Here is a 110,982-nt window from a genome sequence, read left to right as displayed (position 1 = left end):
GGCCGCGATGCCCGGGCCCGTGTCTTTCACCGAATATTCACCACGCCCGTCGGGCAGCACCCGCCAGCTGACGGCCACCTCGCCACCGCCCGGCGTGTAGCGGATGGCGTTGCTCAGCAGGTTCGACATTGCACTCTGCAGTTCGGTCGGCGCGCCCGACACCTCGGACTCCGCGTCGATGGTGAACGAAAGGCGGTGGCCCAGCGGCGCCAATCGGCCCGACAGACCCCGGCCCTCATCCTCGCAATGCGCGAGCAAAGCCCGGATGCGAATCCACTGGTTGCCCGAGGGCGCCGCGCTCCCCTCCAGCCGCGACAGCGTCAGCAGGTCATTCACCAGCGTTTCCATCCGGTGCGACTGCTGCCCCATCAGCGACAGGTAACGCGTGCGCTCGTCCGCATCGAGCGGCAGGTTCTGCAGCGTTTCGACGAAGCCGGCCAGCACGGTAAGCGGCGTGCGGATCTCGTGAGACACGTTCGCCACGAAATCGCGGCGCATGGCTTCGGCCTGCTCCAGGGCGGTGATGTCGCGCGTCAGCAGCATGCGGCGGTTGCCTGCATAGGGGTGAACCTGCACCGACAGCCGCACGAGGTGGCTGCGCTGGTGCGCATGGCCCGGGCCGAAGGCGTCGATGATGACGTCTCGGCTGTAGTTCCAGGAGGCCAGATAGGCCACGAAGGCCGGGTCGCGCACGAGGTTGGCCAGGTGCTGCGCCAGGTCCCGCTCGGCGTCGATGCCGAACTGGCTGGCAGCCGTCTGGTTGCACCATTCGATGCGGCCCTGCTCGTCGAGCAGCACCACGCCATTCGGAGATGCCTGGATCGCCGCCAGGAACTCCTGCAGCCGGTCTTCGGCCTGCCGGGCCTGCTGCTCGCGGTCGCGCAGCAGCTTGCGAATACGCTCAGCCAACTCGCCCCACACACCAGGTCCGCGCGCGGGCAAGCCCATTGCATCGTTGCGCAGTACCTGCAGCAGCCGCTCGGCACGCCAGGCATCGAGCCCCAGCCACAGCACCGCGCCCAGCCAGGCACCCAGCCAGCCGAATTTCCAGCCGAAAGCAGCAACAGCGCCCCCACCAATTGCAAGGGACGCTATTAAAAATGTAGCAATGCGAAAAGGCATGGCGGGCGATTATCCGCGCCCGCAGCCAAGGGAAGCCACGGCGCTCAAACCGTGACTTGGGCTGTCAGGCGATAGCCCGCTCCGCGCACGGTTTCCACCATGGGCGCAGCCGCGCCCAGCGACTCCCGCAGGCGCTTGACGTGCACGTCGACCGTACGTTCCTCGATGTAGACGTGATCGCCCCACACCTTGTCGAGCAGTTGCGCCCGGCTGTGCACGCGCTCGGCGTGCTGCATCAGGTAGGCAAGCAGCTTGAATTCGGTCGGGCCGACCTTCAGGGCGCCGCCCTGCCAGGTCACGCGGTGGGTGGAGGTATCGAGCGCCAGTTCGCCGATCTCGACGCGCTCCGTCACCACTTCCGGCGCACGGCGGCGCAGCACCGCACGGATGCGGGCCAGCATTTCCTGGGTCGAGAAAGGCTTGGTGATGTAGTCGTCGGCACCGGCATCGAGGCCGGCAACCTTGTCGGGTTCGTCGCCGCGCGCGGTCAGCATCAGGATCGGGATGGCCTTGGTGCGTGGGTCCTTGCGCCACTGGCGCGCAAGCTGCAGGCCGCTCTGGCCGGGCAGCATCCAGTCGAGCAGGATCAAATCCGGCAGGAAGGCGTCAATCTCGCGCTGGGCCGCGGCACCGTCTTCCGACCAGATCGGCTCGAAGCCGTTGTGGCGCAGGTTGACGGCGATCAGCTCGGCGATCGAGGACTCGTCTTCGACGATCAGGACTCGGGGTTTCTTCATTGCTTTCTTGGGAGTCTTGCCGCGGTTGTTACTGCAGCGCGGACTCTATTTCTTGCATCGAAGTGTGCCGCACATCGGCACCCTTGACGATGTAGATGATGAATTCGGCGATGTTCTTGGCATGGTCGCCGATACGCTCGATGGCCTTGGCCAGGAACAGCAGGTCGAGGCTGGCGGAAATCGTGCGCGGGTCTTCCATCATGTAGGTGACTAGCTTGCGCACGAAACCGTCGAACTCGCGATCGATCAGGTCGTCGTCCTTCAGGATCGACAGTGCCGCGGCGGTGTCGAGGCGGGCGAAGGCGTCGAGCGCGGTGCGCAGCAGGCCTGAAGCCAGGTCGGCCGCGATGCGCAGTTCGGTCGTGGGCAACTGGCGGGCCGCGCCGCTCTCGATGATCGACTTGACCATGCGCGCGATCTTGTTGGCCTCGTCGCCCACGCGTTCGAGGTTGGCGGTGGTCTTGCTGATGGCGATCAGCAGGCGCAGGTCTCGGGCCGTGGGCTGGCGGCGCGCGATGATCGACGACAGTTCGCGGTCGATGTCGATTTCCATCGCGTTGACGCGATGCTCCGTCTCCATCACGCGGTCGGCGGCTTCGGAGTCGAACTGCAGCAGCGCGTACACGGCCTGGTGGATCTGCAACTCGACCATGCCGCCGAGCTCCATCACGCGCGACGAGACGCCGTTGAGTTCGCTGTCGAACTGGCTGGAAAGGTGTTTCTCGGTCATGTTGTCTCCTTTGACTTCAACCGAAGCGGCCGGTGATGTAGTCCTCGGTCTCCTTGCGCTGCGGCTTGAAGAACATCTGTTCGGTGGCGCCGAACTCGATCAGGTCGCCGAGGTACATGTAGGCGGTGTAGTCGCTGCAGCGGGCGGCCTGCTGCATGTTATGCGTCACGATGACCACCGTGTATTCGTTTTTCAGTTCCGCGATCAGCTCCTCGATCTTCGCGGTGGAGATCGGGTCGAGCGCCGAGCATGGCTCGTCTAGCAGCAGCACTTCGGGCTTGATGGCAATGCCGCGTGCAATGCACAGGCGCTGCTGCTGGCCGCCGGAGAGGCCCGAGCCGCTTTGCTGCAGCTTGTCGCGCACTTCGGTCCACAGGGCGGCCTTTTTCAGGGCCCACTCGACGCGGTCGTCCATTTCGCTGGCCGAGAGGTTCTCGAACAGCTTCACGCCGAAGGCGATGTTGTCGTAGATCGACATCGGGAACGGCGTGGGCTTCTGGAACACCATGCCGACCTTGGCGCGGATCAGAGCCACGTCCTGCTTGGACGTGAGCAGGTTCTCGCCGTCGAGGGCAATGGTGCCCTCGGCGCGCTGTTCGGGATAGAGCTCGAACATGCGGTTGAAGGTGCGCAGCAAGGTCGACTTGCCGCAGCCCGACGGACCGATGAAGGCCGTGACCTTATTTTCGGGGATCTCGAGGTTGATGCCCTTGAGCGCGTGGAACTTGCCGTAGTAGAAGTTCAGGTCCTTGACCGAAATCTTCGAGCGCGACGGTTGTGCGACGGTATTTGGCATGTTGGCGTCTTCTTGATTTAGTGTTTGTTGCGCGTCAGGACCCGCGCCAGGATATTGAGGGCGAGCACGGCGACGGTGATCAGGAACACGCCGGCCCAGGCCAGCTGTTGCCAGTTCTCGTACGGGCTCATTGCGAACTTGAAGATCGTGACCGGCAGGCTGGCCATCGGCTGGCTCACGTCGGCGGTCCAGAACTGGTTGTTCAACGCGGTGAAGAGCAGCGGCGCGGTTTCGCCGGCGATGCGCGCCACCGCCAGCAGCACACCGGTGACCACACCGGCGCGGGCGGCACGCAGCGTGATGCTGAGAATGACCTTCCACTTGGGCGTGCCGAGAGCGTAGGCCGCCTCGCGCAGGCCCGGTGGCACCAGCTGCAGCATGTTCTCGGTGGTACGGATCACGACCGGAATAACGATCAGCGCCAGAGCAAGGGCACCGGCCAGACCCGAGAAGGTCTTGAAGTAGGCCACCACCACGGCATAGACGAACAGGCCGATTACGATCGACGGCGCCGACAGCAGGATGTCGTTGACGAAGCGCGTTACCGAGGCCAGCCAGCCCTTGGGGTTGTACTCGGCCAGGTAGATGCCGGCCATGATGCCGATGGGCGTGCCCACGAAGGTGGCAAGCATCACCATCACGAAAGAACCGAAGATCGCATTCGCGATACCGCCCGCTTCGTTCGGCGGCGGGGTCATTTCGGTGAAGGTGGCAATGGCCAGGCCGCCGACGCCCTGGCGCAGCGTTTCCCAGAGGATCCAGACCAGCCAGAACACGCCGAAAGCCATTGCGGCAAGCGACAGCGTCAGCGCGATCTTGTTGACGCGGTTGCGCGAGGCGAACTTGGCCTGGCGCGTTTCGGCGAGCGCCTTGGCGCTCAGGAGGTTTTGCGCGGTGCTCACGACTTGGTTCCTTCGCTCTTCTTCATCTTGGCAAGCAGCATCTTCGACAGCGACAGCACGACGAAGGTAATGAAGAACAGCACGAGGCCGAGGTACATCAGCGCGGCCTGGTGCAGGCCCGCGCCGGCTTCGGCGAATTCGTTGGCGAGTGCCGAGGTGATGCTGTTGGCCGCCTCGAACACGGAAAGCGAGTTGAGCTGGTTCATGTTGCCGATCACGAACGTGACCGCCATCGTTTCACCCAGCGCCCGGCCTAGGCCGAGCATGATGCCGCCGATCACGCCGGCCTTGGTGTACGGCAGCACGACCTTGGAAACGACTTCCCAGGTGGTGGAACCCAGGCCATAGGCCGATTCCTTGAGCAGCGGCGGCGTCACTTCGAACACGTCGCGCATCACCGAAGCGATGAACGGGATGATCATGATCGCGAGGATGATGCCGGCCGACAGAATACCGATGCCCACGGGCGGGCCGGACACCAGGGCGCCGAGGTACGGCACGCCGGACAGCAGCTTCTGCAGCGGCTGCTGCACCCAGGTCGACAGGATCGGGCCGAACACCAGCAGGCCCCACATGCCGTAGACGATGGAAGGCACCGCCGCCAGCAGTTCGATGGCCGTACCCAACGGGCGCTTGAGCCAGTTGGGCGAAAGTTCAGTAAGGAAGAGTGCGATGCCGAAGCTCACCGGCACGGCGATCACCAGCGCGATGATCGAGGTGGCCAGCGTGCCGTAGATCATGACCAGGCCGCCGTACTCGTCCTTCACCGGGTCCCACACGCTGCTAGTGAGGAAGCCGAGGCCGTACTTGGAAATGGCGGGCCATGCGCCGACGATCAGCGACAACAGGATGCCGATGAGCATCGCAAGCGTCAGCAGCGCGGCGCCCTTGGCAGCCCAGCCGAACAAACGATCGGCCATCGGGCCGGAGCGCGGAGCCTTGACAGGGGGCGGAGGGGCGGTAACGCGGCCGCGCTCGGCCGCGAGGTCGAGTGAGGCGCCTGCGGCGGGAAAGGTGGATGACACGGGTCGCTCCGGCAAAGACGAAAGCGGCGCGTCCTCGAGCGAAGAATTGCTCATGGGCGCGCCGTTCTGGACTGATGGGTTGTTTTACTTGTAAGCGACGGCCTTGCCCGACGCATCCTTCACATCACCCCATGCCTTGGCGATGGATGCCTTCACGGCGTCAGGCATCGGCACGTAGTCGAGGTCGTCGGCCGTCTTGTCGCCGCTCTTGTAGGCCCAGTCGAAGAACTTCAGCACGGTGGTCGCGTTGGCGGGCTTGTCCTGCACCTTGTGCATCAGGATGAAAGTTGCGCCGGTGATCGGCCATGCGCCCTTGTCGGCCTGGTTGGTCAGCACCTGGTAGAAGGTCTTGTTCCAGTCGGCGCCGGCGGCGGCGGCCTTGAAGGCGGTGTCGTCAGGCGACACGAAGGTGCCGGCGGCGTTTTGCATTTGTGCGTACGTCATCTTGTTCTGCTTGACGTAGGCGTATTCGACGTAGCCGATCGAATTGGGCAGGCGGTTCACGAAAGCGGCGACGCCTTCGTTACCCTTGCCGCCCGCGCCGGTGGGCCAGTTCACGGCCGTGCCTTCGCCGACCTTGGTCTTCCACTCGGCGTTGACCTTGCTCAGGTAGTTGGTGAACAGGAAGCTGGTGCCCGAACCGTCGGCGCGGCGAACCGGAGCGATGGCGGCGTCAGGTAGAGCCAGCGAACCGTTCAGGGCCTTGATGGCGGGGTCGTTCCACTTGGTGATCTTGCCGAGGTAGATGTCGCCCAGGACCTGGCCGTTGAGCTTCAGTTCACCGGGCTTGATGCCCTGGATGTTGACCACGGGGATCACGCCGCCGATGACGGTGGGGAACTGCATCAGGCCCTTGGCTTGCAGTTCGTCGTCCTTCAGGGGAGCATCCGAAGCGCCGAAATCGACGGTCTTGGCTTCGATTTGCTTGATGCCGGCGCCCGAACCGACCGACTGGTAGTTGATCTTGACGCCGGTGGCCTTGTTGAAATCGGAAGCCCACTTGGCGTACAGCGGTGCCGGGAAGCTGGCGCCAGCGCCGGTAACGTCTTGTGCGAATGCGGGAATGGTGAACATCGCGGCCAGGAGGCCGGCGGTTGCAAATTTGAACGTCGTTTTCATGAAGCTTCCTTTAGAAGTAAGAAGTAGTCCCTTTCGGGCTTGGGACGGACTCTAAAAAGCTTCTGTGACATCAATATGACACCCCTCTGTCGAGGGAAAATGACGGCAATCCTGCAGTGACTTGTGTGACGCTGTCACATAACCGTCATGCACTGCGCCTAGCCTCCAACCCCTGCCGTGATGAGACTTGAGGGCGGCGCGTTCTGTCACGGCGCTACGATCCAGAGAACCGCCCTCTTCACTACAAAATGCAAAACGGCACCCGCCTCGCAGCGGTCGATCTGGGTTCGAACAGCTTCAGGCTGGAAATCGGACAGGTCGACCATGGTCAGATTCATCGCACCGAATATCTCAAGGAGACGGTGCGCCAGGGCAACGGCCTCGACAGCGCGCGCAACCTCACCACCGAGGCCATGCAGCGCGGCTGGGACGCGCTCGCCCGCTTCGGCGAGCGCCTGGCGGGCTTCAAGCGCTCACAGGTCCGGGCCGTCGCCACCCAGACATTGCGCGAGGCACGCAACCGCGAAGAGTTCTTGCTGCGCGCGCGCACCATTCTGGGTTTCGGGATCGACGTGATCCCGGGACGCGAAGAAGCCCGCCTGATCTATCAGGGAGTGGCGCACATGTTGCCGCACACCGATGCGTCAGACAGCGAACGCCGCCTGGTCGTCGACATCGGCGGGCGCTCCACCGAAATGATCATCGGCCACGCGCTGGAGGCCGACCGCATGGAGTCGTATCGCGTCGGCAGCGTGGCCTGGTCGATGAAGCATTTCGGCGAAGGCCTGTTCACCCCCACCGCCTTCCGCGCGGCCGAGGTGGCCGCCAAGGCCGTGCTGGACGACGCGCTCGCCACTTACACCCGCGACCAATGGGACGTGGCCTACGGCGCCTCCGGCACCATTGGCGCGGTCGGTGACGTACTGGCTGCGGCCGGAGGCGAGCCCGGTCTCGTCACGCGCGAAGGCCTCGACTGGCTGCTCGACCGCCTGCTCAAGGCCGGCAGCGCCGACAAGCTACGCATGGACGGCATGCGCGAAGACCGCAAGGCCGTCATCGGCGGTGGTGTCAGCGTGCTGCGTGCTGTGTTCGAACTTCTCGACATCCAGGAAATGAAGGTTGCACAGGGCGCACTGCGCCACGGCGTGCTGTACGAATTGCTGGAACGCGACGAAAGCGTAGCCGACATGCGTACCGCCACGGTCGCACGGCTGGCCAACCGCTTCACCGTCGATGCCGCACAGGCCAAGCGCGTGGGCGACACGGCAGCCAGCTTGTTCCTGCAACTCGCCCCGGCGGCCCGCGGAGGAAACAACTCGAACCGTGCCGGCCGTGCGTTGCGCAAGTTGGGCTGGGCGGCGCAATTGCACGAGATCGGCACACAGATCTCGCACAGCGACTACCACAAGCACGGCGCCTACATCCTCGACAACGCCGACGCTCCCGGCTTTGCAGTGAACGAAATGCACGCGCTCGGCCAGCTGGTGCTGGGTCAACGCGGCAAACTGCGCAAGCTAGAGGCGGCACTGGACGACGAGACCTTCGTGATGCAGCTGCTGTCGCTGCGGCTCGCAATCATCTTGTGCCATGCGCGGCGCGATCCCGATCCCCAGGCACTGCACCTGGCGGCGCTGGGCGCCCGGGCCTTCACGATCGCCTGCGCGCCAGACTGGGCCGAGGCCTATCCGCAATCGGCCCACCTGTTGCGGGAAGAAGTGCTGGCCTGGCAGAAGACCAGCAGTTGGCGCGTCGAACTCAGCGGCTGCTGAGCCGCGCCAACTCCACGCTCAGAGCAATTCCGGCGACTGCACCGTCACCACGACGGTCTGTACGTCGCCGTCGCGCTCACGCGTGCGGATCCACCAGAGCGCGCCCTTGCGCACAGGGCAGCTGTCCTGCTTGAGGCCCAGCAGCAGCGAAATCGCCTGCCCTACCGACGGCTGGTGGCCGATCATCAGCACCACCGACTTGCCGTTGGGCCAGCCGGCCGCGCCGAGCAACGCCTCGGCCGTTGTGTCGGGTGCCAGCTCGGAGCGAAGCTTGTATTTGCGGCCCAGCGCAAGAGCGGTCTGCTCGCAGCGCCGCGCGGGGCTGCAGATGATGCGCGTGCCGTCCGGCAACTGACGGTCGAGCCAGGTCGCCATGCGCTTGGCCTGCTTCTCGCCGCGCGCTGTGAGGGAGCGCTGCATGTCGTCGCAACCCTCGGTCCAGTCCTCGGCTTCGGCGTGGCGCCAGAAGATCAAGTCCATGGTCATCGTCTTTCGGTCTTCAGTTGCCGGATGCATCCCGGATGTGTCCTCGGGATGCATAGCGATTCATCAGCGCTGCCTGCGCGCCGTGCGCCTCGATCACGCGGGAAGCACCCGCCTCGCCCGAATGCGTGTCGTGGTCGACGCGGGTGTAGATGCCATCGCCGCCCAGATCCCAGGCGTCGCGTCCATCGTGCAGATAAGCCACCAGGCATTCGTCGATCAGGCGCTGGCGCAGGCCCGGGTCGGTCACGGGCCAGGCGAGCTCGATGCGCCGCATCATGTTGCGGTTCATCCAGTCGGCGCTCGACAGGTAGAGAGATTCGTCTTCGCCGTTGCGGAAGTAGAAGACCCGCGAATGTTCGAGGAAGCGCCCGATCACCGAGCGCACGCGAATGTTGTCGGTCAACCCCGGCACCTGCGCCGGCAGCGTGCAGGCACCGCGCACGATCAGGTCGATCTTCACGCCCTTCTGTCCTGCGCGAACCAGCGCGGCGATGATTTCCTCGTCGGTCAGCGCATTCATCTTGGCGACGATGCGTGTCGGCTGTCCGGCTAAGGCGGCCACGCCCAGCGCGTCGATCTGGGTGACAAGGTTCTTGTGCAGGTCGAACGGCGCCAGCCACATGCGGTTGAGCTTGGGCAGCCGGCTCTGGCTCGCCAGGTGGACGAACACGGTCTCCATGTCGGCCGTCAGCAGCGGGTCGGCCGTGAGATGGCTGATGTCGGTGTAGAGCTTGGCGGTGCGCGGGTTGTAGTTGCCGGTGGAAAGATGGCCATAGCGGCGCATCTGCTTTCCCTCGCGGCGAGTCACCAGCAGCATCTTGGCGTGGGTCTTCAGGCCGACCACGCCATACACCACCTGCGCGCCGATCGACTCGAGCATTTCAGCCCAGTTGATGTTGGCTTCTTCGTCGAAGCGCGCCTTCAGTTCCACCACCACCGTGACTTCCTTGCCACGGCGCACCGCTTCGCGCAAAAGATCCATCAGCACCGAATCGGCACCGGTGCGGTAGATGGTCTGCTTGATCGCCAGCACCTGGGGATCGAGCACCGCCTCGCGCAGGAACGCGAGCACGCCATCAAAGCTCTCGAAGGGCTGATGGATCAACACATCACTGCGCTGCAGCCGATCGAAGAACGACTGCGACGGCGACAGCGTGACCGGGTACGACGCCGGATACGGCGGAAAGCGCAGCTTGGGCTCGTCGAGCAGGTCCGCCAGCTGCGTGAACCGGGCCAGGTTCACCGGCCCGTGCACCCGGTACAGCGCCTGCGGCGGCAGGTTGAACTGCGCAAGCAGGAAGCTCGCAAGCGACTCGGCGCAGCTCGCCGACACCTCGAGCCGCACGGCCTGACCGTAGTGCCGATGCTGCAAGCCCTGGCGCAAGGCGGTGCGCAGGTTCTTGACGTCTTCCTCGTCCACCGCGAGGTCGGAATGCCGCGTGACGCGGAATTGCGAGAAGTCGCCCACCTCGCGGCCCGGAAACATGCTCGACAGGTGCGCCCGCACCACGCTCGACAGCGCCACGAACAGCGTCTTGCCATCCGACACCTTGGCAGGCATCTTGATCAGGCGCGGCAACACACGCGGCACCTTCACGATCTGGATCGGGTTCTCGCGCCCGAAGGCGTCTTTGCCCCCCAGCCTCACGATGAAGTTGAGCGACTTGTTCGCCACCTGCGGGAACGGATGGGCCGGGTCCAGCCCGACGGGAATCAGCAGCGGACGCACTTCGCGCTCGAAATACTCGCTGACCCACTTGCGTTGCGCCGGATTGCGTTCGCCGTGCGAAATGATGTGGATGCCGTGCGTGGCAAAAGTCGGCATCAGCTCGTCGTTGTACAGCGCGTACTGGCGCGCCACGAGCGTGTGAGCCGCCTCTGCCAGCCGCTCGAACGATTCGACGGTGTAAGTGCCCTTGTGGTCGCCGGCGCTGCCCGCGATCAGGTGTGGCGCGGCACGGACTTCGAAGAATTCGTCGAGATTCGACGAAACGATACAAAGGTAGCGCAGCCGTTCGATGAGTGGCACTTCAGTCCGATGGGCCCAGTCGAGCACGCGCTCGTTGAATGACAGGATGCTGTGATCGCGGTCCAGCAGCGTGAACGTGGGCGCAGCGACGTCGAGTGACGGATCTGCGGGGTCGGATTGCATAGGCACTGATTCTGGAGCAAGCGGCACAGGAGAACGTGTAGGCGGAAATATGACAGTGTCATCCGCGCTTGTGTCAGTTGCGTGACATTCTCGTGACGCCTCCGTGCCGGCTGCTGTGGAGTCCGCAGTCCCATCGGAAGAAGCGAGCGGCCCCGGTTCGGGCCGGGTAGCCGCCGGCTTCATGCGCCCAGGAAGTGCTTGCGGTAACGCGCAGGCAGATCGTCGATGCGCATCAGCATCGGCAGGTCGGCGGCATTGAAGTCCGGGTCCCAGGCCGGAGCGCCGAGCACCTTGGCACCCAGGCGCAGGTAACCCTTGATGAGCGCCGGCGGCTCCACGTCGAGCGTGCTGTCCAGCCGCTCGACCGGCAGCGGAAGGCGCGGCTGCACCTGATATTGGATCGGCGCCATGTGGCTGGCCGACACCTGGCGCCAGATGCTGGCGGCGGCGTCGCCGTTGGTCACGCCGTTGTGCGACATGGGAATGCTCGCGCAGCCGATCATGGTGTCGAGCTTGTTGCGGTGCATAAAGCCGGCCAAGGCACCCCATAGCGCGAGGATCACACCGCCCTGGCGGTGCTCGGGGTGCACGCAGCTGCGGCCCAGCTCGACCATGCGCTCGCGCAGGTCGCGCAGGCGGGTGAGGTCGAATTCAGTATCGCTGTAGGTGCTGCCGACGCGGCGGGCCTGAGCTGGCGTCAGCACGCGATAGGTGCCGATGACTTGCTGCGTCAGTTCGTCGCGGACCAGCAGGTGTTCGCAGAAATCATCGAACAGGTCGATGTCGTGGCCGGCCAGCGGCGACGACACGCGGGCGCCCATCTCGCCGACGAACACGTCGTAACGCAGGCGTTGCGCGGCGCGCACATCATCAAGGTGGCGGGCCCAGCCCACAGTGATGCCTTGGCGGGTTTCTGTGGCTGGAGGAAGAATGACGGCAGGCGCCTGGGGCACCGAGGTGCGGACAGTGGCGGTGGTCGAACCACCGACAGCGGGAGCGGGCCACAAGGCCGCGCGCAGCCCGATCTGCGAAAGCGGAAACGTCGGGTTGGGCAGTTCTTTCATGGGGAACCCTTTCTGCCGAGGGAGTCTCCGCACCTGCCATGAAGCCGGCATGTCAGGAACATTTCAGACACATGACGGCAGTGCAGCCCCTCCAGCGCACTTCGTCGTCTAATGCGGTGGACTCGCGAAAAGGAGCGTTCACGCATGGCCACCGACGTACGCGGCACCGACAACGGCCGCCTCCAGCAGACCTTTCCCGTGCTCAGTGACACCGAGATTGCGCGTATTGCGCGTTTCGGCACCGTGCAACAGTTCGCGCGCGGTGCGCGGCTCTTCACCGCCGGCGAAACCGGCCCCGGCATGTTCGTGCTGCTCAAGGGCGTCGTGGCGGTCACGCAACGCGATGGGCTCGGCCACGTCGTGCCCATCGTGCGGCAGGGACCGGGAGAGTTCCTGGCCGAGGTCGGCCAACTGAGCGGCCGCCCTGCCCTGGTCGACGGACATGCCGATGAAGATGTCGAAGTGCTGCTCGTGCCGCCAGCGCAACTGCGCGCGCTGCTGGTCGCCGAAGCCGACCTTGGCGAGCGCATTACGCGCGCGCTCATCCTGCGACGCGTGGCGCTGATCGAATCCGGCGCGAGCGGACCAGTGCTGATCGGCCCGCCGCAGTCGCCCGACATGGCGCGGCTGGAGAATTTTCTTCGGCGCAATGGCTACCCCTATCACCTGGTCGACGCTGACGAAGACCCCGACGCCGCCGCGCTCATCGCGCAGTACGGCGCTGGCAAGCTGCTGGCGGTGTGTCCAGACGGCTCCGTGCTGGTGAACCCCACCGACGACGCGCTGGCGCGGTGCCTGGGCATGGTCGACACCGCCGAGCGCGACGAGTTGTACGACGTGGCCGTGGTCGGCGCCGGACCGGCCGGCCTGGCTACCGCCGTGTATGCGGCCTCCGAAGGCCTGCGCGTGATCGTGCTCGATTGCCGCGCTTTCGGCGGCCAGGCCGGCGCCAGCGCACGCATCGAGAACTATCTGGGCTTTCCGACCGGCATCTCGGGCCAGGCACTCGCAGGCCGTGCCTTCGTGCAGGCACAGAAGTTCGGCGTCGAGATGCTGATCCCCGCCAAGGTGACATCGCTGGACTGCTCGCGCGACAACCCGCAAGAAAGCCTGCGCGTTTCGCTGGCCGACGGCCGCACCATCAACGCGCGCACCGTGGTGATTGCCAGCGGCGCGCGCTACCGGCGACCCGCCGTGCCGCGCTTGGCCGAATTCGAGGGTCGCGGCATCTGGTACTGGGCTTCGGCCATCGAAGCGAAGATTTGCGCGCAACAGGAAGTGGCGCTGGTCGGCGGCGGCAACTCCGCCGGACAGGCCGCGGTGTTCCTGTCACGCCATGCGGCCAAGGTGAACGTGCTGGTGCGCGGGCCTTCGCTCGCGGCCAGCATGTCGCGCTACCTCATCGACCGCATCGAAGCCACGCCCAACATCTCGCTGCAACCGCACACAGAACTGGTCCGCCTGCACGGCGGATCGGACGAAGGCCTCACGGGTGCGACGTGGCGCTGCCACACATCGGGCGACGAGCACGACTGCCCTGCCCGCAACATCTTCCTCTTCGTGGGCGCGGAGCCCGAGACGTCGTGGCTCGAAGGCTGCGGCGTGTCGGTCGACAAGCACGGCTTCGTGCTGACCGGCGCGGCGGCGAGCAGCGGCTTCCCGGCTCGGCCGGCGACCGCGCTCGAGTCCAGCGTGCCTGGCGTGTTCGCCGTGGGCGATGTTCGATCGGGCTCCGTCAAGCGCGTCGGCGGCGCCATCGGCGAAGGCGCCGCTGCGGTGGCGCTCATTCATCAACACCTGTCGCAGGCCACCACTGCAGCCTGATAGACACCGAGCTACAAAGGAGCTGTTTCGTGCCCATCAAACCCTGTGACCACGTGCCTGCCGACATCGCGCAGCCGCACACTCTGCGCGGCTGTGAAGACTGCTTGAAGACGGGCGACACCTGGGTCCACTTACGCCTGTGCGTGCACTGCGGCCACGTGGGTTGCTGCGACTCCTCGAAGAACCGGCATGCGACGAAGCATTCGCATGCGGAGCAACATCCGGTGATCCAGTCGATCGAGCCTGGGGAAGACTGGATGTGGTGCAACGTGCATGAGAGGCAGGTTGGCTGACGTGGTCATGCTCCTGCTGGCCTCGGGGTAACTGCCCAGCGCCAGGCGCTTTTCCTGGCCTTCGAAGCGGTACTTCCAGAACCAGCGTCGAGAGGCGCTGGCCTTGATCTGCGAGTAGAGTCCTCTGGAGAATGCGCTTCTACAGAGGGAAGATGAGTGATTGTGGTGCCTTGAGGGGCTTCGTGAATCACTGAAATGGCCCCGGAGGGGATTGAAGGGCGAGCTGCAGGGTGCACCAGCCCTTGATTCCTCCGATTGGAGTGCCAAACGTTCCCCCGTCTGTTCCCCCGCGCAAAAGGTACTAAGCCGCCACGACTGCCGTCGCAGGCCCCGCATCGAACAGTTCGACTGGCGCCACCTTCAACATCGTCTGGGCCTCCTCGACCGTGCAGGTCAGCCAGCGGTCGAAGTCATGCACCTCGAGCGCGATCACCGAGCGCTTGTCCTGCTGATCGGGTGACATCGCTCGCAGGCGCTCGTCACGCCAGAGATCGTGCGCCAAGACGGGCCGCTTTACGCGGCCCGTGCCCATCAGAAGTTCTTCAACGTATCCAACTGCTCCTGCGTCAGGCCGCGCTGGTAGGCGAACTGGGTCCGGAAGTTATTGGCGATGTCTGCGACTGCGGCGTCCACGGCCGTGGCCTTGGCGGTGATGTCGGTGGCAGCGACTCCGGTAGCTATGCCCGTCAGCACGATGAAGTTGATCAGCGTGACGGTTCCGCCTGCCGGCACCGAGATGTTGAAGGTAAAGCTCACATCGTCCGAGCCATCGGATACGTCCAGCGCCGACGTCGACTGGTAGGTCGTGCTGTCCACCGCGCCGAAAACGAAACCGATGTCACGGTCTGACCTGTAACCGCTATCCCAAGTCGTGAGCCCCTTCAGGGGCGCGCCCGGCGTGGGATAGATGAAGCCTCCACCGTCCGAGCCCAGGTTGCTGAAATAGGTCACCTTGGCCACGATGGGTGACGCGGTCGCGTTGTGGAACACGTCGGTGAATCGACCCCATAGCTGGTTGGGCTGGGCGAAGAAGCTGCGCTGCACCTCAAGGCCGCTCACCGTACGAACGCCCGAGCGCAAGTTCTGCGACACCGGGTCATCGCTCACGCGCCAACCCGTGCCCTGCGCCTCAAAGTCGCCGTTAACGACGAATTCGGTGTTGGCCGAATCCTTGACAGACACGTTGTCGATGGTGGAGCCGCGGTTGCCAACCCGCTGCTCGAACGACAGCACCACGGTCTGCCCGCCGAACTGCGTGAGCGAGGCTGAACCCCATGTTCCAGTGGCCCCGCTCCCGTCTCTCCTGTAGAGCGTAGTCAGCAGCGCGCCCGCGGTATCGCGCACCACCACCTGACCGAACTGTGTGGGATCGGAAAAACTATTGCTACTTGAAGAGCCTTCGTTGCCGGTCCAGGACAACGAAATTCCGCCGGCCGCAGAGCCAAGGTTCAAGGTTTGCTGCAAGCGCACGTCGACGCCCGGATGCAGGTAGGCGTAGCCCCCAGTGGCGTTACTCGCGAAATTCGGATCCGAGCTGAAGGAGACCGACAGTACGCCATCCGCAGCTTTAAAAGCTGGGCTCAGTGCCGTGAGCTCGCCGAAGACTTGGTCACTAGCAAAGGACTCGCTCACCCCGCCCACGTCGACCGACAACAGCAGCCCACCATCGAACTGGTCGTAGCCACCGTCGTTAAGCGAGAAGTCTGAACTCAAATCCCAGAAATTGGCCTGCCCCGGCGCTACGGGACTACCGGTGAGCGCTGCAAGGGTCTGCTGGAACTTCGTAATCGCAGGTAGCGTCACGGGCGTCCCCAGTTCAGGGCCACTCGGGGGCGGCGGTGCGACAGGCGGCGGAGCCGCCGGTGGTGGTGGCGGCGGCGTGGCCGGGGCAGGCGGCGCAGCGGCAATAGGTGGAAAGGCAAATCCGCCACTTCCGCCACCGCCACCGCCACCGCCGCATCCGGCCAGCACGGCCGCACCCATCATCGTCAGAGAAAATTTTCTACGGTCCAAAACTGTTGCTCCAAGGTCAAAAACGATCGTTCGCGCATGAATTGCTACAAATAAATGTCAGATGTAACAAAAGCACACAAGGGGAGCGATTGAATCCGAGTGGGGGCGGTTGCGACATCCCCTGAATTGGGTAAAGCACACCGTTTCGACCAAAACCGCGCGCCTGTCTAAGGCGTCATGCCAAGAACGAAGCGGGGCGTTCGGCCGGGAAGGCAGCGCCTCAGGTCAACCGGACCGGGCGGGCCATTTGGCATGCTGCCCTGTTTGGCGGCCGAATACAGGGAGTTGGAGCAACGATTGAAGACGAGCTCATCGCAATGGCTCGTCAGACGGGTGAGCTCGGCCCTGACGAGCCGATGCGCCCCACCTTACGCGACTTCGCTGACCACGTCGCCGGCCGCTGCGCGCGCATCGGCGATCTGTACCTAGACTGGGTGTTGAGTTCCATGGAATCCTGACCCGCGATTTCCATCGAATATTGACCCACCCTCTTTGCGAGCCAGCCGGCTCACGGTGTGGATAAGTTCTTGGCTTTCTCCTTTTTAGGTTGGACTGCTTGAACGGGTTGAGCCGAGCTGTGCTTGAAGCGGAAGCTGTCGTTTCCGGTCTCCAGAATATGGCAGTGATGCGTGAGCCGGTCCAGCAACGCCGTCGTCATCTTCGCGTCGCCGAAGACGCTGGCCCACTCGCTGAAGCTCAAGTTGGTTGTGATCACCACGCTCGTGCGTTCGTAGAGTTTGGACAGCAGATGGAACAACAGCGCGCCACCTGATGCGCTGAACGGCAGGTAGCCCAGTTCATCGAGCACCACCATGTCCGCGTACATCAGTCGGTGCGCGATGTGGCCGGGATTGCCACTGGCCTTCTCTTGCTCGAGTGCGTTGACCAGTTCTACCGTCGAGAAGAAGCGCACCCGGCGGTGTTGGTGCTCGATGGCCTGCACGCCCAGCGCCGTGGCGATGTGGGTCTTGCCGGTGCCCGGACCGCCCACGAGCACCACGTTCTGCGCATCGTCCATGAACTCGCATCGGTGTAGCTGACGCACCAGCGCCTCGTTGACCTCGCTGTTGGCGAAGTCGAAGCCAGCGAGATCGCGATAGGCTGGGAAGCGAGCGAGCTTCAACTGGTAGGCCACCGAGCGTACCTCCCGCTCGGCTGTCTCTGCCTTTAGCAACTGCGAGAGCATCGGTTGGGCCGCCTCGAAGGCCGGCGATCCCTGCTCGGCCAGCTCCGCGACGGCCTGGGCCATGCCGTGCATCTTGAGTTCGCGCAGCATGATCACGATGGCGCCGCTGGCAGGGTCATGTCGCATGGCGCACCTCCTGGCTACTCGACTTGGAGTTCAGCGGCCCGCGCAGGCCGCCAGCAGCGCTGGCACGCCCCCGGAGCGTGTCGTAGCGCAGCACATCGGCCTTCGGCTCGTTCATCAGGCGCAGTGCCTGCGGTGCCGTGACAGGCGCCGGCGCAATGGGCTTGGCATCGAGCAGTCGGTGCAGCACATTCAGCACATGAGTCTTGCTGGCCACGCCGGCTTCCAGCGCCAGTTCGACCGCGGTCAGCACTGCCTGCTCGTCGTGGTGCAGCACCAGCGCCAGGATCTCCACCATCTCGCGGTCTCCGCCTGGCTGCTTCAGCAGCGCGGCCTGCAGCCGCCGGAAGCCCTGCGGCAGCTCGCTGAAGGGCGCTCCGTTCCTGAGCGCTCCTGGCTTGCGTTGCAGCACTGCCAGGTAGTGCCTCCAGTCGTAGACGGTCTGACCTGCGGTGTCGTGGCGACGGTCAATGATGCGCGTGTGCTCGCACACGATCTGGCCCTCGGCCGCCACGACGAGGCGTTCGGCGTACACGCGCAGGCTCACTGGCCGGTTCGCGTAGGAGGCCGGAACGCTGTAACGGTTGCGCTCGAAGTGCACCAGGCAGGTGGGCGAGACGCGCTTGGTGTGTTCCACGAAACCATCGAAGGGTCTGGGGATCTGCAACAGTAGTGGCCGTTCCTGCGCCCAGACATCGGCTACGGTCCCTGGCAGCTTGCCGTGGACGATCTCGCCCCACAGCGCCTTGCAGCGGTCCTCCAGCCAGTCGTTGAGCAGCGCCAGCGTGGCGAACGCCGGCACAGGTTGCCACAACCGGTGGCGCGCATCACGCACGTTCTTCTCGACCTGGCCCTTCTCCCAGCCCGAGGCCGGGTTGCAGAACTCGGCCTCGAACAGGTAGTGACTGACCATGGCGCTGAAGCGCGCGTTGATGTCGCGCTCCTTGCCGCGGCGTACCTTGTCCACGGCGGTCTTCATGTTGTCGTAGATGCCGCGCCGAGGCACGCCCCCGAGTACCTCGAAGGCCCGGTTGTGCGCATCGAACAGCATCTCGTGGGTCTGCAACAGGTAGGCGCGCACGATGAACGCACGGCTGTGGCTGAGCTTGAAGTGCGCCACCTGCAGCTTGGTGCGTTCACCAGCGATGACGGCCCAGTCCTCGCTCCAGTCGAACTGGAATGCCTCGCCGGGACCGAAGGCCAGAGGCACGAAGGTGCCGCGCCCGGTCGTCTGCTGGACCTCGTGGAGATGCGCATGCCACGCTCGTGCAAAGGCCGCCACGCGGTTGTAGGAGCCCTGGTAGCCCAGCGCCACCAGATCGGCGTGCATCTGCTTGAGCGTGCGCCGCTGCTTGCGTGACTTAGACGCCTCGCTCTTGAGCCAGCCGCCGAGCTTCTCGGCGAACGCGTCGAGCTTGCTCGGGCTGATGCGCTTCGCGTAGCTGGGCGCCGCCTCGCCCTCGCGAAGGTACTTGCGGATGGTGTTGCGAGACAAGCCCGTGCGCCGGGCTATCTCTCGGATGGACAGTTGCTCTCGCAGTGCCCAACGCCTGATGACACTCAGTGTCGCCACGTCAATCACTCCTGTGCTCCTGCTGCTAAAAGCAGCAGGTTAGGGTTATCACGTGGGTCAGATTTAGATGGAAATCACCGGGCCAAGTGGGTCACTTCTGGATGGAAATCAACACCCAGGCGTCGCGGTGCTAGACCGCAACGTTCTATTGGCCCTGCTAACCGCCGCCGTTTACCTCATCGTGAGAGGCCTAGACAATGTGCATCAGGGCTGGAAGGCCGAGAGACCTGACCCTGTAGTGAACATGATTGCGAAACGCCTTAAAAAATCTCGCCTCGCACCTTCCGAACAGCAAGCACCCTAGCTACGACGAATCTGTCGAAGCGGGACTAGACGCCCAGGCGCCACCTATCTGGTCGCGGGGAAGAGTACTTGGATTTCCACACGAGCCCCCAGTGACAAAGAGACCCCGAAGGGCCCACTCCGCTTGTAAGGTCGTCTATTAGCCCGTGCGTCCTTTTTTCTGCGCTCGTTCGAGACGTTCAGCACGCTCGCGCTGCTCGGCACGCTCACGCCTCTCCTGGACGATTCGATCATTCTTGATCTTCTCGCCCTGCGCCTTCGCCATCGACTCGCGTGCGGCACGCTCCGATGCTTCACGCGGAGTTTCAGCCACAGCTGACACGCTCAATACAGCGAGCGCCAGGGCAACAACATTTCGAAGAACATATTGCATTGCTCATTCCTCTTCGCGGACTGTCCGCTTGATTACGCTATCAAGCATGCAAGCCTCTGGGAATCGCTAATTTTCGGTATTGCACAACGTGCGATGCGGGCGTACGGATGCCTGAGCAAGGCGAACCAATGATTCAATAGAGGCGGTGGGAACGACCAGCTAAAGCCGCGGCAGCGCGGTTGGCCAGTCGCCGGCGGCGATGATGACAGCACGGGTCTGCGCGGCGTAGCATGCCTCCAGTTCCCGGCGCTCCTCCCGCGTGAGCGTTCCCGTGCTGCCGATCAGGTGGTGGCAGCCGGCGCTATCCCCATGCGGGCCGCAACCCGGCCAGCCGCGGCGGGAATCGGTCTTTATGCCCATGCCCTTCCCTTCGTCCGAGTGGCAGAACTGGGTGTAGCCCTCAATGCCGCAGTGCGCGCACGGCAGCTGGCGCACCAAGCGCTTGTAGCCCTCGTGCTCGATGACGCCCTCCTTCGGTTGCGCGAACACCGGTTCGTTGGCCGGCGTGGCGTAGCGCACCGTGCGCTCGAGCGGCTTGGCCACCGGTTTCACACGTGCCGGGGCGGTGCCGGGCTCGGGCTGGGCGCGGCGCGGCCATGCGGAGCGCTTCATGGGCGTGCGCTTCACCTCTTCTCAAACTCCAGCCGCCAGCAATCCACCGCCCAGTAGCTGCGCTCGTCGCCCAGGTGCGGCCACAGCACGCGGCGCGCGCGGCTCCCACATGAAGGCGTCGACGCGGCGGTGAACCTCTGTGAAGTCGACCTCTTCCAGCGTCACCCAGTCCATCGACTGCGGCACGGCCACGAGCTGCCCGTCGGTGCCGGGGATGTAGTGGCAGTAGCCCGCGCCCACCAGCAGCCACATGCGCAGGTCATCCTCGGTGTCGAAGGTCTCCTGGCGCGCGTGCAGCTCGCGCAGCTTCGCGAAGAACAGGCGGTGGTGCTTCGGGCTGCGCGGCAGCCGGTAGTCGAATTGCAGCGTAGCGCCGATGGGCAGCGCCTCGATGGCGCGCTTGAACTTCGAGAACTGGCGTTGGCCACGGTCGCCCATGCCGACGAGCTTGCCGTCCTCGGCTCGGTAGAGAACGACGCTGCTCATGGCGTTGGCACCACGTGGATCTCGCATGCCCAATCGGCGCCGGCCCGCTGGCCGTACTCCCATTGGATCGTGCCGCCATCGGCATCGTCGCGGCCCAGCCACGCCGCAACCTGGTCGCGCACTGCCTTCATGCTGCCCCGCAGGTTGTCGCCGTCCAGCTGGATCCACCGGGTTGCCGACGGCACGGACACGCGCACCAGCAGCACGCGCACCGCGCCGGCGGGCGGCTTCTTGCCGTTGAGGTGCCATTGCACCGCACCGCGCTCGGACTGCACGCGGCGGTGCCGGGCCATGTAGTGCTCGCGATCGTTCAGCCCGCGGCCGAGCTGGAGCGGGACGGTGAGGTGGAGGGTCATAGGCTGTCGTGGAAGTACTTGCGTTTGGCAAGGCCTCGGCGCCCCTTCTGGAGCGCGGGCACCTTGCATTCGGGTTCGATGAACGGCGGCGGGTGCTTGATGCCGCGCGCTGCCAGGTGGGCATCCAGTCGCTGCAGCACGTCGCCATGCCAGTCGGGGCAGCTCTTTGCCAACTCGCCCGCGGCCCAACGGGCATAGCCAACGCTGGTGGCCGCGATCCGCACGTAGTGCTGGAACATCACCGGCTATCAGCAGGCCAACAAGCAGTTGGCTGAGCTGTTGCGCCAAGGCTTCTATCGGGCACGCCGCTCTCCAGTGGACGGCTACGTGATCCTCGAACGCACCCACTACGACGCGATTTGCTCCGGCGGCGGCAAGGCGGCCAACGACCCGACGGTCCGGCAGCCGAAGGTGCGCACGCGATGAGCCGAGACCTTCCGCCGCGGGTGTACCTCAAGGATGGCTCCTACTGGCATGTCGCCGCCATTGGCAAGACCCGCAAATGGACGAAGTTGTGTCGCGAGCGCGAAGGCCTTCCCGCGATGTATCTTGCGCTTGGCAAGCTGACGGCCGACAAGGGCTTAGACGACATGGTGCCGAAGCTGGTCGCCGACTGGAAGGAAGAGGTCGGCAAGGATCGTGAGAAGCGCACGCGCGACGACGACGCATTCCGCCTGCGCGAGATTTCCGATGCCTTCGCCGAATTCCGAGCCGCGCAGGTTAAGACGCCTGACGTAATGGAGTTCCTCAAGCGCTTCAAGGCGACGCCGCGCACGTACAACGCCTATCGGTCGATGCTCAGGGAGTTGATGCGCTTCGCCGAAGAAAAGGGCTTCCGCCCCGAGGGCTCGAATCCCACCGGGGCGGTGAAGCAGATGAGCATCGCCGCGCGAAACCGCTACATCACCGACAGCGAACTTCGCCGAATAAAGGTGGCTGCGCTGAAGGGGAAGGACGGGCTGGAAACCCGCTCCGGCCCGATGATCTGCGCCTTGATCGACCTGGCGTACCTGACAGGCCAGCGCGTCGGCGACCTGCTGGCGCTGGAATGGTCAGCCATCGGAAGAGACGGCATCACGTTCAAGCCCGCCAAGGTGGCCAAGACGACCAAGGCTGCAATCCTGATCGAATGGACACCGCGGTTGCGGGAAGTCATCGAGCGCGTGAAGAAGATCAAGCGCACGAACATCCGCTTCGTCATCGCCAACCAGGAGGGGCGCCCCTACAAGTACCACGGCGTGCGCATAGCGTGGGATCGGGCGCTGGAACGCGCGGGCATCGAAGATGCGCATTTCCATGACCTTCGCGCCAAGGCGCTGACGGACAAGGACCGAGCGCAAGGCATGGGCGCCGCGCGCACCATGGGAGGGCATTCGACGGAGCATCAGACCGCCGACTACGTGCGCCACAAGACGGCGAAAAAGACCTCGGCGACTCGCTGAAAAGCGGTTTTCGGCCTGCCTTGGTTAGAGAAAACTGCTGTGGTTAGAGACTGAAATGGCCTGCCCGGAGGGGATCGAACCCCCGACAACCTGCTTAGAAGGCAGGTGCTCTATCCAACTGAGCTACGGGCAGATGCGAGCCGGAGAGAACCCTGGAGAATCAACGACTTAGACGTCTTTGTTTCCGGGCCGGCAGCGGCGGAGATTCTACCCAGTTCCGTACTTCGCCCCGCGTGACAACAACGCCACCGATTCGGCGCTCTTCATGAGCCGAAACGAAAAATGCACACAGCCCGTGAAGACTGTGTGCATTTCGATTTTTTGGTCGGGGCGAAAGGATTCGAACCTTCGACCCTCTGGTCCCAAACCAGATGCGCTACCAGGCTGCGCTACACCCCGACAAGCCTTCTATTCTAGCCCGGATATTGGCCCATTCCTGAAGTTTCTCAGCGTTTCTCGTACTGGGTCTTGCCGAAAAGGATCTCGCGCTCCTTGTCGCCGGTGATCGGCTGGCGCAGATCGGCCAGCACTTTCACGCCGCGTTGCACCGCGGGACGCGCCGCGATGCCGTCGAACCAGGCCTTCAGGTGCGGGAAGTCGGTAAGCGTGATGCCCTGGTTTTCCCAGCTGCGCAGCCACGGAAAGATTGCGATGTCGGCAATCGAATAGCTCTTGCCGGCAATGAACTTGTTCTTCGACAACTGCTTGTCGATCACGCCGTAGATGCGCTTGGCTTCATTCGTGTAGCGGTCGATCGCATAGGCGATCTTCTCGGGCGCGTACATGCGGAAGTGGTGAGCCTGGCCGAGCATGGGGCCGACGCCACCCATCTGGAACATGAGCCACTGCAGCACGTCATAGCGCTCCCGATCGCTTGCCGGCAACAGCTTGCCGGTCTTGCCCGCCAGGTAGACCAGGATGGCGCCCGACTCGAAAAGCGAGATCGGCTTGCCATCCGGACCGTCTGGGTCGGTGATGGCGGGGATCTTGTTGTTGGGGCTGATCTGCAGGAAGTCGGGCGCGAACTGGTCGCCCTTGCCGATGTTCACGGGGTGCGCGTGGTACGGCAGGCCGCATTCCTGGAGCATGATGTGAATCTTGTGGCCGTTCGGCGTGGGCCAGGAATAGACCTCGATGGGCTGTGCAGACATATGTCTCGGGCTCCGGTGGATGTGATGCGAGCCGGCAGCATATACGCGGGCATCCGACCGCGTGCGTGGCCGGGAATTAGCACCTGCCGCGGCACGGCGCGCAGTTTCGGATGGCTCTTTGCACCTTGCCGTGCGAGAGACAGCGGGCCGGTTTTCCTGTTCAATCGCAAGAATCCTAACCATCCATCGCGGCGGCGGTGCCTACTTTCATGCCAGGTCTGACTGCAATCGATCTCAAGCTGCAAGCATTGCGTCGAGACCGCTATACGAGAAGCGACCTGGACGACTATCTGTTCGACGCGCTGCCCACGCTTGCGGAATGGCAGCACGCCACGGCGGCAAAGACAGGTTCACGAGGCAAGACATCCAATCCGGAAATTCTGCAGATCGATGCGGAGCTTCTGAATTACCGAAACATCGCAAGAGGAAGCCGCGCCACGGCCATCCGGAAGATCGGTGAAATCATTGCGCGATGGCGACTGAGGCGCGGACAGAATGCCCAGAACAGCCTGCGCCTTGGTGCAATGGATGCGATGGAAGAGATCGTCACCATCCTCTGCGACACCGTGGTCTATGACCGCGCAAAGTGGCTGCTTCTTCAGGACTACACATCGGCCTACCCCGACAGGATTCCGGGTGGTTTCTCGGAAAACGGAAAGACGGTTCAAAGACTTCGCAAATCCTTGATCGAGGAGTTTTCGAACATGGGGAGCGCGGCGCGCGTGAATGACTCCATGAACGAGGCCGACAAAAGGATCGTGCAGGCCTACGGCCTGAAGCCAGGCGCGGACTTCCATGGGGGCGCCGCGTGCTTCAGTGCGGCGACATGGGCCGCGCAGCACATCGCCGGCGAAATCACCAGCTACTGCAACAAGCGCACAACGTACAAGATTTCCGAGCCACAGGTCGAACGAAACAGCAACGACACCCACCGGTATGTCATCGACAAGAATGGCGTCATCATCGATCCGACCTGGCGGCAATTCTTTCGTGGCTCACAGCTTGGCGGTACACCAGCGATCTTTGCAGGCAAGCTGAACGATCTGGTCGAGATCGCGTTGGACGCCAAGCTGGACACCGGCAAGCTTGCCGCCATCTACAGTGGAAAGAGTGCGAGCAAGCAAGCTGAAGACTCATCGAAAGAGTCTTGATTCCGCCCCAACATCCGGCAATGGCCGTCAGCGCCCGTCGTAAATCAACCGCCAGACATTGCACCCGCCAGCACAGGGAGACTCACCGTACGCCTGCGCCGCAACCACTTGCGGCGCCAGTGGAGAAAGATCCGAAGTGCCATCGTTCGGCGACGGCGTGCCCCCGATCACAAGGGCTGTCACGCCGGCTGCAACCACTTTTGTAACCATCAACATGTTTGTCTCCAGCAATTGGTCACAAATCCAAGATAGGCCTGCCGAAGACAAAAATCGCCGGGGTTTACCCTCAATCTGTTGCCGTCGCGCCCGGCTTGGAAGGCAGGTCGCCTTCCCGCAGTTTTCGGCCGACCCACATCATTCCCGTTTCGTAGTTCGCGGCACCGACCTGGATGCCGCCCACGGTGCGAAGCGCACCGGTTCCGTCATCGGTGGCAGGGCCCTCGCCTGTGTATTCGCCGGGAACCAGCAGGCGGCCTTCTTTCAGGAAATCGGCAATGCGCAGTTCGCGCATTGCGCGGCCCCAGTGCCACTGTTTCTTGATGTCGTAGGTGCCCGCCTTCTTCGGGGGCTTGGATTTCTTCATGTGCCTCGGTCGCTCGCAAAACAAACAGGCGCCAGCATAGCCTGCGCTTGTTCGCTCATCAGAGCCGGCCGTTGGCACCCCGCTCTTGCGCAACCAGAAGCTCTTCCCCCTCCTCACGGGGCCCGACGTTCAAATCTTCCGACATCCCCTTAAGCACCACATACCCAGCCTGCAGGGCCTCGAGGTATGTTGAAAAGCCTGTAGCGGCTTCCATCAGCGGCTCGAATTCCATCGAGTTGTCGAAGGACTCCAGGAGCACCCAGAAATAGTCCCCTGCGTCGTGTTGGTCGACAGTCAGGGCGATAGAGATAAGTTGGCCAGCCATTCACTCATGGTGACAACTCCCGGTGACAGTTCCGCTTACGCGTGAAGTAAGCGGCGTGACTCTCTAGCCGACTGCCTCGAGAAAAGCGAAGTCCATGGTCCTCGCGTGATAGTGCAGTCCGCCGTCCTGCACGGGGTGCTCGGCAAGACGAACTTGCACGAGTGGTCGCAAGACGTCACCGGCCACAACCACGGCTTCGGGCCTTCGCGCAGTCCGTTCGACAGCACCCGCATCACCGGCGGGCCGCTGCGGCTGGGCGCGATGCAGCTCATGGGTGTGCGCCTGGGCGTGCCCGAAGCCTATTTCTGGGAAGAATTCGACCCGCCCGTGGCCGAGTTGGCCCGCGACGGCCTGCCCGCCGGGCTGGAACTCACCGGGCCCGAAGGCGCCGATTCGATGCTGATGGCGCTCGCACTGGGCGTCGAATCCGCCCTGCCGCGCGCGCCGGTTCCCGCCGCGTTGCAAGGGCTGGCCGGCGGCTGAAACCCGCATCGCCAAAACACTACATCCCTTCACGCATCAGGCCTTCACGCCTTGCCACGCAATCGGCGATGCTAGAGGCATGCCCATCGCGAATTCATCGAATTCCCTGCCACACCGTCGCCGCGGATGGCGTACCGCCGCGCTGATCTACTCGGTCGCGGGCGCCGTCTGCATCCTCGGCTGCGCGCTGGTGCCAGAGAGCGACGTGGGCATGCTCGTGGCCATCGCGGGCGGGCTGCCCTGGTCGCTGAGCCTGCTGACGCTGGGGCTTTCTCCCGGCGTGGCGAACACGGCGCTGCTGATGCTCACGGCCAGCTGGGCGGTCAATGCCGCGCTGCTGTGGTGGATGGCGCTGCGGCGGCCGGGCCGGCACTCGCCGTCGCACCTGGCCTGACGCGGCATCCGACAAGCAGGCGGGCCGGACGGCCAATCATTGATTGCGCCGGCGCATCACAGCTATATCGGTCGCCCTCTTCTCGCGCGGCTCCTGCACGCGCAAGCTCCCTGGTGACTAATTCATCACAAGGAGCTTTCGATGTTCGCGATGCAGTACTCGCACAGACTTCCCGCCGACTACGACATGCAGGTCATCCGCCAGCGCGCGACCCGGCGTGGCCCGATTTGGGACGACACCGAGGGGCTGGTCTTCAAGGCCTTCGTCGCGCAGGAGCGTGGGCAGCACGGCGCCGCGGGCCATCTGTATGCGTCGGTCTACCTGTGGCTCGACACCCAGGCACCCGCGCGCTTTCTCATGGGGGAGCGCTTCCAGAGCGTGATCGACTCGTTCGGGCGGCCGAGCGTGGAAACATGGCTGCCGCTCGACGCGCGTGCCGGTGCGGGCAGCGCACGAAAGGCTTTGTCGCTGTACCGTGAAGAACAGGCAATCAACGCGGCAGCAGATCGCGCTGCGCTGCATGCGACGGAGGCCGAAGCCAACCGCCAACTCGCCGTGCAGGCGGACACGGTCGCGGTGTGGTCCGTGCTCGACCTCGCAGCTTGGCGCCTGGTGCGCTTCACGCTGTCGGCGCGCCCCGTCGAGGCGGTCGATGGCGCCACAGCCTACGAGGTGCTGTACCTCGCCAGGCCGGGCCTCGGGCAACTGGCATGACACGGGTCCGCCGCATCGAAATGTGCCTTGCGCATCTGGCGAGCGTTGGCGCAGTGGCGGCGCTGCTCTGCGGTCTGGCACTGTTGCTGGCTGAATTGGCCCGGCGCCTCATCGCCGCGTAGCGGTATGCGCGGCGGCTACGCGGCGGTCGAACGGATCGCCGCCGCCAGGCTTTGCAGTGTGCTGCGCGCCTGCGCGTCAGATACACCGGTGTGCAGCACCACTTCGCGCGACGGCAACGGCGGCAAGCCCAGCAGCGGTCCCACGTCGACCGTGCCGAGCGGCGCCACGCGGCGGCCGAGCGCAGCCACCGCGAGTCCCGCCGACACCGCCGCACCGATCGTCAATACGCCGCCGCCCACGAACACTTCCGTCCAGGGCACGCCGCCCTCGGCCAGCGTCGCGATGGCCATGCTGCGCACACTGCACGGCTCGGCCTGCGTGGCCAGCCGCAGCGGCTCGCCGCAGCGGTGCACGAAGTCGGGCGCGGCCATCCAGCCGAACTGCTCTTCGAGCAACACCTCGCCATCGAGCCGGCGACTGTCGTGCCGAAGGATGACGACCGCATCGATCTCGCCGCGGTCGAAGGCGTCGAGCAGGTCGCGCGAGGTGGAGACGCGGATTTCCATCACCACGCGCGGCTCCGCGTCCTTCATGCGCCGCAGCAGCAAGGGCAGCTCAGCGCCCACGATGTGATGGCTGATGCCGACCACCAGCCGGCGCGCCTGCGTGCCGAAGGAATCGAGCGCGCCGTCGTGCGCGGCCAGCAGGTGCCGCGCGGACGGCAAGAAGGCGAGGCCCTCGGCGGACAGCCGCACCTGGCGCGGCGTGCGCTCGAGCAGGCGGCGGCCCAATGCATCCTCGAGCCGCTTCACTTTGAGGCTCACGGCCGACTGCGAACTGTCCATGGCCTCGGCCGCCCGCGTGAAGCTCTTGAGGTCGGCCACGCGGATGAAGGCTTGCACAGCCTCGATGTCGAGTGTCTTCATTTCGGTGCGATCATTTCACAACGCACTTTTTCGCGCTCCGCCGCTTCAACACCTCCTGCAAAGGCTCCCCCACGATGTTCCTGGACACACAACCCAACGCCCCGCTGATCGGCGCGCCCAATGGCCGCCAACAGCTCGACACGCCCGCACTGCTGATCGACCTGCCCACCATGACGCGCAACATCGAGCGCATGGCCGCCTTTGCCAAGTCGCGCGGCATCGGGCTGCGCCCGCACGTGAAGACGCACAAGTCGGTAGAGATCGCAAGGCGCCAGGTGGCGGCCGGCGCCATCGGCGTGAGCTGCGTCACCATGGGCGAGGCGGAGGTGATGGTGGAAGGCGGCATTCCGGGCGTGCTGATCACCTCGCCTGCCGTCACGCCGAGCAAGATCGCGCGCCTCATGAAGCTCGCGCAGCGCGCCCGCCCAGGCGACGTGATGGTGGTGGTCGACAACCCCCGCAACCTGGCCGACCTGGCGCAGGCCGCCGGTGCGCTCGCGCATCCGCTCGACGTACTGGTGGACTACGGCGCGGGCTACAACCGCACCGGCGCCGCCACGCAGGCGCAGGTGCTCGAACTCGCCGCGCTGGTGGCCGCCGAGCCGCGACTGCGGCTGCGCGGGCTGCAGTCATACGCGGGCAACCTGCAGCACATTGTCGAGCGCGACAAGCGCAGCGCGGCTGCGGCCGGCCTGCGCGAGACCGTGGCAGGCATCGTCGCGGCCGCCGACCGCCAGGGCCTGCGCTTCGAGATCGTGACGGGCGCTGGCACTGGCACGCACGACCTCGACTCGCAGGAAAACGCCTTCACCGAGCTCCAGGCCGGCTCCTATGTCTTCATGGACGCGGAGTACACGACCGTGCTGGCCTCCGGCGGCCAGCCCTCGCCCTTCGAGGTGTCGCTGTTCGTGCAGACGGCCGTGGTCAGCACCAACGCGGCGGACTGGGTCACGGTCGATGGCGGCACCAAGTGTTTTTCCACCGACAGCGGCATGCCGCTTGTGGCGCGCGGCGTCGATCCCGCGGCAAGCCGCTACGCCTTCTTCGGCGACGAGCACGGCAAGCTGCTGCTGCCCGCCGATGCTCGGCCCGCACTCGGCGCGCGCGTCGAGTTCATCACGCCGCACTGCGACCCGACCGTCAACCTGCACGACGCGTACCACGTGGTCGATGGCGACAAGCTGGTCGCGATCTGGCCGGTGGATGCGCGCGGCAAACGATAAGCGGCATAAGAAAACTCGAAAAGCGCATTTCACAAGCGCGGCGCGAGGGCGGACAGTCGGGGCCACATGGAATCCCTCATCGACGCAGCGACGTCCTCCGCCACGCACGGCGGCGGCGGTGCGCAAGCCCCCTCTTCCCGGCAGCTCTTCGCCCGCTTCCGCCCCATCTTCCAGCGCATCGCCGAACACGCCGCGCAACGCGAGAACGAACGCGAACTCGCCTACGAGCCGGTGGCATGGCTCAATGCCGAGCGCTTCGGCGCATTGCGCGTGCCGCTGGCGCATGGCGGCATCGGCGCGTCGGTCGCGCAGCTCTACGACCTGCTGATCGAACTCGGCGAAGCCGACTCCAACCTGCCGCAGATATTGCGCGCGCACTTCGGCTTCATCGAACGGCTGCTCGCGGAAATCGATCCCGCGCTGCACGGGCCGTGGATGCGCCTGGCGGCCGAGGGCGTGATCTTCGGCAACGCCACCACCGAGCTGGGCGACGGCTCGCTCACCACCATGCAGACCACGCTGAAGCCCGACGGCGACGCGTGGCTGCTCGACGGCGACAAGTACTACAGCACTGGCACGCTGTACGCGGACTGGATCTCGGTCTCCGCGCAACGGCTGAACGCCGACGGCAGCAGCGAGCGCGTGATTGCGCTGGTGCCCGCGGAGGCCGAAGGCGTGGAGCGCATCGATGACTGGCGCGGCTTCGGCCAGCGCCTGAGTGCATCGGGCACCACGCGCTTTCGCAACGTGCGGGTGAAGCCTGGCAACGTACTGCTGTACGTGCGCGACCAGCCCACGCCGCTCACCGCGCATTTCCAGCTGATTCACCTGGCCACGCTGGCCGGCATCGCACGGGCCATCGTGCGCGACGCGGTCGCCTTCGTGCAGCCGCGCAAGCGCGTCTACAGCCACGGCAGCGGCAACACGCCGCGCGAAGACCCGCTGGTGCAGCAGGTGATCGGGCAACTGGCGAGCACGGCTTTCATCGCGGCATCCACGGTGCAGGCGGTGGCTCGCGGCCTCGATGAAGTCGACCGCTTCCGCCAGCGCAATGAGGCAGCGCCCGAAAGCCTGTTGTTCGAAGTGGAGCTGAACACCGCCAAGGCCCAGGCCGGCATCGTCGACCTGGTGCTGCAGGCCGGCACGCGGCTGTTCGACATCGGTGGCGCCTCGGCGCTGCAGGAAGACCGGCGGCTCGACCGGCACTGGCGCAATGCGCGCACGCTGGCGTCGCACAACCCGACCATCTACAAGGGCCGCGTGGTGGGCGACCACCTGCTCAACGGCGCGAGGCCGACCTTCTATTGGGCAGTGGGCGCCATCGCGTCCTGAAGCGCCCGATTAGCGCCGAGCTCAGACGCGCGGCAGCGCCGCCAGAAAGGTAGACACCACGATCGCGGCTGCGCGATCGAGCTGGAGGATGCCCTCCACGTCGAAGGCGTGCGGCGCTGTGCGTCCACTCGAACCGAGTGGCTTGCGGATCTCTACAAGAACTTCGGCCGCGAGTTCGCGGTCGCTGCGCGGGCTGCCGTCGGGGTGCATCACCCATTCGTCGACTTGATCGAATGGAATGCTGCGGAAGACCCCGACGATGGGGACGTACTTGTAGCGATCCTCGCCCACCAGGATGGGCACGCTGAGATTGCAGAAAAACGTGGTCGTCGACATGCAGGATCGCCGTCGCTAGGCAAAACGTTCAATTGTTAATGAGTGTGGCTTCAGGAGCCATCCTCCTCTAGGGCAAACACGGGGGAAGACGTGACCTTCTGCACATAAATTGTGTCCAAATTCATTCATTTTCCCCTTAAAACAACTACTTTATTCTTACACAAACCAGCTTGAGTTGCACTTCCCTGGTGCCGGGGAGCTTTGAGCACTGATTTGGCGAGCGCAAAAGCTGTTTACGAAAGGCAACGCGAGCGGGCCCGGAGTTACCGGCCGCTCGCGCAGTCCTGACTGTATGGCTGAATGAAAGCTGCGCCCCGGCCCTGCAGGCCGGCCGCCTCAGGCGGGCGTGTCGAAGCGCGGTGCGCGCCGTTCGATGTTGGCCTTCACGGCCTCGATCTGGTTCGGGCTGCCGATCAGCGCCTGCTGCTCGACAGACTCGGCCATCAGCAGGTCGGCGGCGCTCTGGTGTGCCGATGCATTGAGCAGCCGCTTGCCGGCGCGAATGGCGTCCGGGCTCTTGCCTGCAATCTCGTGCGCCATTTGCAAGGCTTCGGCCAGCGGGTCGGCCGAGAGCCGGGTCGCGAAGCCGATCTGAAGCGCTTCCTCGCCCGAGAAGATGCGGCCGGTGAATGTCAGTTCGCGCACCACGTCGGCACGCGCCAGTTCGCGCATCAGCACCATGCCGGCCATGTCGGGCACCAGGCCCCACTTGATTTCCATCACCGAGAGCTTCGTGTCGGGCGCGACGATGCGGATGTCCGCGCCCAGCGCCACCTGCAGTCCGCCGCCGAAGGCCACGCCATGCACGGCCGCGATGACCGGCACTGGCACTTCCCGCCACACCATCGCGACCTGCTGCGCCGCATTCGAGATGCCGTGAGTGCGCGCCAGCAGGTCTGTGCCAGCGGCACCCTGGCCCAGCACGCCTGCCGCGCCTTGCTGCATGCGTTCGAACGACGCCATGTCGAGCCCCGCGCAGAAAGCCTTGCCGCTCCCGGAAATGACCACTGCCCGCACCGCCTTGTCGCCGCGCAGCGCTTCGCCGGCGGCGATCAGCGCGTCGAACATCGCGGGGTCGAGCGCGTTCATCTTGTCGGCGCGCGAGAGCTGCAGTTCCACCACGCCGTCGGCGTGGCGGGTCCATTCGATGCGGTCGGTCATTCGATGTCTCCTGGGCGGTCCGGGCGCGAGTATCGCCCGGCACGGCGCTCGGCGATGATGGCGGCTGTCACCTACACAACAGCTCTCGCCATGTCCCTGGACCGCCGCCGCTTTCTTCTTCAATCGGGCTCCGCCGCCGCCGTCGTGGCGCTTTTCGGCCAGGGCTGCGCGGCGCCAGCCGCCGGGAAAGCCGATGCCGGAGTGCTGGGCTTCACGGGCGTACCCGCCTCGCTGCGCGACGGCGTGGTCATACCGCCCGAATACGAATGGCAGTTGCTCTACCCATGGGGCACGCCCACCGGTGTCGCGGGCCGCATGCCGGCGTTCGCTCCCGACGCCTCCAACAGCGCCGACGACCAGGCCGCGCAGGCCGGCATGCATCACGACGGCATGCACTTCTTCGCCCTCGACGCCAGCGGCGACCGCGGCCTGCTCGTGATGAACCATGAGTACACCGACGAGCAACTGCTGCACGCCGACGGCGCCAGGCAATGGACGGCGGAGAAGGTGCGCAAGTCGCTCCATGCGATGGGCGTGTCGGTCATCGAGATCCGCCGCACGCCCGAAGGCTGGCGCCAGGCGTTGCCTTCGCCGTACGCCCGGCGCGTGCACGGCAATACTCCGATGCGCCTCGCCGGCCCGGCCGCCGGCACGCCGCTGATGCGCACCGCCGCCAACCCGGCCGGCGACGCGGTGTTCGGCACCTTCGCCAATTGCGCGATGGGCGTCACGCCCTGGGGTACCTACCTGACCTGCGAGGAAAACTTCCACGGCTATTTCGGCGGGCCGAAGGAAGCCGCCGCGCGCATGACGGCCGCGCAGCGGCGCTACGGCACGGTGCCCGGCTCGCAGTGGGTCGAGTACTGGCGCTTCGACGAGCGCTTCGACCTGAGCCGGCATCCGAACGAGCCGCACCGCTTCGGCTGGGTGGTCGAGATCGATCCCTTCGACCCCACCGCCACGCCCATCAAGCGAACGGCGCTGGGCCGCAAGCGCCAGGAAAGCGCGACCTGCACCGTCGCGAAGGACGGCCGCCTCGTGGTCTACATGGGTGACGACTCCCGCTTCGAATACATCTACAAGTTCGTCAGCCGCGACAAGGTGCGCCCCGGCACCGATGCCGCCGCGCGGGCCGCCAACCGCCACCTGCTCGACGACGGCACGCTCCACGTGGCGCGCTACGACGCCGGCGGGCGCGGCCAGTGGCTGGAACTCACGCACGGCCGCGGCGGCCTCGACGCGGCCGGCGGCTTTGCCGACCAGGCCGAAGTGCTGATTCACGCGCGGCTGGCCGGCGACGTGGTCGGCGGCACAAAAATGGACCGGCCCGAATGGATCGCGGTGCATCCGCAGTCCGGCGAGGTCTATGTCACCCTCACCAACAACAGCCAGCGCGGCGACGCCGGCAAGCCCGGCACCGACGCCGCCAACCCGCGCGCCAACAACCTTTTCGGCGGCATCCTGCGGTGGCGCGAGGACGGCGGCGACGCCGCCAGCACCGGCTTCGCCTGGAACCACTTCGCACTCGCGGGTGATCCTTCTCAGCCGGGCAGTGGCGCACGCTATCCGGCAGCCGGGGCCGACATGTTCGGCGCGCCCGACGGCCTGCACTTCGACCAGGGCGGACTGCTGTGGATCCAGACCGACATGAGCGGCCAGGTGATCGGCAAGCCGCCCTATGCCTCGCTCGGCAACAACCAGATGCTGTGCGCCGACCCGGCCTCGGGCCGCATCAAGCGCTTCCTGACCGGGCCGAACGGCTGCGAGATCACCGGCTGCGTGGTGACGCCCGACCGGCGCACGCTGTTCGTCAACATCCAGCACCCGGGCGAGGCGCGCGACGACGGCGACAGCAAACACAACAGCGCATGGCCCGATGGCACAGTGCCGGGCAGCGCGCGGCCGCGCTCGGCAACGCTGGCGATCCGGCGGCGGGACGGCGGCATCGTCGGCACCTGAGACAGTATTCGAGAGAAGAAAGGAAAGCCCCATGAGCATCCGCATCGTCCGCCTGGGCACCCCGCGCGCAGATGGTGAAGGCCTGCGCGTCGGCACCGTGCGCCGCCCGCCGCGCGGCGTTCCGAAGGCCGAGTTCGCCTCGCAGAACTGGTACGACGTGTGGTACCCCAACCTCGCGCCGTCCGTCGAAACAATGAAGCAGGCGCAGGAAGCGCAGACGCCCGCGCAGTGGAATGCCTTCGTGCGCAAGTTCAAGGCGGAGATGGCCGAGTCCGACGCGAGCCGCAGCCTCGACCTGCTGGCCGCGCTCTCGCACAACACGGCCCTGTCGGTCGGCTGCTATTGCGAGGACGAGGCGCACTGCCACCGCTCCGTGCTGCGCAGCCTGCTGGCCGAGCGCGGCGCGGACATCGCGGACTGAAGAACGCCGTCGTCAGACCTGCGGCGCGCCGAGGAACACCGGCAGGCTTTCAGCACGCGCGGCGTAGGCAGACAGCACGGGAAAGCCATCGGCCGCAATGACGTCGGCCAGCATCAGCTGCGTGAAGGACCACGCCACGGCCGTCGAGACACCGGCCTGCGTCATCGTCTTCTCGTCTGCTGGCGGCAGTGACGCAGCCACCTCGCCCTCGAGCGCCGAATACGCCGCCACGAGCTGGCCGCGCACCCTGTCCACCCAGGGCTGGTGCAGCTTTTCGGCCGGCCGCAGGTTGTGCTCGTAGACGATCTGCACGGTCTTCTCGCAGGCCGCGAGCGCGAGCCCGGTGATGCGCAGGGCGCGCGCCCGTTCGGCAATGGCGGTGGGCATCAGGCTGCGGCCGCCAAGCGCCTCGGCGTAGTCGATGATGAGCGTCGAATCCATCAGCACCGTGCCGTCGTCGCAAACCAGCGTGGGTGCCTTCACCACCGGGTTGATCGCGCGAAACTGCTCGAAGGTGCTGAACACCGAGACTGGCCGGTGCTCGAAAGGCACGCCGAGCAGCCGCAGCGAGATGGCGGCGCGCCGCACGTAGGGTGAGTCGAGCATGCCGACGAGTTGCATGGGTTCTCCTGGAAAAGATGGCCACTACGTTACCCGCGAGGCGCCTCGCGGCGAAGTGCGATCCATCGAAAATCGCGGCCTCGGACCGATCGATCATCGGCGGCGCAACCTCCCCGACACGCACATGAACATCGACAAGAAAGACCGGCTGATCCTCGAAGCGCTGCAGGCCGATGCACGGCAGAGCCTGGCCGCCCTTGGCAAGCGCATCGGCCTGTCACAGCCGGCCATGAGCGAGCGGGTGCGCAAGCTCGAAGAGGCCGGCGTGATCGAAGGCTACGGCGCGCGCGTCAACCTGCGCGCGCTGGGCGTGGGCCTGCAGGCCATCATCCGCATCGAGACCACGCATGCGGGTATCGCCAGCTACCTGAAGCTGTTCGAGGCCATGCCGGAGGTACTGAGCGCCGACCGGGTGACCGGCGCAGACTGCTTCATCGTGCGCTGCGCGATCGCCGAGCCGGCGGACCTGGAGCGCGTGGTCGACGCGCTGGCGATCGATGGCGCGGTGACCACGTCGCTGGTGCTGTCGAGCCCGGTCAACAAGCACGTCACCGTGCATGCGGCCCGGCCGCCGAAGAAGTAGCCGGTCAGCGCTGCGCCTTGTCTTTCTGGTTCTGCGCCTCGATGCGTTCGCGCGCGGCCTGCCAGTCGGCGTCGCTCCACTGGCGCAGCTCGTAAAAATTGCCGCCGGTGGCCAGCGCATTGCCGCCGTCCATCATGATGCTCTGGCCTGTGAGCCAGTCGCACTGGCCGGGCGCCATCAGGAAAGAAGCCAGGTTCTGCAGCTCGCTCATGCGGCCGGTGCGCGCCATCGGGTTGGTCTGCCTGCTGCGCGCGCCGGGCTCTTCGCCGGGGTTCAGGCGCTTGCTCATGCCTTCAGTGGGAATCTCACCGGGGCCGACCGCATTCAGGCGGATGCCGTGCCGCGCCCACTCCACCGCGAGCGACTTGGTCATCACCTCGATGCCGGCCTTGCTCATGGCCGAGGGCACGACATAGGGGCTGCCGTTGTCGACCCAGGTGACGATGATGCTCATCACGCTGCGGAAGGCATCGCCCTGCTTCCACTCGCCCGACTTGGCCTGCGCCACCCAGCGCTTGCCCACGGCCTGCGTCACGTAGAAGCTGCCGTGGAACACGATGTTGGCGATGGCGTCGAAGGCGCGCGGCGAGAGGTTCTCGGTCGGCGAGACGAAGTTGCCCGCCGCGTTGTTGACCAGCCCGGTGAGGCCGCCGCTCTGGAACAGGCTCTCGACCATCTCGTCGACCTGCTGCGCGATGCGGATGTCGACGCCGAAGGTGTCGATGCGCCGGCCCGGGAACTGCTGGCGCCATTCGGCGGCCGTTTCCTCGCAGACCGACTGACGGCGCCCGCAGATGGCGACGTCCGCACCCAGGCTCAGGAAGCGCTCGGCCATCGCGCGGCCCAGGCCGGTGCCACCGCCGGTCACGAGAATGCGCTGGCCGCTCATCAGGGAAGCTTCAAACATGGTTCGTCTCCTGTCGTTTGCATGTGGTCGAGGCAGCGGCAAGGGAGGTGGCTGCCACCGGCACATGCTACGCGCGGGCCTGCACCCCGGCTTGCGGGAAGTGGCTCCTTGGAACCCCGCGCCACGGGGTGAGAATGTCCGAAACGAGTTTCCTGGAGACAACAGCCGATGCCCGATTCCACAAGCCCTGCCCTCGACCACGCCGCACCTCTGGAGGGCGTGCGCGTCCTGAGCCTCGCGCTGAACCTGCCCGGCCCGGCCGCGCTGCTGCGTTGCCGCGGCATGGGTGCCGCCTGCCTCAAGCTGGAGCCGCCCGGCGGCGATCCGATGGCGCTTTACAACCGGCCGGCCTATGCGGCGCTGCACGAGGGCATCGAGATCCGCGCCGTCGATCTGAAAAGCGAAGCCGGGCAGCAGCAGCTGCATGCCGAACTCGCGGCGACCGACGTGCTGCTGACTTCGTTCCGCCCCTCCGCCCTGGCCAAGCTCAGGCTCGACTGGCCGGCGCTGCATGCGCGCTACCCCAGGCTGTCGCAGGTGGCCATCGTCGGCGCGCCGGGCGAACGCGCCGAGGAGCCGGGCCACGACTTGACCTACCTCGCGGAAAGCGGGCTCGTGACCGGCACCGAGCTGCCGCCCACGCTCTACGCCGACATGGGCGGCGCCCTGCTCGCGAGCGAGGCGGTGCTCAAGGCCATGCTGCTGCGGTCGCGCAAGGCCGACGGCGTGTACCTCGAAGTCGCATTGAACGCATCTGCCGACTGGCTCGCCCTGCCCCGCACCTGGGGCCTGACGCAGCCTTCGGGTGCGGTCGGCGGCGCGCATGCGGGCTACCGGGTCTACCCGTGCGCCGACGGCCGCGTGGCGGTGGCAGCGCTGGAGCCGCATTTCGCGGCCCGGCTCTGCGAGGCCGCGGAGATTGCCTCGCGCGACATGATGGCGCCGGCCACGCACGAGGCACTGGCCAACTGGCTGGCGACGCGCACCCGCGAGGAACTCGAAGCCATGGGCCGCGAGCGCGACGTGCCGCTGTTCACGCTGGCCGGCTGATCGAGCTGCTTCAGCGCGTCGCCACGCCGTCGCGCTGCCGGTCCTCGCGTTTGAGCGCGAGATAGGTATCCAGGTCGACCTCGTGCAACTGGCGCGGGTACTGCTCGGCAGCCGCGAACCAGCGGCGCTGGCGGCGGTCGGCCTGATCGGAACCGGGTGCCGCGAGGTAGGCGTCCAGCGTCAGGAAGTAGCGCATCGCATTGCGCTCCACCAGCCCACGCAGCCCGCGGATGTAGTCGGGCTGGCCGTCCGGCGTCTTGCCGACCACCGTGAAACCGACCTTGTCGCTGCCGAAAGTCGCAAGAAAGGCCGTGGTGCCGAGCCGGACCATCGCGTTGTGGTCATAGCTGTAGCTGAAATGCAGGAAGCTCTTGTGCTCATCCAGCGCCAGGGCCTCGAGCTTGACGAGATAGTTGCTCGTGCCCAGCGGCCCGCTCTCGGCCGACAGTTCGACCGACAGATGCTCGGGCGTGGCACCCACGACGCGGTAGACGAACGGCAGCTCGAAGGCCTGGTCGATGGGCTTGTCGTAGCGCCGCACCACGTAGAGCGTGAGCATGTCGCGCCCTTGCGGCCCGCTGGCCACGGTGCAGCGCCGGTTGTTGATGTGCAGGGTCAGCACATCGCACCAATGGGCCGATCCCTTGAGCGTGCTGCTGATCTCCGGCAGCGGATGCTCGACCACGGCATAGACGTCGCCTTGCAGGCCGTCGGCAGTCTCCACGGAGTCGATCTGCACAGGCCGCCCGAAGCTGTTGTGGTCGAGCTTGTCGCTCAGGCGCTGGTGGGTGGCGCGCAGCGTCTGGGCGGCTGGCGATTCGGGCGGGGCGGCAAGCCCCGCCGTCGAAGCTGCAATCAGAAGTGCGCCCGTCAAGGAGCGCAGCCATGGAACCGGCAGGTGGGGCGAACTGCTCATGGGGCCACACCATACAACGGAAGGTCTCGGCGTGCCTTCAATCGGTCTGTGCGGATCTGCTGCGCCGCACCAGCAGCAACATCGCGCCCGCGAGCAGCACCGCGCCGGCCCACTGGCGCGGCGACATGGGCTGGGCGAGCAACGCGGCAGCCAGCAAGGCTGCCACCAACGGCTCGATCAGCGTGCCGATCACCGCCGAGGTCGGCGACAGGCGCCGCGCGCCCCAGGCAAAGGCAAGGTACGCCACCGAGGTCGTCACCACGCCGGTATAGCCCACCGCGAGCCATTGCGCGCCGCCTTCGGGCCAGGTGATGCCGCCGGGCCATGCGACGGCCAGCATGCACACGGCCGCGACCGTCATGCCCCAGGCAGATGCCGTGGCGGCTGGCACCCTCGCCGGCATGCGCGCATTGCCCAGCACCACCATCGCGTAGCAGAAGGCCGAAGCCACAGACCAGGCCACGCCGGCCGCATGCCCAGGCGCAAGAGGCCCCCATCCGGCCGCCGGCATCACCAGCAGCAGCACCCCTGCAAGCGCCAGCAGGACGCCCGCCAGCAGGCGCGCGCCGAGGCGCTCGTAGCCGCGCACCACCGACACCAGCGCGACGATCACCGGGGCACAGCAGATCGAGATCACCGTCGGCAGCGCGGCACCAAGATAAGAGATACCCACGAACCAGCAGCTCACGTTGAGCGCCATCGCGGCGCCGGTTGCCAGCACCTGGAAGCGCTCCCGCCCCGCCAGGTCAGCCCATTGCCCGCCCGGCCCTGCGGCGGCTCGCCAGTGCAGCCACCACAGCAGCGGCAGGCCCAGCGCGAAGCGCGCGAGCGACAGGCTCTGCGGCGCAATGCCGCCCTCGATCAGGAATTGCGCCACCAGCGCACCTCCGCCCCACAGCGCGCCAGCCAGCAACACGCCGCCCCAAGCCAGGGCGGCAGACATTCTTGCGTTCATTGTTGAAAGTTCTCCATGACGCCCGCCAAAGCCGATCGGCTGCGATCGGAAGGCGGACATGACCATACAAGCCGCGTCCGGCCTCAAGGCGGACGGCGGCGACCACTTGCGGGCCTGAACGCGGCGCAGAAGGCGCGCGCGTCAGCTGCGGATCGATGGAGGGGGAGAACGGTAGAAGGCCATGTCGCGCATCTTAGAGCGCACGAAAAGGTTCGAGGCCTTCTGGCAGGCGGGTTCAAGGGACAAATGTCGGATGTGCAGGAACTCGTCGAGTTGAAAGACTACAGATACCGATTTCAAAAAATATTGTCGAACACGGGGACGGCGTCAGCAGCCCGGATCCTGCGTTGGAGGACGACTTAGTGCAGGAAATTTTCGTAGCCGCTTGGCAGGCCGAGCTGGCAAATTACCCTCTGCTGATTCTTCAGGCAGCGGCTCTTCTCGGAATACTGAGTGTCACTCTTCTACTCTCGAGAACGCCTACCGACAGAGTTGAATCGAGAACGCTTCTATACGGCTCGGTTTTCGGCATCACCAGTTTCGCCTTGATTGCCCTGGCCTCTCAGTTCTTCAACCTGCCTTCAAAGCCCTATCTCTCGTCCGACCTGCTATTTCTCGGAGGCCTGCTGGGAGGATGGAAAGGAGGCGCGATAACACTGGCTTCGACTATTTCAGCGCGCTTGATATTTGGTGGTTTCAATCAGGTAGAAGCTTTCCTGCTGGACATGTCGATAACCGCGGCGGGCGGCATCGTTGCGCATTCGGTCTACAGAAAAAAACCGATCAAGCAATTTGGATGGAGAGAGGTATTGAAAATATGGAGTGCTCGCATGGCGTGCTCCATATTTTCAAGCTCTGCCATATTTGCACTGAAGCTGGTTCCCCCACGGGTAAGCGCACATGTCACAGCCTTGCAGGTATTTGGATTCAGCACTTCTCTTTTGATCTTAGTTTGCGTTGTAGCCTTGCTGCGAGCCGACGCGCAGATCAGAGATTCCTATCTTCAGCGAATGCAGATGTACCGCACAGATCTTCTCAGCGGACTGCCCAACAGAAGAGCCTTGAGCGAATACCTTGAAGCAATCCTCAAGAGAGACCGTTCGCAGCACGTACTTCTCACATTCGAGATTGGAAATCTCAAAGAAATGGTCCGCATTCTTGGCCACGATTGGACGGATAAATTCTGGAGCCATCTGGCTCGCCAGTTGATGGAGCAGGAAAGCCTCAAGCTGACTTCGAACGAGAAGTCGAAATGTTTTCAGTTATCTGATTTGGCGCTTGCCTTTGTTGTAAAAGAAACTTCTGTCAGCCAAATAGAAAATTGCCAGCTCGTGCCTCGGCTGTATGCCGACATCATGGAACACCTGCAAGTTGCCGGGGGGCATTACTCCAATGTGCAGCTGCGTTGTGGCGTGACCAACGTCCGGACGGCAGATGATGCAAATGCCTCATCCGTTCTGAGAAACATCAGCTTGGCGCTCCAGAGCAGCAATCAGCAGATCAGGTACTTTCACGACTCTTTTTCTGCTCAGGCCGACAAAGATGCAAAGGTTCACGAACTGATCATTGGCTGGATTCGCAATGTCAACCCGCCAATGAACTACCAGCCCAAGTTCAACCTGGAGACCCGAGCGATCTGTGGTGCCGAGGCACTTCTGAGAGCGCACTCCTCGGAAGGCCTGCCTCTGTCACCTCTTTACGTCCTCGATGTTGCGACCCGCTACCAGCTCCTGCTGAAATTGGAGTGGTGCACCGTCGAAATGGTGATTCGTGAAATCGCGCACTGCATGACCAAGGGGTTTCATACACCGTTGTCCGTGAACATATCCGCTGCATCGATAACGGTCCCGGACTTTGGCGACCGCATTCTGGATCGGTTAAATCGCTACCGTGTGCCCTTCGAAATGCTATCGATAGAAATTACCGAATCCGGACACGTGCCAGACATCAATACCGTAAAAGAAAACATCCACAAATTGAACTCGGCGGGCGTCGGATTGTCTTTGGATGACTTTGGCGCGGGATACTCCACGCTTACTACCTTGGCAAAAATCCCGTTCAATGAGGTCAAAATAGACTATGCAATGGTCTCGATGATCGAGCAACCGCGCATGAACAAGGCAATAGGCCTGGCCTTGGAGAGTGCGACGAGGTATGGCGCAACACTTGTTGCTGAGGGAGTCGAGACCGAGACCCAGTTGGACATACTTGTCAAAATGGGCATCAAATTCGGCCAGGGTTATCTTTTTTCCAAGGCCGTGCCTATAAACGACCTGATTGAGCTATCAAGACAGGAAAAAATGTGCAATAGCATGTGCCAGTAGGCTTGCCATTGTGCGGAACATGAAAAACAAAGTCACGCGCGTGAATGAATTCAGGGCGCTGATCAAGCTGCTGTCGCTTGGAATGCAGGTAGGCGGCATTTTCCTCGTGGCAATTACGTGGTTTCTCGCCGAGGATTCCTACAAATATGACAACCGGCAGATCATTTTTCTTGCAGCCCTCACCATCGTTTCGATTTTCGCAAGTTGGAAAATAGCTTTCTTTTCCCTGTTTTCCATCATCACTGTCTGGCTGATATGCATCGAACTTTCGCTGCTGGCCGAACCCAGCATCAATAGAAACTACTGGATGGCGGTGCTGAGCATTGGAATATCCCTTGCGGTAGCCCCCGTTTTTTCGCGAACCAGCGAATACATCATCGTGTCCGCTGGCATCTGGCTCATCTTCGGCGGGGGGTCGCTGATAGACACGCCGTTTGGCGGAGACACGAATTGGGCATGGCTGTCGGTGTCAACGGTGATCCTTGTCGGCATCTTCTTGAATGCACTCTTCGCTCGAATACACCGCCAGAGCATTCTGCTTCGCGACAAACTCGTGGATCTGGCCTTCACCGATGCACTGACCGGAATCGACAATCGCAGAAAATTCCTGAGCGATGTCGATGAAATCCAGGGGTCGCGCGATATGAGTTCTGCTTGCCTCCTCATGCTCGACATCGACAACTTCAAGCGCATCAATGACGATTTCGGCCATCCGCTGGGAGACGAAGTCCTTCAACAGGTAGCTCAAACCATCCGCCGAACTGTCGCGGATGAGCCGTGCGGGCGACTGGGGGGCGAAGAGTTCGGAATCTTCCTCACTCAAGGCGGAGAAGAGCGGGCGGCCAAGGTGGCGGATCAGATCCTGGCTCAGATACGAAAGCTGAACGTGATCGACCGAAAAATCACGGCCAGCGTCGGCATTTCAAAAATGAACGAAGAACAATCGTTTTTCGAATTGATGAAAGATGCCGACGAAGCGCTATACCTCGCCAAGAGTCGCGGCAAAGACTGCTTCGCAGTCTTTTGATGCGATGCAGCGCGCTCGACCTGGGGCTTGCGCGCCTCAGCGCGGCTTGCGAATGTTGCCGCGCACCGGACCGGCCGATGGCTTGCGCGAGGCCGAACCCGAGCCGTTGTCGCGCGGCGGCAGGCCGGTGTGCTGCGTGAGGATGCGGCCCTTCGAGGGCTTCACCGGTGCCAGCTTGACCGGAGCGGCCTTGGCAGCTGCCGGCGCAGCGGTCGAATTCTTGCGCCGCGCGCTCGTGTAGCCGCCGTCGGTCAGCGGTTGCCACGTCGGGATGAGGTGGTGCTTGCCGTTGCCGATCAGGTCGGCACGGCCCATGCTCTTGAGCGCCTCGCGCAGCAGCGGCCAGTTGTTGGCGTCGTGGTAGCGCAGGAAGGCCTTGTGCAGGCGGCGGCGCTTGTCGCCACGCACGATGTCCACCGTCTCGCTCTCGCGCGTGATCTTGCGCAGCGGGTTCTTGTTGGTGTGGTACATCGTCGTCGCGGTGGCCATGGGCGACGGGTAGAAGGTCTGCACCTGGTCGGCGCGGAAGCCGTTCTTCTTGAGCCAGATCGCGAGGTTCATCATGTCCTCGTCGCTGGTGCCCGGATGCGCGGCAATGAAGTACGGAATGAGGTACTGCTTCTTGCCCGCCTCGGCCGAGTACTTCTCGAACATCTGCTTGAACTTGTCGTAGCTGCCGATGCCGGGCTTCATCATCTTGGTGAGCGGGCCCTGCTCGGTGTGCTCGGGCGCGATCTTCAGGTAGCCGCCGACGTGGTGCTGCACCAGCTCCTTCACGTACTCGGGCGACTGCACGGCCAGGTCATAGCGCAGGCCGGAGCCGATGAGAATCTTCTTGATGCCCTTCAACGCACGCGCCCGGCGGTAGATCTTGATCAGCGGGTCGTGGTTGGTGTTGAGGTTCGGGCAGATGCCCGGGTACACGCAGCTGGGCTTGCGGCAGGCCGACTCGATCTCCGGCGACTTGCAGCCGATGCGGTACATGTTGGCCGTGGGGCCGCCGAGGTCGGAGATGGTGCCGGTGAAGCCCTTGACCGAATCGCGGATGGCCTCGACCTCCTTGATGATCGAGTCTTCCGAGCGGCTCTGGATGATGCGGCCCTCGTGCTCGGTGATCGAGCAGAAGGTGCAGCCGCCGAAGCAACCGCGCATGATGTTCACGCTGAAGCGGATCATTTCCCACGCGGGGATCTTGGTGGCGCCGTCGTGGCTGCCGTTCTCGTCGGCGTAGCGCGGGTGCGGGCTGCGGGCGTACGGCAGGTCGAACACGTAGTCCATCTCGGCCGTGGTGAGCGGAATGGGCGGCGGGTTGATCCACACGTCGCGCGCCGTGGCGCCCTCGCCGTGGGCCTGCACCAGCGCACGGGCGTTGCCGGGATTGGTCTCCAGGTGCAGCACGCGGTTGGCGTGCGCGTAGAGCACCGGGTCGCCGCGCACCTGCTCGTAGGCCGGCAGGCGGATGACGGAGCGGTCGCGCGGCGGCACGCTGATCTTGCCGCGCGGCTGCAGCGCCGGGTTCGGCACGAAGTTCAGCGGCTTGATGGCGGGGTTGACCACCGAGGCGCCAGCCGGGCCGGCCGCTTCCGCCGCCTTGGCGACGGCCTGCGCCTCGTCTTCCTTGGCGCAGGTGGCACCGTTGGCCTTGGCCTGGTCGGACACCATCAGGTACGGATTGACGTGCGCCTCGACGCGGCCGGGCTCGTCGACGCTGGTGGAGTTGATCTCGAACCAGCCTTCGGGGGTTTCGCGCCGCACGAAGGCGGTGCCGCGCACGTCGGTGATCTGCTGCACCGGCTCCTTGGCGGCCAGGCGGTGAGCGATTTCGACGATGGCGCGCTCGGCGTTGCCGTACAGCAGCAGGTCGCACTTGGCGTCGACCACGATCGAGCGGCGTACCTTGTCGGACCAGTAGTCGTAGTGGGCGATACGGCGCAGGCTGCCTTCGATGCCGCCGAGGATGATCGGCACGTCGTTCCAGGCTTCCTTGCAGCGCTGCGAATACACGATGGCCGCGCGGTCGGGGCGAGAGCCGCCGACGTCGCCGGGGGTGTAGGCGTCGTCGCTGCGGATCTTCCGGTCGGCCGTGTAGCGGTTGATCATCGAATCCATGTTGCCGGCGGTCACGCCGAAGAACAGGTTCGGCTTGCCCAGCACCTTGAAGGGTTCGGCGCTCTGCCAGTCTGGCTGCGCGATGATGCCCACGCGGAAACCCTGCGCCTCGAGCATGCGGCCGATCACCGACATGCCGAAGCTGGGATGGTCGACGTAGGCGTCGCCCGTGACCACGATGATGTCGCAGCTGTCCCAGCCGAGCGCTTCCATTTCCTTGCGCGAGGTCGGCAGGAACTTGGCCGTGCCGAAACGGGCCGCCCAGTACTTGCGGTAGCTGGTCAGCGGCTTGGCGGCGCGCGCGAAAAAGGAGACGTCGACGGGGGCGTTCATCTGTGGGGGCAGTCGGCGCGTGGGGGCGCCGTTGTGGGCAACCCTCGATTTTAGGGTTTTCCATCACCCCTGTCGCGGCAAACATCCTGTGACCGCGCCGTCGGCAGGACTTCAATTGGTTGCCAAAGTCAATCAATTTAATGACAATGGCAAACATGTCCACGACTTCACCTACCGTCGATGCCGCCGCCGTCAAGGCGATCCGGCAGTTCAACCGCTTCTATACGCGCCGCATCGGTGCACTCGATCCGTACCTCGGCAGTCCCATGTCGCTGACCGACGTGCGCGTGCTGTACGAGCTGGCCCACCGCGAAACGGCGGTCGCGAGCGAGATCGGGCGCGACCTCGGGCTCGATGCGGGCTACATGAGCCGCATCCTGCGCCGCTTCGAGACCGAAGGCTGGCTCACCCGGGAGCCCCACCCGCGCGATGCGCGCCAGAGCGTGCTGCACCTGACCGAAGCCGGCCACGCTGCATTTGCGCCGTTGCAACAAAAGTCGCGCGAGGAAGCCGCCGCGCTGCTCGAATCGCTCGCGCCGCCGCAGCGCCAGCAGCTGGTGCAGGCCATGGGCACGATGCAGTCCCTGCTCGACCCGGATGCCGCGCCGCCCAAGCCCCAGGCCGCCATCCTGCGCGACCCGGCGCCCGGCGACATCGGCTGGGTGGTGCAGCAGCACGGCGAAATCTATGCGCGGGAATACGGCTGGAACAGCAAGTTCGAGGCGCTGGTGGCCGGCATTGCGAGCGAGTTTTTGCTGAAGTTCCAACCCGAATGGGAGCGCTGCTGGATCGCCGAGCTCAACGGCGAGCGCGTGGGCGCGATCTTCGTGGTGCGCAAGTCGGCCACGGTGGCGCAGTTGCGCATGCTGATCCTGACGCCCGGTGCGCGCGGACTCGGGCTGGGCGGCAAGCTGGTCGACGAGTGCATCGCCTTCGCGCGGCTCAAGGGCTACAAGAAGATGGTGTTGTGGACCAACAGCTGCCTGGCGGCTGCGCGCGGCATCTATGCCAAGCGCGGGTTCCAGCTCACGCAGTCGGAGCCGCACGAGGGCTACGGCTCGCCGCAGGTAGGCGAGACCTGGGAGCTGAAGCTGTAGTTGGTTGTCTTTGCTCCTTCCCCCGCTGGGGGAAGGCTGGGATGGGGGCAAGCGGCATTGACGCCGGCACGGTGTTTATCGACCGCTGCCTGCCCCCACCCCAACCCTCCCCCAGCGGGGGAGGGAGAAACTCACTGCATGAACCAGCCGTGGCTCACGACGAGAGACTGCCCTGTCAGCGCATTCGTCGGGAACCCCGCGAACAGCAGCGCCACGCGCGCCACGTCTTCAGTGGTCGTGAATTCGCCGTCGACCGTTTCCTTGAGCATCACGTTCTTGATGACCTCTTCTTCGCTGATGCCCAGCGTCTTGGCCTGCTCGGGAATCTGCTTCTCGACCAGCGGCGTGCGCACGAAGCCCGGGCAGATCACATTGGCGCGCACGCCATGCTTGGCGCCTTCCTTGGCAACCGTCTTCGCCAAGCCGATGAGGCCATGCTTGGCGGTGACATAGGGCGCCTTCAGCAGCGAAGCTTCCTTCGAGTGCACCGAGCCCATGTAGATCACGCTGCCGCCACGGCCTTGCGCGTACATGTGCTTCAGGCAGGCCTTGGTGGTGAGGAATGCGCCGTCCAGGTGGATGGCCAGCATCTTCTTCCAGTCGGCAAAGTTGAACTCTTCCACCGGATGCACGATCTGGATGCCGGCATTGCTGATGAGGATGTCGATGCCGCCGAAGGCCTTCGCGCCCTCTTCCACCGACGCGTTCACCTGGTCTTCGTTGGTCACGTCGACCGCCACGCCGATGGCCTGCGCGCCGGAGGCTGTGAGTTCGGCCGCGGTGGCGTCGGCAGCTTCCTTGTTGAGGTCGGCAATGATGATCTTCGCGCCTTCCTGAGCGAACAGAATGGCGATTTCCTTGCCGATGCCGCTGGCCGAGCCGGTGATGTAGGCGACCTTGTCCTTGAGTTGCATGGTGAGCGTTCCTTGAGAGCGTTGGGTTGAAAAATGGCTGCGGAAATCAGGCGAGGTAATCGTGCTCGACCGTGCCCAGCGCGAGCGTCATGTCGGCGATGTAGTGCACGGCGGATTCGACCTTCAACACCGGCAGGTCAGCCACCGGCGCCAGCGCATGCGGGTGCAGTTCGAGCGAGGCCGGGCCGCCCCAGGCACCGTGCAGCGTCACGTCGACCATGTGATAGCGCACCAGCTCGCAGATGCGCGCCGTGCCGTCGACATGCGGAATGATCTTGAGCAGGAAGTTGGGCTGCGCGATACCCGCGAGTATGGGTTCGGGCTCGAGCGCGCGGTGCTTGAATCCCATGGTGGCCTTGGCCACGCGCACCTTGCCGTAGTCGAGCGTGCCGACGACCACGTCGGTTTCGTAGTCCAGCACCGGCGACGCGAGCTTCTTGGGAAAGCCCCAGAGTTCGCGGCCACCGGCAATGGGCGGATGGTCGTTGAGGTACATGGCATGCACGTACGCGCCCTTCTCCACGCCCTTGGCGGTGCGCAGTTGCACCGGAATGACCTGGCCCGATTCGGTGTAGTCGCCGAAGCCGGTGGAGTCGGGCATGCGGATGAACTCGTACTTGACCAGCGGCTCGACCACTTCGAGCGGCTCCGGCACCACGGCGCGCAAGGCGTCCATGTCGGTGCGGTAGGTGACGATGAGAAATTCACGCCGCACGAAGCGATAGGGTCCGGGCGGAAAGGCGGGGCTTGTCAGCGGCATCGCGAATGCCGTTCGTCGCACGTCTTCAATGTTCACGAACATTTCCTCCTGTTGAAGTGACGGGCCCAGTCTGGCGCTGGTTTCTTAGTCGAGGCTGAACTCTCCGGATACGCGGTTCAGCGTGCGAGACCAGGCCGCTTCACGCGCCCCGAGCCGTGCTCGCCGAGGTCGAAAGTGGTCACGCCGTTGACGGTGGCGTCGGCGCGCAGCAGTTCGGGGTGAGCGAGCGTGCTGCGCATGTCGCGCACGCCCGACTCCCAGTGCTCTTCGACGGCGGCGCGCGAGAACTCGTAGTCCTTCGATTCGAGCTCGTAGGGCTTGTCGCGGTAGATGAGATGAAAGATGTCGATCGGCTCGTGCGTCAGCTGCGACTGCACCGCCAGCACGCTCGGGTCGTTGCGCAGGTTGGCGGGCAGCTTGGTGATGAGGTCGGCAATGGCCTGCTGCAGGTTCATGTTGGCCGCCAGCGCGTCGGTGTTCATGCGGGTGCGGCTCGAGTAGGTGATGTCCTTCTGGCGCTCCAGCACACCGGCCATGGTGCGAGGCATTTCACCGCGCGCGTTGAACAGGTCGACCTGCAGCACCACCAGCGGCTCGGTGCGCGGATGCAGGTCGAGCACGTACTGCAGCGGCGTGTTCGACACGATGCCGCCGTCCCAGTAGTCCTCGCCGTCGATGCTCACCGGCGCGAAGCCGGGCGGCAGCGCGCCGCTGGCCATGATGTGCTCCGGCCCGATGAGCTGCCGCGTGTTGTCGAAGTACACCGAGTTCCCCGTGCGCACGTTGACAGCACCCACGCTGAAGCGCGCCTCGCAGGCATTGATGCGGTCGAAGTCGACGAGGCGCTCCAGCGTGGACTTGAGTGGCGAGGTGTCGTAGTAGCTCAGCAGCGGCGCCGCCCCGCCCATCAGCAAGGCGGGCGAATAGCGCGGTTCGAAGAAGCCCGGAATGCCCACCAATGAAGCCATGGTGGCGCTGTACTGGTTCTGAGCGGCCCGGTCGCCCAGCCAGGAAGGCAGGCGCTGCGAAGGTCCGGAAGACACAAGGTGCCAGAACTCGCGCAGCCTGTCGACACGCTTTTCCGGGGCGTTGCCCGCGATCAGCGCCGCGTTGATCGCGCCGATGGAAACGCCGGCGATCCAATGCGGCTCGAGTTCGGTCTCGCTGAGCGCGGCGAACACGCCGGCCTGGTAGGCGCCGAGCGCGCCCCCACCCTGCAGCACCAGCGCCTTGCGGGCGGTGCGCATGTCTTCGCGGCGCGAAGCAAAGGGGTTGAGGGGCTTGGAGGAGGCGGCACGGGATTTTTTCTTCGGTGGTGTCGTCGTCATGCGTTCATTTGACCCCAGCTCCGCGACACCAACCTGACCAGGGGTCTTGCCCCTGGCGAAATCACATCTTCGGCAGCATCTGCCCGCGAATCTCGCCGCCGGGGTTGGCCGCGGTGTGCACGTTGGCGTACCACTTGCCAGCGCTCAGGTCGGCGGCCTGGGCGGGCGTGAGCGTGGCCTGGCCCTCGATCGGGCTCGCCGGGTTGGCAAAGGGAAGCACCACGCCGGCATTGGCACCCGCGGCGGCGGGGCCGTGGAAGTGCGCCATGGTGGCGGGGCCGCTCAGGCCGGTGTAGGTGATCTTGTACTTGAGAACATTGGTGTCGCGGTCGAGCCAGGCCTCGGCCATGCCGCTGCCGCGCGTCATGTTGGGCGGGACTTCGCTGGCCGCGTTCATCGCGCCGCTGAAGCTCGCGACGTTCGACTTCGACATCATTCCGCAGCCGACCAGCGCGGCACTGGCCACGCCGGTAATGAGGGCTGCGCGCAAAAGGGTGCCATATTTGGTCATGAGCTTTATCTCCTGGGTTGTATAAGCGAACACAGCATAGGCAGCACAGCGGGACTTGTCTTGTCGGCCATCGCCCCGACTTCCCCCGGCTCCAGACGCCCGGAAAGCGGCCTGAAACGGCCTGAAAGACAATCCGGCGATGAGTTCTCCCACCCTCACCCCGCTCCCCACGGCCCGCGAAGTGGCCGACTTCTGGCGCGACGCCGGCCCTGAACGCTGGTTTGCCAAGAACGACGAATTCGACGCCGCCTTCATTGCCCGCTTTGCTGACGCCCATCAGGCCGCGGCCCGAGGCGAGCTCGATCATTGGGCGCAGGACGCCCAAGGCGCGCTGGCCCTGCTGGTGCTGCTCGACCAGTTCCCTCGCAACGCCTGGCGCAACAACCCGCACATGCTCGCCACCGACGGCAGGGCCCTGGCAGTGGCCAAGAAGGCGGTGGCCGCTGGGCTCGACCAGCAGGTTGCCGCCGAACTGCGACCTTTCTTCTACCTGCCGTTCATGCACTCCGAGGTACTGGCCGAGCAGCAGCGCTCGGTCGAACTCAATGCCGCGCTGGACGCCAATACGCAGCGCTTTGCCGTGCTGCACCGCGACATCGTCGCGCGCTTCGGCCGCTTTCCGCACCGCAACAGGATGCTGGGGCGCGAGTCGACCGCGCAGGAGCAGGAGTTCCTGGACAAGGGCGGCTTCGCGGGCTGACCCGCTCAGTTGTCGTTCTGCGCCAGCGGCACGTCGCGGGTCGGCGAGGGATTGAGCTCCGTCGCGCCCTTCTTGTCCTTCATCGATCCGTAGGTGCGCGCATAGACCCAGGTGAACTCCGCGCCCAGCAGGAAGATCTGCGCCGAGTAATACACCCACACCAGCACAACCACCAGCGAGCCTGCCGCGCCATAGCCCGAGGCCACGCTGCTCTTGCCGATGTACAGCCCGATCAGGTGCTTGCCCACGGTGAACAGCAGCGCGGTGACCGCCGCGCCCACCCACACGTCGCGCCACTGCACCTTGGCGCGCGGCATGATCTTGTAGATCATCGCGAAGATCACCGTCACCATCCCGAAGCTGAAGACGAAGTTCACCACCTGCGCGGTGGTCTCCCAGGCGCCGAACATCGGCGACCACCACTTGCCCAGCGCCGCGAGCGCCGCGCTGGCCACCAGCGACACCATCAGCAAGAAGCCGATGCCCATGATCATGCTGAACGAGAGCAGCCGCACGCGCAGCATGTTGAACAGGCCCTTGTTCTTGATGCGGGCCGGAGCGCGCCAGATGCGGTCGAGCGCGTCCTGCAGCTCGCCGAAGACAGTGGTCGCGCCGACCACCAGCAGCCCGATGCCGATGACCGTGGCCACGACGCCCTCTGTGGGCTTGTTGACCGCCTTCAGCATGCCCTGCACCGCCGCCGCGCCCTGCTCGCCCATCAGCCCCGAGAGCTGCGCGAAGATCTCGCCGCGCGCGGCCTCCTGGCCGAAGACCAGCCCGGCCACGGCAATCACGATCAGCAGCAGAGGCGCGATCGAGAACACGGTGTAGTAGGCCAGCGCTGCCCCCATGCTCGGCGCGTAGTCGTTCGACCAGGAGTTGAAGGCCTTCTTGCAGAGGTCGAAGAGTGCGCGTAGTTGCATGAGCATGGCGGTAGTTTCCCTGTGGAGGCGCCCGGGATCTTGTCAGCACGATGCCCGGCGCGTTGAAAGCCTGCCTACGATAATCGCTCCACATGCACCCGTCTCCTACCGCCCAGCCGCAGTCGCCGCGCGACTTGTTCTTTTCGTTCACCTGGCTGGCGCTGCAAGGCTTCGGCGGCGTGCTGGCCATCGTGCAGCGAGAGATGGTCGAGAAAAAGAAATGGCTCACGCCGGAGCAGTTCCTCGAAGACTGGGCCGTGGCGCAGGTGATGCCCGGCCCCAACGTGATCAACCTCGCCCTGATGATCGGCGACCGCTACTTCGGACTGCGCGGCGCCCTGGCGGCGGTGGCGGGCATGCTGGCCATTCCGCTCTTCGTCATCCTCGCGCTGGCCGTGCTCTACGCGCACTACGCCGGCAATCCGCAGGTGGCGGCCGCGCTGCGCGGCATGGGCGCGGTGTCGGGCGGGCTGATCGCGGCCACCGGCATCAAGCTGGTGCCGCAGCTGCGCAAGCACCCGCTGGGCTTTGCCACCTGCCTGGGCTTCATGGCGCTGGTGTTCTGCGCCATTGCGCTGTTCAAGATCCCGCTCGGCTGGGTGCTGCTGGTGCTCGGCGGCGTGGCCTGCGTTTGGACCTGGAAGAAGATCCCGGCATGACCATCGCGATGCACTGGCATGACTGGCTCGCCCTCTTCGGGCAGTACATGCTGCTTTCGCTGCTGTCGATCAGCGGCGCCATCACCACCGTGCCCGACATGCACCGCTACCTGGTGGCACAGCACGGCTGGCTCACCGACGCGCAATTCAGCTCCTCCGTGGCCATCGCGCAGGCCGCGCCCGGGCCCAACGTGCTGTTCGTGGCGCTGATGGGCTGGAACGTCGGGCTCAACGCGGGCGGCGGCATCGGCGCCGGGCCGGGGGCGTGGCTGCTGGGCTTCTTCGGGCTGCTCGTCACCATGGTCGGCATCATGCTGCCGAGCACCACCCTCACCTACGTCGCCACTCGCTGGGGCCACCGCAACCGCACCCGCCGCGAAGTGCGCGCCTTCAAGCAGGGCATGGCACCCGTGGTGGTGGGTCTGCTGATCGCCACCGGCTGGGTGCTGGCGGCAGGAAACCATGCCGGCAATGCGCCTGCCTGGCACCTGTGGCTGCTGACCGGCGCGGCTGCGCTTATCGTCTGGCGCACGCGCATCCACCTGCTCTGGCTGCTCGGCGCCGGTGCGGTGCTGGGCGCCATCGGTTTTGTCTGACCATTTTTTCTCAACGCTTCTTCGGGAACACAAACTCATGTCGCAACTTCGCCCGCTCGGCCGCTCCGGCCTCCTGGTTTCGCCGCTCGCCTTCGGTGGCAATGTGTTCGGCTGGACCGTCGACGAGGCTGCCTCGTTCAAGCTGCTCGACGCCTGGCTCGACGCCGGCTTCAACTTCGTCGACACCGCCGACGTGTACTCGGCCTGGGTGCCGGGCCACACGGGCGGCGAATCCGAGACCATCATCGGCAAGTGGCTCAAGCAAAGCGGCAAGCGCAACCGCGTGGTGCTGGCCACCAAGGTCGGCAAGCCGATGGGCGAAGGCAAGGTGGGCCTGTCGCCCAAGTACATCCGCGAGGCGGTCGAGGCTTCGCTCAGGCGCCTGCAGACGGACCACATCGACCTCTACCAGTCGCACGACGACGATGCCAACACGCCGCTCGAAGACTCGCTGCGCGCCTTCGACCAGCTGATCCAGGAAGGCAAGGTGCGCGCGATCGGCGCGTCGAACTACACCGCGCCCCGCCTGGCCGAGGCGCTGGACGTGTCCGAGAAGCTCGGCATCGCCCGCTACGAGAGCCTGCAGCCGCTCTACAACCTCTATGACCGCGCGGTGTTCGAAGACGCGCTGGAGCCGCTGTGCCTGAAGCGCGAGGTGGGCGTGATCAACTTCTACGCGCTGGCCGCCGGCTTCCTCACGGGCAAGTACCGCACCGAGGCCGATGCAAGCAAGAGCGCCCGCGGCGCCAACACCACCAAGAAGTACCTCAACGAACGCGGCCTGCGCATCCTCGACGCGCTCGACAAGGTGGCCCAGCAGTACAACGCCAAGCCAGGCCAGGTGGCCATCGCCTGGCAGATCGCGCGCCCCGGCGTGACGGCGCCGATCGCCAGCGCGACGTCGATCGCGCAGCTCGAGGAACTGGTGGTCGCGACGCAGCTGAAGCTGGACGCGGGCACCATCGAGATGCTCGACCGCGCCAGCGCCGAGACCGCCGCGGCCTGAGGAGGCAATGGCGATGAGCCTGTTCGACTCGATCTCCGCGCCAACGCTCGAGCACTTCGCCGACCTGCGCGTCGAGGTGGGCACGCCGCAGGTGCTGGGCGGCACCCCGCGCGGGATGCGCCGCGTGGTGCCCATCACGGGTGGCGAAGCCACCGGGCACGGCTGGCGGGCGCGCGTTCTGCCGGGCGGCTGCGACTTTCAGTTGATCGTGAGCGAGACGCTCTCCGAGCTCGATGCGCGCTACGCCCTGGAGACCGACGCCGGCGACCTGATCTACGTGCAGAACCAGGCCGTGCGCTCGGCCACGCCCGAGGTCATGGCCCGGCTGCTGCGCGGCGACCCCGTCGACCCGTCGCAGGTGTACTTCCGCTGCAACCCGCGCTTCGAAACCACTTCGCCGTCGCTGAAGTGGATCAGCGAGCGCATGTTCACCGGCGCCGGCATGCGCAAGCCGTCCGAGGTGGTGATGCGCTTCTACACGCTGGCGTAGAGAGCGCTCAGCCGTCGACCGGGTTCAGCGGCGTCGCCAGGATCCGCTGGTAGAAGGCCACGTCGAGCCAGCGGCCGAACTTGAAGCCGGCCTGGCGCACGGTGCCCGAATGCTCGAAGCCCAGCCGCTCGTGCAGCGCGATGCTGCCGGCATTGGCGGCATCGATGGCGCCGACCATCACGTGAACGTCGCGCGCAATGGCTTCGGCAATGATCGCCTCCATCAGCGTGCGGCCCAGGCCAGCGCCGCGGTGGGCGCTGTCGACGTACACCGAATGCTCGACCGTGTACTTGTAGGCGGGGAAGGCACGGAACGCGCCATAGCTTGCGAAGCCCAGCAGCTTGCCGCCGTCGTCCACCGCACCGATCACCGGGAAGCCGTTCGCGCGCTTGGTGGCGAACCAGGCAACCATGTTCTCCGGCGTGCGCGGCTTGTAGTCGTACAGCGCGGTCGAGGTGACGATGGCTTCGTTGAGGATGGCAAGAATCGCCGCTGCGTGCGCTTCTTCGGTACAGGGGATGAGCCGCATGATGTTCCTTGAATCGTCCAATATAAGAGAATAATAATCTCATATGGGAAACACTTCATCCACCTCCGGCGCTTCTTCTCCAGAAGGCGCCGCCGATAGCATCGACACCCTCATCGCCTCGCGGCTGCTGGCGCTGCGGCAGGCGCGGGCACTCAGCCTTGCCGAACTGGCCGAGCAGTCGGGTGTCAGCAAGGCGATGATCTCGAAGGTGGAGCGCGCGCAGAGCAGCCCTACGGCAGTGTTGCTGGGCAAGCTGGCTGCGGGGCTGGGCGTGCCGCTGGCGCAGCTGCTGACCGAAGACAAAGACAGCCCCCAACGCCTGCGCACGCGGGCCGAGCAGCACGTCTGGCGAGATCCCGAAGCAGGCTACATCCGGCGCCAGGTGGCCGAAAGGCAGGCAGGCAGCGGCGTCGAACTGGTCGAGGTCGAGCTGCCGCGTTCGGCGCAGGTCAGCTATCCGCGGTGGAGCGGCAAGCCGTACCGGCAGTGCCTGTGGATGCTCGAAGGCGCGCTTCGCGTGGACTACGGCGACGAACGCTTCGAGCTTGCGCCGGGCGACTGTCTCGACTTCGGTGTGGACCGGCCGCTGGTGTTCAAGGCGCTGGGGCGAAGCGCCTGCCGCTACCTGCTGGTGGCGAGCCCGTCCTAGCCGCCCGGTAGGCTCGCTCCCACACGGACAAGCGGCGCGAGCCGCCCCGGGACCACGCCTGCGCCGGGATACTGCAACGCATCTCAGCTTCCGGAGGAACGACGATGTCCTTTGCGCTCTACATGATCGGGTTTCTGATCTTCCTTGGCGGCCTTGTCTGGGGTGCCACGGTGGTGGGCGTGCCCACGCTCTACATCGGCATCGGTGCGACGATCCTGCTCGGGATCGGCATCTTCAGCGCGGTCGGCCGCACGCGCGGCAAAGACCCGTCCTGAGTTCACACAGGCTTCACGCCGCGCGCACAAGGGCTGGCTAACTTCGCATGCGCACCGCAGACCGCGGTGCGCATCGAACACTGCCAGCCCATGTCATCTTCTTCCTCGAGTTTCTTCGCCCCCCTCGATTCGTCCTTGATCACACCGCCGCATGCGGTGGCGGTCCCATCGGCCGTCAGCGGCGCGGCAGGCATCAAGGTCGATCTCCTCGTGGTGGGTGCGAGCTTTGCCGGACTGGCCTGCGCCCGTGCCGCGGCCCTCGCAGGACTCAGCGTGATGGTGCTCGAGAAGAAAGCCAGCGCCGGCAGCAAACTCCACACCACCGGCATCATCGTCAAGGACGCGGTCGACAGCGTGCCATGGCTGGCCGAGGTGCCGCCCGCGCTGGTGCGCCGCATCGAGGGTGTTCGGCTCTATGCGCCCAACATGCGGCATGTCGACCTGCACGCGCCGGGCTACTGGTTCTGGGCCACCGACGCACCCGCGCTGCTCGACTGGATGGTGGACTCGGCGCGGGCCTGCGGTGTCGACGTGCGGCTGGGCACGCTGTTCGAGCAGGCGCTTTGGATCAACGGGCGCTGGGAGGTGCCGGTCACGCACGGCCCCTGCATCACGGCCACGTACCTCGTGGGCGCGGACGGTCCGCATTCGCGCGTGGCCAAGGCACTGGGCCTGTCGCGCAATACGCGCTTCCTGTACGGCGTGGAGCATGAATACCAGGGTGCGCGCATGGCGCCCGACCTGCTGCACTGCTTCATCGACCGCAAGCTGGCGCCTGGCTACATCGGCTGGGCGCTCGACGGTGTCGGCGTGAGCCAGATAGGGCTGGCGCGCCGCGTGGTGCCCGGCGGCGCACAGGCTCTGCGGCTCGATCCGCTGCTGGACAAGATCGCCTCGGTCGTGTCGCCGGGCGATTCGCCGCCCGTCGCAGTGCGCGCCGGCATGATTCCATGCGGCGGCGTGCTGCCGAGGGTTGCGCGGGAACGGGCGCTGCTGGTGGGCGACGCGGCGGGCATGGTGTCGCCGGTGACCGCGGGCGGCATCCACACCGCGCTGCAGCACGGCGAGCGCGCGGGCGAGGCGGTGGCGCGATTCGTGCGAAAAGAGGCGGGCGATCCGGCCAACTGGTTCGTGCGCAGCTACCCGAACTTCCTGCTCAAGCGCACGCTGCGCTGGGCCTTCGACAATTTCCAGAGCGACTGGATGTTCAACCACCTGCTGGGCACGCCGCAGATGCGGCGCGTGGCGGAACTCATCTACTTCCACCGCAAGGGTGGGCCGCCGCCCCAGGCTTAGGAAACGGCGCTCAGGCGCCGCGCTGCCGCATAGCCTCGTAGAGACAGACGCCGCTGGCCACCGAGACGTTCAGGCTCTCGATCGCGCCCGCCATCGGAATGCTCACGAGCTCGTCGCAGGTCTTGCGCGTGAGCTGGCGCATGCCCTCGCCCTCCGCGCCCAGCACCAGCGCCAGCGGGCGCTTGAAGTCGCTCTGGTAGATCGTGCCCGGCGCATCGTCGCTGGTGCCCACGCACCAGATGCTGCGCTCCTTGAGTTCGTTCAGCGTGCGTGCAAGGTTCGTCACCATGAAGTACGGCACCGTTTCCGCGGCGCCGCTCGCCACCTTGGCGACTGTGGCGTTGATGCCGGCCGCATGGTCCTTGGGCGCGATGACCGCATGCGCACCGGCGCCGTCGGCCACACGCAGGCAGGCGCCGAGGTTGTGCGGATCGGTCACGCCGTCGAGCACCAGCAACAGCGGTACGGTGCCGGCCTCCTCGAGGCCTTCGAGCAGTTCGTCGAGCGAATGGACCTGGGCCACAGGTTCGACCCGCGCCACCACGCCCTGGTGACCGTGGCTGCCGCTGAGCTTGGACAACCGCAGGCCGTCGGCCTCGACCAGCCGGACACCGGCTTCTTGCGCACGCGCAATGAACTGTTTCATGCGCGCATCGCGCCGGCTGGCGTCGAACATCACTTCGAGCACCGATTTAGGCGCGGTCTTGATGCGCACGCCCACGGCATGGAAGCCGAAGATCACTTTAGGGGAAGACATCCCGTGATTATCCCTACCCCCAGGCTTGCCCACTTCGTGTGGCCTCCTCCCCCCTGGAAGGGGGCAACACCGGCGGCCCGGCAAAGCCGGTTCCGCGGTGTTCCACGAAGGTGCCTCGCGCCGTCAGGCGAGGGGTAAACCGCTGGTTGCGCGGGTGCGCTCGTCGTGCAGTTGCTGCACCGCCAGTGCGTTCGGATGCACCTTCTCGCTGTTGCCCACGGCCTCCAGGAACTGGCAGGCGGCATGGCCTTCGGCGGCTTTTTCGTAGCGGGCGATCCAGGCGTCGCGCACGGGCAGCTTGTCGGGCGCCACCGGCCAAACGCCGGGCCGGGGCCGCATCGGGTCGCCGATGCCGATGCGCCAGGGCTTGGCGCTCAGGCGGGCGCGAAAGCAGTTCTGGTTGCGGCACATGCGCGCGTAGACCTTGTCGACGCCCAGCAGCTGGAAGCAATCGGCCACCGCGTTGTCGGAGGGCTTGAAGACATCGTGCATGGCGAGAACGCGAAAGCCGGCCGGCGTGCGATAGATGCGCAAGTGCCAGTCGGGGTGCTGGTGCATGAAGCGCCCGATGCGCTCGGCCGCCTGCTTCTCGGGCGAAGGGTTGCCGCTGGGCTCGCCGCGCTTCTTGCGCTGGCCGATGACCCAGGCCACGGCAAACACCACGATGCCCGCGATCAGCCCGCCGAGCCAGGTCTTGGCGGCCCAGCCGCCGATTACCCCCGCAATCAGCGCCGGCACCAGCGCGAAGCCGAACACGCTGCCACGCAGCGGCTCCTCGAAATCGATGTCGACGAACAGCACGTCGGGGGTGTTGAGGCAGCGCGCGCCGTAGCCATTGCGCGTGACCACGGTGTCGCCCTGCCGCTCGACGATTTCCTCGCGGATCGGCACGCCGTCGGCACCGTTGTAGGCGCGCTTGAGTTCGCGGCGATCGAGCTTCTCGCCGGCCGCGATGCGGTCGAAGGCCTCGCGGGCACGCTGGTCGGCATGCGCCTGTGCTGCCACCGGGCTGTCGTCGGACCAGCCGTGCCGGCGAACAGTGATTTGCTTGCCGGCCACGCGCTCCTGGACGCGGCCTTCGGCCCAGAACTGGGGAACGATCATCGGGTTAAAGCTCTTTTCCGAATAGCAGCCAGACCATCAGCATGGCCAGCACGATGACGGTAACCGGCAGCCAGTTGTAGCTGCCGGTCGGCACGCGGCCCGGCTCGTCGACCACGGGGCGGCGAGGTATTTCCGACGGCAGGTGGCCGAATGCGCCAACCGGCGGGTTTTCGTGGTTCTCGACCAGCCGCTTCGCGGCCGCGAGGCTCAGGCCGGTGGCTTCGCGCGTGAGCCGCACGGCCTCGACCTTGTTGCCTTGCGCCAGCGCGGTCAGCGCTGTGGACGGCATCGATGCGAAGCCGCGATCCTGTGCGGCAACGTCAGGCGAACGGCGGTCGGGATCCCCCATCCAGGCGGCATAGCGCTCGACTGCATCCTTGGCCGACCGGAGATCCATGCCGGTGCTGTCACGCACGATCTTGATGGCTTCGATCAGCCTGCCACGCCGCAGCGCCGCAATGGCGTCCGGTGGTAGGTCGTCCATGGGGGATCTTGCTCCTGGTTATATCTGCTATCTATATTTGCTATCCGTTTGATAGCTTACCGCGCTTGTCAGCCGGGCGCTACGGCAGCTTTTTCATTACCTGCGACTCGCCCGGCCTCGATCGTGATGCGGCGTTCGCACCGATCGGCGATGCCGCGGTCGTGCGTGACGAGCACGAGCGTGGTGCCCAGTTCGCGGTTGAGGTCGAACATCAGCTTCATGACCTGCTCGCCGGTAGCGAAGTCCAGGCTGCCGGTGGGCTCGTCGGCCAGCAGCAGCGAAGGCTGCACGACGAAGGCCCGCGCCAGCGCCACGCGCTGCTGCTCGCCACCCGAGAGCACCTTCGGGTAATGCCCCAGCCGCTGGCCCAGCCCGACGCGGCCCAGCATTTCGGTGGCGGCCTTGCGGGCGTCCTTGCGGTTGGCCAGCTCCAGCGGAAGCATGACGTTCTCGAGCGCGCTGAGGTTGCCCAGCAACTGGAAGCTCTGGAACACGAAGCCCACGCGTTGCGCGCGCACGGCGGCGCGCTCGTCCTCGTCGATGGCGAACAGGTCGTCGCCCGCGAGCTTGACGGTGCCGCGCGTGGGCGTGTCCAGCCCCGCGATGATCGACAGCAAGGTGCTCTTGCCCGAACCCGAGGCGCCGACGATGGCCGCGGTTTCCCGCGCGCCGAGGGTGAAATGGATGTCCTGCAGAATGTCCAGCGTGCCGGCCGAGTCGGTCACGGACTTGAAGACATGCTCGACGGCGACAATGGCATCAGACGGGGGTTGGGACATGGAAAGGCTTTGGTTTTGAATCGACGTGACTTTATCTTGACCACCGCCGCGCTCGGCAGCGCGGGGACATGGACGACTGCAGCGCATGCCCAGGCTTCAGCCTCCGCGGCTGGCAAGCCGGTGATCCTGGTGCTGGGCGATTCGCTGAGTGCAGAGTACGGGCTCAAGCGCGGTGAAGGCTGGGTACCCTTGCTGGAGAAAAGGCTTGCGCAGCAGAAGATCGCGGCCACCGTTGTCAACGCCAGCATCAGCGGCGACACCAGTTCCGGCGGCCGCGCCCGCTTTCCGTCGCTGCTCACGCAGCACAAGCCCAGCCTCGTGGTGCTGGAACTCGGCGCCAACGATGCCCTGCGCGGCCTGCCGCTGGCCGACACCGAAAGCAACCTGCTGCAGATCACCAAGGCCGCACAGGCTGCCGGCGCCAAGGTGCTGATCGTCGGCATCCAGGTGCCGCCCAACTACGGCGGCGACTACACGCGGCGCTTCGAGGCAGTGTTCTCGAAGGTGGCCGGCGCCACCCGGTCGGCACTCGTGCCCTTCCTGCTCAAGGGCGTGGCGGACGCGCCGGACGCGCTCTCGCTGTTCCAGGCCGACCGCATCCATCCGACGGCGGCGGCGCAGCCGCAGTTGCTCGACAACGTCTGGCCCGAACTGCGCAAGCTGCTGCCCAAATGAAAAAACCGCCACGGGCGCAAGCCTGTGGCGGTTTTCATGGAGGAACGCCAGAAACGGATCAACCGTTCTTGGTGGGCAACTCGGGCACCGTGGGGGGATCGCGTTCAAGCGAAGCCACGTCGGTCTCCGGGTCTCCAGGAGCCAGTCCGTCGCTGCTCGGGCTGAGTTTGCGATTCGCCTTTTCCCGGAGCTTTTCTTCCTTCTTCTTCTTCTTGGCCAGCTCTTTCTGGCGCTTCTCGTAGCCGTAATTTGGTGTTGCCACTGCTTCTCCTTGGGCGAGGCAGTCAGGGTGACTGCGCGTGGCCTACTGTAAGCGATAACGGTGCAGTCTCAAGAGCTCCCCACGGCGGCCCTCAAGGCGGTCGATTCGCTTTCTTACATCCGTGCCAGCGCCTGTTGCAGATCGGCCCGCAGATCGTCCACGTCTTCCAGGCCGATCGAAAAGCGAACGAGCGTGCCCTTGTGGGGCCAGCGCGCCACGCTGGCGTCGCGCATCAGGCCGATGTCGTAGGGCACCACCAGGCTGATCGGCCCGCCCCACGAATAGCCGAGCCGGAACAGCTTCAGGCTGTCGCAGAAGCGGTCGACCTGCTCGGTGCGGAAGCGCTCGTCGAACACCACGGAGAACAGGCCTGCCGCCAGGCCGGTTTCGCCGCACAGGGCACGCCAGTGAACATGGCCCGGCGAATCCTCGAGCGCCGGGTGCAGCACCTGCGCGATTTCTTCGCAGCCATTGAGCCATCCCGCCAGCTCGCGCGCCGCGCGGTCGTGCGCCGCATAGCGCAACCCGATGCTGGGCAGCGAGCGCAGCAGCGTCTCGACGTCGCCCACGCCGATGCCGAAGCCCATGCGCATGTGGGTGAGCTTGAGGGCGCGGTGCAGGCGCTCGTCGCGCGTGACCACGCTGCCCATCAGCACGTCGCCGCCGCCGCTCGGGTACTTGGTGAGCGCATGCACGGAGATGTCTACGCCCTGCCCCGTGCCGTTGAAATCGAAGGGCGCGAAGGCCAGGCCGGCGCCCCAGGTGTTGTCTAGCGCCGTCATCACGCCGCGCGCGCGGCAGACCTCCACCAGCGCGGGCAGATCGGGGAATTCCATCGTCACCGAACCGGCCGCCTCGACCCACACCAGCCGCGTGCGGGACGACAGCTTGGCCTCGAGGTCGGACGGGTCCATCGCGTCGTACAGGCGGTGAGTGATGCCGAAGTTGGCGAGCTCGCCAGTGGCCAGCGCCTTGTTGGGGCCGTAGGCGTTGTCGGGGATCAGCACTTCATCGCCGGTCTTCAGGAAGGCGAACGCGACCAGCGAGATCGCGGCCAGGCCGCTGGGCACCAGCAGGCACTCGGTACCTCCTTCGAGCGTGGCCAGGCGCTCCTCGAGGGTGAAGGTGGTGGGCGTGCCGTGCAGGCCGTAGGTATAGCCGGCCTTGGTCTTCCAGTCGCGCGCGCGCATCGCCGCCACGTCGGCGAAAAACACCGTCGAGGCCTTGAACACGCCGGGCTGCGGCGCGGCGAAGGTGTCGGGTGGTGTGTAAGGGTGGTGGATCAGGGTCGTGGAAAGCTTGCTCATGGGTGAATCCTAGCGCGGCGGTCGCGCGCCCTGCTCGCGCCTGGGCCCGATTGCGCTGCGAAGTGGCTCGACGGACACTCTCCGCACATGCAACTGACCCGCCTTCCCGCACCTCAGCTGCGGCCCTTCGTGCGGCTGCTGTGGGCCTCCACGCCCGACGGGGCGCCGCGAGAACGGCCGGGAGCGCGCGAACATGTGCTGCCTACGGGCGGCATGCACCTGGTGTTCCGGCTCTCCGGACCGCCGCTGCGGCTGTTCCGGGACGGCGCGGATGCACAGGGCTACACCGTGGGCCATGCGATGGTGGGCGGCACACGCTCGGCCTTCTTCGTGCGCGACGTTTCGCTGCAGACGCGCTCGGTCGGCATCATGCTGCGGCCGGGCGCGGCGAAGGCGCTGCTCGGCGCCCCGGAAGACGCACTGGCCGGCCGCCACACACCGCTGGAGGCACTCTGGGGCACGGCGGCTGCTTTCGCACTGGAGCAGCTTCATGCCGCCGAGTCGCCTGCGCGGCAACTGGAAATCGTCGATGCGTTGCTGAGCGCGCGGCTCGCCGCTTCCACAGCGCATCGCCTGCATCCTGCAGTGGCGCAGGCGCTGGCCAGCATGGCCGGCTGGAACGCCCACGACGAAGGTACGCAAGCCGGTGCGATCCACCAGTTGGTAGCGCAAAGCGGCTACAGCCACCGGCGTTTCATTGTGCTTTTTCGCGGCATGACCGGCCTGGCACCCAAGCAGTACGCACGCATGCTTCGCTTCGACAACGTCCTCGGGCGATTCGCGACCGAACCCGAGCAGCCCTGGGCTGATCTGGCGCTGGATGCCGGCTACAGCGACCAGGCGCATTTCAACCGCGACTTCCTCGCGATCGCCGGCATGTCGCCGCAAGCCTACCGGCGCGCGGCACCGAAGTCGTCGCGCCACGTGCCGGTCTGAGCGGCTGCCAGCAGGTCAAATTTCTTCAAGACGTGAAATGGGTCGGAAAGCAGAATCGCGCTCATCCAACACCTGACGGACGAACACCATGGCCATACACGAACTCTTCCCCTACATCTGCGTGAACGACGCGGCTGCCGCCATCGACTTCTATTGCAAGGTCTTCGAGGTGAAGGAGATCTTCCGGCTGACCGAGCCCAGCGGGCGCATCGGCCATGCCGAGCTGGACTTCCAAAACGGCGCGATCCTGATGCTCTCGGACGAGTTCGCCGAGTTCAACATCCACAGCGCGAAGACACTGGGCGGCACCGCGGTCACGCTGCACCTGCATGTGGACGATGCCGACACGGTCGTGGCGCGCGCGGTCGCGGCTGGCGCCACGCTGGACATGGCGCCGCAGGATCAGTTTTATGGGGAGCGTTCCGGCGTCTTTCGCGACCCCTTCGGCCATCGCTGGAACGTGGGGCACAGCATCGAGAAGCTGACGCCGGAAGAAATGCAGCGGCGCTACACCGCGATGCTGCTCAACCCCGCCGGTTGAACCGGCGGGACTGGGTCATCAGACCGACCACTTCTCGATGAGCTTCTCGGCGCCCATGGAGTCGTAGCCTTCGAAGGGCTGATGAATCCAAGGGTTGGTAGCCAGGAATTCCACCTGGTAGTCGGGCGTGAAGGTCGACAGCGCCTTGGTCCAGATCACGGCGCTGCGCAATTCGGTGATGGGCGGGTAGTTGTTGCGCAGCATGTCCATCACGGCGTGCAGCGTGTGGCCCGAGTCGGCCAGGTCGTCCACCAGCAGCACCTTGCCGGCGATTTCGCCCTTGGGGGTGGTGATGAAGCGGGCGATGTCCAGGTGGCCCTGCACCGTGCCGGCATCGGCGCGGTACGAGCTGGTCGACATGATCGCCAGCGGCTTGTCGAAGATGCGCGAGAGCACGTCGCCGGGGCGCATGCCGCCGCGTGCCAGGCAGAGGATGGTGTCGAACTGCCAGCCCGACTGATGCACCTTGATCGCGAGCTTCTCGATCAGGTTGTGGTACTCGTCGTAGCTGACGTAGAGATGCTTGCCGTCTTCGGTCAACATGGTTCTTCTTTTCCTCTGTTTTCAGTCGGCCAGGTAGGGGTGGCGCATCATGATCGTGTGGTCGCGATCGGGACTGGTCGACACCATGTGGATCGGCACGCCGGTGACCTGCTCGATGCGCTGCAGGTACAGCCGCGCATTGATCGGCAGCTTGTCGTACTGCGTGACGCCCACGGTGCTTTCGCTCCAGCCTTCGAGGGTCTCGTAGATCGGCGTGCAGCGCTCGATCTCGTCGGCGCCCATCGGCAGGATGTCGGTGATCTCGCCGTCGAGCTCGTAGCCGGTGCACAGTTCGAGCTTCTCGAGGCCGTCCAGCACGTCGAGCTTGGTGATGCACAGGCCCGATAGGCCGTTGACCTGCGCCGAACGCTTGAGCAGTGCGGCGTCGAACCAGCCGCAACGGCGGCTGCGGCCTGTGGTCACGCCCTTTTCAGCGCCCACGGTGCTCATGTGGTAGCCAGGGGTGCCGGGCGTGGCCCAGTCGAGCTCGGTGGGGAACGGACCGCCGCCAACGCGTGTGCAGTAGGCCTTGGTGATGCCCAGGATGTAGTGCAGCATGCCCGGGCCCACGCCCGAACCGGCGGCGGCGTTGCCGGCCACGCAGTTGCTCGAGGTGACGTACGGGTAGGTGCCGTGGTCCACGTCGAGCAGCGTGCCCTGCGCGCCTTCGAACAGCAGGTTGGCGCCGTTCCTGTGCGCATCGTTCAGCTCGCGCGAGACGTCGGCCATCATGGGCTTGAGCAGCTCGGCGTGCTTCATCGCTTCGTTGAAGACTTCGTCGAAGTCGATGGCCGGTGCGCTCAGCACCTGAGTCAGCACGTGGTTGTGCAGGTCGAGCAGCACGCGCAGCTTGGCCGCGAAACGCTCTGGGTGCTTCAGGTCCTGCACGCGAAGCGCGCGGCGGGCGATCTTGTCTTCATAGGCCGGGCCGATGCCGCGGCCGGTGGTGCCGATCTTCTCGATGCCGCCCTTTTCGCGGTAGGCCTCGCGCGCGATGTCCAGCGCGGCATGGAACGGCAGGATCAGCGGGCAGGCCTCGCTGATGCGCAGGCGCGAACGCACTTCGACGCCGGCCTTCTCCAGCCCTTCAATTTCCTCGAACAGCTTGGCAGCCGACAGCACCACGCCGTTGCCGATGTAGCACTTGACGCCGGGCCGCATGATGCCGCTCGGGATCAGGTGCAACGCGGTTTTCACACCGTTGATGACCAGCGTGTGGCCCGCGTTGTGGCCGCCCTGGAAGCGGACCACGCCCTGGGCGCTTTCGGTCAGCCAGTCGACCAGCTTGCCTTTGCCCTCGTCGCCCCATTGGGTGCCGACGACGACCACGTTTCTTCCGGTGGTTACGCTCATGCTCGTTCCATTACTTCAAAAATTCAGATCGTTCGGACACTCCACTGGCCTGCTTGCTCGACGAGCTCGCGGTCGCAGTGGAATTCATCGATTTCGCTGCCATGGCCCGGCAGCACGCAGACTACCGTTTCACCGGACTTGCGCAATTGGGCAATTGCCTGACCCAGGCCGGCCGCATCGCTCCAGGGCGCGCGGATGGCGGCGCGCAGCGGACGGGCCGGCAGCACGCCGACCAGTTCGCGCACGTCGAGGCTGAAGCCGACGGCCGGACGGTTGCGGCCGAACACGGCCCCCACTTCGTCGTAGCGGCCGCCGCGCACCAGCGAATCGGCCGCACCGGGCACGTAGATGCCGAAGCGCATGCCGCTGTAGTACGCATAGCCGCGCAGGTCGGCCAGGTCGAAACTGATCTGGCGGCCGGCAACGCCGTCCAGGCCGGCAGCGAGCTGCTTGAGGTCGGCAAGCGCCGCGCCCACGGCGGGCGTGTGCTTGAGGGCCTTCGCGGCCTCGTCGAGCACGGAGGCGTCGCCGTAGAGCCCGATCAGGGCGCGCAGCCCGTCGCGCGAGGCGGTGGGGAAATCCTTGGTGAGCGAGGCGAGCTCGCTTGCGTCCTTGGCGGCCAGCGCGGCATGCACCCGGGCCAGCACCGCGGCATCGACCGGCACACCGGCAAACAGCGCACGCACGATGCGGGCATCGGCCAGGTCGACGATCACGCCTTCGCGCAGGCCGGCGGCATCGAGGCAGTCGAGTGCGAGCAGCAGGGTCTCGGTGTCGGCCTCCAGGCCAGCGTGGCCGTAGATCTCGGAGCCGAACTGCAGCGGCTCACGGGTGGCATGCGGCCGATCCGGGCGGGTGTGAAGCACCGGGCCACAATAGCACAGGCGGGCCACGCCATCGCGGTTCAGCAGGTGAGCATCGATGCGCGCCACCTGGGGGGTGGTGTCGGCGCGAAGGCCCATGCTGCGGCCGGAAAGCTGGTCGACAAGCTTGAAGGTTTGGAGGTCGAGCGCCTCGCCGGTGCCCGAAAGCAGCGACTCCAGGTGCTCGAGCAGCGGCGGCATCACCAGCTCGTAGCCGTAGCCACGGGCGGTATCGAGCAGCTGGCGTCGAAGTTCTTCGATGTGGCGCGCCTCGGAAGGCAGCACATCGGCAATGTGATCCGGGAGGACCCAAGCGGACATGGGGATCGGGGGCGTGGTTAAACCGGGATTCTACCGGGACCGCGAACAGCCCGAGACTAGGCCAGGATCCAGAGCAGTATCAAACCCAGTAGGATGCTGCAAAGTCCGAAGAAACGAAGCTGGCCGTCGCGCAGCTGCATGAGCTGCCCGAAGCCGCGCCGCCACCCTCCCGGCGACACGAAAGGCAGGATGCCCTCGATCACCAGGACGAGCGCCAGTGCGCTCCAGAAAGTGTCGGCGCTCACGGCTCCTGACGAAGAATCAACGGCGAGGAGCGTTGGTGGAGGAACCCGAGCCCTGCATGGCGCGGAAGAAGTCCGACGACGGGTCCAGCACCATCACGTCGCTCTTCTTGTTGAAGCTCTGCTTGTAGGCCTCGAGGCTGCGGTAGAACTGCGCAAACTGCGGGTCGCGGCCGAAGGACTCGCTGTAGGCGGCAGCGGCCTGGGCATCGCCCTCGCCCTTGATCTTCTGCGCGTCGCGGTAGGCGTTGGCAACGATCACTTCGCGCTGGCGGTCTGCATCAGCGCGTATCTTTTCGCCTTCGGCCGTACCGGTAGAGCGCAGTTCGTTGGCCACGCGCTTGCGTTCGGCCTCCATGCGGCGGTAGACCGATTCGGTGATGGCTTCCACGTAGTCGACGCGGGTGATGCGCACGTCGACCACATCGACGCCCCAGGGCTTGGCGCCCTTCACCACCGACAGAACTTCACGCTGCACGTCAGCCATCAGGGCCTCGCGGCGCACCGAGATCAGGTCGCGCACAGTGCGCTTGTTGATGTTTTCCTGGAACGCATTGCGCACCACGCGGTTGAGCTGCATTGCGCCGGCGTTCTCGTCGAGACCGACGTTGCGGATGTAGGCCTGCGGGTCGCTGATGCGCCAACGCACGTACCAGTCGATCACCACGCGCTGCTTTTCAGCGGTGAGCATGGGCTCGGTGTCTATGCTGGAGAGCGTCAGCAGCCGCTTGTCGATGTACGACACGTTCTGGAACGGCGGCGGCAGCTTGAAGTTGAGGCCCGGCTCGGTGATGACCTGCTTGATCTGGCCAAGGGCATAGACCACGCCGAACTGGCGCTGGTCGACCACGAAGAGGGTCGAGCTCAGCAGCACGAGCAAGACGAGGATCGACGATGCGATGAATCCGATTCTGTTCATGTTCTTCTAGTCCTTGTTCAACGCACGTCGCGGTCGCGCGAGCGGCCGTCGCGGGCTCGCACGTCGCCTGTCACGGGCGCTACCGGGATCACCGAAGACTGCGGCGGAGCGGTGCCGGCCACGTTGGGGCTGGCCGCATCGACCGGCGTGGGCGCGGCACTGCTGTTTCCGCTTTGCTGCATCAGCTTGTCGAGCGGCAGGTACAGCAGGTTGGAACCCTGCTTGCTGTCGACCAGCACCTTGGTCGTGCTGGCGTAGATCTGCTGCATGGCGTCGGTGTACATGCGGTCGCGGGTCACCTGCGGCGCCTTCTGGTACTCGGCCAGCACCGAGGCGAAGCGGCCAGCATCACCCTGGGCCTGCGCCACGATACGCGCCTTGTACGCTTCGGATTCTTCCTTCAGGCGCGAAGCCGTACCAGTGGCGAGCGGCACCACGTTGTTGGCGTAGGCCTGCGCTTCGTTCTTGGCGCGTTCGCGCTCCTGGCCGGCCTTGAGCACGTCGTCGAACGCGGCTTGCACCTGCTCGGGCGGACGCACGCCGCCCTGCTGCAGATTGATGCCGACCACTTCGACACCGACCTTGTAGCGGTCGAGAATGGTCTGCATCAGCGTGCGCACGCGCGGTGCGATCTGGTCGCGCTCTTCGGCCAGCGCGGCATCCATCTTCATCTTGCCGACCACCTCGCGCACGGAGGTCTCGGCCACCTGCACGACGGTCTCGGCGGGCGACTTGCTCTCGTACAGCCAGGCGCGCGCGTCGCTCAGGCGGTACTGCACCGCGAACTTGATTTCGACGATGTTCTCGTCTTCGGTCAGCATGGCCGACTCGCGCAAGCCGGTGGAGCGCACGATGGCGTCGCGGCCCACGTCAGTGGAGCGGATCTGCGTGACCACCACCACTTCGTGGCGCTGGATGGGGTACGGCAGGCGCCAGTTGAAGCCCGCGCCGACAGTCGTCTTGTAGCGGCCGAACTGGGTCACGACTGCCTGCTGGCCTTCGTTCACGATGAAGAAGCCGGTGCCGAGCCAGATGAGGACGGCCACGGCAGCCACCAGGCCAAGGCCGAATCCTGCGTTTTTCATGTCGGGCCGGTAGCCGTTGCCGCCACCGTTGCTGTTGCCACCGCTGGGACGGTTGCCGCCGCCCTTGCCACCGCCGAAGAAACCGCCGAGCTTGCGATTGAGGTCGCGCCAGAGTTCGTCGAGGTCGGGCGGGCCCTGGTTGGGGCCCTGGCCGCGGGGACGGTCGTTGTTGTTGCTGTTGTTGCCCGAAGGCGGGGGCGTCGGTGCGCCTGGAGGATTGGCGTCGGGGGGACGGTTGCCGGCTGGGCGATCACCGTTGGAGGACGGCTCGTCGCCACGACCCCACCGGCCATCGTTCAGATTGAACATGCCCAGAAACCCTCTCCGCGCTGGCTTTGAATTCATTCGCTTCGTTCTCTTGTCAGTGGCGGGATTGTGCCCAATCAATTGGCCGCATCGTGCAATTCAGCGTTCGCCTCAGGGGACATCGTATCGGCTACGGAGCCCGATTGCCGGGCGAGCTCGGCGCGCAGCAACGGCACGCCCTCGCCGCTTCTGGCGCTCAGGAAGATGCGGGGAACCTGCACGCCGTCGATTTCCATCTCGTCCTGCAGATGCAGCGGATGCTGTGTGCTTTCAAGGGCGTCGAGCTTGTTGAAGACCAGAAGCTGCGGGACGGTGTCGGCACCGATCTCGCGCAGCACGGTCTGCACCTCGGCCATCTGTTCGGGGTAATGGGGGTTGGAGGCGTCGACGACGTGCAGCAGCAGGTCGGCGTCGACCGCCTCCTGCAGCGTCGCCTTGAACGCGTCGACCAGGCCGTGCGGCAGGTCGCGAATGAAGCCCACGGTGTCGGAGATCGACACCTGGCGCCGCGCATCGCCCAGGTAGAGGTTGCGCGTGGTGGTGTCGAGCGTGGCGAACAGCTGGTCGGCCGCATAGGCGCGGGCCTTGACCAGCGCGTTGAACAGCGAGGACTTGCCGGCGTTGGTATAGCCGACGAGCGAGATGTTGAAGGTGTCGCGCCGCTCGCGCTGCCGGCGCTGCGTACCGCGCTGCTTCTGGACCTTGGCCAGCCGCTCGCGGGTGCGCTTGATCGACTCGCCGATCATCCGGCGGTCAAGCTCGATCTGCTTTTCACCCGGGCCACCACGCACACCCGCACCACCGGTCTGGCGCTCCAGGTGGGACCAGCGCCGGACCAGCCGGGTACTGAGGTACTGCAGGCGAGCAAGTTCCACCTGCAGCTTGCCTTCGTGCGAGCGGGCGCGCTGCGCGAAGATCTCGAGAATGAGGAAAGTGCGGTCGTACACCGCGACGTCGAGCTGGCGCTCGAGGTTGCGCTGCTGGGCGGGGCTCAGGGCCTGGTCGAAGATGACTTCGCTCGCCCTGTGGAGGGCGGCCAGTTCCTTGATTTCTTCGGCCTTGCCGCTGCCGACGAACAATGCCGCGTCAGGAGCCTTGCGTTTGCACGAGAGATGGGCGACGGGCGTGAGGCCGGCAGTCTGCGCAAGCAGGCCGAGTTCCTCGAGTTCGCTGTCGAAATGGGGCAGCCCGAAATCTACGCCGACGAGAACGGCGGCGCCTTCCTGGCGGGGGATCTGTTCAGACAAGCGGGATCAGAATTGGGAAAAAGCGCGACGGCCTGAGGCCGCCGCGCTCCGCGCTATCAGGCAGCGGCGTCGTCGTTCTCGGCAGCCGAGAAATTGACGGCACGACCCGGCACGATGGTGGAAATGGCGTGCTTGTAGACCATTTGCGTCACTGTGTTGCGAAGCAACACGACGTACTGGTCAAAAGACTCGATCTGCCCTTGCAGCTTGATACCGTTGACCAAATAAATGGAAACCGGCACATGCTCGCGACGCAAGGTATTCAGAAACGGGTCTTGCAGAAGTTGCCCTTTATTGCTCACGATATTCTCCGTGTTCAAGAGTAGTTGTTGGAGAGATGACCTTAACACAGGGTTTCCGCGCTGCAGCAACCTAAGTCAAAAGCCTTGAGAAAATAACGGTTCTCAAAAGACGGAACTTCCGCCCCCGCTGCAAGTCATTGGCCGCCATCGGCGGCCAATGACTCAGTCGTCCTTGTCGGCAAAAGGATTGTGGGAGCTCTTGAATTCGATTCGCAAGGGGGTACCCACCAGATCGAATTCCTTGCGGAAGCGCCCCTCGAGAAACCGCTTGTAAGCATCGGTCACATGTTCGAGGGAATTGCCGTGGATCACGATCACCGGTGGATTCATGCCCCCCTGGTGCGCATAGCGCAGCTTGGGCCGATACATGCCGCCGCGCTTGGGCGCCTGGAACTGCACCGCCTCCAGCAGCAACCGGGTAAGCACCGGCGTGGACATCTTGCGCGTGGCCGACTTGTGAGCCTGCGCAATTGCCTGCCAAACCGGGCCGAGGCCCTGGCGCTTGATGGCCGAGATGAAATGCAATGCCGCGAACTTCAGGAACGGCAGCCGGGTTTCGATCTGCCGCTGGATCTGCTCGCGCTGATAGCTGTCGACCGCGTCCCACTTGTTGATGGCGATCACCACCGCGCGGCCGCTTTCGAGGATGTAGCCCGCGATGTGGGCATCCTGATCGGTCACGCCCTGTGTGGCGTCAAGCAGCAGCAGTACCACGTTGGCCGACTCAATGGCCTGCAGCGTCTTGACCACCGAGAACTTCTCGATTGCCTCGAACACCCTGCCCTTGCGGCGCAGGCCGGCCGTGTCGATCAGCTCGAAACGTTGGCCGTTGCGCTCGAAAGGCACTGAAATCGCGTCGCGCGTGGTGCCGGGCATGTCGAATGCCACCAGGCGCTCTTCGCCAAGCCAGGTGTTGATCAGCGTCGACTTGCCCACATTGGGCCGCCCCGCCACCGCCAGCTTGATCGGCTTGTTGACTTCGTCCTCGTCCGACTCGTCATCCGGATCGGGCAGGTTCAGCGGTTCGAGCGCAAGCTCGACCAGGTCGCGCATGCCTTGACCGTGTGCCGCGGAAACCCCGTGCACGTCGCCGAACCCGAGCTCGTAGAAGTCCACGAGCTTGGTGCCGTCGTGCATGCCTTCGGCCTTGTTGGCCGCGAGCACGCAGGGCTTGCCGAGACGGCGCAGTTCGTTCGCAATGTCATGGTCTTGCGCAGACAGGCCTTCGCGGGCATCGACGACGAAGATCACCACGTCGGCCTCAGCCACGGCCTGCCGCGTCTGCTTGGCCATTTCCTTGTAGATGCCGCTGCCGGCATCGGGCTCGAAGCCGCCGGTGTCGATCACGATGAACTCGTGCTTGCCCAGGCGACCGTTGCCGTAGTGGCGGTCGCGCGTGAGGCCGGCGAAATCGGCAACGATGGCGTCGCGCGTCTGGGTCAGGCGATTGAACAGCGTCGACTTGCCGACGTTGGGACGCCCGACCAGGGCCACGACCGGCTTCATGGCCGGCCTTTCGATGGCGCGGTTTTCATGGTCGGGCCTTGCGAGAAAAGATTCAAAAGATTATTCAGGGCGATAGCCAAACACACCACCCTTGGCAGTCACGACCACGACCGTGTTGCCGACGAGCACCGGCGCAACGGTGATGGCGGAGCCATCGGGAGTGACACGATTGAGCAGAGCGCCGTCTTCGCGCGACACGAAATGCAGCGTGCCGGTGCTCTCGCCGATGATCAGCGAGCGGCCCACGGCCAGCGGCGAGGTCAGCTCGCGATTCTTGAGGCGGCTCATCTGCCAGGCACGTTCGCCGTCGCCGCGGCGCCAGGCGATGACGCTGCCGTCGGATTCGGTGCCATAGACAAAGCGGTCGTCGCCGCTGACGCCGTCGGCGCCCGAAGCCGGCTTGCTCCAGACCAGCGTACCGCGCGCAGTGTCGACGCAGCCGACGCTGGCGTAGTAGGCCCGTGCGCAGACCGAGTCGCCGATGCGGCTCACGCTGCCGGTCAGGTCGACCAGGCGCTCCACGTCGTTGGTGCCACGCGGCGCGGCAATGGGAGCCTCCCAGCGCGAGGTGCCGTTGCCCGGGTTGATGCCGACCAGGCGGCCACCAAGGCCGGCCACCAGCGTGTCGCCGACAGCCATCAATACGCCCGACTTGCGCAGCACCAGGTTTTCACCCGCACGCTGCTGGATCCAGAGGCGACGGCCGCTCTGGCCGTCCCAGGCGCTGACGCTGCGGTCGGCGGTCTGCACGAACACGCGGCGGCCAGCGACCAGCGGCGCGGTGAAGGCTTGCGCGGACAGCTTCTGCTTCCACAGCACCTTGCCGTTCTCGAGGGCCACCAGTTCGTTGCCGGCGGTGACGACGGCCGCCAGGGAACCGTCGCTGCCGACACCGGCAGCCAGCGGCGCGCCAGCGCTTGCGCGCCAGGTTTCGCGGCCGGCGCGGGCATCGATGGCAACCACGGTGCCGTCGCTGCCGGCCACGGTGACGATGTCGCCGCTGATGTTGGCGGTGAGGGGGAACTTGACTTCGGGGATCCGCACCGTCCAGGCCTGGCGCACACCCAGCAGGGCCGGATTGGCAGGCAGTTCTTCGGGCTTCGGTTTGCTGGTGCCCGAGCAGGCGGCCAGGAAAGCGACCAAAACAAGGGCTGATCCCGCACGCAGGGCGGTCGATTCAGGCATGAAACGCTTGAAATTCATGATGCGGTCAGGGAGTTTTGGGAGCTGCGGGAGTGACAGTGACGACCGGGGCCAGGCTCTTCGGGTCGACACCGACCGCGTTCAGCTTGATCTCGACCAGACGACGATAGTCGGAGGTGGCGCCGAGGCCGGTCCAGGCCTTGCGGTACTCGGCTTGCGCCTCGTTGCGCTTGCCCTGGGCCAGGTAGATGTCGCCCTTGCGATCGGCCACCAGCGGTTCGAATTCCTTGGGCACGCTGCCGTCGAGCTGCTTGAGCGCATCGTCGTACGACTTGCTGTCGAGCAGTTCACCCGCGAGGCGCAGCTTGGCGACAGCCTTGTAGCCAGGGTCGACGGCGTTCTGCGCGACCCACTCCAGCGCAGCGCGCGAGCCTTCGGCATTGCCCTTCTCGAACAGCGTCTTGGCGACCAGCAAGCCGGCCTGCTGTGCATAGGCGGTGTTGGCGAAGCGGTCCTTCATGTCGGCCAGCACGCGCTGGATGCGCTCGACGTCACCGGCCTGCGTGGTGCGCTCGACCTCGTCATAGAGGGCAGCGGCCTGCACGGCCTTGTTGCGCTGGAAGTATTGCCAGCCGTTCCAGGCCACGAAGGCACCGGCGACAAGCAGGACGGTCCACGTGATGAGGGTGCCGTAGGTATTCCAGAAATGCTTGAGCTGGTCGAGCTGTTCCTGTTCTTCGAGATCGAGATGGGTTGCCATGCGTGTCAGGTGTTGGAAGCCGGCGATTGTAGGGTGGCGGCCCATGTGGGGGCTTCAGCAAGTGCCCGGGAAGTCTGCGCGCCGCTTCCGTCGCGCAGCGCCTTGAGAGTCACTTCGCCGCGTGCGAGTTCATCGGCACCGAAGATCAGGGCGTAGGTGGCGCCGCTGGCGTCCGCCTTCTTCATCTGCGCCTTGAAGCTGCTGAGGCCGTCAGCCGTGGCCGCATGCATCTGCACGTGCACGCCGATCTCGCGCAATTGCTGCAGCGTGCGCAGCGCAATGGGCATGGAGGCGGCATCCGGCACGATGGCATAGGCATCGGGTACCGGTGCCGGTACCTCCGCGCCCTGCTCCTTGAGCAGGTCGAGCACACGCTCCACGCCCATGGCCCAGCCGACGGCCGGCGCGGGCTTGCCGCCGATCTGCGCGATCAGGTCGTCGTAACGCCCACCGGCACACACCGTGCCTTGAGAACCCAGGCGGTCGGTCACGAATTCGAAGACGGATAGGTTGTAGTAGTCCAGCCCGCGCACGAGGCGCGGATTGATCGTGAACGCGATGTCGTTGGCCTTGAGGATGGCCTGCAGCCCCTCGAAGTGCGCGAGCGACTCGGCACCGAGAAAGTCGATCAGCTTCGGCGCCGATTCGACCACGTCCTTCATCGCCGGATTCTTGGTGTCGAGAATGCGCAGCGGATTGCTGTGCAGGCGGCGCTTGCCATCTTCGTCGAGCTTGTCGGCATGCTTCTCGAAGTGCGCGATGAGTTCGGCGCGATGCAATGCCCGCTCGGCGGGCTGCCCGAGGCTGTTGAGTTCGAGGCGGACATCGGTCAGGCCGATGGCCTTCCAGAGCGCGTTCGCCAGCAGGATCAGTTCGGCGTCGACGTCAGGGCCGGCAAAGCCCAGCGCCTCGGCCCCGATCTGGTGGAACTGGCGGAAACGTCCGCGTTGCACATTCTCGCGGCGGAACATCGGGCCGGCGTACCAGAGGCGCTTGGGGCCCTCGTACAGCATGTTGTGCTCGATCACCGCGCGCACCAGGCCGGCGGTGTTCTCGGGACGCATGGTCAGTTGCTCGAACTTGCCATGCTTGTCGGCGCGGTCGTCGAAGGAGTACATCTCCTTCTCGACGATGTCGGTCACCTCGCCGATGCCGCGCACGAAAAGCGCCGTGCGCTCGAGGATCGGCGTGCGGACGTTGCGGTACGCAAACCGCCCCATCAGGTCGCGCACGGTGGCTTCGAGCCACTCCCAGCGCGCCGATTCGGGCGGCAATATGTCGTTCATGCCTTTGACGGCATTCAATTTTTCAGCCATGGATCCTGCGGAGGTGTCAGGCAGCGACGGCGTGCTCGCCGCCGAAGCGCTTTTCGATATAGGTTTCTACGAGCTGGTGAAACTCGTTGGCGATATTGTCGCCGCGCAGCGTGAGCGCCTTTTCGCCGTCGATGAAGACCGGCGCGGCGGGCGCCTCGCCGGTACCGGGCAGGCTGATGCCGATGTCGGCGTGCTTGCTCTCGCCGGGGCCGTTGACGATGCAGCCCATGACGGCCACCTTCAGCGTTTCCACGCCGGGATACTTGTTGCGCCAGACCGGCATCTGCATGCGCAGGTAGTCGTCGATCTGCTTGGCCAGCTCCTGGAAGGTGGTGCTGGTGGTGCGGCCGCAGCCCGGGCAGGCGGTGACACTCGGCACGAACACGCGCAGGCCCAGCGCCTGCAGGATCTCGTTGGCAATCAGCACTTCCTGCGTGCGCGACTCGCCCGGCTGCGGCGTGAGCGACACGCGAATGGTGTCGCCGATGCCCTCCTGCAGCAGGATCGACAGAGCCGTGGCCGAAGCCACCGTGCCCTTGGTGCCCATGCCGGCCTCTGTCAGGCCCAGGTGCAGCGGATATTCACAGCGCCTGGCCAGCTCGCGATAGACCGAGATCAGGTCTTGCACGCCGCTTACCTTGCAAGACAGGATCACCTGGTTGCCGGCCATGCCCATCGACTCGGCCAGCCTGGCAGACTCGATGGCGGATGTGATCAGCGCCTCGTACATCACCTGCTTGGCATCCCAGGGCTGGGCACGCTGGCTGTTGGTGTCCATCAGGCTGGCGAGCAGTTCCTGGTCGAGGCTGCCCCAGTTGACGCCGATGCGCACGGGCTTGTTCCAGCGCATCGCGGCGTCGATCATCTGGCCGAACTGCTTGTCCTTCTTGTCGCCCTTGCCCACGTTGCCGGGGTTGATGCGGTACTTGCTCAGCGCTTCGGCGCAGGCCGGATAGTCGGTGAGCAGGCGGTGGCCGTTGTAGTGGAAGTCGCCGATCAGCGGCACGTCGACACCCATGCGGTCGAGCTGCTCGCGAATGTAGGGCACCTGAGCCGCGGCTTCGGGCGTGTTGACGGTGATGCGCACCATCTCCGAACCGGCCAGTGCAAGCTCCTTGACCTGGATCGCCGTGCCGATGGCGTCGACGGTATCGGTGTTGGTCATCGACTGCACGCGCACCGGCGCGTCGCCCCCCACCGTCACGACACGCGGTCCCCAGACCACGCTGGCTTGGCGCGAGCGGCGCGCCTTGGGCGCCGCCGAATCGATGGGAAGGCAGTCGCTCATGACGTCACCTCGAAACGCGCCACGCCACCACTCTTGGTGACGGGCTTCAGGTCAAAGGGCTTGCCGCGCACCTGCACGTCGACGCTCGACGCGCGGCCGACCACCACGGACAGCGGCAGCGCACCCGACAGGCCGACGGTCTCGCCAGCCTTCAGGCTGCGGCGCAGCAATTGCTTGCCGCCGGCTTCGGTCACGGTGATCCAGCACTCTTCACGGGCCACGAAGACGAGCTGCTGGCTGCTTGCGGCCGGAGCGACTGCCGGTGCCGTTGCGACCGGGGTTGCGGCGGCAGGATTCGGGGCAGCTGCAGCAGCTGGCGACTCTCCTGCGGCGCTCACCGAGCCGTTCGGTGCCACCGGCTGGGCCGGCACTGCCTGGGCGACCACGCCCGAGCCCCCCGATGCGGCCGGCGCATCTGCAGACGCGTCGTTCGTTGCGGAGCCATCGGCCGCGCCACGTGCGGTCAGGCGGGAAACGGAGGCGCCGAGCTGATCGAAGACCGACTGCGGCAGCCAGAACAGCGCGCCGGCGCCGATCAGCAGCAACACCACGACCGTCAGCAGCGCACGCGACGGCAGACCGCCGCTCGAACGGCCGCTGCCGGTCCAGCGCGGCGTGCCCGACGAGATATTGGTCTTGAGCGTCCGGTCGGCCGCGGCCAGCGACACCTTCTGCGTGGTCGGCAGCTTGGCGAGCACGGGTGCCGGATCGATGCGCAGGGCGCGGCAGACACTGCTGGCAAGCGCGCGCGCAAAGACCGGGTCGGGCAACGAAGCGATGTCGTCGGCCTCGAGCGCCAGAAGTTTCTGCGGTGGCACCTTGAGTGCCGCCGCCACCATTTCGATGTGCAGGCCATGGGCCTCGCGCGCCTCGCGAAGCATGTCGCCGGCGGTCTTGTGCGTGATGTCGGCTGCTTCGAGCGGCTGTGCCGCGGAAGTGCCGAACTCCGAAACCCGATCAGTCATTGAAATTCCCGCGCTCGTACGCTGATGCCTCCCGCGACTGGGGGAAGCGTCGTTGCAGTTGGCCTCCCAACTGCGCCACTGCTTCGCGGTTGTTGAGCTTTCGTTCGATCTTGATGCCGAGCCACAGCGTCTCGGCGCTCGCCGAGGGGCCGTTGTTGACGCGGCGAATGTAGAACTGCGCACGCGACCATTCTTCGCGCTGCGAGAGCACCAGGGCCAGGTTGAAGCCGACCACCGGGTTGCCGGCATCGATCTCGTAGGCCTGCTGCAGGGTGCGCTCGGCCTGCGCGCGCTGGCCCGCCTTGAGCTCGCAGACGCCGCGCGTCATGAGCGTCTTGGCGCGGTCGGCGTAGCTGGGCACGGCGAGCGCCTCGTTGAACTGCGTTGCCGCGTCGCCGTAGCGGTTCTGCTGGCACAGCAGCCAACCGTAGTTGTGGCGCGTGTTGGGGTCGCGCGGATTGATGGCGATGGCACGGCGGAAGCTGTCCTCGGCCATGCCGGCGTCGTCGAGCCGCATGTAGACCAGGCCGCGCAGGTTGTACGCGTCCGAATTGTTGGGGTCGGCGGCGAGCGCCTGCTTGATCTCGTCGAGCGCGACGTTGGTCTGGCCCTGCTCGAAGTAGCCCGATGCCAGCTCCATGCGCAGCCGCGCGCGGCGCTGCCGGGAGCTTTCGTCGGATTCGGTGACGATGTCCACGCCCTTGCCTGAACTGGTGTCGGCCAGGCTCGTGGTGGTGGTGCGCGTGCTGACGCAACCGGCGAGCAAAAAAGTCACGGCGACGCCGGCAAAGCTCGCAGCCAGCATTCGCTGCGCGCTAGCGGTCGTCATCGGAAAGGCCATGCTCATTGCTTCAGTGCTCCTCGGGAACGGTCTTGCGGACCGGATGCAAAACAATGGGGCGCTCGGTTGCACGGCGCTGGGCCATGCGCTCGGCTGCGCGGGTGCGGTCCTTGACGTCGCCGGCAAGCTGGCCGCAGGCGGCGTCGATGTCGTCGCCCCGCGTCTTGCGCACGGTAGTCACCAGACCCGCTTCGCTCAGCGTCCTGGCGAATGCCAGCACGCGCGGCTGCGGCGAACGCAGCAGGCCCGAGGCCGGAAACGGATTGAATGGAATCAGGTTGAACTTGCACGACACGCCGCTTGTGCGAACAAGCTCGATCAACTGGCGCGCATGCTCCGGCTGGTCGTTGACGCCGTCGAGCATGCAGTACTCGAAGGTGATGAAGTCGCGCGGCGCGTGCGCCAGGTAGCGCTTGCAGGCCTCGAGCAACTCGGCGATCGGGTACTTGCGGTTGAGCGGCACGAGGTCATCGCGCAGCGCGTCGTTGGGCGCGTGCAGCGAGACGGCCATGGCCACCGGGCAATCGGCGCCCAGGCGGTCGATCATGGGCACCACGCCGGAGGTCGACACCGTCACGCGACGGCGCGACAAGCCATAGGCGTTGTCGTCGAGCATGGTGCGCAGCGCGGGCACCAGCGCGGAATAGTTCTGCAGCGGCTCGCCCATGCCCATCATCACCACGTTGGAGATGACGCGCTCGTCGCGCTTGAGGTGCTTGCGCAGGAAGTGCTCGGCAAACCACAGCTGGGCAACGATTTCGCCCGTGGTGAGGTTGCGGCTGAAGCCCTGGTGCCCGGTCGAGCAGAAGCGGCATCCGACCGCACAGCCAGCCTGGGACGACACGCACAGCGTGCCGCGGTCGTCTTCCGGAATGAATACGGCTTCGACGGCATTGCCGTCGCCGACGTCGAACAGCCACTTGATCGTGCCGTCCTTGGATTCGTGCTGCGTGAGGACCGACAGGGCCTCGACACGAGCGGTGGTCGCGAGTTTCTCGCGCAGCGACTTGGCCAGATCGGTCATCTGGGTGAAGTCGCTGGCGCCACGCTGGTGGATCCAGCGGAACAGTTGCGTGGCGCGGAATTTTTTCTCGCCGAGTTTTTCGCAGAACGCGGCCAACCCCTCGAGATCGAATTCGAGCAGATTGGCCGTGGTCATGGAATCGGTCGAGATACGACTTCAGCGTGCGTAGACGTTGAGGCCGGCGAAGAAGAATGCAACTTCGTTCGCTGCGGTTTCAGGGGCGTCCGAGCCGTGCACGGCGTTGGCGTCGATGCTGTCGGCGAAGTCGGCGCGGATGGTGCCGGCAGCTGCCTTCTTGGGGTCGGTGGCGCCCATCAGGTCACGGTTCTTGGCGATGGCGTTTTCGCCTTCGAGCACTTGCACGAACACGGGGCCCGAGATCATGAACTCGACCAGGTCCTTGAAGAAGGGACGTTCCTTGTGCACGGCGTAGAACTGTTCGGCTTCGTTGCGCGACAGGTGCACCAGCTTGGCGGCGACGATCTTGAGGCCGGCAGCTTCAAAACGGGAAACGATCTTGCCGATGACGTTCTTGGCGACTGCGTCGGGCTTGATGATGGAGAGGGTACGTTCGATAGCCATTGAAATGCTTCCTGGAGCTTTGATTTTGAATAGTTTTGTCACAACTGCAACGAGTTTGTTGCGCCGTATGTCGACAAAGCCTCTGATTTTAACCGGCGCAGCCCCCTGGGCTCATGAAAACCCCGCGAAAGGCCGCGCTCCGACGGGAGACTTTCAGCGCCCGCGGCGACGTCCGCCACCCGCGTTGCCGAAGCCGCCTCCGCCACCTCCTCCACCGCCGCGGCGGCCGGGGCCTCCGCGCTGCTCCTTGCGCTGGCGCGAGAAGCTGTCGGCGCCGATGTAACCAAGCGAGGTCTTCATCGGATCGGGCTGGTTGGCTCCGCTCGGCTGGCGGTCGTCCCCCTGGCGATTGCCGCCGCCCTTGCCGCGGCGTCCCTGGCCTTGTCCTTGCGGCTGCTGGCCGCCGTTACCGCCACCACCCCGATTGGGGCGCGGGCCACGGTCGCCGCGCGGTGGACGGCCGTCGCCCAACGGGTTCGGAATCGGCGCTTCGCCGCGGTTGCCGTCGTCGCGCATCTCGCGCGGCTGGCCGCCACCCTGGCCGCCGTTGCGGTTGCCGCGGCGCTTCTTGTTGCGTCCGTTGCGACCATTGTTTCCACCGCCTTCCTGGCCAGGACCGCGTTGCTGCGGACCGGGTCGGGCGACAGCACCACCTGAAGCCTGGAACAGCGCGCGGATGTCGCGCTCGTCGAGCTCCATCCAGGCGCCGCGCTTCAGGCCGCGCGGCAGCACCATCGCGCCATAGCGGATACGGATCAGCCGGCTGACCGCATGACCGACCGACTCGAACAGGCGGCGCACCTCGCGGTTGCGGCCTTCGGAAATCGTCACGCGATACCAGCAGTTGGAGCCTTCGCCGCCGCCGTCCTCGATGGTGCCGAACTGGGCCATGCCGTCGTCCAGGCGCACCCCGTCGAGCAGCTTCTGCTTCTCTTCGCTGGTGAGTGCGCCCAGCACGCGCACCGCGTACTCGCGCTCCAGGCCGAAGCGCGGGTGCATGAGCTGGTTGGCCAGATCGCCGGAGCTGCTGAACAGCAGCAGGCCTTCGGTGTTCAGGTCGAGCCGGCCGACCGATTGCCACTTGCCCTGCTGCAGGCGCGGCAGCTTGCGGAACACGGTGGGCCGGTTCTGCGGATCGTCATGCGTGACCACTTCGCCGGTGGGCTTGTGGTACGCAATGACACGCGGCGGAGGAGGCGCGATACGGTAGCGGATGGGCTTGCCGTTGATCTTGACCTGGTCGCCGTACTGGATGCGCTGGCCGATGTGGGCCGGCTCGTTGTTGACGGAAATGCGCCCCTGGAGAATTAGTTGCTCCATTTCGAGCCGCGAACCGAGGCCCGCCTGCGCCAGCACCTTGTGCAGCTTGGGCGAGTCGGCCTCGGGCAGCAGCACGCGCTTGAGCGGCGGGACTTCGGGGCTTTCCTCGTCGGCGTCGAACTGGCCGGAAATGACGTCGGCGAATCGGATCGGCTCGGGCGGCAGCGCATTGCGCTGCTCGCGCTCGGCGGCTCGGCGGGCGCGATCGAGGTCGTCTTCTTCCTCGTCGGGCTCTTCCTCTTCCTCGTCGTCTTCCTCGCTGTATTCGCGGGCCGGTTCGGCGGCGACGGGCTCGGGCGCCCGCACAGGCTCTTCTGCCACCTCGGCCACGGCCACGGCCACGACCTCAACCACGGGCGCAGCGTCAGCCACAGGCGACGGTGCTTCTTCGGACACCGACTGCTCCGCCGGCTCCACGACCTTCTTCTTGCGGGGCGCGCGCGGCTTCTTGGGCACCTCAGCCTCGGCCGCTGGCTCCGCCGGCGCAGCCGACACTTCGGATACAGCCTCCGGCGCCGCCGACTCGGCAGCGGCAACCGCAGCCTTCCTGGGCGTGGCCGCCCTTTTCTTCTTCTTGACTTCGGGCTCGGCCGGCAGCATTGCCGCGTCGTCGGTGTCGGATGGGCTCATGAGGTTTTTCCGGGAGAAACTGCTTGGGGATCGGCCTCGTCATCGGACGGACCGTCGGGTTCTTGTTGTTCGGGCTCTTGCGCCAGCACGGGCTCGGCGGCCGAAGGCGCCTCGGATTCATCGGCGGCGGCGGCGTTTTCGGCGACTTGCGCCTGCGCGGCCTCCACGGCTTCAGCAGCCTCGGACAGCACTTCCGCCGGCACGGGCACTTCGGCGGGCTCCTCGACGGCATCCATCGGCAACCCCTGCTGCTCGCCGGATGCCTGCTCGAGCGCGTCGACCAGGGCGGCCTGCTGCGCGGGCGTCTCGATCAGCGGCAGTTGGTCAAGCGACGCCAGGCCGAGGTCGTCCAGGAACTGCCGCGTGGTCGCGTACAGCGCCGGCCTGCCGACGGTTTCGCGGTGGCCGATCACCTCGACCCAACCGCGGTCTTCGAGCTGCTTGAGGATCAACGAGTTGATCGTCACGCCGCGGATGTCTTCCATGTCGCCGCGCGTCGCGGGCTGGCGGTACGCGATGATGGCCAGCGTCTCGAGGGCAGCGCGCGTGTAGCGCGGCGGCTTCTCGGGGTGCAGCCGGTCGAGATGATCGCGCATCTCTGGCCGGCTCTGGAAACGCCAGCCGCTGCCGACGCTCACAAGCTCCAGGCCGCGCTGCGCCCAGTCTTCCTGCAATTCAAGCAACAGCACCTTGATGGTGTCCACGCCCAGCTCGTCGTCGAACAGCACGCGCATGTCGCGCACCGGCAGCGGCTGGCTCGAACAGATCAAGGCGGTTTCGAGAATGCGCTTGGCATCCGCCGTATTCATGGTTCGCGTTATCCGGGAAAAGGCGCCTGGGTAGACGCTGGCTCACAAGGATGAAAGGAGTAGGCGTTGCCGGCACGCGGCGAATGCAACGCAAGGCCGGCATCGGATGGCCGGCGCGGCCCTCGGGCCGTCAGGCGCGATTGTAATCCAGCCCCCAGGACTGCAAAGCCTGAACGAGGTCGGGCGGCGGCGGCGAGCGGAACTCCATGGCTTCCTGGGTCACCGGATGCACGAAGGCCAGCCGGAATGCATGGAGCGCCTGGCGGGACAGGCCGACGGCCGGCGCGCCGCCGTAAAGCGCGTCTCCCACCAGCGGATGCCCTATCGACGCCATGTGCACGCGGATCTGGTGGGTGCGGCCGGTTTCGAGGGTACAGCGCACCACGCAGCCTTCGGAATGGCTGTCGAGCCTCTCGATCAGCGTGCGCGCGGTCTTGCCCGCATGGCGTTCCAGGTCGACCACGGCCATGCGCAGCCGGTTGCGCGGATCCCGTCCGATGGGCGCATCGACCTGCCGGGCCGCCGCACCGACCCAGGGCTTGTGCCCGATCGCAAGGTACTGCCGCTTGACCTCGCGCGCGGCGATCAACGCGACCATCGCGTCCATCGTCGCCCGCGTGCGGGCAACCACCATCAGCCCGCTGGTGTCGCGGTCGAGCCGGTGAACGATGCCGGCGCGCGGCAGCAGCACTGCCTTGGGGTCGAGCGCCAGCAGTCCGTTGAGCAACGTGCCGCTCCAATGCCCCGGCGCCGGGTGCACGACCAGCCCGGCAGGCTTGTCGACGATGCGCAGATGCTCATCCTCGTACACGGTGACGAGGTCCATGGGCTCTGGCCGGAAGGCCTGGCTCTGGGGCGTGGGCCGCAGCTCGATGCGCCCCACCTGCCCCGCCTTGACGCCGGCCGAGACCTTGGTGACGGTGCGCCCCTGCAGCTCGACGGCCCCGGCCTCGATGAGCTGCTGGAGGTAACTGCGGGAAAACTCGGGCACCAAGGCCGCCAGCGCGCGGTCCAGCCGCTGGCCATGCTGGGCCAAATCGATGGTGAAGGGCCGCAGTTCGCTGGCCTCGGCCGGGTCGGCGCCCTCCTCGTGTTCGGCCGCCTCCTGGTTCTCGGGGGTATTGCCCAAAGGGTCGGTCGATATAATTGAGGGTAACTGTTTCACGAAAGCCGTATGTGATGTTTCGCGCCAAATTATCGGTCCCCACCTGGATCGCGCTCAGCGCGGCGGCCCTGCTCGCAGCCGGCTGCTCGTCGACCACCGTCGACAAGACCGCGAACTGGAGTCCCAACAAGATCTACGCGGAAGCCAAGGACGAGGCCGGATCGGGAGCCTACGACAAGGCCGTGCCGCTCTACGAGAAGCTCGAAGGGCGCGCCGCCGGCACGCCGCTCGCGCAGCAGGCCCAGCTGGAAAAGGCCTACGCCCAGTACAAGTCGGGTGAGAAGGCCAGCGCCATCGCCACCATCGACCGCTTCATGAAGCTGCACCCGGCGAGCCCCGCGCTCGACTACGCGCTCTACCTGAAGGGCGTGATCAACTTCAACGACGACCTCGGCATGTTCGCGTTCCTCACGCGCCAGGACCTGTCCGAGCGCGACCAGAAGGCCGCCAAGGAGTCGTTCGAGTCGTTCAAGGACCTCGTGACCCGCTTCCCCGAGTCGCGCTATGCCCCTGACGCGCGCCAGCGCATGAACTACATCGTGAACTCGCTCGCGCAGTACGAGGTTCACGTGGCCCGCTATTACTACTCGCGCGGCGCCTACCTGGCAGCCATCAACCGTGCCCAGATCGCCCTGTCCGACTACCGCGAAGTGCCGGCGCTCGAGGAAGCCCTGTACATCATGGTGAAGTCGTACGACGCGCTCGGCATGAAGGACCTGCGCGACGACGCCCAGCGCGTGCTGACCACCAACTACCCCCAGAGCACCTACCTTGCCAACGGCTTCAAGGGCAAGGAAGACCCCTGGTGGAAGGTCTGGTAAGGCCAGCAGCCCTGAACGGGTTGCGCTCCGGCTAGCTCCTGAGCGCGTCCAGCGCGGCGTCGAAATCCGCTTCGTTTTCGAGCCGCCGCATCGGCGGAAGCGCCGCCAGCAGGCGGCGGCCATAACCCATGGCAACCAGGCGGGTGTCGCAGATCGCCAGCACGCCGCTGTCGGTTTCCCGCCGAATCAACCGCCCCGCACCCTGCTTGAGCGCCACGGCCGCTTCGGGCAAAGAGTAATCCGCGAACGAACTGCGCCCCTGCGCCTCGAGACGCTGCGAGCGTGCCTCGACCAGGGGGTCGTTGGGCGGCGGGAACGGCAGCTTGTCGATCACCACCAGTTGCAGCGCATCGCCCGGCGCATCGAAGCCCTCCCAGAACGAAGCCGACGCCACCAGCACGCAGCCCGCACGCCCAGAACTCGCGCCCTCGCGGAAGCGATCCATCAGCACTCGCTTGGGCAGTTCACCCTGCACCAATACCTCGGGACGAGCTTCGGTCTCCAGCAGTTCGAACTGCTGCTTGATGGCGTCGCCAATGGTGCGCAAGGCGCGCAGCGTGGTCGTCAGCACCAGGGTGCGGCCGCCGAGTTCGGTAGCGCCGTGCGCAGCCAGCTGGGCGACACGTTGGCTGTGCGCGGGATCGTTGGGCTTGGGGAACGCGCGAGGCACGTACAACGCCGCCTGCGAGGCATAGTCGAACGGGCTCTGCACCCGCAGCACTTCGGCATCGTGCAGGCCGCAGGGCTCGGTGAACCAGCGCAGCGTGGGCTCGTCGCCCAACGTGGCCGAGGTGAAGACCCAGGCTCGGCCGCTGTCTTCGTGCACCGGCGCCTCGCGGGCGGGCCGCTCGCCGTAGGCATCGAGTTCGTCGCCGTCTTCCGCGTCGCCGCCTTCATCGGTATCCGACTCATCGGCAATCTTGAGCACGCGCTTGCGCATCGCATCGGCGATGTCGAGCGGCGACTCGATCAGCCGCAGTTGCGAGCCGACATCGACCCAGCGCACCGAGTCGACCTCGCAAGGCAGCGCGAAGCGCGCAGTGCGCTTAGCGAGCTGGCGTGCCCGCTCGTGCAGCCGCACGAAGTCGGGCGAAATCTCGCTGACGGTGGCCAGCCCTTCGGCGGCCAATTCGAACGAGTGCTGAAGGTCATCGAGCGCATGCTGCCAGGCGTCGGGGTCGATGCCTTCCGGCGAAGGGCCCAGCCACCGCAGCTTGGCGCCCGGCCACTGTTTGCCGACCACAAGCCGCAGCTCGCGCGCGGCACGCTCGACGCCGGACACCAGTTGCTGCCAGTCGACCAGGCCACGCGCATGCTGAAGGCCCGAGCCCAGCATGTCGCGCGCGAAATCCAGCGCCTGTCCGCTGCCGAGCTGCGCGCCCAGGAACTGCACACCGGTTTCATTGAGCTGGTGCGCCTCGTCGAACACGACGACGCTCACCGTCGGCAGCAATTCCGCCATGCCGGTCTCGCGCACCGCGAGGTCGGCAAAGAACAGGTGATGGTTGATGACGACGATGTCGGCGGCAAGCGCCTCGCGCCGCGCCAGGTTGACGTGGCAGGCCTTGAACTGCGGGCACTGTGCGCCCAGGCAGTTCTCGCGGGTGGAAGTGATGAGCGGGATCAGCGGCGAACGCTCGTCCAGCCCCGGCAGCTCGGCCAGGTCACCGGTGCGAGTTGCCTTGGACCATTGCTCGATCTTGGCGAGCGTGCGCAGGCTGCCGCGCTCGGGCAGCGAGGCGTCATGGCGTGCGGTGTCCAGGCGATGCAGGCAGAGGTAGCTGGCACGCCCCTTGAGCAGCGCAGTGCGCACAGGCAGCCCGAAGGCCTCGACCAGCCGAGGCAGGTCGCGGCCGAACAGCTGGTCCTGCAGGGTCTTGGTGGCAGTGGACAGCAGCACGCGCTCGCCGCTCAGCAAGGCCGGCACGAGGTACGAGAAGGTCTTGCCCACCCCGGTACCAGCCTCGACCACGAGCACGCCGCCCTGGTCGATGGTGCGGGCCACGGCCATGGCCATCTCGGTCTGGCCCGAGCGTTCGCGGAACTGTTCGGCGGCACGCGACAGCGCGCCGTCTTGCGCGAATGCGTCGCGCACCTTGTCTTCGAGCGCGCCCGTCACGCCGGCTCTTTCGGGTCGAGCACGTTTTCGAGGCGCGTGATCTGGTCGCGCAATGCGAGGCGGCGCTTTTTGAGGCGCCGCAGCAGCAGCTCGTCTTGCGGCGAGCCTTCGGCCAGCCGGTCGATGGTGGCATCGAGATCGGCATGCTCGATACGCAGCTCGATCAGCTGCCGGGAAAGGGAATGAAGATTGGAGTCCAACGGTGGGGAGCGAACGCAGAGTTGGCGCGTCGCATGTTCATTCGATAATACGTCCTGACACGAATCCCCGAGAAGACAGAACCACGCGCTTTGGCGCACATGCCTCATGACTCAAGGCTTTCGACTAGCAGCGGCCACCGGACTCCACAAGGGAGACCGCCCGTACCAACAGGACCAGGTCTTGATGATGAGTCACCCGCGGGTGCCCGGCTGCGTGCTGGGTGTCGTTGCGGACGGCATGGGCGGGCGCAGCGGCGGGCGCAAGGCGTCCGACCAGGTGATGATGACCGCACGCCAGCTCTTCGCGCGCTACGCGCCGGGCCGCGACGACCCCGAAGTCCTGCTGAGGCAGATGCTGGAAGACTCGCACACGGTCATCAAGCTCACCGCCGTTTCCAGCGAACAGGAGCCCCACAGCACGCTGGCGGCCTTCCTGCTGAATCCCAAGGGCGAATGCGCCTGGATCCATGCCGGCGACTCGCGCATCTATCACTTCCACGACGGACAGCTCGTCAAGCGCACGCGCGACCATTCGTACGTGCAGGCGCTGATCGACCGCGGCCAGATCAGCGAGGCAGAAGCCAATACCCATCCACAGGGCAACATCCTGCTGGGCTGCCTCGGCATGACCACGACGCCGCCTCCCATCGATCCGCACTACATTCCGAAGATGCAGTCCGGCGACCTGCTGATGGCATGCAGCGACGGGCTCTGGCACTACTTCACGCCCGAGGAAATGGCGAGCGTGCTGTACGCGCAACCACCGCGCGACGCGGTCGAAATCCTGGTGGGTGAAGCACGACGCCGGGCGCGCGGCACCGGCGACAACATCTCCATTGCGGTCTTGAAGCTCGACGCGCTGCCGGCAACCGCCTGAGCGCGCCCTTCGCAGCGGCAGTGCCCGAATCAGGGTGCGGCCGGAGCCGGAGCGTTCGGCGCGGGAGGTGGCGGCGGCAGCGGCGCGCCGCGTGGCTTGTCGCGCGACGCATTCTGACGCTCGACGCTGGCCTTGTGCTCGGCCGCCCTCTTCTGCTTGTCTTCGAAGCGCTGGACGTTCGTCGGCGCGTCGGCACGAAGCTTGGCCGCCTTGGCCTGCTCGTCGGCATGCGCCTGCTGCTTCGACTGGAATGCGCGCTCGCGCTCGGCGTCGCCGGCGGCAGTAGAGGCTCGGCTGGCCGCATGGTCGGCCGCGCGCTGCTCGCGGTCTTTCTGGTTCTGGATCGACTGTTCCTGCTTCTCTTTGGTGTCTTGCTCGCGCTGCGTGGCGGCCTTCTGGTCGAGCTTTTGCAGCTCGGCCGCACCGCTGCGCTGGCGCTGGATGTCGTTGATCGCGGTTTCCTGGCGCTTGATGCTGTCGGACTGGACCCGGCGCCGGGTTCGGCTTTCGCTCAAGCAGTCTTCGACCGCGAATTTCTTGTAGCAGGCGGTCCGCTCTTCCAGGAAGCGCTTTTCCATGGCCTCGCGCTCGGACGAGAGCCTGCGCTTCTCGGCTTCGAGATCGACGGTACCCGAGGCGGCATTGGACTGCGCCCACAACGGCAGGCTGGCCAACGACATCAACAGGACAAGAGCGAATTTTTTCATGTGAGTCGGGTGTCGACGATGCGGCGTTCCAGGGAAAGAAACTCGCTCGACTGCATTTCAGTGAGCCGGGAGACCGTGCGCGGGAATTCGTGCGACAGCGGACCCTCGGTGTACAACGCCTCGGGCGGAACCTCAGCCGACATGATGAGCTTGCAGCGCCGGTCGTACAAGACGTCGACGAGCCAGGTGAAACGGCGTGCTTCCGAAGCCATGCGCACGGGCATGTGCGGCACGTCGGACAGCAGTACCGTGTGGAACTGGCTCGCGATCTCCAGGTAGTCGTTCTGGGAGCGCGGGCCGCCGCACAGCGTCTTGAAGTCGAACCAGACCACGCCGCCGGCCTTGCGCCGCGCGCGGATCTCGCGCGACTCGATGTGCAGCACCGGGTTTTCGTCGGCCACCTCGGCCAGCTTGTCGAAGGCCTTGCGCATTTCCTTCTCGGCCGCCGCGTCGTTGGGCGTGAGGTACATGCGCAGTTGCTCCAGCGTGCGGCGCCGGTAGTCGGTGCCGTTGTCGACGCTGAGCACCTCGAGCTTCTCGTTCAGGAGCGCGATGGCAGGCAGGATGCGGTCGCGATGCAACCCGCCGGGATAAAGATCGTCGGGCTTGAAGTTCGAGGTGGTGACGAAGCCCACGCCGTTCTCGAACAGCGACACCAGCAGCCGATGAAGAATCATCGCGTCGGTGATGTCCGCCACATGGAACTCGTCGAAACAGATCAGCTTGTAGCGCCTGGAAATGCGCAAGCCCAGTTCGTCGAGCGGATTGACCGTACCTTGCAGCTCGCGCAGTTCGCGGTGCACTTCGCGCATGAACTCGTGGAAGTGCAGGCGTGTCTTGCGCCGCAGCGGCACGGCGTTGAAGAAGAGGTCCATCAGGAAGCTCTTGCCCCGCCCGACGCCACCGTACATGTAGACGCCGCGCGGAAGCTCCGGCCGGTTGATGAACTTCTTCAGCGCATTCGAACGCTGGGCCTTGTACTCGGCCCATTCGTTGGCGCAGCGATCCAGCGCCTCCACGGCGCGCAGTTGCGCGGGATCGCTGTGGAACCCGCGCGCAGCGAGTTCCGCCTCGTAGGCCTGTTTGACGCTGGTCAAGAGATCAGAAGTTCAGCGTGCGCTTGTCGACAGCCAGCGCGGCTTCCTTCGTGGCTTCCGACAGCGACGGGTGCGCATGGCAGATGCGCGCGATGTCTTCCGCGCTCGCCTTGAACTCCATCGCCACGACGGCTTCGGAGATCAGCTCGCTGGCCTGCGGGCCCACGATGTGCACGCCCAGGATCTCGTCGGTCGCGGCGTCGGCCAGGAACTTGACCATGCCGGTCGTGTCGCCCAGTGCGCGCGCGCGGCCGTTCGCGAGGAACGGGAAGGTGCCGGCCTTGTAGGCGCGGCCTGCGGCCTTGAGCTGCTGCTCGGTCTGGCCGACCCACGCGATCTCGGGGCTCGTGTAGATCACCCACGGCACGGTGTTGAAGTTGACGTGGCCGTGCTGGCCCGCAATGCGCTCCGCCACGGCAACGCCTTCTTCCTCGGCCTTGTGCGCCAGCATCGGGCCGCGCACCACGTCGCCGATGGCCCAGACGTTGGGCAGGTTGGTCTTGCAGTCGTCGTCCACGGCGATGGCGCCGCGCTCGTCGAGCTTCAGGCCCACGGCTTCGGCGTTCAGGCCGATGGTGTTGGGCACGCGGCCGATCGACACGATCAGCTTGTCGACTTCCAGCGTCTGGGCTTCGCCCTTGGCATTGGTCCAGGCAACGCTCACGCCCTTCTTCGACGACTTGATCTCGCCGACCTTCACGCCGAGCTCGATCTTGAGCTTCTGCTTGTCGAAGGCCTTCTTGGCTTCCTTGGCGATCTGTTCGTCCACTGCGCCGAGGAAAGTCGGCAGCGCTTCGAGCACCGTGACTTCCGCGCCGAGGCGACGCCACACCGAGCCCATTTCGAGGCCGATGACGCCCGAGCCGATCAGGCCCAGCTTCTTGGGCACCGCGCCGATGCGCAGCGCACCGTCGTTCGAGAGGATGTTCTCCTCGTCGAACGGCGCGCCCGGCAGCGCACGGGCGTTGGAGCCCGTGGCAATGACGATGTGCTTGCCGCTGATCGACTCTTCGGCGGCGCCAGCCACCTTGAGTTCGTAGCCGGTTTCATCCGTCTTCACGAACGAGGCACGACCGTGGAAGAACGTGATCTTGTTCTTCTTGAACAGGTACAGGATGCCGTCGTTGTTCTGCTTCACGACCTGGTCCTTGCGGGCCAGCATCTTGTCGATGTCCAGGCCCAGGCCTTCGACCTTGATGCCGTGGTCGGCAAAGTGGTGGCCGGCCTGCTCGAAGTGCTCCGACGATTGCAGCAGCGCCTTCGAGGGGATGCAGCCGACGTTGGTGCAGGTGCCGCCCGGTGCAGGGCCGCCCTTGCCGTTCTTCCACTCGTCGACGCAGGCCACGTTGAAGCCGAGTTGCGCCGCGCGAATGGCGGCGATGTAGCCGCCGGGGCCGCCACCGATGACGACGACGTCGAATTGTTTGCTCATTGGGTTTCCGTTTCAGTTGTCCATCGCGCTGCGTGAATCAGGGTTCCTTCGCGAACACCGCGGAACCGGCTTTGCCGGGCCGCAGGTGTTGCCCCCGCGAGGGGGCTGGCGAAGCGACACGAAGTGCGCGAAGACTGGGGGTGGATCAGATATCGAACAGCAGGCGCGACGGGTCTTCGAGCGCTTCCTTCATGGCGACCAGGCCCAGCACGGCTTCGCGGCCGTCGATGATGCGGTGGTCATAGCTCATGGCGAGGTAGTTCATCGGACGGATGACGATCTGGCCGTTTTCCACCACGGCGCGGTCCTTGGTGGCGTGCACGCCCAGGATGGCCGACTGGGGCGGGTTGATGATCGGGGTCGAGAGCATCGAGCCGAAGGTGCCGCCGTTCGAGATGGAGAACGTGCCGCCGGTCATGTCTTCGATGCCCAGCTTGCCGTCTTGCGCCTTCTTGCCGAACTCGGCGATCTTCTTCTCGATGTCGGCGAAGCTCATCTGGTCGGCATTGCGCAGGATCGGCACCACCAGGCCGCGCGGCGAACCGACGGCGATGCCGATGTCGAAGTAGCCGTGGTACAGGATGTCGTTGCCGTCGACCGAGGCGTTGATCACCGGGTACTTCTTCAGCGCGTGCACGGCGGCCTTCACGAAGAAGGACATGAAGCCGAGCTTCACGCCGTGTTCCTTGGTGAAGCTGTCCTGGAAGCGCTTGCGCAGTTCCATGACCGGCGCCATGTTGACTTCGTTGAAGGTCGTCAGGATGGCGTTGGTCGATTGCGACTGCAGCAGGCGCTCGGCGATGCGGGCGCGCAGGCGGCTCATCGGCACGCGCTGTTCCGGACGCTCGCCCAGGTCGGGCGCGCTGGTGGGCGCTACGACTTGCGGCAGCGCGGGCTTGGCGGCCGGCGTGGCGACGGTGGCGGCAGGTGCAGCGGGCTTGGCGCCCGAAGCGACGGCGCCGAGCACGTCACCCTTGGTGACGCGGCCGTCCTTGCCGGTGCCGGCGACGTCGCTGGTCTTCAGGTTGTTGTCGGCCAGCAGCTTGGCGGCGGCGGGCATGGCCACGTCGGCCTTCGAGCCACCGGTGGCGGCGACTGCGGCGGCTGCCGGGGCAGGCGCAGCAGCCGCGGGGGCGGCAGCGGCAGCCGGGGCGGCGGCCGAAGCCTTGCCTTCGGTGTCGATCTTGGCGATCAGCTGCTCGGCCACCACGGTGGCGCCGTCGGGCTGCACGATTTCGGCCAGCACGCCAGCCGATGGCGCGGGCACTTCCAGCACGACCTTGTCGGTCTCGATCTCGATCAGGATTTCATCGACGGCGACGGCTTCGCCGGCCTTCTTCTTCCAGGTGAGCATGGTGGCCTCGGCCACGGATTCGGAAAGCTGGGGGACTTTGACTTCTACGATAGACATGTGGAGTGAGCTCCGTTTTGTTCTTTAGGGTGTTCGTGTGAAAAGGGACAGGTATTACTTGGTCAGCACGAAGCCCTTGAGCTTGGCGAACGCGCCGTCGACCAGCGCCTTCTGCTGTTCCTGGTGCAGGTGCGAGTAGCCCACCGCCGGCGACGCCGATGCGGCACGGCCGGAGTAGCCGAGCTTCTGGCCGTCCTGCATGTTTTCGTGGATGTAGTGCTGCACGAAGAACCAGGCGCCCTGGTTCTGCGGCTCGTCCTGGCACCAGACCACGTCGACGAGGTTCGGATACTTCTTGATCTCGGCGGCAAACGCCTTGTGCGGGAACGGATAGAGCTGCTCGACGCGGATGATCGCCACGTCTTCGCTGCCCAGTTCCTCGCGCTTCTTGGCCAGGTCGTAGTAGACCTTGCCCGAGCAGGCGATCAGGCGCTTGACCTTCTCGGCCTTCAGGCCCTTGCTGTCGGGAATGACGGTCTGGAAGCTGCCCTTGGTGAATTCGGCCAGCGGCGAGGTCGCGTCCTTGTTGCGCAGCAGCGACTTGGGCGTGAGGATGATCAGCGGCTTGCGCAGGTTGCGCACCATCTGGCGGCGCAGCACGTGGAAGATCTGGCTGGCCGTGGTGGGTTGCACCACCTGCATGTTGGTGTCCGCGCTCAGCTGCATGAAGCGCTCCAGGCGTGCCGAGCTGTGCTCGGGGCCCTGGCCTTCGTAGCCGTGCGGCAGCATCATGGTCAGGCCGTTGACGCGGCCCCACTTCACTTCGCCCGAGGCGATGAACTGGTCGATCACCACTTGCGCGCCGTTCACGAAGTCGCCGAACTGGGCTTCCCAGATGACGAGCGTGTTCGGGTCGTTCGAGGCGTAGCCGTATTCGAACGCGAGCACGGCTTCTTCCGACAGGATCGAGTCGATCACGACGAACGGAGCCTGGTTGTCGGCCACGTTCTGCAGCGGCGTGTAGGTGCCGGTGTCGAACTTCTCGCGGTTCTGGTCGTGCAGCACGGCGTGGCGGTGCGTGAACGTGCCGCGGCCGGAGTCTTCACCCGACAGGCGCACCGGGTAGCCGCTGGCCACCAGCGAGGCGAAGGCCATGTGCTCGCCCATGCCCCAGTCGATGTTGACGTCGCCGCGGCCCATGGCTGCGCGGTCGTCCAGCACCTTCTTCACGAGCGGGTGCACCGTGAAGCCTTGCGGCACGGCCGTGATCTTCTCGGCCAGGCGCTTCCACTCGGTGGACGGAATGGCGGTGTCGCCGGCATCGGTCCACTTCTTGTTGAGGTACGGGCTCCAGTCGACGGCGTACTTGCTCTTGAAGTTGGTGAGCACGGGGTCGACGGTGTTCTTGCCTTCGTCGAAGGCCGCGCGCTGCGCCTTGACCATGTCGTCGCCGAGCGTGTCGCCCAGGCCTTGAGCGGCCAGTTTGTCGGCGTACAGCTTGCGCGTGCCGGGGTGCTGGGCGATCTTCTTGTACATCAGCGGCTGGGTGAGCGAAGGGGTGTCCTGCTCGTTGTGGCCCAGCTTGCGGAAGCAGATGATGTCCACGACCACGTCCTTCTGGAATTCCATGCGGAAGTCCAGGGCGATCTGGGTGGCGAGCACCACGGCTTCGGGATCGTCGCCGTTCACGTGCAGCACGGGCGCCTCGATCATCTTGACGATGTCCGAGCAGTACAGCGTCGAGCGGCTGTCGCGCGGGTCGCTGGTGGTGAAGCCGATCTGGTTGTTGATGACGAAATGCACCGTACCGCCGGTGGAGTAGCCACGGGTTTCGGCCAGCGCCAGCGTTTCCATCACGACGCCCTGGCCTGCGAAGGCGGCGTCGCCGTGCACGATCACGGGCAGCACCTGCTTGCCCAGCGGGTCGCCGCGGCGGTCCATGCGGGCACGCACCGAGCCTTCGACCACGGGGTTCACGATTTCAAGGTGCGAGGGGTTGAACGCGAGGCTCAGGTGCACCGGGCCGCCGGGGGTGGTCACGTCCGAGCTGAAGCCCTGGTGGTACTTGACGTCGCCGCTGGGCAGCTCTTCGGGGGCGGTGTGGTCGAACTCGGCGAACAGGTCGGCCGGCATCTTGCCGAGCGAGTTGACCAGCACGTTCAGGCGGCCGCGGTGGGCCATGCCGATCACGATTTCCTGCACGCCCTTGACGCCGGCCTGGTTGATCAGCTCGTCCATCGCGACGATGAAGCTTTCGCCGCCTTCGAGCGAGAAACGCTTCTGGCCGACGTACTTGGTGTGCAGGAAGCGCTCGAGGCCTTCGGCGGCCGTCAGGCGGCTCAGCACGTGCTTCTTCTGCTCGGCGCTCAGCTTGGGGTTGGTGCGGGCGCTTTCGAGCCGCTGCTGCCACCAGCGCTTGTGGTTCTGGTCGGTGGTGTACATGTACTCGGCGCCCATCGTGCCGCAGTACGTTTCGCGCAAGGCGTTGAGCAGGTCGCGCAGCGACATGGTCTCCTTGCCGAAGAAGGTGTTGCTGGTGTTGAACACCGTCTCGAGGTCGGCATCGGTGAAACCGTAGAACGAGGGCTCGAGTTCAGGAATGGCGGGACGCTCGGCGCGCTTGAGCGGATCGAGGTCGGCCCAGCGGGCGCCGACGTTGCGGTAGGCGGCAATCAGCTGCTGGACGGAGGTGCGCTTGCGGCCGAGTTCGGAATCGGCGCCGCTGGCCTGCACGACCTTGGTCGTGCCCTGCTTCGCGCGTTCGGCGAAGGCGTTGATGACCGGCAGGTGCGGGACGTCGCGGGTGTTGGTGCCGTCGGCGGCGGGAACGTTCTGCAACGCGTCGAAATACGAACGCCAGTTGTCGGGCACGCTGCCGGGGTTGGAGAGGTAGTTTTCATACATCTCTTCGACATAGGGGGCATTGCCGCCGAAGAGGTATGTGTTGCCTTGATAGGCGGTGTACGCCGATGGCGTCGATGAATCGCTCATGATCCGCTGACCTTCGCTTCCCTGAAGGAAGCACTAGCTGGTTAAGAAACCTTCCGCGACACGGCTGAACCGGTTGGCGGATGCGACTGTGGCTGGGGAAGGGCCTGAGTACCTTGGCATTGTGCCACGTCAACCATATGACGGCTCAAAGGGAGCCTGCAACCCCCTTGGAGATAACTCAGGGCGAAGAAAGTAACTGTTTGATCTGCTGCAGCGTGGCGGGGTCGTCGATGGTGGTCAGGTCGCCCGGGTCGCGTTGCTCGCAGACGGCCTGGATGGCGCGGCGCAGCAATTTGCCGCTGCGCGTCTTGGGCAGTCCGCTCACGAAGCGCACGCGAGCGGGGCGGGCCAGCGCTCCGAGCTGGTCGGCCACCAGCTTCATGATCTCGCCCTCGAGCCTGAGCGCCAGGTCGGCATCGGCCACGGCCTTTCCGTCCTTCGGAACGACGAAAGCCATCGCAACCTGGCCCTTGAGCGCATCGGCCACGCCGACCACCGCCACTTCCGCGACGTTGGCATGGCCCGAAATGCTCTCCTCGATCTCGCGCGTGCCGAGGCGGTGGCCCGCCACGTTGATCACGTCGTCGGTGCGCCCGAGGATGTAGAAATAGCCATCCTCGTCGCGAATGCCCCAGTCGAAGGTCGAATAGACCATCTTGCCGGGAACGCTTTTCCAGTAGGTGTTGACGAAGCGCGCGTCGTCCTTCCACACGGTCTGCATGAAACCGGGCGGAGTCGGCCCCTCGACCACGACCACGCCCTTCTCGTTGGCACCGGTCAGCTCCTCGCCGGTCGACTCGTGCAGGATCTTGATGCGGTAGCCGTACATCGGCACGCCCGGGCTGCCGAACTTGCTGGCCTTGGCCTCGACGCCGTTGGCAATGGTGATCATCGGCCAGCCCGATTCGGTCTGCCAGTAGTTGTCGATGATCGGCACACCCAGGCCCTCGCTGATCCAGCGCGCAGTGGGCTCGTCGAGCGGCTCGCCGGCCAGGAACAGCGCGCGCAGGCTCGACAGGTCGTACTTCTTCAGCAGGGCCGGGTCCTGCTTCTTGAGCACTCGCACAGCGGTGGGCGCGCTGAACATCACCGTCACCTTGTATTTCTCGACGAGGCGCCACCAGATGCCGCCGTCGGGCTGGCGGTCGATGCCCTGCGTGGGCAGGCCCTCGTACACGATGGTCGCCATGCCCGCGATCAGCGGGCCGTAGACGATGTAGCTGTGGCCCACCACCCAGCCGATGTCGCTGGTCGAGAAGTAGGTTTCGCCGGGCCGGCCGTCGAAGATGTGCTTCATGCTCGCGGCCAGCGCCACCGCGTAGCCGCCCACGTCGCGTTGCACGCCCTTGGGCTTGCCGGTGGTCCCGCTCGTGTAGATGGTGTAGCTGATGTCGGTCGAGGCGAGCCAGGTGCAGGGCACCTCGGCATCGATGTGCTTCTGGCGCAGGTCGGCGGCGAGGTGGTCGCGCCCTGGTGTCAGGTCCATGGGAGCCAGGCCGCGGTCGGTGAGCAGCACGGCCGAGGGCTTGTGCTTCGACAGGCGGATCGCCTCGTCGAGCAGCGGCTTGTACGCGATGACCTTGCCGCCGCGCGAGCCGGCATCGGCACTCACGACCACCTTGGGCTCGGCATCTTCGATGCGCGTGGCCAGCGAAACGCTCGCGAAGCCGCCGAACACCACGCAGTGGATAGCGCCGATGCGTGCGCAGGCCAGCATCGCGAACGCGGCCTCGGGAATCATCGGCATGTAGATGAGCACCCGGTCGCCCTTGCCGACACCGAGTTCGACAAGGCTAGCGGCGGTGCGCTGCACTTCGGCGTGCAGCTCGTCGAAGCTGTAGCTCTTTTCGACGCCGGTTTCAGTGGAAACGAAGATCAGCGCGGGCTGGCTGCCGCGCTCGGCCAGATGCCGGTCGACGGCGTTGTGGCACAGGTTGGTGGTGCCGCCCACGAACCAGCGCGCGAACGGCGGCTGGCTGGCGTCGAGGATCTGCTGCGCCGGGGTATGCCAGTCGATCAGTTGGGCCTGCTCGGCCCAGAAGGCCTCGGGCGCATCCACGGACTGGCGATGGAACTCTTCAAAGCGGCTCATCTGGATTTGTCTCCGTTTTATGTTTTCGTTTCGGCTGTCACGCCAAAACTGAATTCATAATTATGGAGACCGATCTTGCAGCAAGCTGACGACCGGGACAATCCGGCCGAGCCCCACTCCCGCAGCCGCGCCGGGCTATAGGGCTTAACGGATCAGGGCCTGCAGGTCGCGGAACGCCGGGTGCTCGGCGGTGCGCAGCCACTCGAAGCCGACCATCTCGGTCGTCACCAGCTCGGCGCCGGCACCGGCCAGCCGGTCGAACGCGGCGTCGCGGTTGCGCTCGGTGCGCGAGCTGCAGGCGTCGGTGACGACCCAGACTTCGAACTCGTCTTCCAGCAGGTCGAGCGCGGTCTGCAGCAGGCAGACGTGCGCTTCGCAGCCGGCGATCACGATGGTGTTGCGCTCTTCGGGCGCGGCCTGCGGCTTCTGCAGATGCTTCGGCAGGCTCCGGGCATTGCCTTGCGGGGCGGCCTTGGCCGGCGCGCGCAGCCACTCGCCCAGGCCCTCTTCCACGCCGCTGAAGTGCATCTTCGCCAGCGTCTTCTTGCACAGCGCACGGATGTCCGGCAGGTTCTCGCCCAGCTTGGACGGGTTCTGCTCAGTACCCCAGACAGGCACGTCGACCCATTTCGCCATCTGGCCGAGGCGCACGGCATTCTTCGCAACGGCCTCGTTTTCGAAGACCGCCGGCATCAGCCGTGCCTGGTAGTCGACCAGCACGAGTTGGGATTGCGAAGCGTCGAGCAGCATGAACAGATTCTTTCTTGTAGAGGTTTAGGTTGGGCTAAACCGTACCACCGAAAAGACCGGGTTTGGCCGCCCGGGCGGCAACGCGCTGCACGAGCTGCGCCACGTAGGCCTTGAACAGCGCGTCGGCCGACTGCCTGAACATGCGGATGCGCCCCGTGTGCTGCATCAGCAGCAGGCCCACTCCGTGCGCGAACAGGGAGGTGTTCTCCCGCAGGGCGCCCTCCGCGTCGAGGCCCATGGCCTGCAGCGCTTCTTCGCAGGGGCGCAGGGCTTGATGCAGATGGTCGTTGAGTTCGTGGTCGAGCTCGCTGGTCAGGCCGCGCGGGCGCATGCCCTGCACCAGATAGAAGCCGAGGTCTAGCTCGCGCGGGTTCGCGGCGTAGAAGTCGAACCAGGCCTGGGCTTTGGCGGCCAGCGTCTTGTCAGGGCGGCCTTCGGACTCGGGCGCATCTGCGACGGCTGTCTGCAGACGTTGGATCGATTCGTCGAGCAACGCGCCGTAGATCGCTTCCTTGCTCTCGAAATAGGAGTAGATGGCGCCCGGCGTGTAGCCGGCCCTGCGCGCGATTTCGCGAATGCTCGCGCCCTCGATGCCGGCCTCCAGGAACACGGCGCGGGCGGCGTCGAGCACCAGTGCGCGGCGAGCGTCTGTGAGCGCCTGGCGGCGTTGGAGCTTGGCATGCATGGGCGGGACTATACAAAATTTCGAGCATTGATCAAAAAATTAAACAGTGTTCAAATTTTGCCCGGAAGCTCAGAAAACCCATGGAGACAAGAAACGATGAACGCCCCGCTCCCCACCGCCACGCTGATGTCCGGCGCCGACTACCGCGAATCGCTGCGCCGCTACCGCCCCACCGTCTTCGTGGATGGCCGCCGCGTAGACAGCGTGGCCGACGAGCCCGCCTTCCAGCCCGGTATCAATGCCATCGCCCTTACCTACGACTACGCGCTGCGCAAGGAATACGAGCCGCTGATGACGGCGGTGCAGCACACCAGCGGCAAGCGCGTGAACCGGCTGTCGCACATCAACACCGGCTCCGGCGACCTGCTCAACAAGCTGGAGGCGGTGCGGCTGGTCTGCCAGGAAACCGGCTGCGCCCAGCGCTACCTGACGCATGACGCGCTCAACGCCATCGCTCAGGTGTCGGCCCGCATCGACGACGCGCGCGGCAGCACCGAGCACACCGCACGCTTCCACGAGTACCTGCACCGCGTGCAGGACCAGGACCTGACGCTGGGCGTCGCCATGACCGACGCCAAGGGCGACCGCAGCCGCCGGCCGCACGAACAGGCCAACGTCGACAGCTACCTGCACGTGGTGGAGCGCAATGCGCGCGGCATCGTCATTTCGGGCACCAAGGCCATCGTGACGGGAGCGCCCTATGTGCATGAACTGCTGGTCATGCCCTGCCGCAACATGGGCAAGGAAGACGCCGACTTCGCCGTCTGCTGCGCCGTGCCGCTGGACGCGCCGGGGCTCACCATCGTCGCCCGCCCCGCTGGGCGCCCCGGGGAAAAGCTCGAGCATGGCGACGCCCTCTTCAGCCGCAAGTACGGCCAGAGCACCGGCGTATGCATGTTCGACAAGGTCTTCGTGCCCTGGGAGCGCGTGTTCTACGCCGGGGAATGGGAGCATTCCGGCCACCTGACCTACAGCTACGCCACGCACCACCGCCACAGCTGCATCGGCGCGCGGGCGGGCTTCGGCGACCTGCTGATCGGCGCCGGCGCGCTCATGTGCGAGGCCAACGGCTTCGACCCGGGCAAGGAAAGCCACCTGCGCGAGCAGATGGTCGAGCTCATCACCATCACCGAAAGTTTCTTCGCCTGCGGCGTGGCGGCCAGCGTCTACGGCAAGGCCGACGAGCACTGCGAAGTCTTCATGCCCGACCCGGTGTTCAGCAACATCGGCAAGCTGCTGCTGGCCACGAAGATCTACGACATGCACCGCATCGCCCACTACGTGAGCGGCGGGCTCATCGTCACCCTGCCCGGCCCCGACGAAGACCACAACCCCGAGACCGCCGCCCGACTGGCGGACGTGCTGCGCGCCAATCCGGCCATCCCCTACGAGCAGCGCATCGAGACCGCCCGCTTCATCGAAGACCTGACGGCCGGCTACCAGGGCGGCTGGTACAGCGTGATCAGCCTGCACGGCGGCGGCTCGCCGGCGGCCATGAAGCAGGAAATCTGGCGCAACTACCCGGTCGGCTCCAAGGTCGAACTGGTGGAGCGGATCCTCGAGCGCGGCATCGCGGCCGATGGATCGCCCGCCGCCGCGCCGCACGACCCGGGACGCGCCATCACCCGCAACCGCCAGCCCGGCAAATGCTGCGACACCGGCTGCACCACGCCAGGGCAACCGGTGATGGTCGACCTGCCGGCGTCTCGCCACGCCTAAACTGCGGCGCATGAAGCTTCTGTCGACACGTCTTTGCCTTGCAGCCCTGGGAATCGGAGCGGCCCTGCTGGTCGCGGCCTGCGGCGGCATACGCAAGGCCACCGTGCCGATGGCGACCACACTCGAGAAAAGCAATTGCGCACGGAACGTCGACACGCTGCTGGTCATGCTGCCCGGCGCCTATTCCACCCCCGACGAATTCACGCGCGAGGGCTTCGTCGATGCCGTGCGCGACGCCCGGCTCGCCGCGGACGTGATGCTGGTCGACGCACACCTGGGCTACTACCACAACAAGAGCATCCTCGAACGCCTGAGCGCCGACGTGATGGTGCCGGCACGCCAGCATGGCTACCGCCATATCTGGATCGTCGGCATCTCGGTCGGCGGATTCGGCGGCCTGCTGTATGCGCAGACCCATCCCGGCGAACTCTCCGGCGTGGTGACGCTCGCGCCCTACCTCGGCGAACGCGCGCAGAGCACCGACATTGCCAACGCCGGCGGACTCGCGCAATGGCGCGGCCCGCTGACGGATCCGGGGGAAGGCATTCCCCGCGCGCCGAACGAAACACAGCTCTGGCAATGGTTGCGCGGCTACGTGGGCTTCACGCAGACTGCGGCGCCGCGCCCACCGCTCTACCTGGGCTACGGCGTGGACGACCGTTTCGCCTTCAGCCACCGGCTGCTTGCGGCGGCCCTGCCCGCGGAACGCGTCTTCACCACCGAAGGCGGCCACGACTGGCCCGAATGGAAGCGCCTGTGGCAACGCATGCTGCCGACGCTGCCGCTGCCAGGGTGCCCCGGCTGACAGCCGCGCTTTAGCCAAACAGCAGGCGCAGCAGCCAGTGACCGTCTCGCAGCGCATCTGCGCGACAGCACGGCAAAAGCCCAGCCCAATGACGGCGAAAAAATTTCAAGAAGACGCATCGGCGCACTAGCCCGCAAGTTCATATCTTTTCCTGTCGGATGACATCATCTTGGCGGGATATGGCGACCGGAATCAGCTTTCCCTGCTGTCCAGCTCGGCAACGAAGGCCCGTTTCATGACAACCACTTATGGACCATAAACGTTCACCGTTACATTTTTTCTTTGGCCGAATCGAAAAAATCCATGTAGATCAATGGTTTACGATGGCAATCGCTAATTCTGATTAAATTGACATAACCGCGCGTCATCAATATCCTACGCGCCATGCGTTTTTTCGTCCTACCCGCGTCCCTCCTGCTTGCCGTCGCTGCCCACGCAGCCCCTCAACAGGACCGATCTGACGACGAGATGGCCCGCATGCTTGCAGACAAAGGCCTGATCGGCCAGCTGCAGCAGGTGCGTCAAACAGTCTCCGAACGAACCTCCGACCTCGTGGTCACTGCCATCGGCTTCCTCGGCGTGCCCTATCGCCGTGGCGGCAACACGGCGGAAGCAGGCTTCGATTGCAGCGGCTTCGTTCGTGCCATGTACAACCAGACGGTGGGCCACATGCTCCCCCGTCGCGCCGAAGAGCAGGCCGCCGCCACCGAGAAGATCGACCGCGAGCAGCTCAAGCCCGGCGACCTCGTGTTCTTCAACACCATGCGCCGCGCCTTCAGCCATGTCGGCATCTACGTCGGCGAAGGCAAGTTCATCCACTCGCCGCGCTCCGGCGCCCAGGTTCGCGTGGAAGACATGAACGGCAGCTACTGGCAGCGCCGCTTCGATGGTGCCCGCCGCGTGCTGGCCGGCCCCACGGATGAAGTGAAGGCGGCAGCCGTCGCACACAGCGGCAACTGAGCCCAGCCCTGGGAATCCAGGACGAAAAAAATCCCGCCGCGGCGGGATTTTTTTATGGGCGCTCGACAAGCGCCCCTTTCAAGCCGGAAATCAGCTCTTGCGGGCCGGCGGCAAGTCCGTGCAGGTGCCGTGCGCCACTTCCGCCGCCATGCCGATGCTTTCGCCCAGCGTCGGGTGCGGATGGATGGTCTTGCCGATGTCGATTTCGTCGGCGCCCATCTCGATGGCCAGCGCAATCTCGCCGAGCATGTCGCCGGCATGCGTGCCGACGATGCCGCCACCCAGGATGCGATGCGTCTCGGCGTCGAACAGCAGCTTGGTGAAGCCCTCGTCGCGACCGTTCGCAATAGCGCGGCCCGATGCCGACCACGGGAAGTGCCCCTTCTTGATCTTGATGCCCTCGGCCTTGGCCTGGTCCTCGGTCAGGCCGACCCATGCCACCTCGGGGTCGGTGTAGGCCACGCTCGGGATCACGCGGGCGTTGAAGGCTGCGCTGGACAGCGCCTTGTCGCCCTTCTGCTCACCCGCGATCACTTCGGCCGCCACGTGAGCCTCGTGCACCGCCTTGTGCGCCAGCATGGGCTGGCCCACGATGTCGCCGATGGCGAAGATGTGCGGCACATTGGTGCGCATCTGGATGTCGACCGGAATGAAGCCGCGGTCGCTCACCGTGACGCCGGCCTTCTCGGCGCCGATCTTCTTGCCGTTGGGGCTGCGGCCCACGGCCTGCAGCACCAGGTCGTACACCTGCGGCTCCTTCGGCGCGTTCTCGCCCTCGAAGGTGACCTTGATCCCCTCCTTCGTGGCTTCGGCGCCGACCGTCTTGGTCTTGAGCATGATGTTGTCGAAGCGCGGCGCGTTCATCTTCTGCCAGACCTTGACCAGGTCGCGGTCGGCGCCCTGCATCAGGCCGTCGAGCATTTCGACCACATCCAGGCGTGCGCCCAGGGTCGAATACACCGTGCCCATCTCCAGGCCGATGATGCCGCCGCCCAGGATCAGCATGCGCTTGGGGTCCGTACCCATTTCGAGCGCGCCGGTCGAGTCGACCACGCGCGGGTCCTTCGGCATGAAGGGCAGGCTCACGGCCTGCGAGCCGGCCGCGATGATGGCGTTGCGGAACTTGACGGTCTGCTTGCTGCCCGTGGTGTCCCAGCTCGTGCCCGAGGTTTCGTCCACTTCGAGGTGGTACGGATCGATGAAATTGCCGACGCCGCGCAGCACCGTCACCTTGCGCATCTTGGCCATGGCCGTGAGGCCGCCGGTGAGCTTGCCCACCACCTTGTTCTTGTGGCCCAGCAGCTTGGCGCGGTCGACCGTCGGGGCGGCAAAGCTCACGCCCAGGTCGGCGAAGTGCTTGACCTCGTCCATGACGGAGGCCACGTGCAGCAGCGCCTTCGACGGGATGCAGCCGACGTTCAGGCACACGCCGCCGAGGGTGGCGTAGCGCTCGACCAGCACGACCTTCAGGCCGAGGTCGGCCGCACGGAAGGCGGCCGAATAGCCGCCGGGGCCGGCGCCGAGCACGACCACGTCGCATTCGACATCGACCTTGCCGCCGTAGCTCGACACGGCCACGGCCGCAGAGGCGGGAGCCGGCGCTGGTGCGGCCTTGGGCGCGGGGGCTGCATTGGGTGCAGCGGCGGCAGCGGGAGCCGGTGCTGCAGCAGCGGGTGCGGCCGCGGCGGCGCCGTCGACTTCCAGCGTCAGCACGACAGAGCCTTCCTTGACCTTGTCGCCCACCTTCACGGCCAGCGCCTTCACCACGCCGGCGGCGGACGACGGGATTTCCATCGAGGCCTTGTCCGATTCGACCGTGATCAGCGACTGCTCGGCCTTGACAGTGTCTCCGACATTGACCAGCACCTCGATCACCGCGACTTCGTCGAAGTCGCCGATGTCGGGCACCTTGATTTGTTGTTCGCTCATTTGGACACTTTCAGTTTGAGTGTGAGAACGTCGACCGGTGGGGCCGAATTGCGATCGAATTCGCAGGCGGCGGCAATGCCTGCCTCCGCCACTTCGCGCGAGGTGCGCGACTTGATGTCATAGGCCGCGTGCATGGCACCGAGCGCAAAGCTGCGTCCCGAGCCGATGGCCCAGAACTCCTTGAACTCGAACACCTCGCGGTAGCTGTAGATGCCGTAGATGCCGCTCGGGTTGGCCATCAGCATCGTGAACTGGCTCGACTCGTAGGGCTCATGGTCGTCTTCCTTGGTCTGCATGAAGAACGAGTCCTTCAGCACCGGATGCAGCATCGTGAAGGTGCGGAAGATCTCGTGCTTGCTGCCGAACAGCAGCTTCTCGCGCGGTTGCGCGGCCAGCGCATGCTGCAGCACCAGGAAGTGCGCGGCGGCGCCGGCCATCGCGAACAGGCTGGTGCCCGCCGCGTCCTCGACGGTGAAGATCTTCTGGTTCGCCTCGGCGCGGTGCGAAAGCCGCGTGTCGCCGAAGGTCACCAGAGAATCGGCTGCCATCGTGACCTGGCCACCCTTGCGGACGGCCACTACGGTGGTCATAGCAGGATTCGACGGTAGTCCGCGAGCACCTGGCCCAGGTAGGCGTTGAAACGCGCAGCCAGGGCGCCGTCGATCACGCGGTGGTCGTAAGACAGCGACATCGGCAGCGTCAGGCGCGGCACGAACTGCTTGCCGTCCCACACCGGCTTCATCTGGCCCTTGGAGAGGCCGAGGATGGCCACTTCAGGGGCGTTGATGATGGGCGTGAAGTGCGTGCCGCCGATGCCGCCGAGCGAGCTGATCGAGAAGCAGCCGCCCTGCATGTCGGCCGAACCGAGCTTGCCGTCGCGCGCCTTCTTGGCCAGTTCGCCCATCTCGGCGCTGATCTGCAGGATGCCCTTCTTGTCGGCATCCTTCAGCACCGGAACCACCAGGCCATTGGGCGTGTCCGCCGCGAAGCCGATGTTGTAGTACTGCTTGTAGACGAGCTGGTCGCCGTCCAGGCTGGTGTTGAACTCGGGGAATTTCTTCAGCGCCGCGACCACCGCCTTGATGACGAAGGCCAGCATCGTGACCTTGACGCCCGACTTCTCGTTCTCCTTGTTCGTGGAGACGCGGAAGGCTTCGAGCTCGGTGATGTCTGCTTCGTCGTTATTGGTGACGTGCGGGATCATCACCCAGTTGCGATGCAGGTTGGCACCGCTGAGCTTCTTGATGCGCGACAGGTCCTTGCGCTCGACCGTGCCGAACTTGGTGAAGTCGACCTTCGGCCACGGAATGAGGCCCAGCGCAGCGCCATCTCCGCCACCACCGGCCGGCGCCTTGGCTGCGGAAGCCTTGGTGCTGGCCTGGCCACTCATCACGGCCTTGGTGAAGCTCTGAATGTCTTCCTGCGTGATGCGGCCCTTGAGGCCGGAACCCTTGACCTCTTCGAGCGGCACGCCGAGTTCGCGGGCGAACTTGCGCACCGACGGGGACGCGTGCGGCAGCTTGCCGCTGGGGGCGACGGTCGGGTCATGCGCAGCGGCGGCAGCGGCCGGGCTCGCGGCGGGCGCCGGTGCGGCAGCGGCTGGCGCGGGTGCGCTGGCGGTTGCCGCGGCGGGCGCGGCGGCAGCAGCGGCCTGTGCGGGCGCAGGCGCCGCGGCAGCAGTGCCTTCGAGCACGGCGATCAGGTCGCCGATGTTGACCGTGTCGCCGACCTTGACCTTGAGTTCCTTGAGCACGCCGCCCGCCGACGACGGAATTTCCATCGAAGCCTTGTCCGACTCCACCGTGATGAGCGACTGCTCGGCCTTGACCGTGTCGCCGACCTTCACGAGCAGCTCGATGACCGCGACGTCCTTGAAATCGCCGATGTCCGGCACCTTGACCTCGACCGGACCCGACGCCGCCGCAGGCGCGGCAGCAGGGGCCGGCGCGGCGGCCGCGGGCGCGGGGGCGGCAGCAGCAGGAGCCGCCGCCGGGGCCGGTGCAGCAGCACCCGCTCCCTCGGCCTCGAGCACGAGCACCACCGAGCCCTCCTTCACCTTGCTGCCGACCTCGACCTTCAGCTCCTTGACCACACCGGCCGTGGACGACGGGATTTCCATCGACGCCTTGTCCGATTCCACCGTGATGAGCGACTGCTCGGCCTTGACCGTGTCGCCCACCTTCACGAGCACCTCGATCACCGCGACTTCATCGAAATCGCCGATGTCCGGCACCTTGACTTCCACTGCTGCCATATCGTTTGTCTCCCGCCGTGAGGCGCCGTTTCGTTCGTTGATTGTTGAGGGTCAGGCGTAAAGCGGGTTGACCTTGTCGACATTGATGCCGTACTTCTTGATCGCTTCCACCACCTTGGCCACCGGCACGGTGCCGTCTTCGCTCAGCGCCTTGAGCGCGGCCACCACGATGTAGTGGCGGTTGATCTCGAAGTGCTCGCGCAGCTTGTTGCGGAAGTCGCTGCGGCCGAAACCGTCGGTGCCGAGCACCTTGTAGGTGCGGCCCTTCGGGATGAAGGGGCGGATCTGCTCGGCGTAGGCCTTCATGTAGTCGGTCGATGCGACCACCGGGCCGGTCGAGGCCGCGAGCTGCTCGGCCACGAAAGGCACGCGCGGCGTCTGGTCGGGGTGCAGCAGGTTCCAGCGGTCGGCGTCCTGGCCGTCGCGGGTCAGCTCGTTGAAGCTCGGGCAGCTCCACACGGAAGCCGACACGCCCCAGTCCTTCTCCAGCAGTTCTTGCGCGGCAAAGCTCTCGCGCAGGATGGTGCCGCTGCCCAGCAGTTGCACCGTGGGTGCCTTGGCCTTGAGCGCGGGGCCCTGCTTCGACAGGTACATGCCCTTGATGATCTGCTCTTCGGTGCCGGGCTGCAGGCCGGGCATCGCGTAGTTCTCGTTGAGCAGCGTGATGTAGTAGTAGACGTTGTCCTGCTTCTCGACCATGCGCTTGAGGCCGTGGTGCAGGATCACGCCGACTTCATGCGCGAAGGTCGGGTCGTAGCTCACGCAGTTCGGGATGGTGTTGGCCAGGATGTGGCTGTGACCGTCTTCGTGCTGCAGGCCTTCGCCGTTCAGCGTGGTGCGCCCGGAGGTGCCGCCCAGCAGGAAGCCGCGGGCCTGCATGTCGCCGGCCGCCCAGGCCAGGTCGCCGATGCGCTGGAAGCCGAACATCGAGTAGTACACGTAGAACGGCACCATGATGCGGTTGTTCGTGCTGTACGACGTGGCCGCAGCGATCCAGCTCGACATGCCGCCGGCTTCGTTGATGCCTTCCTGCAGGATCTGGCCGGCCTTGTCTTCCTTGTAGTACATGACCTGGTCCTTGTCGACCGGGGTGTACTGCTGACCGTGCGGGTTGTAGATGCCGATCTGGCGGAACAGGCCTTCCATGCCGAAGGTGCGAGCCTCGTCCACCAGGATGGGCACCACGCGCGGGCCCAGCGCCTTGTCGCGCAGCAGCTGCGTGAGGAAGCGCACGTAGGCTTGCGTGGTCGAGATCTCGCGGCCCTCGGCCGTGGGCTCCATCACTGCCTTGAAGGTGTCGAGCGACGGCACCGTGAAGCTCTCGTCGGCCTTGACGCGGCGGTGCGGCAGGTACCCGCCGAGGGCCTTGCGGCGCTCGTGCAGGTAGCGCATTTCCGGCGTATCGTCCGCCGGCTTGTAGAACGGCAGCTCGGCGATCTGGCTATCGGGAATCGGGATGTTGAAGCGGTCGCGGAAGGCCTTGATGTCTTCGTCGCCGAGCTTCTTGGTCTGGTGGACCGTGTTCTTGCCTTCGCCGATCTTGCCCATGCCGAAGCCCTTGACGGTCTTGACGAGCAGCACGGTGGGCTGGCCCTTGTGGTTCTGGGCCGAATGGAAGGCGGCGTACACCTTCTGCGAGTCATGGCCGCCGCGCTGCAGGTTCCAGACCTCGTCGTCGGTCATGTGCTCGACCATCTTCAGCGTGCGCGGATCGCGGCCGAAGAAGTTCTTGCGCACGTAGGCGCCGTCGTTGGCCTTGAACGACTGGTAGTCGCCGTCGTTGCACTCCATCATGATCTTGCGCAGCGCGCCGTCATGGTCCTTCTCGAGCAGGGCGTCCCAGCCCTTGCCCCAGATCAGCTTGACGACGTTCCAGTTGGCGCCGCGGAACTCGCCTTCGAGCTCCTGGATGATCTTGCCGTTGCCGCGCACCGGGCCGTCCAGGCGCTGCAGGTTGCAGTTGATGACGAAGATCAGGTTGTCGAGGTTCTCGCGCGCCGCCAGGCCGATGGCGCCCAGCGATTCGACTTCGTCCATTTCACCGTCGCCGCAGAAGACCCACACCTTGCGGTTCTCGGTATTGGCGATGCCGCGTGCATGCAGGTACTTGAGGAAGCGCGCCTGGTAGATCGCCATCAGCGGGCCGAGGCCCATCGAGACGGTGGGGAACTGCCAGAACTCCGGCATCAGCTTGGGGTGCGGGTAGCTCGACAGGCCCTTGCCGTCGACTTCCTGGCGGAAGTTGAGCAGTTGCTCTTCGGAGAGGCGGCCTTCGAGGTAGGCGCGGGCATAGATGCCGGGTGAAACGTGGCCCTGGATGTAGAGCAGGTCGCCGCCGTGGTTTTCGCTCTCGGCGTGCCAGAAGTGGTTGAAGCCGGCGCCGAACATGCTTGCCAGCGAGGCGAAGGAGCCGATGTGGCCGCCCAGGTCGCCGCCTTCGGCCGGATGGTGGCGGTTGGCCTTGACCACCATGGCCATCGCGTTCCAGCGCATGTAGGCGCGCAGGCGCTGTTCGATTTCGAGGTTGCCGGGGCTGCGAGCCTCCTGCGAAGGCTCGATGGTGTTGACATAGCCCGTGTTGGCCGAGAACGGCATGTCGACCGTGTTCTGGCGGGCATGCTCGAGCAGCTGCTCGAGAAGGAAGTGGGCCCGCTCGGGACCCTCGCTCTGGATGACGGAGGACAGTGCATCCATCCATTCACGGGTCTCCTGGGCGTCCGCGTCATTCGCGGCCGAGCCGAACAGGTTCTCGGGATTTGCCGACATGCTTGTCTCTCCTTTTAGGGCTGTGGCGGTAATTTAGTGCGCTATGCGATCAGCGCGGCGGAGTTTCTCATAGAAATATTCAAATTTCAAATAGTGCTTGGTGATTTCTTAATGTGATATTTCAATGACTTCCGGCAACCGAAGTCCAACCATGCCGGGGCCCATGGCGCTGCGGCATTCCAGTCGCTGCCAAGGGGGCCATCACCTAAACTCGGGCCATGCCTCTTTCTTCCCCGCTGGCGGTTGCCCGCAGTGCCGTGAACGCCTCGCCCCTCTCCTGGTGGCGCAGGTGGTGGCGCAAGCAGACGCCGGTGCTGCAGGACGCAGTCGCGATGCTCGCGCCGATGGCCGCCGTGCTGCTCTTTCTCGCGGCCATCGTGTCGGCCTTCTGGTATCTGCGCACCGAGGAGGTCGAGCGCGAGCAGGAGTCGGTCCGCCGCGACGTCGAATACGCACAGCAGCGCATGCGCCTGAGGCTGCTCGAGCGGCAGGAGCAACTGATGCGCATCGCGCGCGACGCCTCCAACCGCGAGATCGACCCCATCGAATTCACCAGCCGCGCCGAGTCGCTGGTGAGCCAGTTTCCCGAGCTGCAGACCATCACCTGGATCGATGACCGCCGCCGCTTCAAGGCCGGCTACGCCGCGCCCAGCGTGCACCCGGCGCAGCAGCACCTGATCGGCGACGTGCTGCGCCCCGGCGACATCGAAAGCAACTACGCGCTGGCGCGGGAGTTGCGCCAGCCGGTGTACTCGCAGCCGGTGGCCGGCGGCGATCCTCCGGCGA

Annotated in this window: 111 protein-coding genes, 2 tRNA genes and 1 pseudogene (2 of these 114 cut by a window edge); 35 read left to right on the top strand and 79 right to left on the bottom strand. The window is 65.6% G+C overall.

The features are described 5' to 3' along the window. The 7 genes in view from phoR to pstS are tightly spaced (at most 44 nt apart) and all read right to left on the bottom strand, a layout consistent with a single transcriptional unit that may run on beyond the window. Window positions 1-1,122, bottom strand: the 5' portion of a protein-coding gene (phoR, locus tag ACWV14_RS14840; protein WP_454909278.1) for a phosphate regulon sensor histidine kinase PhoR. The gene continues 222 nt to the left of window position 1, outside the view; only the first 1,122 of its 1,344 coding nucleotides appear in the window; it begins with the start codon at window positions 1,120-1,122; its stop codon lies off the left edge, out of view. Window positions 1,123-1,166: 44 nt separating this feature from the next. After that, window positions 1,167-1,859 (bottom strand): phosphate regulon transcriptional regulator PhoB, encoded by a 693-nt coding sequence (phoB, locus tag ACWV14_RS14835; RefSeq protein ID WP_007836652.1) that lies wholly within the window; start codon window positions 1,857-1,859, stop codon window positions 1,167-1,169. Window positions 1,860-1,887: 28 nt separating this feature from the next. Further along, on the bottom strand, window positions 1,888-2,589 hold the full coding sequence (gene phoU, locus ACWV14_RS14830) for a phosphate signaling complex protein PhoU (RefSeq protein ID WP_454909277.1): 702 nt from the start codon (window positions 2,587-2,589) through the stop codon (window positions 1,888-1,890). 16 nt (window positions 2,590-2,605) lie between these two features. Then, a complete protein-coding gene (gene pstB, locus ACWV14_RS14825) occupies window positions 2,606-3,385 on the bottom strand; it encodes a phosphate ABC transporter ATP-binding protein PstB (protein ID WP_021007056.1) in 780 nt (259 codons plus the stop codon). Between the two features lie 17 nt (window positions 3,386-3,402). Continuing rightward, window positions 3,403-4,287, bottom strand: coding sequence for a phosphate ABC transporter permease PstA (pstA, locus tag ACWV14_RS14820; RefSeq protein ID WP_081271676.1), 885 nt, complete (start codon window positions 4,285-4,287; stop codon window positions 3,403-3,405). After that, window positions 4,284-5,366: a phosphate ABC transporter permease subunit PstC gene (pstC, locus tag ACWV14_RS14815; RefSeq protein WP_422086411.1), complete on the bottom strand. Its 1,083-nt coding sequence runs from the start codon at window positions 5,364-5,366 to the stop codon at window positions 4,284-4,286. The genes pstA and pstC overlap by 4 nt, the downstream gene beginning before the upstream one ends. A gap of 30 nt (window positions 5,367-5,396) precedes the next feature. Further along, window positions 5,397-6,431 carry a phosphate ABC transporter substrate-binding protein PstS gene (gene pstS / locus ACWV14_RS14810; protein WP_422086410.1) on the bottom strand — a complete coding sequence of 345 codons (1,035 nt, stop codon included), beginning with the start codon at window positions 6,429-6,431 and terminating at the stop codon, window positions 5,397-5,399. 248 nt (window positions 6,432-6,679) lie between these two features. Between pstS and ACWV14_RS14805 the strand changes: the two genes are divergently transcribed. Further along, on the top strand, window positions 6,680-8,200 hold the full coding sequence (locus ACWV14_RS14805) for a Ppx/GppA phosphatase family protein (protein ID WP_454909276.1): 1,521 nt from the start codon (window positions 6,680-6,682) through the stop codon (window positions 8,198-8,200). Window positions 8,201-8,218: 18 nt separating this feature from the next. Here the strand turns inward: ACWV14_RS14805 and ACWV14_RS14800 are convergent, their stop codons facing one another. The 3 genes from ACWV14_RS14800 to ACWV14_RS14790 all read right to left on the bottom strand — a co-directional run bounded on the left by ACWV14_RS14800 (window position 8,219) and on the right by ACWV14_RS14790 (window position 11,902). Further along, window positions 8,219-8,680, bottom strand: a complete 462-nt coding sequence (locus ACWV14_RS14800; RefSeq protein WP_176928784.1) for a SixA phosphatase family protein — start codon at window positions 8,678-8,680, stop codon at window positions 8,219-8,221. Window positions 8,681-8,699: 19 nt separating this feature from the next. Further along, on the bottom strand, window positions 8,700-10,838 hold the full coding sequence (gene ppk1, locus ACWV14_RS14795; RefSeq protein WP_454909275.1) for a polyphosphate kinase 1: 2,139 nt from the start codon (window positions 10,836-10,838) through the stop codon (window positions 8,700-8,702). Window positions 10,839-11,017: 179 nt separating this feature from the next. After that, the gene (locus tag ACWV14_RS14790; protein WP_454909274.1) at window positions 11,018-11,902 is read right to left on the bottom strand and encodes a GNAT family N-acetyltransferase; all 885 of its coding nucleotides are present in this window, start codon (window positions 11,900-11,902) and stop codon (window positions 11,018-11,020) included. A 144-nt stretch (window positions 11,903-12,046) separates the two neighbouring features. Between ACWV14_RS14790 and ACWV14_RS14785 the strand changes: the two genes are divergently transcribed. Together ACWV14_RS14785 and ACWV14_RS14780 are read left to right on the top strand one after the other, a co-directional pair. Next, window positions 12,047-13,726 carry an FAD-dependent oxidoreductase gene (locus ACWV14_RS14785; protein ID WP_454909273.1) on the top strand — a complete coding sequence of 560 codons (1,680 nt, stop codon included), beginning with the start codon at window positions 12,047-12,049 and terminating at the stop codon, window positions 13,724-13,726. Window positions 13,727-13,755: 29 nt separating this feature from the next. Continuing rightward, on the top strand, window positions 13,756-14,019 hold the full coding sequence (locus ACWV14_RS14780; protein WP_454909272.1) for a UBP-type zinc finger domain-containing protein: 264 nt from the start codon (window positions 13,756-13,758) through the stop codon (window positions 14,017-14,019). Between the two features lie 27 nt (window positions 14,020-14,046). Here ACWV14_RS14780 and ACWV14_RS14775 read toward each other — a convergent pair. From ACWV14_RS14775 to ACWV14_RS14730, 10 genes and pseudogenes are all read right to left on the bottom strand, one after another. Beyond that, a pseudogene (locus tag ACWV14_RS14775) lies at window positions 14,047-14,355 on the bottom strand (Arm DNA-binding domain-containing protein); the annotation flags it as partial. After that, a complete protein-coding gene (locus ACWV14_RS14770; protein ID WP_454909271.1) occupies window positions 14,321-14,482 on the bottom strand; it encodes a hypothetical protein in 162 nt (53 codons plus the stop codon). The pseudogene ACWV14_RS14775 and the gene ACWV14_RS14770, both read right to left, overlap by 35 nt. A 68-nt stretch (window positions 14,483-14,550) precedes the next feature. After that, window positions 14,551-15,822 (bottom strand): hypothetical protein, encoded by a 1,272-nt coding sequence (locus ACWV14_RS14765; protein ID WP_454909270.1) that lies wholly within the window; start codon window positions 15,820-15,822, stop codon window positions 14,551-14,553. Window positions 15,823-16,540: 718 nt separating this feature from the next. Next, on the bottom strand, window positions 16,541-17,344 hold the full coding sequence (gene istB, locus ACWV14_RS14760; protein ID WP_454901618.1) for an IS21-like element helper ATPase IstB: 804 nt from the start codon (window positions 17,342-17,344) through the stop codon (window positions 16,541-16,543). After that, entirely contained in the window at window positions 17,334-18,923 is a 1,590-nt protein-coding gene (gene istA / locus ACWV14_RS14755) for an IS21 family transposase (RefSeq protein WP_454901620.1), read from the bottom strand. The genes istB and istA overlap by 11 nt, the downstream gene beginning before the upstream one ends. A gap of 433 nt (window positions 18,924-19,356) precedes the next feature. Further along, entirely contained in the window at window positions 19,357-19,590 is a 234-nt protein-coding gene (locus tag ACWV14_RS14750; RefSeq protein ID WP_454909267.1) for a hypothetical protein, read from the bottom strand. A gap of 159 nt (window positions 19,591-19,749) precedes the next feature. Continuing rightward, window positions 19,750-20,202, bottom strand: coding sequence for a hypothetical protein (locus tag ACWV14_RS14745; protein WP_454909266.1), 453 nt, complete (start codon window positions 20,200-20,202; stop codon window positions 19,750-19,752). 21 nt (window positions 20,203-20,223) lie between these two features. After that, window positions 20,224-20,688 carry a DUF1367 family protein gene (locus tag ACWV14_RS14740; protein WP_454909265.1) on the bottom strand — a complete coding sequence of 155 codons (465 nt, stop codon included), beginning with the start codon at window positions 20,686-20,688 and terminating at the stop codon, window positions 20,224-20,226. Next, on the bottom strand, window positions 20,685-21,044 hold the full coding sequence (locus ACWV14_RS14735) for a hypothetical protein (RefSeq protein ID WP_454909264.1): 360 nt from the start codon (window positions 21,042-21,044) through the stop codon (window positions 20,685-20,687). Before ACWV14_RS14735 ends, ACWV14_RS14740 begins: the two co-directional genes overlap by 4 nt. Then, on the bottom strand, window positions 21,041-21,283 hold the full coding sequence (locus ACWV14_RS14730; RefSeq protein WP_454909263.1) for a hypothetical protein: 243 nt from the start codon (window positions 21,281-21,283) through the stop codon (window positions 21,041-21,043). The genes ACWV14_RS14735 and ACWV14_RS14730 overlap by 4 nt, the downstream gene beginning before the upstream one ends. A gap of 28 nt (window positions 21,284-21,311) precedes the next feature. On the opposite strand from ACWV14_RS14730, the gene ACWV14_RS14725 reads away from it, so the two are divergent. Then, the gene (locus tag ACWV14_RS14725) at window positions 21,312-21,470 is read left to right on the top strand and encodes a hypothetical protein (protein WP_454909262.1); all 159 of its coding nucleotides are present in this window, start codon (window positions 21,312-21,314) and stop codon (window positions 21,468-21,470) included. Then, a complete protein-coding gene (locus ACWV14_RS14720; RefSeq protein ID WP_454909261.1) occupies window positions 21,467-22,486 on the top strand; it encodes a tyrosine-type recombinase/integrase in 1,020 nt (339 codons plus the stop codon). Before ACWV14_RS14725 ends, ACWV14_RS14720 begins: the two co-directional genes overlap by 4 nt. 56 nt (window positions 22,487-22,542) lie before the next feature. Here the strand turns inward: ACWV14_RS14720 and ACWV14_RS14715 are convergent. The 3 genes from ACWV14_RS14715 to ACWV14_RS14705 form a co-directional block, all read right to left on the bottom strand. Beyond that, window positions 22,543-22,619, bottom strand: a tRNA-Arg gene (locus ACWV14_RS14715). Window positions 22,620-22,808: 189 nt separating this feature from the next. Beyond that, window positions 22,809-22,885 (bottom strand) — tRNA-Pro (locus tag ACWV14_RS14710). 47 nt (window positions 22,886-22,932) lie between these two features. Continuing rightward, entirely contained in the window at window positions 22,933-23,637 is a 705-nt protein-coding gene (locus ACWV14_RS14705) for a glutathione binding-like protein (RefSeq protein ID WP_454909260.1), read from the bottom strand. Window positions 23,638-23,846: 209 nt separating this feature from the next. Between ACWV14_RS14705 and ACWV14_RS14700 the strand changes: the two genes are divergently transcribed. Further along, on the top strand, window positions 23,847-24,788 hold the full coding sequence (locus ACWV14_RS14700) for a hypothetical protein (protein WP_454909259.1): 942 nt from the start codon (window positions 23,847-23,849) through the stop codon (window positions 24,786-24,788). 286 nt (window positions 24,789-25,074) lie between these two features. On the opposite strand, the gene ACWV14_RS14695 is transcribed toward ACWV14_RS14700, so the two are convergent. After that, window positions 25,075-25,371: a hypothetical protein gene (locus ACWV14_RS14695; RefSeq protein WP_454909258.1), complete on the bottom strand. Its 297-nt coding sequence runs from the start codon at window positions 25,369-25,371 to the stop codon at window positions 25,075-25,077. Window positions 25,372-25,429: 58 nt separating this feature from the next. Further along, window positions 25,430-25,696, bottom strand: a complete 267-nt coding sequence (locus ACWV14_RS14690) for a hypothetical protein (RefSeq protein ID WP_454909257.1) — start codon at window positions 25,694-25,696, stop codon at window positions 25,430-25,432. A gap of 105 nt (window positions 25,697-25,801) precedes the next feature. Between ACWV14_RS14690 and ACWV14_RS14685 the strand changes: the two genes are divergently transcribed. The 3 genes from ACWV14_RS14685 to ACWV14_RS14675 all read left to right on the top strand — a co-directional run bounded on the left by ACWV14_RS14685 (window position 25,802) and on the right by ACWV14_RS14675 (window position 27,287). Next, on the top strand, window positions 25,802-26,179 hold the full coding sequence (locus ACWV14_RS14685; protein ID WP_454909256.1) for a hypothetical protein: 378 nt from the start codon (window positions 25,802-25,804) through the stop codon (window positions 26,177-26,179). A 79-nt stretch (window positions 26,180-26,258) separates the two neighbouring features. Beyond that, a complete protein-coding gene (locus tag ACWV14_RS14680) occupies window positions 26,259-26,573 on the top strand; it encodes a hypothetical protein (protein WP_454909255.1) in 315 nt (104 codons plus the stop codon). A gap of 141 nt (window positions 26,574-26,714) precedes the next feature. After that, a complete protein-coding gene (locus ACWV14_RS14675; RefSeq protein WP_454909254.1) occupies window positions 26,715-27,287 on the top strand; it encodes a DUF4865 family protein in 573 nt (190 codons plus the stop codon). A 137-nt stretch (window positions 27,288-27,424) separates the two neighbouring features. Here ACWV14_RS14675 and ACWV14_RS14670 read toward each other — a convergent pair whose 3' ends face one another. Beyond that, the gene (locus ACWV14_RS14670) at window positions 27,425-28,276 is read right to left on the bottom strand and encodes a LysR family transcriptional regulator (RefSeq protein WP_454909253.1); all 852 of its coding nucleotides are present in this window, start codon (window positions 28,274-28,276) and stop codon (window positions 27,425-27,427) included. 74 nt (window positions 28,277-28,350) lie between these two features. Between ACWV14_RS14670 and ACWV14_RS14665 the strand changes: the two genes are divergently transcribed. Next, on the top strand, window positions 28,351-29,499 hold the full coding sequence (locus tag ACWV14_RS14665) for a DSD1 family PLP-dependent enzyme (protein WP_454909252.1): 1,149 nt from the start codon (window positions 28,351-28,353) through the stop codon (window positions 29,497-29,499). Between the two features lie 66 nt (window positions 29,500-29,565). Then, window positions 29,566-30,831 carry an acyl-CoA dehydrogenase family protein gene (locus ACWV14_RS14660; protein WP_454909251.1) on the top strand — a complete coding sequence of 422 codons (1,266 nt, stop codon included), beginning with the start codon at window positions 29,566-29,568 and terminating at the stop codon, window positions 30,829-30,831. A 21-nt stretch (window positions 30,832-30,852) separates the two neighbouring features. On the opposite strand, the gene ACWV14_RS14655 is transcribed toward ACWV14_RS14660, so the two are convergent. Beyond that, the gene (locus tag ACWV14_RS14655; RefSeq protein ID WP_422086328.1) at window positions 30,853-31,167 is read right to left on the bottom strand and encodes a hypothetical protein; all 315 of its coding nucleotides are present in this window, start codon (window positions 31,165-31,167) and stop codon (window positions 30,853-30,855) included. A 336-nt stretch (window positions 31,168-31,503) separates the two neighbouring features. Then, window positions 31,504-32,328 (bottom strand): crotonase/enoyl-CoA hydratase family protein, encoded by an 825-nt coding sequence (locus ACWV14_RS14650; protein WP_454909250.1) that lies wholly within the window; start codon window positions 32,326-32,328, stop codon window positions 31,504-31,506. A gap of 90 nt (window positions 32,329-32,418) precedes the next feature. On the opposite strand from ACWV14_RS14650, the gene ACWV14_RS14645 reads away from it, so the two are divergent. After that, window positions 32,419-34,287 carry a PhoX family protein gene (locus tag ACWV14_RS14645; protein ID WP_454909249.1) on the top strand — a complete coding sequence of 623 codons (1,869 nt, stop codon included), beginning with the start codon at window positions 32,419-32,421 and terminating at the stop codon, window positions 34,285-34,287. A gap of 31 nt (window positions 34,288-34,318) precedes the next feature. After that, window positions 34,319-34,708, top strand: coding sequence for a DUF488 domain-containing protein (locus ACWV14_RS14640; RefSeq protein WP_454909248.1), 390 nt, complete (start codon window positions 34,319-34,321; stop codon window positions 34,706-34,708). A 12-nt stretch (window positions 34,709-34,720) separates the two neighbouring features. On the opposite strand, the gene ACWV14_RS14635 is transcribed toward ACWV14_RS14640, so the two are convergent. Continuing rightward, window positions 34,721-35,329: a glutathione S-transferase gene (locus ACWV14_RS14635; RefSeq protein WP_422086324.1), complete on the bottom strand. Its 609-nt coding sequence runs from the start codon at window positions 35,327-35,329 to the stop codon at window positions 34,721-34,723. Window positions 35,330-35,453: 124 nt separating this feature from the next. Between ACWV14_RS14635 and ACWV14_RS14630 the strand changes: the two genes are divergently transcribed. Beyond that, the gene (locus tag ACWV14_RS14630; protein ID WP_454909247.1) at window positions 35,454-35,912 is read left to right on the top strand and encodes an Lrp/AsnC family transcriptional regulator; all 459 of its coding nucleotides are present in this window, start codon (window positions 35,454-35,456) and stop codon (window positions 35,910-35,912) included. Between the two features lie 4 nt (window positions 35,913-35,916). Here the strand turns inward: ACWV14_RS14630 and ACWV14_RS14625 are convergent, their stop codons facing one another. Continuing rightward, window positions 35,917-36,819 carry an SDR family oxidoreductase gene (locus ACWV14_RS14625; RefSeq protein WP_454909246.1) on the bottom strand — a complete coding sequence of 301 codons (903 nt, stop codon included), beginning with the start codon at window positions 36,817-36,819 and terminating at the stop codon, window positions 35,917-35,919. A gap of 168 nt (window positions 36,820-36,987) precedes the next feature. On the opposite strand from ACWV14_RS14625, the gene ACWV14_RS14620 reads away from it, so the two are divergent. Then, window positions 36,988-37,869, top strand: a complete 882-nt coding sequence (locus tag ACWV14_RS14620) for a CoA transferase (RefSeq protein WP_454909245.1) — start codon at window positions 36,988-36,990, stop codon at window positions 37,867-37,869. Window positions 37,870-37,879: 10 nt separating this feature from the next. Here the strand turns inward: ACWV14_RS14620 and ACWV14_RS14615 are convergent, their stop codons facing one another. Beyond that, on the bottom strand, window positions 37,880-38,785 hold the full coding sequence (locus ACWV14_RS14615; protein WP_454909244.1) for a hypothetical protein: 906 nt from the start codon (window positions 38,783-38,785) through the stop codon (window positions 37,880-37,882). A gap of 37 nt (window positions 38,786-38,822) precedes the next feature. Further along, window positions 38,823-39,728 carry a DMT family transporter gene (locus ACWV14_RS14610; protein WP_454909243.1) on the bottom strand — a complete coding sequence of 302 codons (906 nt, stop codon included), beginning with the start codon at window positions 39,726-39,728 and terminating at the stop codon, window positions 38,823-38,825. 374 nt (window positions 39,729-40,102) lie between these two features. Between ACWV14_RS14610 and ACWV14_RS14605 the strand changes: the two genes are divergently transcribed. After that, window positions 40,103-42,064 carry an EAL domain-containing protein gene (locus tag ACWV14_RS14605; protein ID WP_454912767.1) on the top strand — a complete coding sequence of 654 codons (1,962 nt, stop codon included), beginning with the start codon at window positions 40,103-40,105 and terminating at the stop codon, window positions 42,062-42,064. 19 nt (window positions 42,065-42,083) lie between these two features. Then, on the top strand, window positions 42,084-43,091 hold the full coding sequence (locus ACWV14_RS14600) for a GGDEF domain-containing protein (RefSeq protein WP_454909240.1): 1,008 nt from the start codon (window positions 42,084-42,086) through the stop codon (window positions 43,089-43,091). A gap of 36 nt (window positions 43,092-43,127) precedes the next feature. Here ACWV14_RS14600 and ACWV14_RS14595 read toward each other — a convergent pair whose 3' ends face one another. After that, window positions 43,128-45,533, bottom strand: coding sequence for a YgiQ family radical SAM protein (locus ACWV14_RS14595; protein WP_454909239.1), 2,406 nt, complete (start codon window positions 45,531-45,533; stop codon window positions 43,128-43,130). Between the two features lie 146 nt (window positions 45,534-45,679). Here ACWV14_RS14595 and ACWV14_RS14590 point away from each other — a divergent pair, with 146 nt between their 5' ends. Then, the gene (locus ACWV14_RS14590) at window positions 45,680-46,630 is read left to right on the top strand and encodes a bifunctional helix-turn-helix transcriptional regulator/GNAT family N-acetyltransferase (protein WP_454909238.1); all 951 of its coding nucleotides are present in this window, start codon (window positions 45,680-45,682) and stop codon (window positions 46,628-46,630) included. Between the two features lie 131 nt (window positions 46,631-46,761). Here ACWV14_RS14590 and ACWV14_RS14585 read toward each other — a convergent pair whose 3' ends face one another. From ACWV14_RS14585 to ACWV14_RS14570, 4 genes are all read right to left on the bottom strand, one after another. Next, window positions 46,762-47,544, bottom strand: a complete 783-nt coding sequence (locus ACWV14_RS14585; RefSeq protein WP_454909237.1) for a 3-hydroxybutyrate dehydrogenase — start codon at window positions 47,542-47,544, stop codon at window positions 46,762-46,764. A gap of 46 nt (window positions 47,545-47,590) precedes the next feature. Further along, window positions 47,591-48,340, bottom strand: coding sequence for an acetoacetate decarboxylase (locus ACWV14_RS14580; RefSeq protein WP_422086313.1), 750 nt, complete (start codon window positions 48,338-48,340; stop codon window positions 47,591-47,593). An 80-nt stretch (window positions 48,341-48,420) separates the two neighbouring features. Next, window positions 48,421-49,632 carry a patatin-like phospholipase family protein gene (locus ACWV14_RS14575; protein ID WP_454909236.1) on the bottom strand — a complete coding sequence of 404 codons (1,212 nt, stop codon included), beginning with the start codon at window positions 49,630-49,632 and terminating at the stop codon, window positions 48,421-48,423. Between the two features lie 61 nt (window positions 49,633-49,693). Beyond that, the gene (locus tag ACWV14_RS14570; protein WP_093052127.1) at window positions 49,694-50,143 is read right to left on the bottom strand and encodes a CHRD domain-containing protein; all 450 of its coding nucleotides are present in this window, start codon (window positions 50,141-50,143) and stop codon (window positions 49,694-49,696) included. 139 nt (window positions 50,144-50,282) lie between these two features. Between ACWV14_RS14570 and ACWV14_RS14565 the strand changes: the two genes are divergently transcribed. Further along, window positions 50,283-50,843 (top strand): DUF924 family protein, encoded by a 561-nt coding sequence (locus ACWV14_RS14565; RefSeq protein WP_454909235.1) that lies wholly within the window; start codon window positions 50,283-50,285, stop codon window positions 50,841-50,843. Between the two features lie 5 nt (window positions 50,844-50,848). On the opposite strand, the gene ACWV14_RS14560 is transcribed toward ACWV14_RS14565, so the two are convergent. Further along, window positions 50,849-51,772 carry a YihY/virulence factor BrkB family protein gene (locus tag ACWV14_RS14560; protein ID WP_454909234.1) on the bottom strand — a complete coding sequence of 308 codons (924 nt, stop codon included), beginning with the start codon at window positions 51,770-51,772 and terminating at the stop codon, window positions 50,849-50,851. Between the two features lie 86 nt (window positions 51,773-51,858). Between ACWV14_RS14560 and ACWV14_RS14555 the strand changes: the two genes are divergently transcribed. From ACWV14_RS14555 to ACWV14_RS14540, 4 genes are read left to right on the top strand one after another with little or no spacing between them, the layout of a single operon-like run. Continuing rightward, the gene (locus tag ACWV14_RS14555) at window positions 51,859-52,425 is read left to right on the top strand and encodes a chromate transporter (RefSeq protein ID WP_454909233.1); all 567 of its coding nucleotides are present in this window, start codon (window positions 51,859-51,861) and stop codon (window positions 52,423-52,425) included. Continuing rightward, a complete protein-coding gene (locus tag ACWV14_RS14550; protein WP_454909232.1) occupies window positions 52,422-53,021 on the top strand; it encodes a chromate transporter in 600 nt (199 codons plus the stop codon). The genes ACWV14_RS14555 and ACWV14_RS14550 overlap by 4 nt, the downstream gene beginning before the upstream one ends. 37 nt (window positions 53,022-53,058) lie before the next feature. Beyond that, window positions 53,059-54,027, top strand: a complete 969-nt coding sequence (locus ACWV14_RS14545; RefSeq protein WP_454909231.1) for an aldo/keto reductase — start codon at window positions 53,059-53,061, stop codon at window positions 54,025-54,027. Window positions 54,028-54,040: 13 nt separating this feature from the next. After that, window positions 54,041-54,517: a DUF3237 domain-containing protein gene (locus ACWV14_RS14540; RefSeq protein WP_422086306.1), complete on the top strand. Its 477-nt coding sequence runs from the start codon at window positions 54,041-54,043 to the stop codon at window positions 54,515-54,517. Between the two features lie 7 nt (window positions 54,518-54,524). On the opposite strand, the gene ACWV14_RS14535 is transcribed toward ACWV14_RS14540, so the two are convergent. Beyond that, entirely contained in the window at window positions 54,525-55,046 is a 522-nt protein-coding gene (locus ACWV14_RS14535; protein WP_422086305.1) for a GNAT family N-acetyltransferase, read from the bottom strand. 43 nt (window positions 55,047-55,089) lie between these two features. Between ACWV14_RS14535 and ACWV14_RS14530 the strand changes: the two genes are divergently transcribed. From ACWV14_RS14530 to ACWV14_RS14520, 3 genes are all read left to right on the top strand, one after another. Next, window positions 55,090-55,695 carry a helix-turn-helix domain-containing protein gene (locus ACWV14_RS14530; RefSeq protein ID WP_454909230.1) on the top strand — a complete coding sequence of 202 codons (606 nt, stop codon included), beginning with the start codon at window positions 55,090-55,092 and terminating at the stop codon, window positions 55,693-55,695. Between the two features lie 104 nt (window positions 55,696-55,799). Continuing rightward, window positions 55,800-55,970, top strand: a complete 171-nt coding sequence (locus ACWV14_RS14525) for a hypothetical protein (protein WP_237674634.1) — start codon at window positions 55,800-55,802, stop codon at window positions 55,968-55,970. 90 nt (window positions 55,971-56,060) lie between these two features. Then, window positions 56,061-57,266: an NAD(P)/FAD-dependent oxidoreductase gene (locus tag ACWV14_RS14520; protein WP_454909229.1), complete on the top strand. Its 1,206-nt coding sequence runs from the start codon at window positions 56,061-56,063 to the stop codon at window positions 57,264-57,266. Between the two features lie 10 nt (window positions 57,267-57,276). On the opposite strand, the gene rlmB is transcribed toward ACWV14_RS14520, so the two are convergent. The 4 genes from rlmB to ACWV14_RS14500 form a co-directional block, all read right to left on the bottom strand. Further along, entirely contained in the window at window positions 57,277-58,023 is a 747-nt protein-coding gene (rlmB, locus tag ACWV14_RS14515) for a 23S rRNA (guanosine(2251)-2'-O)-methyltransferase RlmB (protein ID WP_454909228.1), read from the bottom strand. Between the two features lie 123 nt (window positions 58,024-58,146). Further along, on the bottom strand, window positions 58,147-59,127 hold the full coding sequence (locus ACWV14_RS14510; protein ID WP_454909227.1) for a hypothetical protein: 981 nt from the start codon (window positions 59,125-59,127) through the stop codon (window positions 58,147-58,149). Window positions 59,128-59,131: 4 nt separating this feature from the next. Next, window positions 59,132-59,611 (bottom strand): hypothetical protein, encoded by a 480-nt coding sequence (locus ACWV14_RS14505; protein WP_454909226.1) that lies wholly within the window; start codon window positions 59,609-59,611, stop codon window positions 59,132-59,134. 68 nt (window positions 59,612-59,679) lie between these two features. Further along, a complete protein-coding gene (locus ACWV14_RS14500) occupies window positions 59,680-60,390 on the bottom strand; it encodes an ABC transporter ATP-binding protein (protein WP_454909225.1) in 711 nt (236 codons plus the stop codon). Window positions 60,391-60,426: 36 nt separating this feature from the next. Here ACWV14_RS14500 and ACWV14_RS14495 point away from each other — a divergent pair, with 36 nt between their 5' ends. Next, window positions 60,427-61,065, top strand: coding sequence for an arylesterase (locus tag ACWV14_RS14495; protein WP_454909224.1), 639 nt, complete (start codon window positions 60,427-60,429; stop codon window positions 61,063-61,065). 58 nt (window positions 61,066-61,123) lie between these two features. Here the strand turns inward: ACWV14_RS14495 and ACWV14_RS14490 are convergent, their stop codons facing one another. Next, complete coding sequence (locus tag ACWV14_RS14490) at window positions 61,124-61,327, bottom strand: hypothetical protein (protein WP_055796387.1); 204 nt, start codon at window positions 61,325-61,327, stop codon at window positions 61,124-61,126. Between the two features lie 113 nt (window positions 61,328-61,440). Next, on the bottom strand, window positions 61,441-62,634 hold the full coding sequence (locus tag ACWV14_RS14485) for a PLP-dependent transferase (RefSeq protein WP_454909223.1): 1,194 nt from the start codon (window positions 62,632-62,634) through the stop codon (window positions 61,441-61,443). Between the two features lie 87 nt (window positions 62,635-62,721). Here ACWV14_RS14485 and ACWV14_RS14480 point away from each other — a divergent pair, with 87 nt between their 5' ends. Together ACWV14_RS14480 and ACWV14_RS14475 are read left to right on the top strand one after the other, a co-directional pair. Further along, the gene (locus ACWV14_RS14480; RefSeq protein ID WP_454909222.1) at window positions 62,722-63,570 is read left to right on the top strand and encodes a helix-turn-helix domain-containing protein; all 849 of its coding nucleotides are present in this window, start codon (window positions 62,722-62,724) and stop codon (window positions 63,568-63,570) included. Between the two features lie 88 nt (window positions 63,571-63,658). Next, window positions 63,659-64,111: a VOC family protein gene (locus ACWV14_RS14475; protein WP_454909221.1), complete on the top strand. Its 453-nt coding sequence runs from the start codon at window positions 63,659-63,661 to the stop codon at window positions 64,109-64,111. A gap of 18 nt (window positions 64,112-64,129) precedes the next feature. Here the strand turns inward: ACWV14_RS14475 and ACWV14_RS14470 are convergent, their stop codons facing one another. From ACWV14_RS14470 to ACWV14_RS14375, 20 genes are all read right to left on the bottom strand, one after another. Beyond that, a complete protein-coding gene (locus tag ACWV14_RS14470) occupies window positions 64,130-64,654 on the bottom strand; it encodes a phosphoribosyltransferase (RefSeq protein ID WP_237674647.1) in 525 nt (174 codons plus the stop codon). Window positions 64,655-64,675: 21 nt separating this feature from the next. After that, complete coding sequence (locus ACWV14_RS14465) at window positions 64,676-66,007, bottom strand: adenylosuccinate synthase (protein ID WP_093052185.1); 1,332 nt, start codon at window positions 66,005-66,007, stop codon at window positions 64,676-64,678. A 23-nt stretch (window positions 66,008-66,030) separates the two neighbouring features. Next, entirely contained in the window at window positions 66,031-67,191 is a 1,161-nt protein-coding gene (locus ACWV14_RS14460; protein WP_454909220.1) for an ATP phosphoribosyltransferase regulatory subunit, read from the bottom strand. A gap of 56 nt (window positions 67,192-67,247) precedes the next feature. Beyond that, a complete protein-coding gene (locus ACWV14_RS14455; RefSeq protein WP_081269108.1) occupies window positions 67,248-67,436 on the bottom strand; it encodes a DUF2065 domain-containing protein in 189 nt (62 codons plus the stop codon). A 16-nt stretch (window positions 67,437-67,452) separates the two neighbouring features. Next, a complete protein-coding gene (hflC, locus tag ACWV14_RS14450; protein WP_081269107.1) occupies window positions 67,453-68,352 on the bottom strand; it encodes a protease modulator HflC in 900 nt (299 codons plus the stop codon). A 17-nt stretch (window positions 68,353-68,369) separates the two neighbouring features. Further along, complete coding sequence (gene hflK, locus ACWV14_RS14445; RefSeq protein WP_422086294.1) at window positions 68,370-69,746, bottom strand: FtsH protease activity modulator HflK; 1,377 nt, start codon at window positions 69,744-69,746, stop codon at window positions 68,370-68,372. A 74-nt stretch (window positions 69,747-69,820) separates the two neighbouring features. Further along, window positions 69,821-70,990 (bottom strand): GTPase HflX, encoded by a 1,170-nt coding sequence (hflX, locus tag ACWV14_RS14440; protein ID WP_106934243.1) that lies wholly within the window; start codon window positions 70,988-70,990, stop codon window positions 69,821-69,823. 56 nt (window positions 70,991-71,046) lie between these two features. Then, the gene (hfq, locus tag ACWV14_RS14435) at window positions 71,047-71,292 is read right to left on the bottom strand and encodes an RNA chaperone Hfq (RefSeq protein ID WP_012747311.1); all 246 of its coding nucleotides are present in this window, start codon (window positions 71,290-71,292) and stop codon (window positions 71,047-71,049) included. A gap of 162 nt (window positions 71,293-71,454) precedes the next feature. Beyond that, window positions 71,455-72,798: a ribosome biogenesis GTPase Der gene (gene der / locus ACWV14_RS14430; protein WP_454909219.1), complete on the bottom strand. Its 1,344-nt coding sequence runs from the start codon at window positions 72,796-72,798 to the stop codon at window positions 71,455-71,457. A 60-nt stretch (window positions 72,799-72,858) separates the two neighbouring features. After that, complete coding sequence (gene bamB, locus ACWV14_RS14425) at window positions 72,859-74,001, bottom strand: outer membrane protein assembly factor BamB (protein WP_454909218.1); 1,143 nt, start codon at window positions 73,999-74,001, stop codon at window positions 72,859-72,861. 7 nt (window positions 74,002-74,008) lie between these two features. Further along, window positions 74,009-74,701: a YfgM family protein gene (locus ACWV14_RS14420; RefSeq protein WP_454909217.1), complete on the bottom strand. Its 693-nt coding sequence runs from the start codon at window positions 74,699-74,701 to the stop codon at window positions 74,009-74,011. 5 nt (window positions 74,702-74,706) lie between these two features. Continuing rightward, complete coding sequence (gene hisS / locus ACWV14_RS14415) at window positions 74,707-76,017, bottom strand: histidine--tRNA ligase (RefSeq protein ID WP_454909216.1); 1,311 nt, start codon at window positions 76,015-76,017, stop codon at window positions 74,707-74,709. A gap of 16 nt (window positions 76,018-76,033) precedes the next feature. Beyond that, window positions 76,034-77,305 carry a flavodoxin-dependent (E)-4-hydroxy-3-methylbut-2-enyl-diphosphate synthase gene (gene ispG, locus ACWV14_RS14410; protein WP_081269100.1) on the bottom strand — a complete coding sequence of 424 codons (1,272 nt, stop codon included), beginning with the start codon at window positions 77,303-77,305 and terminating at the stop codon, window positions 76,034-76,036. After that, entirely contained in the window at window positions 77,302-78,270 is a 969-nt protein-coding gene (locus tag ACWV14_RS14405) for a helix-turn-helix domain-containing protein (protein ID WP_454909215.1), read from the bottom strand. The genes ispG and ACWV14_RS14405 overlap by 4 nt, the downstream gene beginning before the upstream one ends. Continuing rightward, complete coding sequence (gene pilW / locus ACWV14_RS14400) at window positions 78,263-79,117, bottom strand: type IV pilus biogenesis/stability protein PilW (RefSeq protein ID WP_454909214.1); 855 nt, start codon at window positions 79,115-79,117, stop codon at window positions 78,263-78,265. Before pilW ends, ACWV14_RS14405 begins: the two co-directional genes overlap by 8 nt. Window positions 79,118-79,121: 4 nt before the next feature. After that, window positions 79,122-80,270 carry a 23S rRNA (adenine(2503)-C(2))-methyltransferase RlmN gene (rlmN, locus tag ACWV14_RS14395; RefSeq protein ID WP_422086286.1) on the bottom strand — a complete coding sequence of 383 codons (1,149 nt, stop codon included), beginning with the start codon at window positions 80,268-80,270 and terminating at the stop codon, window positions 79,122-79,124. Window positions 80,271-80,291: 21 nt separating this feature from the next. Further along, window positions 80,292-80,717 (bottom strand): nucleoside-diphosphate kinase, encoded by a 426-nt coding sequence (gene ndk, locus ACWV14_RS14390; RefSeq protein WP_019653122.1) that lies wholly within the window; start codon window positions 80,715-80,717, stop codon window positions 80,292-80,294. A gap of 153 nt (window positions 80,718-80,870) precedes the next feature. Next, the gene (locus ACWV14_RS14385) at window positions 80,871-82,667 is read right to left on the bottom strand and encodes a pseudouridine synthase (RefSeq protein WP_454909213.1); all 1,797 of its coding nucleotides are present in this window, start codon (window positions 82,665-82,667) and stop codon (window positions 80,871-80,873) included. Next, complete coding sequence (scpB, locus tag ACWV14_RS14380; protein ID WP_422086284.1) at window positions 82,664-83,476, bottom strand: SMC-Scp complex subunit ScpB; 813 nt, start codon at window positions 83,474-83,476, stop codon at window positions 82,664-82,666. Before scpB ends, ACWV14_RS14385 begins: the two co-directional genes overlap by 4 nt. A gap of 130 nt (window positions 83,477-83,606) precedes the next feature. Continuing rightward, a complete protein-coding gene (locus ACWV14_RS14375) occupies window positions 83,607-84,605 on the bottom strand; it encodes an RluA family pseudouridine synthase (protein ID WP_454909212.1) in 999 nt (332 codons plus the stop codon). Window positions 84,606-84,655: 50 nt separating this feature from the next. Between ACWV14_RS14375 and ACWV14_RS14370 the strand changes: the two genes are divergently transcribed. Then, window positions 84,656-85,462 carry an outer membrane protein assembly factor BamD gene (locus tag ACWV14_RS14370; RefSeq protein ID WP_422086282.1) on the top strand — a complete coding sequence of 269 codons (807 nt, stop codon included), beginning with the start codon at window positions 84,656-84,658 and terminating at the stop codon, window positions 85,460-85,462. 31 nt (window positions 85,463-85,493) lie between these two features. Here the strand turns inward: ACWV14_RS14370 and ACWV14_RS14365 are convergent, their stop codons facing one another. Both ACWV14_RS14365 and ACWV14_RS14360 read right to left on the bottom strand, forming a co-directional pair. Beyond that, window positions 85,494-87,581, bottom strand: a complete 2,088-nt coding sequence (locus tag ACWV14_RS14365; protein ID WP_454909211.1) for an ATP-dependent DNA helicase — start codon at window positions 87,579-87,581, stop codon at window positions 85,494-85,496. Beyond that, window positions 87,578-87,781 (bottom strand): YdcH family protein, encoded by a 204-nt coding sequence (locus tag ACWV14_RS14360; RefSeq protein WP_422086280.1) that lies wholly within the window; start codon window positions 87,779-87,781, stop codon window positions 87,578-87,580. The genes ACWV14_RS14365 and ACWV14_RS14360 overlap by 4 nt, the downstream gene beginning before the upstream one ends. A 106-nt stretch (window positions 87,782-87,887) precedes the next feature. On the opposite strand from ACWV14_RS14360, the gene ACWV14_RS14355 reads away from it, so the two are divergent. Then, complete coding sequence (locus tag ACWV14_RS14355) at window positions 87,888-88,658, top strand: PP2C family protein-serine/threonine phosphatase (protein WP_454909210.1); 771 nt, start codon at window positions 87,888-87,890, stop codon at window positions 88,656-88,658. Window positions 88,659-88,687: 29 nt separating this feature from the next. Here ACWV14_RS14355 and ACWV14_RS14350 read toward each other — a convergent pair whose 3' ends face one another. The 8 genes from ACWV14_RS14350 to ACWV14_RS14315 all read right to left on the bottom strand — a co-directional run bounded on the left by ACWV14_RS14350 (window position 88,688) and on the right by ACWV14_RS14315 (window position 99,763). Beyond that, on the bottom strand, window positions 88,688-89,365 hold the full coding sequence (locus ACWV14_RS14350) for a hypothetical protein (protein ID WP_454909209.1): 678 nt from the start codon (window positions 89,363-89,365) through the stop codon (window positions 88,688-88,690). After that, on the bottom strand, window positions 89,362-90,462 hold the full coding sequence (gene zapE / locus ACWV14_RS14345; protein ID WP_422086277.1) for a cell division protein ZapE: 1,101 nt from the start codon (window positions 90,460-90,462) through the stop codon (window positions 89,362-89,364). Before zapE ends, ACWV14_RS14350 begins: the two co-directional genes overlap by 4 nt. Window positions 90,463-90,466: 4 nt before the next feature. Then, on the bottom strand, window positions 90,467-91,894 hold the full coding sequence (lpdA, locus tag ACWV14_RS14340) for a dihydrolipoyl dehydrogenase (protein ID WP_422086276.1): 1,428 nt from the start codon (window positions 91,892-91,894) through the stop codon (window positions 90,467-90,469). A gap of 145 nt (window positions 91,895-92,039) precedes the next feature. After that, entirely contained in the window at window positions 92,040-93,305 is a 1,266-nt protein-coding gene (odhB, locus tag ACWV14_RS14335) for a 2-oxoglutarate dehydrogenase complex dihydrolipoyllysine-residue succinyltransferase (protein ID WP_454909208.1), read from the bottom strand. Window positions 93,306-93,359: 54 nt separating this feature from the next. Next, complete coding sequence (locus ACWV14_RS14330; RefSeq protein WP_454909207.1) at window positions 93,360-96,236, bottom strand: 2-oxoglutarate dehydrogenase E1 component; 2,877 nt, start codon at window positions 96,234-96,236, stop codon at window positions 93,360-93,362. 178 nt (window positions 96,237-96,414) lie between these two features. Continuing rightward, entirely contained in the window at window positions 96,415-98,349 is a 1,935-nt protein-coding gene (locus ACWV14_RS14325; RefSeq protein WP_454909632.1) for a propionate--CoA ligase, read from the bottom strand. Window positions 98,350-98,472: 123 nt separating this feature from the next. Next, window positions 98,473-99,078 carry an isochorismatase family protein gene (locus ACWV14_RS14320; RefSeq protein WP_422086272.1) on the bottom strand — a complete coding sequence of 202 codons (606 nt, stop codon included), beginning with the start codon at window positions 99,076-99,078 and terminating at the stop codon, window positions 98,473-98,475. Between the two features lie 34 nt (window positions 99,079-99,112). Further along, window positions 99,113-99,763 carry a TetR/AcrR family transcriptional regulator gene (locus ACWV14_RS14315; RefSeq protein WP_454909206.1) on the bottom strand — a complete coding sequence of 217 codons (651 nt, stop codon included), beginning with the start codon at window positions 99,761-99,763 and terminating at the stop codon, window positions 99,113-99,115. A 96-nt stretch (window positions 99,764-99,859) separates the two neighbouring features. Here ACWV14_RS14315 and ACWV14_RS14310 point away from each other — a divergent pair, with 96 nt between their 5' ends. The 3 genes from ACWV14_RS14310 to ACWV14_RS14300 all read left to right on the top strand — a co-directional run bounded on the left by ACWV14_RS14310 (window position 99,860) and on the right by ACWV14_RS14300 (window position 103,247). Then, a complete protein-coding gene (locus tag ACWV14_RS14310; RefSeq protein ID WP_454909205.1) occupies window positions 99,860-101,482 on the top strand; it encodes a 4-hydroxyphenylacetate 3-hydroxylase family protein in 1,623 nt (540 codons plus the stop codon). Window positions 101,483-101,492: 10 nt separating this feature from the next. Beyond that, window positions 101,493-102,287: an alpha/beta fold hydrolase gene (locus ACWV14_RS14305; RefSeq protein WP_454909204.1), complete on the top strand. Its 795-nt coding sequence runs from the start codon at window positions 101,493-101,495 to the stop codon at window positions 102,285-102,287. 384 nt (window positions 102,288-102,671) lie between these two features. Then, window positions 102,672-103,247 carry a C40 family peptidase gene (locus tag ACWV14_RS14300; RefSeq protein ID WP_237674678.1) on the top strand — a complete coding sequence of 192 codons (576 nt, stop codon included), beginning with the start codon at window positions 102,672-102,674 and terminating at the stop codon, window positions 103,245-103,247. Between the two features lie 90 nt (window positions 103,248-103,337). On the opposite strand, the gene lpdA (ACWV14_RS14295) is transcribed toward ACWV14_RS14300, so the two are convergent. From lpdA (ACWV14_RS14295) to aceE, 4 genes are read right to left on the bottom strand one after another with little or no spacing between them, the layout of a single operon-like run. Then, a complete protein-coding gene (lpdA, locus tag ACWV14_RS14295) occupies window positions 103,338-105,176 on the bottom strand; it encodes a dihydrolipoyl dehydrogenase (RefSeq protein WP_454909203.1) in 1,839 nt (612 codons plus the stop codon). Further along, on the bottom strand, window positions 105,173-105,766 hold the full coding sequence (locus ACWV14_RS14290) for an Ntn hydrolase family protein (RefSeq protein ID WP_422086267.1): 594 nt from the start codon (window positions 105,764-105,766) through the stop codon (window positions 105,173-105,175). Before ACWV14_RS14290 ends, lpdA (ACWV14_RS14295) begins: the two co-directional genes overlap by 4 nt. Then, complete coding sequence (gene aceF / locus ACWV14_RS14285) at window positions 105,763-107,430, bottom strand: dihydrolipoyllysine-residue acetyltransferase (protein ID WP_454909202.1); 1,668 nt, start codon at window positions 107,428-107,430, stop codon at window positions 105,763-105,765. The genes ACWV14_RS14290 and aceF overlap by 4 nt, the downstream gene beginning before the upstream one ends. 51 nt (window positions 107,431-107,481) lie before the next feature. After that, window positions 107,482-110,196: a pyruvate dehydrogenase (acetyl-transferring), homodimeric type gene (aceE, locus tag ACWV14_RS14280; protein ID WP_454909201.1), complete on the bottom strand. Its 2,715-nt coding sequence runs from the start codon at window positions 110,194-110,196 to the stop codon at window positions 107,482-107,484. Between the two features lie 218 nt (window positions 110,197-110,414). Between aceE and ACWV14_RS14275 the strand changes: the two genes are divergently transcribed. After that, window positions 110,415-110,982, top strand: the 5' end (the start) of a protein-coding gene (locus tag ACWV14_RS14275; protein WP_454909200.1) for a PAS domain-containing sensor histidine kinase. The gene runs 1,973 nt beyond the window's last position; 568 of the gene's 2,541 nt are visible here — the first part of the coding sequence; the start codon lies at window positions 110,415-110,417; its stop codon lies beyond the right edge, outside the window.

The organism is Variovorax durovernensis (genome assembly GCF_977011995.1).
Note: the sequence above shows the minus strand (reverse complement) of the source record. Positions and strands in the feature narration are given on the sequence as shown.

Bases quoted from the DNA above. Each gene is read 5' to 3' on its own strand.
- phoB (WP_007836652.1), bottom strand. From the start codon at position 1,859: ATGAAGAAACCCCGAGTCCTGATCGTCGAAGACGAGTCCTCGATCGCC.
- phoU (WP_454909277.1), bottom strand. From the start codon at position 2,589: ATGACCGAGAAACACCTTTCCAGCCAGTTCGACAGCGAACTCAACGGC.
- pstB (WP_021007056.1), bottom strand. From the start codon at position 3,385: ATGCCAAATACCGTCGCACAACCGTCGCGCTCGAAGATTTCGGTCAAG.
- pstC (WP_422086411.1), bottom strand. From the start codon at position 5,366: ATGAGCAATTCTTCGCTCGAGGACGCGCCGCTTTCGTCTTTGCCGGAG.
- pstS (WP_422086410.1), bottom strand. From the start codon at position 6,431: ATGAAAACGACGTTCAAATTTGCAACCGCCGGCCTCCTGGCCGCGATG.
- ACWV14_RS14805 (WP_454909276.1), top strand. From the start codon at position 6,680: ATGCAAAACGGCACCCGCCTCGCAGCGGTCGATCTGGGTTCGAACAGC.
- ACWV14_RS14800 (WP_176928784.1), bottom strand. From the start codon at position 8,680: ATGGACTTGATCTTCTGGCGCCACGCCGAAGCCGAGGACTGGACCGAG.
- ppk1 (WP_454909275.1), bottom strand. From the start codon at position 10,838: ATGCAATCCGACCCCGCAGATCCGTCACTCGACGTCGCTGCGCCCACG.
- ACWV14_RS14790 (WP_454909274.1), bottom strand. From the start codon at position 11,902: ATGAAAGAACTGCCCAACCCGACGTTTCCGCTTTCGCAGATCGGGCTG.
- ACWV14_RS14785 (WP_454909273.1), top strand. From the start codon at position 12,047: ATGGCCACCGACGTACGCGGCACCGACAACGGCCGCCTCCAGCAGACC.
- ACWV14_RS14770 (WP_454909271.1), bottom strand. From the start codon at position 14,482: ATGTCACCCGATCAGCAGGACAAGCGCTCGGTGATCGCGCTCGAGGTG.
- istB (WP_454901618.1), bottom strand. From the start codon at position 17,344: ATGCGACATGACCCTGCCAGCGGCGCCATCGTGATCATGCTGCGCGAA.
- ACWV14_RS14750 (WP_454909267.1), bottom strand. From the start codon at position 19,590: ATGCAATATGTTCTTCGAAATGTTGTTGCCCTGGCGCTCGCTGTATTG.
- ACWV14_RS14745 (WP_454909266.1), bottom strand. From the start codon at position 20,202: ATGAAGCGCTCCGCATGGCCGCGCCGCGCCCAGCCCGAGCCCGGCACC.
- ACWV14_RS14740 (WP_454909265.1), bottom strand. From the start codon at position 20,688: ATGAGCAGCGTCGTTCTCTACCGAGCCGAGGACGGCAAGCTCGTCGGC.
- ACWV14_RS14735 (WP_454909264.1), bottom strand. From the start codon at position 21,044: ATGACCCTCCACCTCACCGTCCCGCTCCAGCTCGGCCGCGGGCTGAAC.
- ACWV14_RS14730 (WP_454909263.1), bottom strand. From the start codon at position 21,283: ATGTTCCAGCACTACGTGCGGATCGCGGCCACCAGCGTTGGCTATGCC.
- ACWV14_RS14720 (WP_454909261.1), top strand. From the start codon at position 21,467: ATGAGCCGAGACCTTCCGCCGCGGGTGTACCTCAAGGATGGCTCCTAC.
- ACWV14_RS14705 (WP_454909260.1), bottom strand. From the start codon at position 23,637: ATGTCTGCACAGCCCATCGAGGTCTATTCCTGGCCCACGCCGAACGGC.
- ACWV14_RS14700 (WP_454909259.1), top strand. From the start codon at position 23,847: ATGCCAGGTCTGACTGCAATCGATCTCAAGCTGCAAGCATTGCGTCGA.
- ACWV14_RS14695 (WP_454909258.1), bottom strand. From the start codon at position 25,371: ATGAAGAAATCCAAGCCCCCGAAGAAGGCGGGCACCTACGACATCAAG.
- ACWV14_RS14690 (WP_454909257.1), bottom strand. From the start codon at position 25,696: ATGGCTGGCCAACTTATCTCTATCGCCCTGACTGTCGACCAACACGAC.
- ACWV14_RS14680 (WP_454909255.1), top strand. From the start codon at position 26,259: ATGCCCATCGCGAATTCATCGAATTCCCTGCCACACCGTCGCCGCGGA.
- ACWV14_RS14675 (WP_454909254.1), top strand. From the start codon at position 26,715: ATGTTCGCGATGCAGTACTCGCACAGACTTCCCGCCGACTACGACATG.
- ACWV14_RS14670 (WP_454909253.1), bottom strand. From the start codon at position 28,276: ATGAAGACACTCGACATCGAGGCTGTGCAAGCCTTCATCCGCGTGGCC.
- ACWV14_RS14665 (WP_454909252.1), top strand. From the start codon at position 28,351: ATGTTCCTGGACACACAACCCAACGCCCCGCTGATCGGCGCGCCCAAT.
- ACWV14_RS14660 (WP_454909251.1), top strand. From the start codon at position 29,566: ATGGAATCCCTCATCGACGCAGCGACGTCCTCCGCCACGCACGGCGGC.
- ACWV14_RS14655 (WP_422086328.1), bottom strand. From the start codon at position 31,167: ATGTCGACGACCACGTTTTTCTGCAATCTCAGCGTGCCCATCCTGGTG.
- ACWV14_RS14650 (WP_454909250.1), bottom strand. From the start codon at position 32,328: ATGACCGACCGCATCGAATGGACCCGCCACGCCGACGGCGTGGTGGAA.
- ACWV14_RS14645 (WP_454909249.1), top strand. From the start codon at position 32,419: ATGTCCCTGGACCGCCGCCGCTTTCTTCTTCAATCGGGCTCCGCCGCC.
- ACWV14_RS14640 (WP_454909248.1), top strand. From the start codon at position 34,319: ATGAGCATCCGCATCGTCCGCCTGGGCACCCCGCGCGCAGATGGTGAA.
- ACWV14_RS14635 (WP_422086324.1), bottom strand. From the start codon at position 35,329: ATGCAACTCGTCGGCATGCTCGACTCACCCTACGTGCGGCGCGCCGCC.
- ACWV14_RS14630 (WP_454909247.1), top strand. From the start codon at position 35,454: ATGAACATCGACAAGAAAGACCGGCTGATCCTCGAAGCGCTGCAGGCC.
- ACWV14_RS14625 (WP_454909246.1), bottom strand. From the start codon at position 36,819: ATGTTTGAAGCTTCCCTGATGAGCGGCCAGCGCATTCTCGTGACCGGC.
- ACWV14_RS14620 (WP_454909245.1), top strand. From the start codon at position 36,988: ATGCCCGATTCCACAAGCCCTGCCCTCGACCACGCCGCACCTCTGGAG.
- ACWV14_RS14615 (WP_454909244.1), bottom strand. From the start codon at position 38,785: ATGAGCAGTTCGCCCCACCTGCCGGTTCCATGGCTGCGCTCCTTGACG.
- ACWV14_RS14610 (WP_454909243.1), bottom strand. From the start codon at position 39,728: ATGTCTGCCGCCCTGGCTTGGGGCGGCGTGTTGCTGGCTGGCGCGCTG.
- ACWV14_RS14600 (WP_454909240.1), top strand. From the start codon at position 42,084: ATGAAAAACAAAGTCACGCGCGTGAATGAATTCAGGGCGCTGATCAAG.
- ACWV14_RS14595 (WP_454909239.1), bottom strand. From the start codon at position 45,533: ATGAACGCCCCCGTCGACGTCTCCTTTTTCGCGCGCGCCGCCAAGCCG.
- ACWV14_RS14590 (WP_454909238.1), top strand. From the start codon at position 45,680: ATGGCAAACATGTCCACGACTTCACCTACCGTCGATGCCGCCGCCGTC.
- ACWV14_RS14585 (WP_454909237.1), bottom strand. From the start codon at position 47,544: ATGCAACTCAAGGACAAGGTCGCCTACATCACCGGCTCGGCCAGCGGC.
- ACWV14_RS14575 (WP_454909236.1), bottom strand. From the start codon at position 49,632: ATGACGACGACACCACCGAAGAAAAAATCCCGTGCCGCCTCCTCCAAG.
- ACWV14_RS14570 (WP_093052127.1), bottom strand. From the start codon at position 50,143: ATGACCAAATATGGCACCCTTTTGCGCGCAGCCCTCATTACCGGCGTG.
- ACWV14_RS14565 (WP_454909235.1), top strand. From the start codon at position 50,283: ATGAGTTCTCCCACCCTCACCCCGCTCCCCACGGCCCGCGAAGTGGCC.
- ACWV14_RS14560 (WP_454909234.1), bottom strand. From the start codon at position 51,772: ATGCTCATGCAACTACGCGCACTCTTCGACCTCTGCAAGAAGGCCTTC.
- ACWV14_RS14555 (WP_454909233.1), top strand. From the start codon at position 51,859: ATGCACCCGTCTCCTACCGCCCAGCCGCAGTCGCCGCGCGACTTGTTC.
- ACWV14_RS14550 (WP_454909232.1), top strand. From the start codon at position 52,422: ATGACCATCGCGATGCACTGGCATGACTGGCTCGCCCTCTTCGGGCAG.
- ACWV14_RS14545 (WP_454909231.1), top strand. From the start codon at position 53,059: ATGTCGCAACTTCGCCCGCTCGGCCGCTCCGGCCTCCTGGTTTCGCCG.
- ACWV14_RS14540 (WP_422086306.1), top strand. From the start codon at position 54,041: ATGAGCCTGTTCGACTCGATCTCCGCGCCAACGCTCGAGCACTTCGCC.
- ACWV14_RS14535 (WP_422086305.1), bottom strand. From the start codon at position 55,046: ATGCGGCTCATCCCCTGTACCGAAGAAGCGCACGCAGCGGCGATTCTT.
- ACWV14_RS14530 (WP_454909230.1), top strand. From the start codon at position 55,090: ATGGGAAACACTTCATCCACCTCCGGCGCTTCTTCTCCAGAAGGCGCC.
- ACWV14_RS14525 (WP_237674634.1), top strand. From the start codon at position 55,800: ATGTCCTTTGCGCTCTACATGATCGGGTTTCTGATCTTCCTTGGCGGC.
- ACWV14_RS14520 (WP_454909229.1), top strand. From the start codon at position 56,061: ATGTCATCTTCTTCCTCGAGTTTCTTCGCCCCCCTCGATTCGTCCTTG.
- rlmB (WP_454909228.1), bottom strand. From the start codon at position 58,023: ATGTCTTCCCCTAAAGTGATCTTCGGCTTCCATGCCGTGGGCGTGCGC.
- ACWV14_RS14510 (WP_454909227.1), bottom strand. From the start codon at position 59,127: ATGATCGTTCCCCAGTTCTGGGCCGAAGGCCGCGTCCAGGAGCGCGTG.
- ACWV14_RS14505 (WP_454909226.1), bottom strand. From the start codon at position 59,611: ATGGACGACCTACCACCGGACGCCATTGCGGCGCTGCGGCGTGGCAGG.
- ACWV14_RS14500 (WP_454909225.1), bottom strand. From the start codon at position 60,390: ATGTCCCAACCCCCGTCTGATGCCATTGTCGCCGTCGAGCATGTCTTC.
- ACWV14_RS14485 (WP_454909223.1), bottom strand. From the start codon at position 62,634: ATGAGCAAGCTTTCCACGACCCTGATCCACCACCCTTACACACCACCC.
- ACWV14_RS14480 (WP_454909222.1), top strand. From the start codon at position 62,722: ATGCAACTGACCCGCCTTCCCGCACCTCAGCTGCGGCCCTTCGTGCGG.
- ACWV14_RS14475 (WP_454909221.1), top strand. From the start codon at position 63,659: ATGGCCATACACGAACTCTTCCCCTACATCTGCGTGAACGACGCGGCT.
- ACWV14_RS14470 (WP_237674647.1), bottom strand. From the start codon at position 64,654: ATGTTGACCGAAGACGGCAAGCATCTCTACGTCAGCTACGACGAGTAC.
- ACWV14_RS14465 (WP_093052185.1), bottom strand. From the start codon at position 66,007: ATGAGCGTAACCACCGGAAGAAACGTGGTCGTCGTCGGCACCCAATGG.
- ACWV14_RS14460 (WP_454909220.1), bottom strand. From the start codon at position 67,191: ATGTCCGCTTGGGTCCTCCCGGATCACATTGCCGATGTGCTGCCTTCC.
- hflC (WP_081269107.1), bottom strand. From the start codon at position 68,352: ATGAACAGAATCGGATTCATCGCATCGTCGATCCTCGTCTTGCTCGTG.
- hflK (WP_422086294.1), bottom strand. From the start codon at position 69,746: ATGTTCAATCTGAACGATGGCCGGTGGGGTCGTGGCGACGAGCCGTCC.
- der (WP_454909219.1), bottom strand. From the start codon at position 72,798: ATGAAGCCGGTCGTGGCCCTGGTCGGGCGTCCCAACGTCGGCAAGTCG.
- bamB (WP_454909218.1), bottom strand. From the start codon at position 74,001: ATGAATTTCAAGCGTTTCATGCCTGAATCGACCGCCCTGCGTGCGGGA.
- ACWV14_RS14420 (WP_454909217.1), bottom strand. From the start codon at position 74,701: ATGGCAACCCATCTCGATCTCGAAGAACAGGAACAGCTCGACCAGCTC.
- hisS (WP_454909216.1), bottom strand. From the start codon at position 76,017: ATGGCTGAAAAATTGAATGCCGTCAAAGGCATGAACGACATATTGCCG.
- ispG (WP_081269100.1), bottom strand. From the start codon at position 77,305: ATGAGCGACTGCCTTCCCATCGATTCGGCGGCGCCCAAGGCGCGCCGC.
- ACWV14_RS14405 (WP_454909215.1), bottom strand. From the start codon at position 78,270: ATGACTGATCGGGTTTCGGAGTTCGGCACTTCCGCGGCACAGCCGCTC.
- pilW (WP_454909214.1), bottom strand. From the start codon at position 79,117: ATGAGCATGGCCTTTCCGATGACGACCGCTAGCGCGCAGCGAATGCTG.
- rlmN (WP_422086286.1), bottom strand. From the start codon at position 80,270: ATGACCACGGCCAATCTGCTCGAATTCGATCTCGAGGGGTTGGCCGCG.
- ndk (WP_019653122.1), bottom strand. From the start codon at position 80,717: ATGGCTATCGAACGTACCCTCTCCATCATCAAGCCCGACGCAGTCGCC.
- ACWV14_RS14385 (WP_454909213.1), bottom strand. From the start codon at position 82,667: ATGAGCCCATCCGACACCGACGACGCGGCAATGCTGCCGGCCGAGCCC.
- scpB (WP_422086284.1), bottom strand. From the start codon at position 83,476: ATGAATACGGCGGATGCCAAGCGCATTCTCGAAACCGCCTTGATCTGT.
- ACWV14_RS14370 (WP_422086282.1), top strand. From the start codon at position 84,656: ATGTTTCGCGCCAAATTATCGGTCCCCACCTGGATCGCGCTCAGCGCG.
- ACWV14_RS14355 (WP_454909210.1), top strand. From the start codon at position 87,888: ATGACTCAAGGCTTTCGACTAGCAGCGGCCACCGGACTCCACAAGGGA.
- ACWV14_RS14350 (WP_454909209.1), bottom strand. From the start codon at position 89,365: ATGAAAAAATTCGCTCTTGTCCTGTTGATGTCGTTGGCCAGCCTGCCG.
- lpdA (WP_422086276.1), bottom strand. From the start codon at position 91,894: ATGAGCAAACAATTCGACGTCGTCGTCATCGGTGGCGGCCCCGGCGGC.
- odhB (WP_454909208.1), bottom strand. From the start codon at position 93,305: ATGTCTATCGTAGAAGTCAAAGTCCCCCAGCTTTCCGAATCCGTGGCC.
- ACWV14_RS14330 (WP_454909207.1), bottom strand. From the start codon at position 96,236: ATGAGCGATTCATCGACGCCATCGGCGTACACCGCCTATCAAGGCAAC.
- ACWV14_RS14320 (WP_422086272.1), bottom strand. From the start codon at position 99,078: ATGCTGCTCGACGCTTCGCAATCCCAACTCGTGCTGGTCGACTACCAG.
- ACWV14_RS14315 (WP_454909206.1), bottom strand. From the start codon at position 99,763: ATGCATGCCAAGCTCCAACGCCGCCAGGCGCTCACAGACGCTCGCCGC.
- ACWV14_RS14310 (WP_454909205.1), top strand. From the start codon at position 99,860: ATGAACGCCCCGCTCCCCACCGCCACGCTGATGTCCGGCGCCGACTAC.
- ACWV14_RS14305 (WP_454909204.1), top strand. From the start codon at position 101,493: ATGAAGCTTCTGTCGACACGTCTTTGCCTTGCAGCCCTGGGAATCGGA.
- ACWV14_RS14300 (WP_237674678.1), top strand. From the start codon at position 102,672: ATGCGTTTTTTCGTCCTACCCGCGTCCCTCCTGCTTGCCGTCGCTGCC.
- lpdA (WP_454909203.1), bottom strand. From the start codon at position 105,176: ATGAGCGAACAACAAATCAAGGTGCCCGACATCGGCGACTTCGACGAA.
- ACWV14_RS14290 (WP_422086267.1), bottom strand. From the start codon at position 105,766: ATGACCACCGTAGTGGCCGTCCGCAAGGGTGGCCAGGTCACGATGGCA.
- aceF (WP_454909202.1), bottom strand. From the start codon at position 107,430: ATGGCAGCAGTGGAAGTCAAGGTGCCGGACATCGGCGATTTCGATGAA.
- aceE (WP_454909201.1), bottom strand. From the start codon at position 110,196: ATGTCGGCAAATCCCGAGAACCTGTTCGGCTCGGCCGCGAATGACGCG.